A 115,343-nucleotide genomic window follows, 5' to 3' on the forward strand; every position below is an offset into this window, starting at 1 on the left:
AGGTGGCAGCCCCACTGCCATCACCTTACCAACCACTTTAGCATCTCCTATAAATGTTTTTTCTTTCGGAGCCTGGCTGATTCGGTATAAGAGGTGAGCAAGGGCGATAATGACAAAGATCTTTACAAATTCAGATGGCTGAAAAAGAAAGATATCAGGGTGACCAATCCACCGTTGCGCACCGTTTGTTTCATGTCCGAAGAATTGAACAAGTAACAGTAAAACCATCCCAAGTCCGTATAGAGGAATGGAAAAGTTTTTAAACATTTCATAATCAATACTCATCGCACCCATCATTAAGATGACACCGATGGCAAACCACACAACCTGTCTACGTACGAAGAAAGTAGAGTCAAGCTGCGTATACTGTTCTGTTGTACCGCTATATATGGCCATAAGGCTGATACACATTAACAAAAAAAGAAGAAATAACAATGTGAAATCTAGCTGTTGTATCGACGACTTCCGTTCTTCCATAATTTTATCCACCTACATTTTATCTCATTGACTATCGTACAGGCCTTAATGGCGTGACAGCTGACGCCGGGGATGGTTCTTTTTCCTCCTCCGGTTCATTTTCCAAACGCTCTGAACGTTCTTTTTCAGTTCTTCTAGATATATTGGCTAAAATTCCTAACGAAGCAAAGGTCACCATTAAGGAAGACCCACCATAACTTAAAAATGGGAAAGGAATGCCCGTGATTGGTAATAAACCGCTAACAGCCCCTGCATTAAACAATATTTGTATCGCTAGCTGAAAGACAATCCCAAAGGCTAGTAAACTGCCAAACGCATCTCTGCAGCGAGCACCGATTATGACACCACGCATAATAATGACACCCATACAGGTTAGGACAAATAGAATTCCTAGCACGCCTAATTCTTCACTAATTATAGCGAGAATAAAGTCGGTATGGGCTTCTGGTAAGTAAAACAACTTTTGGACGCTTTGTCCAAGACCTGCGCCAGTCATTCCCCCATGAGCAATAGCAATATAGGATTGAATCAATTGGTACCCATCTGAAGACCACAATTCAAATGGATCACGGAAACCAACAATCCGGTTCATGCGATATTCAGCCGAACGGGCGTAGTATACGAGGGCAATCACAGCGAGTCCCCCGATCCAGAACAAGTGGCGTTTTCTGGCACCTGAACAAAATACGATTAAACCGGCAACAGCCACCATCGACGTCGCTGTCCCGAGGTCAGGCTGAAGCATAATGAGTCCAAACAATACCCCTACAACTAACAGAGGAGGCAATACTCCTTTTAATAAGTCATTTATGTACGCTTGTTTTTTTGAGTACACATAAGCAAGGTAGATGATTACGCCAAGCTTCACAAACTCTGAAGGTTGAATTTGGAATCCACCGACTCCAAGCCAGCGCTGTGCTCCATTTACATCAATACCTAGCGGCGTCTTGACAAGAACAAGAAGGATTACAGAACCGAGTATAATAAAAGGGGTAAGCTTCCTGTAGTGTCTGTATGGAAACACCATTAAAAACGTAAATAAAAACACCGATACACCAAGCCACATTAACTGGCGTTGAAAAAAATAGGTGAAATCTCCTTGACTTTCATATCCTCTTACAAAACTTGCACTATAAATCATTACCAATCCAAACGTGGAAATGAGAGCGATAGTAACGATGAGAATCCAGTCGATATGAAATTTTTTCTTAGGAGCTTCATGTTCCAAATCAGTCACCACCCTAATAAGTACGTGTTCAAAAGAAGGAAAATAAGATCCGGGAAGGTCGAGGCTGCGTAGCTTCGAGCAACGGAGCCACGCTCCAGGTGGCGCGAAAGCTATTTTTCCCGGACTTTTTGAACACCCTCTATAATCGATCCTTCAATCATTCAATTATATCAGAGTAACCCCCCTCGAGAAAGGGACTTGACGCCTGTTATCATGAGAAATTAAGGAAAAATTGTGCGGGGACAGTCCCCCGAACTTTTTGTGAACATTAAGAAAAACTGCATAGCTGTCCGCTCTATACTTTCTGAGCATAAGAAAGACCGGCGGTGCTAAGCTTCGCCGGTCTTCAACTAGATGATTCGATTATCCTCTTAGTGATTTCGCTATACTAGCTACACGTTTACCTAATCGTTTCGCCATGACGAAGTCTCTTTTATCAGGTTGATTACTGCCGGCTCCCCATTTCAAGTCACCGTGAGTCGCTAACTGGTAAATCACTTTGAGCATCTTGAGCAGACATTGCTTGTTTTACAGCATCAAATTCTTCCACTCAGGCAATTTTTATTTATACACCTTCGACTTCACTAGCTCCTTCCGACCGCTTTTTCCATCCTTTGAATGTCTCCATAAGAGCTATAAAATGGAATAAAGATTTTAGTCATATTGATCCTCTCCTTGTACCTGGATGACTTATGACACTCTTAAAAAAATGAGTCTGACAAAAATGAGTTGTTCTCCTTATTTCATATTCCTTTCTCTAACAAAAACAAAACACCTTCTAAAAAGAAAGTTAACGCTTTATTTAAAGTAACTAACTATTAGTTAGTATATTATTTTAGTTGCTTACAGAAGTCAAGTGATATGTGATATAATAATATTTAGTTCATATTCAAGAAGGAGAAAATGCGGAGAAGACAATTTTCTCTAGTTTTTACCTCCTCTTATTATGAGTTTTTAAGGAGATGAGAATGATGGATCAATATCATCTTTGCCCAAAGTTTGAATCTGCATTTCAATTACTTGGAAAACGTTGGAATGGTTTAATCATACGAGTTCTTTTAAATGGACCGAAACGATTTCGTGAAATTTCATCTGTTATCCCAAACATGAGCGACAAAATGCTCGTGGAACGATTAAAACAGCTCGAAAATGAAGGTGTAGTCAAGAGGGATGTTTACCCCGAAACACCAGTCCGCATTGAATATGTTCTCACTGACAAAGGACGAGCCCTAGAGCCTGCCATGGACGCTTTTCAATCATGGGCAGAACATTGGATGACGTAAGACTCGGCTTGCAGCCAAGCCTTGATTTTTCCTTTAGCTATTTAACTTAAGTGCAAAAAAGACTGTCCGATTGCAGGCAGTCTTTTTTATTTACACTTGATTATAATATCTAATACCACATCTATTATCAAACAATAAGAGAATTCACTTCCCGGACTCTTGACCCTCTTCCGTATTGTACGTATACTTTAATTGATAACGGTTATCATTGCTTCCAACGTAAAAGGGATAAAGAAAACTTATACTTTATTCCTTTAGAAAAGTTAAACTTTCTTAAAGTAGAACAAAATGAGCGGAAGATCGAGGCGACACAGCTTTGAGCAACGAAGCGAAGAGCGATCATGTGGATTTTGCTTCAACTGCGGCTAACCCACCCTTTACTGGCGTCGCTATTGCTATTTTTACCGAACTTTTTGAATATCCTCTTATAAGGAGCTCATGATATGGATCACTTACAAGCTTCTCAACTTACTGTCGCTTATGACAATGAATACATTTTTAAAGAATTATCTCTCACTATTCCAATGGGTAAAGTTTCTTCGATTATCGGGCCTAACGGATGTGGGAAATCAACATTATTAAAAACGATGTCCCGACTTATTAAACCTCAAGCAGGTACAGTAATATTAAACGGTCAAAACATTTATTCTATGAAAACAAAAGAGGTAGCTCAGGAATTGGCGATTTTAAATCAAACACCGCAGATGCCTGATGGACTTACCGTCTATGAGCTTGTTACCTACGGCCGTTACCCTCATCGTCAGCGCTTTAAAAGCTTAGGCAGTCACGACTATGAAATAATTGATCGAGCTTTAACCGATACGGGGATGATGGAATTTAAAGACCGTACACTCGATGCTTTATCTGGCGGGCAACGTCAGCGTGCTTGGATTGCGATGGCTCTTGCTCAGGAAACAGAAATGCTCTTTTTAGATGAACCTACCACCTACCTGGATATGGCTCATCAGTTAGAAATTCTGAAGCTCGTGAAACAACTCAATGAAAAAACAGGTTGTACAATAGTTATGGTCCTTCACGATCTCAACCATGCCGCTCGATTCTCCGATCATCTGATTGCGATGAAATCAGGGGAAATTATCTATAAAGGAGAACCGACGGAGGTTATCTGCCCACTCGTACTTAAAACGGTCTTCGGAATTGAAGCGCTCATCACAAATGACCCGATCAGCGGTGCCCCGCTTTGTTACTCTTATGATTTATGTGCTTCTCCTGTTACTTCTGCTAAATAAAATAGCAGCAGGCAATTCAGTAGAGCCAGACAATATTGGATAGCACATACAAAACGCTTGAGGATCTTATCCTCAAGCGTTTTACTTCTCCACTAAAAATTGCATGTCCCGTACTGTAAAAGAGCGCTTCAATTGTTTCTCACTACCGATTATGTTGTCTATTCATTAACCACAGGAATAATGGCGCACCAATTAAGGCTACTACTAACCCAGAAGGAATTTCTTTTGGAAATAAAATAACCCGGCTAAACGTGTCCGCTACTACAAGTAAAATACCACCAAATAGTAAGGAAAGCCCATATATTTTCCGATTGTCGTATCCACTCAACAGCCTTGCCAAGTGAGGGGCAACAAGACCGACAAACCCAATTGTTCCAACTGCAGCAACGGAGCTCGCAGCTGCCACAGTTGCTATAATCGCTAAAACAATCCGTGTTTGTGATACATTCTCTCCTAAATTAACTGCTTCATCTTCCCCCAAGCCTAATACATTTAATCTTTTCATATAGATGAAAGATACCGGAAGTAAAATGAGTAATGGGATTAATAAATAAAGCTGCAGCTCCGGGAATCCAGTGGCATATGTACTTCCTGACAGCCAAGTGAGCGCCCCGGCAGCATTCATATTAAAGCGAGTAATAAATAATTGGATGATCGCACTTGCGAAAGAAGACACCGCGATTCCGATTAGTGCTAATGCAGAAGGCTGAAAAGACAGTTTCCATCCTAATATTAACACTATAGCAATCGCTAAAACTGCTCCTGCAATCGCTCCCACTGGCAAAAGGGCAACAGAAATATTCGTGAATAGAAACAATACGAGGATTGCTCCCATTCCTGCCCCTGCGGTTACACCGAGAACAGACGGATCTGCTAACGGATTCCGTAAAATTCCTTGAAAGATTAATCCACTCATAGCAAGTAGTAGGCCACATACTAAGGCAACCAACACCCTGCTCATTCTTAACTCGAGTACAATAAAGCGAAGCCCATGATTATCAGGGTTCGTCAGAGCCTGCCAAGTCTCAGCCCATTGCAAGCCTTGACCACTAGCCACCACGCCAAAGATGAAAGAAATAACTAACCCTGCTAAGCCTAGAACGATAAGCCATTTATACGGGATTCTCTTCTTTCTATTTGAACCGCCAAGTGTCATTGTCTCATTAGTTCTTCTAAACATCGAACGGTGCCTGAAGATGAGATATATTAGCCAAGGCGCACCGATTAAAGCCGTAACCGACCCTACTGGTACTTCTTTAAGAGTTGGATCAAGCACTCTCCCTAAAATATCTGCGAACAACAAGATATTTGCTCCCCAGAGAAGTGACGCAAGAATAAGAGGACGATGTTTGCGAAAGCCTATAAGTCTCATTAAGTGTGGAGCGATCAAACCAACGAATCCAATCGGCCCCACAACACTCACTGTCGTTGCTGTTAACCCGACAGCTAAAATAAACAAAACGACTTGCGTCTGCTTAATGTTTTCCCCAAGCGATGCTGCTTTTTCTTCACCTAATAAAAGAATGTCCATTTTCCCTGATAGCAGTAAAGCTACGCATGTTACCAAGATTAAAATCGGGATAGCAAATAATACACCCCGCCAATCTTGTTGTACGAGACTTCCATTGCCCCAAAGAAAGAGGCCAGACGTTTCTGTTTCATAAAAAATTTGAAAAATCGAGGTTAGGGAAGAAAATAGTAGCGTAAGAATCATTCCGGCTAACGCCATTTTTACAGGAGTTGCGTGAAAACCTCCAGACATAACAAAAACTAAAATTGCTGCAAGCGCTCCTCCTGCAAATGCCATCACAAATCCATTCGTAAAAAATGCAGTAGGTAAAAGAACCGCACCTAACACAACAAAAAAATAAGCGCCTGCATTTACACCTAACGTAGCTGGAGATGCTAGAGGATTTTTCGTAAGTGTTTGAAACAGCACACCGGCTACGGCTAACGAAGCGCCTGCTAAAATCCCGATTGCAATCCTTGGTAAATATATGGAACGAACGATCTCGTGCTGGACTGTGTCACCTTGAAACATAACAGCTTCAAGTACGATTTTAGAGGTATATGTACCTGCACTCTGAAAAAGATGAAGCCATGAAAAAAGAAAAAGAAGAGCTCCTCCTCCTCCAAAGACGAGGATACTCTTCATTTTATTATTCTTAATCATCATCGATTACTCTCCAACAAGAATGTCTGTCATTTGTTCAGCAAATACTTCAGCCGACAGTGGACCACCAAATGTCCAAGTATCTCCTGGCAAAGCATAGTTTCTGTGTTCTTGTACAAAGTTCAGCTTATTCCAAACGATATTGTCTTTGAGCTGATTTTCGAAAACATTATCATCTTCTTGAACGATATAAGTAAAATGAGCATCCTCATACCGCTCTAATTGATCAACACCCGTTTCCACGTAACCATACAGTTCGAAATCTCTGCCATCAAAAGCATTCTGCAAATTAATTTGTTCCATAATCTGGACGGCCATTGAATTATCCGTAAACAATCGCAAAACGGCTGTTTCATTCGCACTGTAGGCTTGCGAGAGAAGAACTTCAGTATCCGTTAACCCTGCGTCATTGATCTGTTCAGCAAGCATATCGTATGAATCTTCAAGATCAGCCAGTACTTCAACTGCTTCCTGTTCTTTTCCAACAGCTTTAGCCATTTCTTCAAAAGTAGAAATCATTTCTTCATATTGATCACCTTCCCCTTCTTCAGGATAAGGCTCAAACATTACGGTTGGCGCCAATTGTTCTAATTGACTCTGAATGCCTTCATGACGTGAAGCTGCTGTAATAATCAGGTCTGGCTCTAAACGAGCAATTTCTTCAAGACTTGGCTCCTGTCTTGTCCCTACATCTGTTACATCTTCAGCTAATTCAGGTTCAACATTAACCCAAGCATCATAGCCATCAATATCGGCTACACCTACGGGTTGGGTACCTAAAGCAAGCAGGTTTTCAGCGTAAACCCACTCTAAGACAACTATACGTTCTGGCTTTTCCTCTAATGTTGTCTCTCCCAACGCATGTGTAATCGTAGTTTCACCATCTCCAGTAGCTGAATTTTCTGTTTCACTTTCATATGTATCTTCATCTTGCTCAGGTAAGTTTTCTGTTTCCTCACCACAACCAGTAAGCACGATAACACTAGCTGATAAGATCATTCCCCACTTCTTGACCATTTCTATTTCCTCCCATTTATTCTCAGTTAGACACAATAGATAATCATTTTCAATTGAATTATAGAGTTTTACATTGGTTCTGTCAATGAGAAATATTCTCAATAAGAAACAGTTGTCTACCTTAGTTATTGTTCCCAAGACTAAAAAAGAGATGTCCCGTTAGACATCTCTTTTCTTAGTGTTATGCGTCTTCCATAACGTTCTTTTGCTTTTTTAAAAACTTGAATCGATGACCCAATATTTGACCTGCAAGGCCTGAACGAACACCGAGAAAACCGTAGACGACAAGACCCACTACGATTGTAATTGGTAAGTTGATAAATGTTGCTACTCTTGTTTCAAGTGGAAGCGCCAACTGAATAAGCTGATTGACTCCCCATACACTCAAGCCCATTATCGTTGCAAAAATGACAATAAGAAGTGTTCGTTTTATAAGAAAGCCATAGCTGTATTCTGCATATTTTCCAATCGCCCACACATTCACACCAATCGCAGCCAAGTATCCAAGTCCAGTTGCATAAATCGCTCCAGTAGCAACGAACCACCCGATGAAAAGACTGTTCGTTACAAGTTTCAAGACAACCCCGACACCTAAAGCAATGACAGCATACTTCTGCTTATTAATTCCTTGCAGTAATGACGATGTTACTGCGAAAACCGAAAACATAATCGCCACTGGTGCATAATATCTGAGAATTTCTCCACCTATTTCAAGATCAGCTAATCCAAATAAAGCACCGTATGCGGGATAGGCAAGAACCGATAACCCTACTGCCGCTGGTATACTTATAAACAAAATGATCTGATACGTCTGTGTAATATGCCGTTGAACACGGGTTTTGTCTTCATTAATAAAAGCATTTGTCACTGTCGGTAAAATGGTGAGCGACAACGCTGTAGCTACCGATACCGGGATGAGAATTAATTTATGAGATGCTTGGACAAAAGCACCAAAGTATTTTTCGGCCGTTTGCTGGTTATACCCTAACGAGTCCATAGCATTGTTAAAGGTAAACATATCTACCAACTGATACAACGGAATAGCAAGACCAACAAACGAGATCGGCAACGCATAACGAATCAGTTCCTTATACATTTTCGGTAGAGGTATTTGATGGTCAACGACGCTTTCCTCTATTTGCTTTTGGAAGTTGCCCCTCCGTTTAATCCAATAGGTAATCAGAACTGCCAAACCACCAAGCGCTCCAATGAAGGCCCCGAATGTGGCAAAACCAACGGCTGTTCCTAATTCACCATTCCAAACATTAATAATCAAAAATGTAAACAGCAAAATAAACAGGATCCGAACGATTTGTTCAATCACTTGCGAAACCGCAGTCGGCCCCATCGAATTATGTCCTTGGAAATATCCCCGAATAATCGCCATGACAGGAACAATTAACAATGCTACACTGACCATTCTAATGGTAAAAACAGCGTCACTAATACTATTACCTTGAAGATCATCTGGATCTAACACACTTGTAGCAATAACAGGTGCTAATAAAAAGAGTGCTAAAAATGTTACAACTCCAGTGATTCCCATAACAATCAGCCCTGATTGAAACAATCGTTGTCCCGTACGGTAATCACCGAGAGCATTGTATTTCGAGACAAATTTGGATACAGCAAGGGGGATCCCTAATGTTGCTAAACTAAGCAGTACCGTATACGGAACATACCCATATGTATAAAGAGCCAAGCCTTCAAGCCCAACAATCGCCTGAAACGGAAAAATATAAATAAGACCGAGCATCTTCGAAATGAAAATTGATGCTGTTAAAATCATCGTTCCTCTGAGTAACTGTCTCTCTGACATTTTATTCCCTACCTCAACATCTGGTTTTTGAACATCTTCTTATAGACACTGTTAGCATTTTATCATAATTCCACCTCAACAGATAGAAATTGGCTGCAACAGTGGCTATCGGATTAAAAAAGTGGAAAACCTTAGTCTTAATTGACGCCAGTCACCTAAAATGGTTTCACTTATTTAAAAAAGTTCGGGGGACTGTCCCCCGAACTTTTCTTAACGTAAAAAGCCTCGCACATTTACACGCGAGACTTTTTGTACTGTACTTTGGCGAAAAGACAAACGATTCTACATGTCATCTAGATCGGATTTATTAACTCTACCGGTTGCCGTTACCTCTTGCATGAGGAGGCGGGCCATTTCCTTTTCCTGGATTTCCATCTGAGTCGCCAATTGTAATCGTCTCAGAATTGTAGTTTTTACCATTTCCATCTGGCTTGTAGTTCTTTTCTACATTTCCTGCAGGATCGACTGAGAAGAATTTAATGGTCGTTGTTTCATCAATAGGTAATGTTTCTGCGCCTTCTCGTGTGCCAGCTAGTTGTAGTTGGTTTGATTCAAAGGTAGGGCGACTTCCATCCAATGTGTAATAAATGGTAGCCGGCTCACTTGTTTCAAACGCCACATCAACTGGATCGGAGTATGTGCCACTTCCAGGTACAGCGTTTGATTTCGGTTTTTTGTTATCTTGTGAGTTTTCATAAGCAACTTCAATCAAACCTATTAAACCGTTTGCAAATTCCAATGCTTGATCATGTCCTTCATCTTCATAATCAGGTTGGAATCCTGTGGACACCCACCTGTTACCTTCCCATAATTGTGCCCCTACTTCAAAGTTCCAAGTATAAATATCTTTCTCATACCAAAGATAGTCAGCAGAGTTACCAGCAGCAGAGTACAATACATCAGGGATCGGGCCTGTCCGCGTTGGACGAATCACGGTTCCGCGATGTTGTTGAATTCGGTTTAAAATATGTTCAGAAGACTGCCAATAATACTCTTCTTCTCCTGCTGTCGGACGCGGTAATGTCGTACGATTCGTATCATAAGCACCTGGTGACCACATGAAATAACCACCGTGACTGTGAATATTCATTCCGAAATCAAGGTTTGGAAATTCATCAGCTAACCAAACGAGATTTTGGGCCTCTGGTTCTGAATTAACTTCCGGACCTGCAAATGAGCCACTCGTACAGCTAGAAGAAGCACCCACAAAACCATCCCACATCGTTCCTACGGAGTGATTTCGATTTAAATCAACTCCCCAGTTGTTACGAGCGCCAAAATCTGATGCTTCGTCTGGCCCACAGTGATTTGTCATATTTTTACGCTGCATGTTGAAATCGTAGAAGCTGTAATTTGCTCCATCTGGGTTCACCATTGGAACCAAGAAAATCTCAAGGTTATTTACTAGTTTCTTCGTATCCGCATCATGAGCGTAGTTTCTAAGTAAACGTTCTGCCGTTTCCATCGTAACTAGCGGTGTTACCCATTCACGTGCATGCTCTTGAGAATAAGCAAGTACACCTGGATTAGAACCATCTCTGTCCTTGCCAATCCTAAACGCTTTAACCGTAGCAGGTTCACGAGAAACATAATCTGGTGCGTTTAATCCATCAGATAATGTTGACGACCATGGTTGCGCCATTCCCGTTCCACTGTTTCCACGATATGTTGTTGCCGCAACAAGATCACTCGCTTGATCATTTAGTGCCTCGACAACTTCACTCGCCGTACTTGTTAATTCACCTGAAGAATCTGTTGCTAGTTGTACAGTTACTTTTTTTTCTTCCACCGCCACATCTAGCGACGCTTCTTCGGTATTAGGGTCAACAAATTCTACTTCTATGTCATTACCACCTTCATGTCCCCAATCTTTTGATGTTACGCTAACGGCAGTATTTGTAAAACCTCCCATCGTAGCCTGAGCGTGTCGTCTATACCCATTCGTTTCATAAGGCATTTCGATGATCTCTACTAGATCTGGGAACTCATCTGCCAACTGTTCCATTTTTTCATTAATTTCAATGGGTGTCATATAAGAGTCGATAAACTCTGTTACATAATGTTCTCCCGGTTCAGGCCTGTCTCCTCCTAACCACTCAGTTACGTCTCTTGTTGCCGTACCACCTAAATTACTCTCAATAGTAACTGTCGATGGGATTTCTTCTACGGGAATTTCAAACCAGTGGTATAAATATTCCCCGTAATCAGATCTTCGTGAAAGCGTGGCTGAATTTTCCTCCCCATTTTCCGTCCAGCTTGCGGTAAGTGCTGTACTTACTGAATCCCCTTCACTCGATTTTACTTCAACGTAAAGGAATGTAGCGGATTGATTCGTGAAATGATTCGCACGAAGAATTTGTAGCTCATCTTCTACAGTAGCCAAAGTTGAACTTCGTTGCTCTGATCCATTTCTTTCAACTACTCTTGTTGCATCTTCTTGCTTTGTAAGTAATGTGGAACTTACTTCAATACCGTAATCCTCTAATACTTTAATTTCTGATGGTGTAACAACAGCTTCTACTTCCATTGCACCGTTATTTTCGTGGATCGCTGCAATATCAATGTCCAGCTCTACAATTCTTTCAGCTGCTTCTTCATCAGGTAGTTCCAGGGTAACAATTTCAGCAGTTTCTTCCTGTGGTATCGGTTCTCCTGGCTCAGGTTCGGCAGAAGTAGGTGTTTCAAGACCAGTATACAAAGTTGAAACAACGAGTGCTGCAATGACCATGAAAATTACTAACCTGCTTTTCCAATCTCCTCTTTTCTTCATTAACGACATACACCTCCTAATAGATTTGAAAATCATCTCTAGTATAGGAGTAATATTTTAATTTTTCTGTCATTTATTGTTGGTTGGCTGAACGTGACTAAAGAATCATTTACTAGATATACTAATATTTCGAGTAGGGAAATATCTAACTTTCTAATAATAATCAACGAGAAAATCCCAATATTTTAGCTATTTACCTTGTTGAAAAACGTTTGATCTAATCGAACCCTCCCAAAAAAAACCAAAGATAAATATTTTTTGACAAAGAACGACTCATGTATTTCACTAATCCCCGCTCGTACCCATACTCAAAAGAAAAATAATACTTTAGTCACATATAAACTCTCTATCGATTAACTTTAATCTAGTTCTAAAAACCCAAAAGTTCAGGGGACTGTCCCCCGAACTTTTGGTGTAAATAAAAAGAACCAGCGGGAGGCTGGTTCTTTGGTATGCTTAACCTTCGATGACTTTTAATATGCATTTTCTAGTACGAGGACCGTCAAACTCACAAAAATAAATGCCTTGCCACGTTCCAAGAATGAGTTCCCCGTTTTCGATAACAATCGGCTGTGAAGATCCGACGGTACTGGCCTTAAGGTGTGAGGCTGAATTCCCTTCCGCGTGACGATACTTTTCGTGAGTCCTACACTTCGTCCAACCTCATCAGCATGTCATGTTTGACATCCGGATCAGCGTTTTCATTAATTGTAATCCCCGCAGTCGTGTGAGGACAATATACGTAAATGACTCCCGTATGAATCCTCTGTTCTTTAATATAGGATTCAACTTTACTAGTAATGTCGATCATTTCATCACGTCTTTTGGTCTTAATTGAAAGTTGCTTTAACATCGAAGACACGTCCTTTAAAGAGTATTAGAAGGTCATGAGCAGAATTGTCTCGAACATCCAGGGTGTGCTAAATGGGAACCTACCTATCACGCAAGGATAAACTGCCTATTTTTTACTAGATTTACTTGTCTCCTCTTGCATGAGCGTTCGTTGCCTTCACCGCAGCTTTAATCGCATCTTTATAACCTCGTTCAACCAGCACTTCCAGTCCAGCTGCCGTCGAACCTCCTGGTGAAGCAACCTGTTTTTTCAAATCTGTTGGAGAATGTCCTGCTTCTAGCATAGCAGCGGAGCCACTAAGCATTTTAACCACTAGTGAACGTGCTTGTTGGGGTGTGACTCCATTATCCATTGCCGCTTCTTCCATTGCTTCCACAAATGCATAAACAAAAGCCGGAGCACTTCCCGTAACAGCTGTTAAATCATGTACTTGCTTTTCACTTAACTCAGTAGATTCCCCAATTGCGCCTAATATAAGGTTAATTACTTGGAGGTGCTCGTCATTTACATAATTTCCGCACGTAAACGTTGAGATCGATTGTCCAATTTGCGCCGCGGTATTAGGCATAATCCAACAAACCGGTGTTCCCTCTGGTAACCGCGCTTCCATGTATGTAGGGTCAATGCCTGCTGCTACAGTGATAACAAGTTGCCCCTTTATTAAGGAAGATAGGCGTTGTAAAATTGTATCGTGTGTAACAGGTGGAGATGCTAATAAAATCACATCATGTTTAGCCACCTCTTCCTCCCAATTCAATGAGGCAGTTACATCATATCGCTCTTTCAGCGTGTTTAAACGTACTTCGTCCTGACGATTTGTCATCGTGATCGTTTCTACAGAAGGGTGTCGTTTGCTGACAATTCCAGACAGAACAGCTTCAGCCATTCTACCGGCTCCAATCATTAAAATACGGGTTGGCTTCATGTCCATTCACTCCTTTTACCTTTTATATAAAGTATCATGAGTTTTCAGTTTAGAAAAGAGCACTTTTCTCCCTAGTTTAACTTGACGAGTTGTCGAACAGCTTACGAAAGGAAATGCGCCCCTTCACTTTGTACTTTCCCCGCGCAATCTGGCTTGAACAGTCCACTATTCACGAAAATAGCACACGGATTCATGTAGCTGAGCGATTTCAATTTTCCCGTTACTTACATCTCTTGTTTAATACGCCCTTTAAATATATTCCGATTATGTTTAAGATAATTATGCTAGACTAAAAATGTTTAAGAAGCAGTTAGAAAGATGGTGAAACAATCATGCAAGATAGTTATGATGTCATTATAATCGGCGGAGGACCATCTGGGCTCATGTCCGCTGTTTCAGCAGCAGAGCATGGCGCTCGTGTTCTCCTTCTTGATAAAGGGACAAAGCTCGGTCGAAAGCTTGCCATTTCAGGTGGTGGTCGATGCAACGTAACAAACCGGGCAGACGCAGAAGAAATTATAAAGCATATTCCAGGGAATGGTCGCTTCATGTACAGCCCATTCTCCGTTTTTAATAATGAAGATATTATTTCGTTTTTTGAGAATCTTGGTATTGAGCTAAAAGAGGAAGATCGTGGCCGGATGTTTCCAGTAAACGATAAAGCGATTACTGTCGTTCGCACGTTGCTTGATCGAATTGAAAAGCTAAACGTAGAAATTCGAACAGAAACCGAGGTCGCCGATGTTCTATATGATCACGAAGACAATCAAGTCCGCGGTGTGAAGTTAAAAGTGGGCGGTGAAATTGAAGCGAAAAACGTCATTATCGCTGTAGGTGGTAAATCCGTTCCTCACACTGGAAGTACAGGTGACGGTTACCCGTGGGCAAAAAAAGCTGGGCACAAGATTACTGATCTGTACCCGACGGAAGTTCCAATCACCTGCAGCGACTCGTTTATTAAAGAAAAAACAGCCCAAGGCCTTTCACTAAGAGACATTGAACTTAGCGTTATTGATCCGAAGAAAAAGAAAACGATCGTTACACATGACGGTGATATGATTTTTACCCATTTTGGGATTTCTGGGCCGTCCGCTCTGCGCTGCAGTCAATTCGTGGTGAAAGCTCAGAAGAAACATGGTGGAGTGCCTATTCCAATGGCCATCAATTTATTTCCTAGCATGCATTTAGAAAACATTATCAAAGACATCGAAACGCACGTTAATGCTGAGCCAAAAAAAACAGTGAAAAACTCTTTAACTGGCTGGGTGCCTGATCGCCTATTAATCGTTCTTTTCGAAAAAACAGGCGTAGATCCGCAAACGACACAGGCGAACCTATCAAAAGAAAATATGCGCAAGCTCGCTGAATACTCTCAGCATTTTTCCCTCTCCGCAACCGGCACACTTTCGATTGAAAAAGCTTTTGTTACAGGTGGCGGAGTAAGTGTGAAAGAAGTTCAGCCAAAGCGAATGGAATCTAAGTTCATGAATGGTCTGTTCTTTTGCGGAGAAGTATTAGACTTGCATGGCTACACTGGTGGATATAACATCACCGTAGCCTTTTCCACCGGATACACCGCAGGGCGAGCCGCAGCTATGAACGTATAGATAGGTGCCTGACCCCCACCGCTGTACAGCATTAATGTGGCGGGGGTCAGGCACCTTGTTAAGCTTATTCTATGTTCCCTTTTGGTCCGAAGAATTCAAAGTGAATGTGATCGTCCGATACGTCCCAACCTTTTAAGATTTTAAACACTTCTTTCATGAATAAAGTCGGACCACAAAAATAATAATCTGCCTCTTTATTTTTAATCATAGAGTTAAGAAAGCCTTCATCAATGTGACCTTTCTTTTTTAAGTGTGCTTTTTTGAGGTCTGTCGGTGTAGGTGAATCATAGCATACAGCGTAGTTAACGTTTTCTTGCGCATTCGAGATACCGGCTACGTGTTCATCCATCGCGTGGTAATCACCTGACCTCGCAGCATGAATAAAGGAGATTTCTCTCTTTGATTCAGTTCGAATAAGTGTGTTGAACATACTCATAAGTGGCGTGATTCCAACACCTCCACTAATAAAAACCACAGGACGGTCTGTTTCCTCGTTTAAAACAAAATCCCCCGCTGGTGCGGTAATGAGTATCGTATCGCCTTCATTTTTGTAATCATGGAGATCGTTTGAAACAACACCCGGCGCATGATCAGGTAAGCCTTCTTCTTTTTTCACACTAATCCGGTAATAATTCTCGTTGGGAGCATCAGATAAGCTGTATTGTCTCATATGTGTATACTCGCTGCCTTCAACATGAGCTTGGATTGAAATATACTGCCCTGGTTTAAATGAAGCGATTTTCCCGCCATCTACTGGCTTTAAATAAAAGGATGTTATCACATCACTTTCTCGCTCTTTCTTCTCAATCGTAAATTCACGGAAACCTTCCCATCCTCCGGGAGCTAGCTCCGCTTCGTGATACATTTCTTTTTCGACTTGAATGAATACATCAGCAATCACGCCATACGCTTCTCCCCATGCTTCAACTACTTCATCAATGTGAGGTGCTTCATGTAGTACTTCTTTGATTGCAGCTAAAAGGTTTTCTCCCACAATCGGATAGTGCTCTGGCTTTATATTTAAACTTCGGTGTTTATGGGCAATCTGCTTAACAGCCGGTAATATCGCTTCTAAGTTATCAATATGAACAGCTGCTGCATAAACCGTATTTGCTAATGCTCGTGGCTGTTTTCCTTGTTTTTGGTTCGTTTGATTAAATATATTTAATAGTTCAGGGTGCTGTTCAAACATTCTCTTATAGAAGTGTGTCGTGATCGTTTCCCCGTGTTCGGCTAAAACTGGCGCTGTTTCTTTTACAATTTGCTTCGTTTGTTCACTCAAAGTACTCATTTTTGTTATCCCCTTTCAGAAGGTGAGATTTAATATGTATTTTGAATATATATTTATTGAATCACTGCTCTGAATTTAAATCAATATATAAAATACATATTTTAGTGATTGTTTAAAATTTGTCACAATTGATGTCTTGGGTCTGACTCTTGTTTTATCGTATGGTATGATTGCTAAGAAATAAGCAATTGGAGTGAGTGCGATGCAATTAACAACCTACACAGACTACTCTCTTCGATTATTGCTGTACTTAGCCGTACAGCCTAAAGAAGAACTGTCGAGTGTTAAGAAAGTTGCTGACATATATAACATTTCATACAATCACCTTACGAAGATCACCTATCAATTAGGGAAAATGGGCGTATTGGAAACAGTTAAAGGAAGAAATGGCGGCATTCGTTTAGCAAAAGCGCCTGAAGATATTAATATCGGAGAGATTGTAAAAATGACAGAGGATACAAGCGGATATGTCGAATGCTTTAATGAAGAGACAAATATGTGTGTCCTAAGCCCTGCTTGCCGCTTAAAAGGAGTATTAAAAGAAGCAATAAATGCTTATATGAGCGTTTTAAAGCAGTATACCCTAAAGGACCTGACTAACAATGAAGACATACTAAAGCAGCTATTTGAATAAAAGAAGTGCCTGACCCCCATCGCTGTACAGCAATAACGCGGCGGGGGTAAGGCACCTTTTAGTTTGCTACTATATTTACTAACTTACCTGGGACGGCGATAACTTTGCGCACTGTTTTCCCTTCTACTTCCTCTTTAATGCGATCGAGATCGAGAGCTTCTTTTTCCATGTCCTCACGACTTGCGTCTTTTGCGATGACGAGCTTTGTACGTACTTTTCCGTTTACTTGTACGGCGATTTCTACTTCATTATCAACTAGCATATCTTCGTCATAGGACGGCCATGCTTCGTATGAAATCGTACCTTCGTGTCCAAGCCTCGACCAGAGCTCTTCACTCACATGTGGAGCGACTGGTGCAAGCATTTTAACGAAACCTTCAATATAGGCTTTTGGTAATTTCTCCTGCTTATATGCATCGTTAATGAACACCATCATTTGTGAAATTGCAGTATTAAAGCGGAGACCTTCAAAGTCTTCAGTGACTTTTTTAACTGTTTGATGGTAAGTTTTCGTTAAGGATCCGTCTCCTTCGTAATCGACAACCGCTTCATTTAAAGTATCCTCATCGTTAATAATTAAACGCCAAACACGATCGAGGAATCGACGCGCTCCGTCAAGCCCAGTCGTACTCCATGCAATCGATGCATCTAGTGGTCCCATGAACATTTCATAAAGACGTAGCGTGTCAGCCCCGTGCGTCTCGACAATTTCATCTGGATTCACAACATTTCCTTTCGATTTACTCATCTTCTCGTTGTTTTCACCTAAGATCATTCCTTGGTTAAAGAGTTTTTGGAATGGTTCCTTCGTTGGAACAACGCCAATGTCATATAGGAACTTGTGCCAAAAGCGAGCATAAAGTAAGTGCAATACGGCATGCTCAGCTCCGCCAATATAAGTATCCACCGGGAGCCAGTGTTCGAGCTTTTCCGGGTCGGCCAGTTGCTCCGCGTTATGAGGATCGATATAACGAAGATAATACCAGCAGCTTCCCGCCCATTGCGGCATCGTATTCGTTTCACGACGTCCTTTTTTACCCGTCTCAGGATCAGTTACATAAAGCCAGTCTTCGGCGTTTGCCAATGGTGATTCACCTGTACCTGAAGGTTTAAATTCATCCATTTCTGGTAGCACAAGAGGCAGCTCTTCTTCGGGTACGGCCTTCATCGTCCCATCTTCAAAGTGAATAATCGGGATCGGTTCCCCCCAGTAACGCTGCCGGCTAAAGAGCCAGTCACGAAGGCGGAACGTCACTTTTTTCTCGCCTTTTTCGTTCCCTTCAAGCCATTCAATCATTTTCACAATCGCCTTATCGTTTTCAAGGCCGTCTAAGAAGTCAGAGTTTACATGAGGGCCATCTCCTGTGTAAGGCTCTTCTTCTACATTACCACCTGACACGACTTCACGAATCGGAAGATCAAACGTTTTAGCAAACTCATAGTCCCGTTCATCGTGAGCTGGAACAGCCATAATTGCACCTGATCCGTAGCTCGCTAACACGTAATCCGCAATCCAGATCGGCAGCTTTTCACCGGAAACCGGATGAACGGCATAAGCCCCTGTAAACACACCCGTCTTTTCTTTAGTTAATTCCGTTCGCTCAAGATCGCTTTTTGTGGCAACAGCACGCTGATACTTCCCGACCGCTTCTTTTTGTTCAGCAGTGGTAATTTCCCTTACTAGATTGTGTTCTGGAGCCAACACGATGTAGGTAGCACCGTATAACGTATCAGGTCGCGTAGTAAATACAGTAAACGAGTCGTTGTAACCGTCTATTGTAAAACGGACGTCTGCACCTTCTGAACGGCCAATCCAGTTTCGCTGCATGTCTTTTAAGCTTTCCGGCCAATCAAGGTCATCCAAATCTTCTAAAAGGCGGTCCGCATAAGCAGTAATTTTAAGCATCCACTGCTTCATCGGGCGACGTTCAACAGGATGGCCTCCTCGTTCGCTCAGCCCGTCGATGACCTCTTCATTTGCAAGCACCGTTCCCAGTGCAGGACACCAGTTGACTGCCACTTCATCAATGTAGGCAAGCCCTTTTTCATAAAGCTTTGTAAAAATCCACTGCGTCCATTTGTAGTACTTCTCATCAACAGTGTTCACTTCGCGATCCCAGTCGTATGAAAAACCGAGCGCCTTAATTTGGCGACGAAACGTGGCAATGTTTGCTATTGTGAACTCGCGCGGGTGTTTTCCAGTATCGAGTGCATATTGCTCAGCAGGAAGGCCAAAAGCATCCCATCCCATCGGGTGAAGGACATTGTAACCTTGCATCCGTTTCATACGTGAGAGGATATCTGTTGCTGTGTAACCTTCTGGGTGTCCTACGTGAAGACCTGCTCCGGATGGATAAGGAAACATATCAAGCGCGTAAAACTTTTTCTTTGAAAATTCATCTTCCGTTTTGAATGTTTTTTCTTCTTCCCAATATTTTTGCCACTTCTGTTCAATCTTCTGATGATTAAAAGACATCGTGACAACCTCCTTCTTTTTTCAAAAATCATCGTACCTTATAACAGCACCGGTATGTAGGTTTAGAAAATTTGCAATATAAAAAAACCTCCCATCCCTGGCGTTATGTCAGGGACGAGAGGTTTTAACAGTTAATGTTGATGACCTTCCCGCGGTACCACCCATGATTAGTACATGTGTACTCACTTCGTTTACACCCTTAACGCGGGTATACGACAAAGGCTCACGCAAAGCGCTGACTTTTGTAACTCAAAGGTGAGTTCATGAAAGGCATGGTTGACTTTCAGCTCCCGTCAACTCTCTGAAACATGCGTGGTTCATTACTAATCCTCATCATCGTTTTTCAAAACATCTTATTTGTATATAATAGTTATTTTATGAAGTTGTTGTGAATGTGTCAAGGTTATTATCTAAAGGATAGACTTTAATTGTGTTTTTTAAACCCCAGCCTGTTAGGATGCAGATGTTTCTATGTTTCTCTGGTCGACCTTTCGTTCCTGCAATCCCCGGTCATACAAGTATGTCGTTAAGAAACTGATAAGGAACAATGCCACTAGCGCATAAAACAACACACTCATTCCGAAGAGATCCGCCATTACGCCACCAAAAAAGGGTCCAAGCATACGTCCTCCGGTACCAATACTGTTTACAATCCCTTGATAAAACCCTGCTTTCCCTTCAGGTGCTAACTGATGAGCAATTGTTGGTATGGCTGGCCAAACGAACATTTCACCAAATGTTAGAATAACCATTGCCACAATAAATGCGCTAAACACGTCCGCTTGTGAGAGTACAACATAAGCCCCCATAAAAATGACAAGGCCAACGTAAATTTGTGCTTTTAATGAGTGTACCCATTTCTCGATGAATAGTTTAATAATCGGTTGGCAAAAAACAATCATCGCTCCGTTAATCGTCCATAAAATACTATATTGTGTTAACGGAATTCCGAGGTTTTGTGTGTGGACAGAGATCGTCGACTGCCACTGCACATAGGCAATCCAGCAAATAAGAAATCCACCGCATAAAATAAGCAGCGCTCGAAACCGCTTTTTATTTTCCACTGCTTGCCCTTGTTCAAAGACGTTTGTCGTGCTTGCTTGACCGACGTCTGCTTGCAAGTGTTTAAAGAAAAAAAGGGCAAGTAGGAAGAAACTAAAATACATTAGCCCATTCCCTAAAAAAACAAAATCAAATCGGTAGCTGGCGAGAAGCCCCCCTAAAGCGGCCCCTAATGATACACCGATGTTTTGTGCCACATACATAGCGTTGAACGGGCGCCTTCCTCCTTCAGGCCAAACTGATCCAGCCATAGCGTACATCGCAGGCATCATTATTCCTGCTCCAAAACCTAAACCGAGCATGAGTACGACATAATGATAAAATTCATTAAAAATTGCTAGAATAAAGGCACTCGTCATTGTAATGATCACACCCAGCATGATCGTCTTGTATCCTCCGATCCGGTCAAAAAGGTTTCCACCGATCAAATTACCAATAATACCCATAACGGCATTTCCCATAATGACAAGGCCGGCGATGGTAAGTGATTTCCCTAATTCCATATGAATATATATCGTGTTTAAAGGCCATAAAAAAGACGCCCCCGTTACATTAATGGCCATTCCAATAACAAGAAGCCAAACTGCCTTAGGCATACTGCCCCTCCTTAATATTTCGTTTGCCTAAGGAGATTGTAGTGGAGTTTACGAGATAAAGCAACGAACTTTTTACTCAAATTTACAATTGCCTCAATATTGTACATCCTCTCTATATCCTAAAAGCTATCTATGGTAGGATGTGAGAGAGGTTTTACTAGAGGTGCACGTTCAAATGTAGGAGGACTGATAATATGATAGATTTACGTAGTGATACAGTAACAAAACCTACTCCTGAAATGAGAGAAGCGATGGCCAATGCAGTTGTTGGCGACGATGTATACGGAGAAGATCCTACGATACTTGAACTCGAAACATACGCTGCCGATTTAGTTGGAAAAGAAGCAGCTCTCTTTGTGACAAGTGGAACACAAGGAAATCAAGTCGCAGTACTTACTCACATGCGGCAAGGTGAAGAGATCGTAATGGATGAAGAGGCGCACGTCTTTTTATATGAAGGCGGTGCTACCGCTGCACTTGCTGGCGTTCAATCGCGAACACTTCCTAGCAAAAAAGGGCAAATCCCTCTCGAACAACTAGCTGGTGCCATTCGAATGAGTGATGTACATTTTCCAGATACAGGATTGATTTGGCTTGAAAACACTCATAATAAAAGTGGGGGCTCCGTTTTACCAGGATCTTATTTAGCGAACGTTGCTGAATTGGCTAAAGAGCATCAAATCCCAGTTCATATTGACGGGGCACGCATCTTTAATGCCTCTGTGGCAGAAAACGTTTTACTAAAGGATATTGCCAAGCACGCGTCTACTGTGCAGTTTTGCCTGTCTAAAGGTCTTGGTGCGCCTGTGGGCTCGATCCTAGCTGGTGACCGCTCCTTCATTGAACGGGCGCGTAAATGGCGGAAAAGGCTTGGCGGCGGCTTGCGCCAAAGTGGCGTTATTGCTGCTCCAGCTTTACTTGCCTTAAAAGCGGGTTTTGACCACTTAAACGAAGATCATAAAAACGCCAAGCTATTAGCAAACTTTTTAGCTGAATTAGAAGGGTTTCATGTTATAAATGAAGTCCAAACGAACATGATTCTTGTAGATACCACCGAAACAGGACTCACGAGTGAGGATTGGCTTATAGAACTGAAAAGCCAAGGTGTATTAGCTGTTCCTTATGGCCCGTATACGATCCGTTTTACAACACACCGAGATCTGTCCCAAAACGATATACACCATGCGATCCATCAAACGAAAAAAGCATGGCAGCAGTTGAAAGGATGAAAAATAATGCCAAATGAAGCACCAATAATGTTCGGTGATAAACGTTACTTTACTTGGAATGATCACCTGAAACATGAATTTGGTGAAAAAATCTTTAAAGTTCCTTTAGACGCAGGATTTGATTGCCCTAACCGAGATGGAAACGTCGCCAGCGGAGGCTGTACGTTTTGTAGTGAACGAGGTTCAGGAGATTTTGCAGGAGATCGAAAAGAGGATCTTGTCACTCAGTTTAATACGATCAAAGAAAAGCTTCATAAGAAATGGAAAACCGGTAAGTACATGGGCTACTTCCAGGCATATACCAATACGTATGCTCCCGTTGAAGAACTGCGGCAAATGTATGAAATCATTTTGCAGCAAGACGATGTAGTTGGATTATCAATTGCCACACGCCCTGACTGTTTACCCGATGATGTCGTCGAGTATTTAGCAGAGCTCAATGAACGCACGTACCTCTGGGTCGAACTCGGCTTGCAAACAGCCCACGATCGAACTGGCATGCTCATTAACCGTGCTCATGATTATCAATGCTATGTAGATGGTGTGAATAAACTTCGTAAGCATAACATCCGTGTTTGTTCACACATAATTAATGGTCTGCCATTAGAGAACCATGAGATGATGATGGAAACAGCCAAGGAAGTAGCTAAACTTGATGTACAAGGGATAAAAATTCATCTTCTCCACCTTTTAAAGCGAACGCCAATGGTTAAGCAATACGAAAAAGGCATGGTCGAGTTGATGAGTTTGGAAGAATACGTGAACCTAGTCTGTGATCAGCTCGAGGTGTTGCCTATGAGCATGATCGTTCATCGTTTAACTGGGGACGGCCCTTCTGAACTAATGATCGGACCGATGTGGAGCTTAAACAAATGGGCCGTGCTCAATGGTATCGACGCTGAAATGAAGCGCCGCAATAGTTGGCAAGGGAAATACTATGAAACTCCGGCGGTGACAAAACAATGAACATAGATGGCGTTCTTCCCTTTACTCGATTCCTTTTGGAAAAGGCGGTTTCTGATGGTGGTGTCGCTATTGACGCTACATCAGGAAACGGTCACGATACGCTTTTTTTGGCAAAGTTGGTTGGACCTGCGGGAAAAGTTTACAGCATCGACATTCAAAAAGCGGCAATTTTAGCGACTAAAGATCGGCTGCTAGCAGCTACAAAGCAAAATTTAGCCGGCCGCGTTCAACTGATTCAAGATAGTCATGAACAGGTACTGTCTTATTTAGAAGGTGGGCAAACTGTAAACGGGGCAGTTTTTAACCTAGGATACTTACCTGGCAGTGATAAAACGATCACGACTACTCCCCAGTCAACAATCACCGCTGTAAAAAATATCTTTTCTGTTCTCGAACCTGAGGGGATCATTGTCCTCGTCGTTTATCATGGACATGACGAAGGGAAAGTAGAGCGAGATGCACTGCTCGAATTTGTTCGAAAACTTCCGCAAGAGGAAGCCCACGTGCTCGAATATCGATTTACCAACCAGCGTAACTCACCACCATTTGTGATCGCAGTTGAAAAAAGAGCATAAAATTAACAAGGCGGACACCTGCTTTAGGTATTCCGCCTTTATTTTATAAAATTTTTCCTAAAATATTGTTGCTTGTGTTTCAACTCACATGATCGTATAGGACAAATTCATTTTGTCCGTAACACCCTTTGAGCCCGAATAATACGCTCAAAAAGCAAACCTTATGAAAACAGTCGTTTCATATTATCCTAAGATCATCAACAACAACGTAAGTGTAATAATACTTATCAATGTCGAAATAAATGTGACGCTCGACACGAACTTTGGCTTCGCATCAAATTGCACAGCATAAATGACGATCGTTGCTGCAGATGGCATAGCAGCTGACACAATTAACACTTTTGCAAGTAAGGGATCAATTGGCAACGCAAGTGTAATGAACCAGGCGATGAGGGGGGAGACGAGTAACCTGACCACTACAGCGTAGCTGATCTTTCCCCATTCAAAGTTCCCCCACTCTATTCTTGCGAGTTGCATACCTAAAATAATCATTACTGTCGGAATCGTCGCTTCTGCGATAATATCTACAGTGCGAAACAAATTTTCCGGAATACCCAAGGAGAAACTTTTTAAGGCGATCGCAACAATAACAGCATAAGTGGCCGGCATCGCAAAGACAGCTTTAATTGCCGTTCGTATCCCCGTTCCGCCTCTCGCAGCATAATACACACCAAAAAAGTTCATAATGATTGATTGAAATACGAGAAATGAAACTGCGTAAGCAAACGCCGCTTCTCCATATGCAAATAAAATAATCGGTGCGCCGTAATTCCCTGCATTCATAAATGCTGTCGATAAAATCATGCCACTTTCCAAAGACGATGAATAATTCATTACTTTTACATAAAATTTATTTAAGATGATTAGGGCAAACAATAAGACCAAAGAAAAGATAATCATGTATACATATTGCATGTCTACTTCTGATTGATAAAACGTCCTGAACACCAAGGCTGGCGTCATGACATAAATCGCCACCGTCGATAAAGGTCTGAGGTCAAGCTTTTGCCATTTTTGCACGGCAAACCCGATGGCAAAGACTAGTATAACTGGTAATACGACTGAAAAAAAGATTGTCATCGTTGCTTCATTCCACGATCCCGTTCCTTCCTATAAATAACTAGGTTTTACTTTTTTGACGGTACATCCAGCCATTTACGTAGAAAAATAAACTAGGTGCTCCCCCGGTACGCAAGATTTGCTTTCCTTTTTCACGTAACTCAGGGTCATTTTTTACTTTGTCATCCGCTAAATAAATTGCAATCAACCCATTGTTAATTAAACTGTGAAATCGGCTGTCAGGTAATCCGTTAATACTCTTTTTTGCTTCAATGAAAAAGTGACTTAAACGACGAAGCATCTCCTCTTCATTTTCATAATAAAAACAAAAATTCAAATCGCCACCTAGTCGATCTTCTTCTTGGTCAATAAAATAATCAAGCATAATATGAAGCCCTTGTACCCAAGGGAAATAGCCTTCCTTGATTTTTTTTGCTTGACCCGCCGTAAGGTTTCTGTCACCTGCTGCATAAGAAGTAAGGCAATAAACTCCCAATGTAGATCCGGCACAAGCAGAAAATTCATACCAAGTCATGTCCGGCAATTGCTTCCTGTGTTCGTCAAACCAAGCTTCTAATCTAGGTAAACGATCGTTTGGAGTCACGTGTTTATGTACTTGCAACTCAGTATAAAGAGTCGCCAGTTCAACATTTAACGGTTGGACAGCGGCATAATCCGAAAACGCACTCACGGTTTCCTGACAGGTTTTAACGAGAGCATGAAGATAGCCCCCGTCTTCCTTTTCATTTCGAAATTGGTAGTAATCACGTAAAGGAGCACTGGGAGTGAGAGCATCAGGCATCGATTTATGAAGAGAAGTAAAGTCATCAGGATCCATTGATGTACTTCGATCACATAGATTATCTAAATAATCACTAATGGTTTGATAGGCAACAATAAAACGAATACATTCCTCGCGCTTTTTTTCTGATAACAAACCGTAAACCGCGCCACCTTCACAATGAAAAGATTTTGTATCAATACTCATCAACGCTTGTTTTCGAAGTTCAGGATCTGGAATACGAGAGGCTCTTTCTCTCCATTCATCAAGGTAACGATGCACAACTGGCAATACATTTTTATAAATGCGGTACATTAATGTCCATGAGCGAGCAGGTACTTTTACCATTGATTTCCTCCATTTAATAATGTTGGTTATTACTTTATCACGTGTAGGCGTGTAGTGACAAATGCCAGCATATGAAGAAACACGTCTTCTTTCCCAGGATCATTTAATACTTCATGAAAAAAAGATGGCCATTCTCGGTAGCTTTTGTCTTCAATATCCAAGCTGTTAAACCAGCGTTTCACCTCTTTTTTATCAACAATCCTATCGTCTCCTCCTTGCATGACAAATAGTGGTAGATTGGGAAAAACAGCAACCGAGTCATGTGCCTTTTTGATCGCGCGTGTGAGTTCCGCGTAATAACGGACACTTACATTTTTTACTAATTGCTCATCTTTACGATCTCGGGCCCGCATCCGCTCATCTCTTGTACCCGAACCTGGTTCCAAACCTGAAGGAAGAGAGACAGTAGGCCAAAGTCGATTCAAAGATTTTGAAATTACCCTTTTGTACATTGGAGGTGTATTAGATAACCCTAAACATGGTGAAGATAGAAGAAGCAAATCGGGCTTTAATGAAGGTTTAACAACCTGTTGAATAAGAATTGAAATCAACCCTCCCATACTGTGCCCCAGCTGAACGACCGGCAAATTATAAGATTGTGCTTCTTCAAGCCACGGGGTAACCGCTTCAAAATAATCCGTAAACTGATTCACATGGCCGCGTCTCCCTGTTGTGGTTCCTTGTCCTGGTAAATCGCCCATAATGACGTGGTACCCGTGTTCATTCAATTGACGAACGACCCATTCATAACGAACATGATATTCACCTGCCCCATGGACAATCACAAATACACCTTTTGCCGGTTGATTTTGTACCTCCCACTTCCACATATGATTCACCTTCTTTACTTCGTCTTTTATCTATCTTGTCGTTCTTTTGCTCCCTGAGTCAAGAACCATGCCTCCAATTTCGTGGTTCTTTACGTGTCGATTTGATAAACTTACTGTAGAAGCTAACTTAGAAAGGGGTCTGACTTATGAAGATTTATCCTTATGGTGAACATACGCCAACGATTGATCCGACTGTTTATTTGGCAGACGGCGTCATCGTCACAGGGGATGTCCACATAAAAAAAGAGGCGAGCCTTTGGTTCAATACAGTAATACGAGGAGATGTGGCTCCGACTTATATAGGAGAACGCGTGAACATTCAAGATAACAGTACGTTACACCAAAGCCCTAATAACCCTTTAGTTTTAAAAGAAGGCGTTACAGTCGGGCACCAGTGCATTTTACATAGCTGTGTCATACAAAAAGATGCATTAATCGGCATGGGGGCTACCATCCTTGACCGTGCGGAAATTGGAGAAGGAGCGTTTGTCGGTGCCGGCAGCCTCGTTCCTCCAGGGAAAAAAATCCCGCCAAATACGTTAGCGTTAGGCAGTCCTGCGAAAGTCGTTCGTGAGCTAACAAAAGAAGACATTGAAGATATGGAGCGCATACGCAGAGAGTATGTAGAAAAAGGGCAGTATTATAAAACTGTTATAGAAAAGGTGAAAAATTCAGGTTAAAAGCGGAGCAATCCGCTTTTTTATACTTAGGGAAATTTAAGTAGGGATTGCTGAATAACTCTAGAACCCAAATACAAAGGGTGTCGCTTCCATGGCTTCACTTTCCGCAGGCAACGCTTCAGCCTCCTCATTCGCGAAAGGCGTGCTCACTGCGGGGTTTTTTGCTGCTCCTGCGGTTCCTCGTCGGAAGAAGACCATTGTTGCTTTTCCTGCTGGAGTCTCCACCTTTCGCTCTTTCGTTTTATAAATCAATAACGATAATCTATACGAAAAGTGCTTTTATTAAAAACAGCGTGAGCTTCCGCCGTAAATTTTAAAGTCTCAGGAATGCTTTTCTCTTGAGACGAGCAGAAGCGTATAAAGGAAAGCACAAGCACATTGGCGTCGTACGACATAGAAAACTTGACTTATCGCCCAAAGAGGCTAAAGTGACCTCGTTGCTGTCTCTTCCTCTGCTAGTCATGCCCCGATGTGTATCCACCCAAGACAATCCGCAGCTGATTCACGAAGCTTGTGCTAGACATTGAAGCGTAGATTTTTCTACTTTCTAAACTCTATACAAAAACAGGCCCTATGAAAGTCTTCATTGGGCCTGAATTATACCGTTTATGTTACTTTCCAGCTTTCACCAACGCTTGTTCTTTCAACACGTCTGCCTTATCCGTACGTTCCCATGGAAGCTCTACATCGGTACGTCCAAAGTGACCGTAAGCTGCCGTTTGTTTGAAGATCGGACGTCGAAGGTCGAGCATTTTGATGATTCCTGCCGGACGGAGGTCGAAGTTGTCGCGGACGACTTCGACCATTACATCTTCGCCCACTTGTCCTGTGCCAAATGTATCAATCGCAATCGATACAGGTTGTGCCACACCAATAGCATAAGCCAGCTGCACCTCACAACGATCAGCCAGACCTGCTGCAACTAGGTTTTTTGCCACATAACGAGCGGCATAAGCTGCAGAGCGGTCAACTTTGGTCGCATCTTTACCAGAAAAAGCACCGCCTCCGTGACGTGCATAACCACCATATGTGTCAACAATGATTTTACGTCCCGTTAAACCTGCATCTCCTTGTGGCCCACCAATAACAAAGCGCCCTGTCGGATTGATAAAATACTTTGTTTTTTCATCAATTAAGTTACCAGGAACAACAGGTCCGATGACATGCTCCTTTAAATCGGCTTTAATTTGATCAAGCTCCACTTCAGGATGGTGCTGAGTTGAAATGACAATGGTGTCAATGTGAACCGGTTGATCATTTTCATCATATTCTACGGTTACTTGAGTTTTACCATCAGGGCGTAAGTAAGAAAGTGTACCATCTTTACGCACTTCACTTAATCGGCGTGATAATTTATGAGATAAAGATATAGGTAAAGGCATCAATTCAGGTGTCTGATTGTCTGCATAACCAAACATTAACCCTTGGTCTCCAGCACCAATCGCTTCAATTTCCTCGTCTGACATTTGTCCTTCACGTGATTCAAGCGCCTGGTTTACACCCTGAGCAATATCAGCAGATTGCTCATCAATAGAAGTAAGCACCGCACACATTTCATAGTCAAAGCCATATTTCGCCCGTGTATAGCCAATTTCTTTTATTGTTTCACGAACGACTTTTGGTATATCAACATACGTCGTTGTAGAGATTTCCCCTGCTACTAATACAAGTCCCGTGTTTACTGATGTTTCACATGCAACACGTGCATTAGGATCACTTTTCATAATTTCATCTAAAATTGCATCGGAAATCTGGTCACAAATTTTATCCGGATGTCCTTCAGTTACTGATTCAGACGTAAATAAACGTCGTCGTTTTTCTGCCACTAAATGTACCTCCTCGATCCTCTTCAATAGATAGGATATGTGTATTGTAGTGACGGTACTCATTCTCCCGGCAGAATACTCAGATCAACCTATCGACCTAAGCTGACTTCATCGACTTATGTAATACTAAAAAGGGTCTACGTAAAGTCAATAAAAAACCTTCCCCCGCGAGGAAAAGGTTATAATCATTCGCCTTCACCTCTTATCTTCAAGACAATTCAGATGTCTCGCAGGTTAGCACCGTTCACCTTTTAATAAAAGGGTGATGGTTGCCGGGCTTCTTCGGGCCTGTCCCTCCGCCAACTCGGAATAAGAGTATCCGTTCGTTGAAAATGATAACTGATAAACCATAGCCTGTCAACAAATCTGAACGTCGTGACTGCAGGAAATCAAAGGGATTTTTAAGGACCGATGAAAGTCTTTTTACACCTTGTAATAAAGGAACATGATATGAGTTGAAAAAGCTCAAAAAGGGACTACGAACACAGCAAAATAACACAAACTAAAAACATGCTCGTAAAATAATACATGTTCACAAATATGACAAAAATAAGGCGAACATTTTTCAAGCAAATAGTATAGACTAATCAAATCAATGTGTTATACTATTTACAACATAGTAACTCATAATAAAATTAATTAAACATAAAGTCTACGAAGAAAGGGTTTGGTGTAAAAATGAGTACCCTCCATTTTGAAACAGAATTAGTTCGCGTATTGAAAGGCGAAAAAATCCAAGAAAATCTACCAGCTTCCTTATTAGTAGAGAAAGCACTAGAACGTAAAGAAGGCTTGATTACTTCTGCTGGAGCCTTTCGTGCAACGACTGGTAAGTATACTGGACGTTCACCTAAAGATAAATTCATTGTAGATGAAAGATCCGTTCATGACAAAATTGAATGGGGAGCGGTTAACCAACCGATTCCTTCTGAAGTTTTTGAAAACCTTTACGTAAAAGTGTTAGACTATTTAAACGAAAAAGATGAATTATTTGTACGAGACGCATTTGCGGGAGCTGACCCTCAGCACCGACTACCGATTCGCGTCGTAAACGAATTCGCGTGGCACAATTTATTTGCAAGCCAATTATTTATCCGCCCTACAAAAGAAGAACGCAAAGAAATGATTCCTGAATTCACAATTGTATCAGCTCCAGGCTTTAAAGCTGATCCCAAAGTTGACGGGACACATTCTGAAACCTTTATTATCGTTTCTTTTGAAAAACGTACCATTCTTATTGGTGGAACAGAGTATGCTGGAGAGATGAAAAAATCCATCTTCTCTGTCATGAATTACTTGTTGCCTGAAAACAATATCTTCTCCATGCATTGTTCAGCAAACGTTGGTCAAGAAGGGGACGTTGCCTTGTTTTTCGGCCTTTCCGGCACTGGGAAAACAACGCTTTCTGCTGATAAAAACCGCAACTTAATCGGTGATGATGAACATGGCTGGTCTCATAATGGCGTGTTCAATATTGAAGGCGGGTGCTACGCCAAATGTGTAAACTTAAGTGAAGAAAAAGAACCACAAATTTATAATGCGATTCGCTTCGGCTCAGTTTTAGAAAATGTTGTCGTTGACGAAGAATCTCGTGAGCCCGACTACGATGACACATCTTATACAGAAAACACACGAGCAGCCTATCCGATCGAAGCCATTCCAAATGCAGTAACACCTAGTGTTGCCAGTCATCCAAATGCGATTATCTTTTTGACAGCAGATGCTTTCGGCGTGCTGCCTCCGATCAGCAAACTGACTAAAGAACAGGCGATGTACCATTTCTTATCCGGCTACACGAGCAAGCTTGCGGGAACGGAGCGAGGGATTACTGAACCAACAGCGACTTTCTCTACTTGCTTTGGAGCACCATTCCTACCACTGCCAGCAAATCGTTACGCTGAGATGCTCGGGGAAAGAATCAATCAGCATGATGTAGAAGTTTACCTAGTCAATACCGGATGGTCTGGAGGATCTTACGGCGTTGGAAAACGCATGAACCTAACTTATACAAGAGCAATGGTTCAAGCCGCACTTCAAGGTGAACTTACCTCTGCAGAAACAGCGGTGGATCCGTTCTTCGGCCTCCACGTCCCGCTACAATGCCCAGGAGTTCCTGATGAAGTCCTTCTTCCGCGTCAGACTTGGGAAGATAAAGAGGCTTATGATACGAAAGCAATCGAATTAGCCAATAAATTTGAAGAAAACTTCAAGAAGTTTGAAGATGTATCCAAAGACATTCGCGAAGCTGGTCCGAGAACGAAATAGTGAAGTGAACATTCTAAAGAAGCCACTCTTTTTCGAGTCGGCTTCTTTTTTTATTTCGAAGTATATGAGCTGAATATAAGAGCTTCGGCCGAATAATTTGGGATTTATGTAGTATAAAATCGGTTTTGTGTAGAATTTTTATCCCCCATACACACCTTCCTCCCTCTAAACATAGACTATTGCATCAGCGAATACCCAATTGTGTTAACAGGAGGAAAGATAGATGAACACATTAAAAAAAGTCAGTCTGATTGCCTTAACGTTACTTATGACTGCTTCAATAGCGGCTTGTTCAGCAGGTAGCTCACAGACGTCTGTAAAGCTTGCTGAAGTAACGCGGTCGATTTTTTACGCACCTCAATATGTGGCAATTTCTGAAGGGTTCTTTGAAGAAGAGGGGCTTGATGTCGAGCTGACTACAACTTGGGGCGGAGACCGGACGATGACAACACTGTTATCTGACGGGGCGGATGTTGCTTTAGTGGGTGCCGAAACATCAATATATGTATATGCACAAGGTGCAAATGATCCGGCAGTCAATTTTGCGCAACTCACCCAGACTGATGGCACTTTCCTTGTATCTCGGGAAAAAATTGATGACTTTAAGTGGGATGATTTAAAAGGTTCGACGTTTTTAGGACAACGTGAAGGCGGCATGCCACAAATGGTTGGGGAGTATGTTCTTAAAGATCATGGCATTGATCCGCAAAACGATTTAGATTTAATCCAAAACATCGACTTTGGTAACATTCCTTCTGCCTTTGCGTCTGGCACGGGTGACTATGTACAGCTATTTGAACCACAAGCGACACTGTTTGAACAAGAAGGCATTGGTCACATTATTGACTCGTTCGGAACACAGTCTGGAGAAGTCCCATATACTGTTTATATGGCAAAAGAGAGTTTTTTAGCGGATAATGACGAAACGGCAGAACAATTTGCTCGGGCCATTGCTAAAGCGCAACAATGGGTCCACGAACAACCGGCTGACGTCGTTGCCGAATCAATCGAGGATTTCTTCGAAGATACACCTCTTGATGTTATTGAAAGTGTAGTAGAACGATATCGCAGTCAAGACTCTTATGCCGAAGCCCCAATTTTAAATGAAGACGCATGGTATCATTTACAGGCGATTATGGAAGAGGCAGGAGAACTTCCTGAAAAAGTTGATTACGAAACTCTTGTAAACACTGATTTTGCAGAGCGAATTGAATAAAGAGGCTTACTTTCTTCTTTTGAAAGGGTGGTGAAGGTGGCTTTACTTCAAATTGAAAACCTGGAAAAAACGTACTTTACTAAAACAACGACGACAGAAGCATTGGTTGATATTGGTTTAACGGTGAACGAAGGTGAATTTGTCTCGATTATCGGTCCTAGCGGCTGTGGAAAGACAACACTTCTTTCAATGATTTCCGGGCTGTTAGCGCCCACCTCCGGGAAAATTGAACTCGATAAAAAACCTGTGACCAAACCCACACCAGCCACAGGCTATATGCTTCAACAAGATTATTTATTTCCTTGGTTAACGATCAAGGATAATATAACACTCGGTCTCAAAACGATGCGGCAGCTTAACCAACAAAGCGAATGTCACGCTCTTCATTTACTCAATAAAATGGGATTAAGTGAGCACAAGAATGCTTATCCACAGCAGCTTTCCGGGGGGATGCGCCAAAGAGTTGCTTTAGTCCGGATGCTGGCAACCCAGCCAAAGCTTTTATTGTTAGATGAACCCTTTTCAGCTCTTGATTATCAGACAAAGCTAAAGCTCGAAGATCTCGTATTTGAAACGATAAAAGAGCATCAAAAGACAGCTATTCTTGTAACTCATGATATTGGAGAAGCGATTGCCATGAGTGACCGAATTGTCATGCTCAGCAATCGGCCAGCAACGATTCATCGTATTTTTGACGTACCTAACGATTTGAAACAGCTTAGTCCGTTCAATGCAAGAAACCACGCTCACTTTAATGAACGATTCCGTATCATATGGAAGGAGCTGGAGTCCCTTGGCACAACAAACTGAAGAACTTCATCAGCAATATATCCAACAACTAAAGAGAGAAAAGAAATGGGTACGGATCACACAACTTTCGATCTTAGTCTTGTTTTTTGCTGCATGGGAATTTCTTACGAGCCAACGGATTCTCGATCCGCTCTTGTTTAGTTCTCCTTCTCGAGTGTGGGACTTATTGGTGGCCAGAGTCCAAGACGGGTCAATATTCGTCCATTCCTCAGTGACTTTATTCGAAACCGTCCTTGGTTTCATATTGGGCACCGTTATAGGGACAGCAACCGCTGCTTTACTATGGTGGTCGAGATTTTTGTCAAAAGTCATGGATCCTTACTTAGTCGTGTTAAACTCAATGCCTAAAGTAGCCTTAGGTCCGATTTTAATCGTCGGACTCGGCCCTGGTTTTACTTCGATTATTGCAATGGGGGCGCTGATTTCTGTAATTATTACAACGATTGTCGTCTATAACGCTTTTCGAGAAGTGGATGAGAATTACCTTCGAGTCATTCAGTCGTTTGGGGCAACAAAAAGTCAGTCCTTTTCATCAGTCATTTTTCCTGCATCATTTCCAACGATTATTTCCACATTGAAAGTAAACGTTGGTCTGGCGTGGGTTGGGGTTATTGTCGGGGAATTTCTCGTTTCCAAACAAGGATTAGGCTATATGATTATCTACGGTTTTCAAGTCTTTAATTTCACAATGGTGATGCTGAGCTTACTCATCATTGCCATATTAGCTACCATTATGTACCAATTGGTTGAGCTGTTAGAAAGGAAATTGTTAAAATATCGTTCATAGTGCATGAATAAACGCACTCATTTACTTGAGTGCGTTTTGTTTGTTCATTAAGTATTAAGTAGCAGCAACAAAGCGCCTTTTCACTTCTTGCAAGCTAAGCGGAAGGACGTCATCTTTCATAATAAAACTGTATTGATGATTCGTTTTCACATTATCTGGCAGATTCTTTAACAATTTCGGCCCTTTTGTTTCAAAGTAATTACTTCGTGTAATCAAGTCGTCAACCGTTGCAAAATAAACGTTTTTAATGACCGTTTCTTGTTTACCTCTTACTCGGTATTGTCCAATATAATGAACGTCTTTTACGACTCCACCCGTTTCTTCAAACACTTCCCGTTTTGCAGCCTCTACCGGACCTTCCCCATCTTCCACTTTTCCGCCTGGAAACTCCAGTCCTCTAGAGGGATGAATCGTCACTAGCCAATTTCCGCGATACCTGCAGACTACCCACACATTTTTAGGCGTGTGGGAAAAAGGGTGGTCGTCGATTGAAAACTCCACCAGATTATTATAATAGTCCTTAAATGTATGAATGTTGCCCACCATCATCACTCCTTGATGATTCGTCGGCATTGTATCTGTAAACTCTATTCACCCGACGCTTACCGATATTGTATGAAATCAAGAAGGAACTGTCCATCATTCTGTATAGGTTTTTTTCTCAGGACGAATAAAAATAAGCGTCAGAGCTGTAGCCACTAACGATACGAGCGCTAGAACACCAAACAGTAACAGGTGTGACCCTTTCATTAATAACGCAATCACTGGTGGTGCCAATGCAATACCAACAAACCGCATACTACTATATATTGAAGTAATGGTCCCACGTTCTTTTTTGGCAATGCCCTCAGTCACAAGCGCATCCATACTTGGTAAGGCAACACCAATCCCAATTCCGCTAGCAAACATCGCACTTAGTAATAGATAAATATCTTTACTAAACGCTACTGAAACATTGCAGCCAGTCAACAAAAGGAGTCCTAAAAATGTGGTCCATTTCATTTTCTCTTTATCTTTACCAATGCTTTTCCCTGTAACATAAGAAGACAAACAAAGAGCAGCGAGAGGAATCGCTAAAACGATCCCCTTTTTAACTCCTAATATGCCATGTTGTTCTTCCAGCATCGTAGAAAGGTAAAATAAAATACCAAAAATGACAAACATGCAAATACAACCAATAGCAAATATTGCGTAAAGCCATGTTCCATCTTGGCGAAAAGTCTTTTTTATTGATTTAAGAAACTCCTTAAACAAAGGAGGTTTCTCCTGCTTTTTCGGTGTATGCACTAAAAAATACATTGCAATAACAGATACTAAGCAAAATAAGGGAAAAGCAAAGAATGGTAAATACCAAATAACAGCAGCCAAAGCTGCACCTAAAACCGGGCTTAGCACTTTACCAAACGTATTGGATGTTTCTATTACACCTAGGCCGTGACTTACATCATGCTCATTTTGAAACATATCACCAACTAATGGCATCACAATCGGTGCTGCGCCTGCTGCTCCAACTCCTTGAAAAAAACGACCAACAATAATGAGGGCATAAGGGTCAGGCGTTTGCCAAGCAGCCCAACCAGACAATGCTCCACCAAGAGCTGCAATAATTAAGCTTGGAATAATAATTCGTTTTCTCCCGTACCGATCCGACAAATAGCCTGCAATCGGAATGAGCAAAATCGCTACGACGGAATAAACCGTAATAATCATACTTACCTGGAACGCTGATACATTCATTTCTTTTTCCATTGTTGGTAAAACAGGAATCAGCATTGAATTTCCCAGTGTCATTACCAACGGAATCGATGCCACAGATATTAAATCCCACGTCTTTTTGTCCTCCATACCAAAGCCCTCCTGCTCATCTGCACATCTATCTATTAGTATGCAGATAAGCGGAGCGGTTTTATTCAACCAAAGTATGGAGAACCTCGCATCAATTTATTGTCACTGTGTCCCGACGTCTTTTCTCTGACCTTTTAAAACATATCCTCTTTGCTATTAAAATCGGTTGCAAATCTCCTCATATTCAGCAGGGTTGTTCATATTAAAAAAGCACTCTTCCCATGCTTTTTCAGGCACACCATGACCTCGTTCGTCGACCTCCACCACATTTAGGAGATGAATCACGTCCATGAGTTTTAACCGGTTCGCCTTGATTGCCTTTGTCACCTCTGGTAAAACCGATTTTCGATAAAGAGCGAGCATCGGGTGATAACGTCCACTAGCAATTGGTAAAATAACGTCGGCGTTGCGCCCTTGTTTAGATTCCACAATCCGTGTTAACACACTAAGCGCTTGGCTATTTATTAACGGAACATCACAAGCCACCACAAGGTTCCACTCTGTTGATGATTCAGATAAACCTGCGTGAATACCGGCTAAAGGTCCTTTATTTTTATAGTGGTCCTCTGTGATCGGAACGTCCAAAAACGTATATAATCCCGGGTCATTAGTTACGACAAACAAAGAATCACAGTAATAAGATAATTCGCGTTTGATTCGTGAAATAACACTTACACTGTTTACTTTAAGCAACGCTTTGTTCGTCCCCATCCGGCTTGATTTTCCACCTGCAAGAATAATTCCAGTCAATTTCAAAGGTCCACCTCATTTTACATTCATTCACCTTTAGGATAAGCTTCCCCGTATCCTTCTTCTTGAGCGATATAATCTAGATGAAGGGTGAGGAGGTCTAATAAAGCCGCGGTTGATTTCGAATCATTACTACTTTTCATAATGACCTTCACATAATTTTTACAGCTTTCACAAACTTCAAGCTGAGAAGTATCATCTTCCTCAATAGATAAAGTAAGCACATAGCCTTCCTTCTCTTCTCCACAATGAACACATGACTTTCTTTTTTGCGACCATGATGTTTCACACCTAGGGCAGATAAACTGGCTCTCCTCATTTCCAGTTTCCACTTTTAAACGAACGGGCTCGGCACAGCACGGGCAGCCCCCTCCTACATTCATCTCTTCAATAAATGACTCACACCGCTTTGAGATTACGTGTAAAAAAGGACGAATCGCTTGTTCGGCTACAAAATGCGGTAACCATGCTGATATTTCGTGGTCATCAGCAAACGACTGGAAGTAACCGGTATTATATCGGAGGCTCTCCTTTATCCAGCTGACGACATGTCCCTCATTATCGAAAACGTTTTTGCACCGATCTACATCGTTTTGAAGTTCCTCAGTATAGGTGGATAAACTCGACAAAATCGTGACTAAAGCATCCCTGTATAGCGAGACAGAAATCGGAGTCGAAGGTAACTGAGGGACGATCGGGAATTCAGGATCAATCCCCTCTCTCTCAATTGTCGCTGACCACTGCATGCTAATTTTTTCTTTTAAAACCGTTTGCTCGCGAATGATTTCTTCTTGTAAATGGATATACTCTTCTGAAACAATCGATGGATCCAACAACGCCACCTCTTTCATTTAATCGAAATCGATGTTGCTCGTTGGTGCTTTCCTCTTCTTTCCATTATATCTACTACGTTGAACATGTGTAAATGATAGAACTTTCTTTATTACATTAAAAAAGTGTACTCAAAGGTACGAAGACCAAGAATCTTGGTGGATCACCTCCCATAGCCAGGCTAATATAGAATGCTTAATCGCTCGTAAGATTTCTTTAACCGTGCTAATACTTCTGTTAAACTGTGAAGAGTCCATTGTTACAGGCAGGAGGCCGTCTATTGAGATGAAGAAGTCAATATTGACCATTTTTATTTTAACCGGCTGCATTACGGTCGCAATTTACCTTAATTCAAATGAGAACAACCTTTCTATACATGATCATCCCTTCCGTCCGTTTTCTCAAAAAGATTCTCTAACCCTTATTGGAAGCGCCCGTTACCAAGCATTAGTTTCTAAATCGGAACTCGCAGAAAAAATAAAGGATGACTATATTGATGACGTTATTCAGCCAAATGAGTGGGGAGAACATGTGAGCGGAGTAAAAAATCGTCTCGACACAGAGGAAAATGTGATTGCCCTTACATTCGATGCTTGTGGAGGGCCGTTTGGCAACGGATATGACGAAGCTCTCATTTCATTTTTACGTGAGAACGAAATTCCTGCAACACTTTTCGTGAATTATCAATGGATAGAAGAACACGAGGAAACGTTTTTAAGCTTAGCTGAGGACCCCCTTTTTGAAATTGAAAACCATGGAACTAACCACCTACCTCTCTCGGTGCAAGGAAGGAGTGCATGGGGGATTCAAGGTACGGCTTCTGTCAATGAGGTTGTCGATGAAGTAATGGTGAACCAAAAATTCATTCATGAACTAACGGGTACTTCCCCTTCTTTTTTCCGTTCAGGTACTGCTCATTACGACGAAAAAGCAGTGGAAATTGTCGAAGACCTTAACCTTCAGGTCGTGAATTATGATGTTTTAGGTGATGCTGGAGCCACCTTTTCTGCTAAACAAGTAGAAGACGCATTGTTGAACAGCCAGTCTGGATCGATCCCATTGTTACATATGAACCAACCATCTTCTGGCACAGCTCAGGGCGTAAAAGAAGCAATTCCCCAATTACTTGAACAGGGCTTTTCATTCGTTCATGTAAAAGACTACCCATTATCAGAATGAAAGCCGCACTGAAATAAAGGAGTTTACTATGAAAAAGAACACCGGGTTTATTTTTTACGGAGCCATTATCGCTTTTAGTCTTATTTTTATTTTTTCAGCCATCTCGCTAAATGAAAACTATTACGCAGGCGTCGTCAACCAACCGCTTATCATAACGATCGGCGCGTGTATGATCGGCCTTGCCTTTTTCGAACTGTATAAGCGAACATTTGAAAAACGGCATGCCATTTCGACTGCAATCCTCTGTTCAATTTCGGTTATTTTCCTTATTGTCGTTTTTCCTAGCTATAATTACACTGAGGCTGGTGAGCAACTCATGAATGAATATGAAAATGAGGGTCACCAAGTCGCATTGGAAGAGGTTACCACACCTTCATTTGTCGGAAACGAACAACCAACTTTGTTCATTTCTCGCTATTATGTACACTCAGTTACAATTGAAGACGAAGATGACAGCTATTTTTATTTTGTTGATCCTTCATCTGGCGAAACACTTCGCCTTGAAACATTTGATGAATAAAAAAGCATAGCGTCTTTTATTAAAAAACAGCGTTAGCTTCCTCCGCATATTTTAAAGTCTCAAGGACGTTTTTCCTTTGAGACGAGTGGAGTGAAGGTAGCTATCCACATTTATTCCTTTAGATAAGTTAAAGCTTTCTTAAAGGATAAACGTAAAAACACTTCGGATGTTAGTCATCTGAAGTGTTTTTAATTGCTTTGTTATATAGAGGCTGCTGAATAATTAGCATACGCCTACACGGCAAGGGGATATGCTCTTTCTCATGGAGAGAATCTGCAAGGAAATAAATCTTCTTTTGCTAAAAGCCTTGCACTTGATTTTGAGATACACATATGGGAGCCAAGGGTGCTGCTGCAATGGCGGAGACTCCCTCAGGAAAAGCAACAATGGTATTCTTGCGACGAGGAACCGCAGGAGCAGCAGAGTCGCAGTAAGCACGTCTTTCGCGAATGAGGCTGCTGAAGCGTTGCCTGCGGAAAGCGAAGCCATGGAAGCGCACCCTTTGTATTTGGGTTCTAGAGTTATTCAGCAATCCCTATATAATAATGGAGCTGGTTTCAATGTTCTTTTCAAAACTGACGTTACCACTTCCATTTTACCATTATTACCCTAATGTTAGGCATTCTGATATTAATAAGCCTATCCCCCGATGATTAACATCCACAAATAAAGCCCAGTAAGCGTAATAAATAATGTAGGAATCGTTAAAATGATTCCTACTTTAAAGTAATAACCCCACGTAATTTTTACACCTTTTAACGATAATACATGCAGCCATAGTAGCGTTGCTAATGACCCAATCGGAGTGATTTTAGGACCTAAATCCGAACCGATGACATTTGCATAGATCAGTGTATCTTGCAACGTCCCACTAACACTTGCATCTTGAATCGCTAGAGCGTTAATCATTACTGTTGGCATATTGTTCATAATCGATGACAAAATAGCTGCGATAAAGCCCATGGAAATTGTAGCTACAAACATCCCTTCTCCAGCTACATGTTCAAGGACTCCCGCAAGAACCTCAGTTAATCCGACATTCCGCAAGCCATAGACAACGACATACATTCCAATTGAAAACACAACAATCGCCCAAGGAGCTCCTTTCATTACCGTGCCCGTATTCACAGCAGGACTGCGCCGCGCCATGAATAGATAGAAGATCGCGATGATCCCGGCGACAAAGGAAACGGGAAATGTCATCTCCTCTCCAGAAAAGGGGACGGTGATGTGAATAAATTCACTCACAAAATAGCCAACGAGCAACAAACCGAGTACGTACCAAGATAGACGAAACATTTTGGGGTCCTTGATCGCTTCTTTCGGCTCTTTTAACATCGACAAGTCATAGGTTTTCGGAATACTCTTTCTGAAGTACAAAAACAACACGAGGATACTCGCACCTAGAGCGAAAAAGTTCGGGACGATCATATGCATCGCGTATTCAATAAATCCGATGCCAAAAAAGTCTGCCGATACTATATTCACAAGGTTGCTGACGATGAGCGGAAGTGAAGTTGTATCCGCAATGAAACCACTTGCCATAATAAACGGAAGGATCATCGCTTCCTTAAATCGAAGTGCCCGCACCATAGCTAACACAATAGGTGTTAAAATAAGTGCCGCACCGTCATTGGCGAAAAAAGCAGCGACGATCGCTCCTAGTATCGACACGTATATGAACATCTTGATCCCATTTCCTTTAGCGACTCTCGCCATATGCAAGGCGGACCATTCAAAAAATCCGATTTCATCTAAAATAAGAGAAATAATAATAATAGCGATAAACGTTAACGTTGCATTCCAAACAATCCCCGTCACTTCAATAACGTCACTAAAACTAACAACACCTACAACTAAAGCAAGTACAGCCCCAATAGAAGCTGACCACCCAATCGATAGCCCTCTCGGCTGCCAAATCACAAGTGTAAGTGTTATTAAAAAAATAAGGCTAGCAATTAAAACGGATGACATAACAATCCCCCTACTAAATTTATTATTCGCCCCTTATATAAGTATCTACCTATATAATAAAATAACAATATATCCACCGATTACGCAACCTTTAAAATTTCAAATAGTTCGGGGACTGTCCCCGTACAATTTGTTCGTCACACAAAAAGAACCGGCAATTTTGCCGGTTCCTGTCTTACTTTATGATTACCTTCATGGTAGATTAACTTACATATACCTTCTATTATATTCTTCGTCTGATTCTTGATCGTTTCTTTCCTTTTCAGTAGGTCCTTCCCTCGTTTCCTCTTCAAGGAGGTCATCATTTTCAAAAATTACTTCTTCCTCTACTCTAAGGCTAGGGTCAGATTCAAAGATTCCTTCTGTCTCTTCATTTGATTGGTAAGATTCGCTCAACTGATTGTTTCTAAACTGAAAAATGAGCTGTTGCATTTCTCCTGCCATTGTAGAAAGCTGCTCTGAAGAGGCTGTAATTTCTTCCATGGAGGCTGTTTGCTCTTCGGCAGCAGACGCAACATTTTGAGAATAACCAGCTGATTCTTTTGAAATCGAGGCTGTTTGCTCAGCTGCAAGCACCATTTGACCCGTCCCTAATGAAATCCTCTCAACCGCTCGATTCATCAATTCCATTTTTGACGACACTGATTCAATTGACACCCTTAGTTCACTAAAAGCTTCACCTGCTTGTTTAACAGAGGCTTGTCCTCCAGAAACTGCATTAAAACCGTCTGTCATAGAAATGGCAGATGCTTCAATATCGGATTGAATATCATTGACTAGCCCTTGAATTTCATCCGAAGAATTCGTCGTTTGCTCTGCAAGCTTCCTTACTTCATCTGCGACAACGGCAAATCCACGTCCATGTTCACCTGCTCTTGCTGCCTCAATTGCTGCATTTAATGCTAATAAGTTGGTTTGTTCTGCCACACTTGAAATCATATCGACGATTGTGCCAATTTTCGCTGACTTTGTAGCAAGTTGTTGGATCGAAAGGGACGTACGGTCTGTTATATCATGAATTTGTCCCATAAGCTGAATACTTTCTTCTATGACGACGCGTCCTTCTTCAGCTTTCTTAACAGACGCAACAGAGGCATCATTGACTTCTTTCACATTTCCTGTTATTTCTTCAATACTGTCTGTCACTTCTGAAGTCATTTCCTCACTTTTTAACGAAGCTTCAACTTGAGACTCAGTACCAGATGCAACTTCTTGAATCGATTCTGTAATTTGTTCAGCCGCACGACTTGTTTCTGTAGCGCTTGCAGAAAGCTCCTCAGACGATGCAGCGACGTGATCTGACATGCTGCCTACTTGACCAATAAACGTTTTTAGTTTTTCAATCATTTTATCGATCGCGCCACTTAACTGGCCAAGTTCATCTTTTGATTTTACATTCAAAGGTTCAATATCTACATTCCCATTCGAAATTTCATTTGCAGCATTCACAACTCTATTTAAAGATCGAGTAATCAATTGACTTGTGAAAGTGAACATAACAAACCCAATTAATAAAGCTGCTACTACAGATACCGCAAAAATAATTCTAGTATTTTCCAAAGCTGAAAACACTTCATTTGAAGCACTGCTGACATCATTTGTCACCATTTCAGAGAGGATGAGGAGATCTTCAACAATTCCTTCCCTTAAATTAGTTAAACGAACAATATCTCCATTAGAACCGCCTGCTGAGGATTCAAGCATAGCATCTGCAACATCAACAAAACTTTCATGTTGATTTAAAATATGTTCAAAAATTTGTTCTTGTTCCGTAGAGTGAAATGACCCTCTTAGTTTTTCCACATGAGAATCAAACGTTTCTGTTTGTGTTTCGTAATAATTTTCATTTAACGACCCCGTACGGACCGAGTCCGATAAAGCAATATATTGAGACCTAACTACTGAGCTTAAGTCTACTATTAAATACGATTGCTCATTCGCATGTTCCAACCTTTCCGTTTGTGATTCAATGTTGTACATTAGTGTAAAGCTATAAGCAAAAACACCTAAAAATAAAGTCATAATAAACGAAAATACACCAAGTATTTTCGTTCTAATCGTCCAATTCCGCCAAACCCGCACGCCTTCATCCCCTTTTCCAATCAACGTATATCTACATCATAACCCTACCTATCACATCAGTATCATACCAAAGACTCACTTCATTCGTGATAAAATTTCAAATATTGATAAAAATTCGTTTTTTTACCTAGATGAAACGAGAAAAAAGCCCTATTCATATATTTAAGAATAGAGCAGAAGGTCGATTGCAGGTAAAACGGGAACCTTCATTGTGCTTTTCATTATCAGAATAAACTCCCGTCACAAAGGAAAATCATGTACACTATTTTACTCTTACTTAAAATAAATTATAATAGAAAGAACTGTTCTTTTGAATATTCTATTTTACATATGAATTCCGATACTATCCGAGGTGAAATCATGTCAACAAAGAAAAAAGTATATTTTTTAATTGGAGCGATTATTCTATTAGCATTAACGATTTTAATGTCCTATTACTATTCAATTGATCAATATGGACAACCTATGCCTGCCGACTTAACGACATCACCTGAAAACGATGAAGAAAATTCGACCACAGATTCTGGATCCGTAGAAATTGACTCGACAGATTCCGGTGAGAACGGTGATACTCCTGGGATAGACGAAGAGGAAATTACTTCTGATCGCGAAGATTTTCAAGATGCACTCGAGTATGCTTATAATAAAACTGGTATTCTGTCCACCAACGGCAGTACTCCTAATGAAGAAAATTTTTATTACCAGTTTTGGTTAAGCCATGAATTCTACCACCACCTAACTGATTCCCCTATGGAAGAGGAAGAAAGAAAGGAAGATGCCCGTTTTCAGGCCCAGGAGCTTCTCGTATGGAAAAAAATAGCCGAAAGAGAATATGACTGGAATTACTCAGAAGACCGTTTTCAATCCTTTATTGAAGGAGAAGAAATGAGCGAAGAAGACGACGCTCCAAACGACTTTTTAGTCAATGACATTCAAAATGAAGATGATGATCTGTTTTTGCGTCATTTAGAATCGAAATATTTGAAGCTGTTTATCTGGCATGAAATTCAAAGTGAACTCCAAGAACAGTCTCCACCAGAAGATGGTGAAGATGAAGAGATGCACGAATACCGCCTCTTTCAGCAATTCGCAGAAAAAGTAATGGATGAAATGAATTAAAAGAAGCTGACTGAAATGGTGATTCATTTCAGTCAGCTTTTTCATAGGCTGTTTTCGTAATGTTTGTTGCTTTTTGAGCGTTTTTTCGGGCTTAAATGATGTTACGGGCAAATCAATTTGTCCCCTATGACCAATTGATTTGAAAAACCGTACATCATGCGTGAAGAAGCAAGGATTCGCTTGCCTAACGCTCATTAGGAAGATTCACGCTAATTTATAAGCGCAAAACCACATCACCTCTTTCTAGGTAAAAAGTCATTGAATTCTACATGAAATGATTGCCGCTCATCTGCGTTTGCCCGGTCTGTAACGTGTAACAATCCAGTATGATCAATGTCGATTTGCTCAATATTAAAATAAACCCTCGTAAGGGCTCCTTTAGCGTTATGTTCAATAAGCTCTGGTTCAATTAACTCATGGTCCTGTTCGAACGTAATATTATATATGTATCCGAATTGTTTTTCGAATCGCACCTCAAAAATAAGAAACTGATCAGTTAAAGATTGTGTCGCTTCTAAAGCCTTAATATTTCTTGAAAATTGATCATTCGTTCGTTTTGCTTTTCTCATTACCTCAAGTTCGGGTACAACAATATATGCATATTCCACATGGTCATGCGATTTAAGTGAGTCATCCTCCATTTCACGGTCCAACAAAAAAGCATCAATAATCGATAAGGAAGAGATTCCTTCTTGAATAGCAGATTTAACTTGATCTGAATTTAGATAGTAAAGGAAAGAGGTGTCATCAAAAGAAGAAGTATAATTCTCCTCGTTTCCCTCTGGTAACCCTCCTGTTTCACCAAAAAAATCAGGAAAAAAAGCAAGGATGAGAAGAACCGAAATACATAGCATCAAGAATGTGCTGGCCATCATCTTTTTTACCATTTTCCACTCCTCCTCTTGCAACTCTACGTATCACGTATCATTCTATTATATGATGTTCGCTAAGAGGAGGAAAGTGTCTTTTTATGTCGATTACATGGAAGCAGCAGGAACACCATCTTTTATCGGATATTGAAGAATTTCTTCTTCATTGGCCAGAATGGGATAGGTTTGAACATTCGCCGAATAAGAACGCATGAACTCATCGAGCTGTCCATCATCTGCCGAGACGATACATCCTTTACTTTGAAGACCAGTCTCTTGCACAGAGACTACAATACGAATGCCACATACGGAAAGATGTCTGGTTAGCCCATCACTTCCTGATAAGAACCAATATTGTGCGTTGTTTTTTACAATACTTCCCTCATCAATTTTTTCCGAGCTTGTATTAGCTACATCTTGGGCCTTTTTCTCGTTTTTGTTTTGAAGAAAATTCACAACATCCTCGATGACTGCACTGGAAGTCGGATACTTCCCGGCACCAGGCCCTTGGAGGAGTATATCACCAACAATACTTCCTTCGATGTGCACCCCATTATTTACACCATCTACCGAATAGAGAGGATGTTTTTCAAAAACGAAGCAGGGGCGTACAGCTGCACGGATATGTTCCCCAACCTTTTCTAATGATGCGACATGCTTAATTTTCCCCCCTACCTTTTCTGCTAGGTTTAAATCGTCTATTCTGATATTTCGAACGCCTACAGGTTTGGTTTTATTCCAGATGGGGGCTTTTCCATAAATCCAATGACTAAGAATTGTCGTTTTATAATAGGCGTCCCAGCCATCCACATCTTTATCAGGAACGGCTTCAGCATACCCTTTTTCTTGTGCTTCTTTTAAAGCCTCATTAAATGAAGCTCCTTCTCCTTTCATTTTCGTTAACACATAATTTGAGGTCCCGTTTAAAATTCCATTTACTTTTTGAATAGAATTTGTCTTTAACGTGTGACGAAGCGTGTTAAGGAGTGGAATTCCTCCCGCAACGGCCGCTTCAAACAATAATTGGCAGTTATTTTCGTCTGCAAGCTTGTAAAGCTCCTCTCCGTGTTTGGCGACGAGTTCTTTATTGGCTGTAACAACCGACGTACCCCTCTTTAAAAATGCCGTTACATAAGGGTAGCCTGTATTCGCATCAGGCGTCGCTTCTACGACCAAGTCGAAACGTTGACGGAATACTTCTTCAGATTGCATGGTTACTTTCGTATTTCCAGCCACTTCTCGTTTCTTTGTTCCATCTTTTACAAGGACAACAGGAACCTCAAGCTGTCTTCCTAGAAGATGAACCAATTTTTCCTGTTTTGTTACGATCGTTTGATAAACACCTTCTCCTACTGTTCCAAATCCGATAATCGCTAATTTGACTGCCTTACCACTCATCTGTTCGTTTCCTCCCTTAGTCGTTCAAGTTGTTTTAGCTCCTTTTCTTTTAATTCTCGTCGCAGAATTTTGCCGCTAATTCTCGTTTTCGGAAGTTCAGAGACGACTTCAATTTCACGAGGTGATGCGTGGGCAGATAACTGCCGTTTCACAAAAAAGCGGATGCTTTCAACTAGATGCTCAGAAAACTCAAATCCTTCTCGTAATGTAATGAACGCTTTAATAATTTCACCACGAACCGGATCAGGTTTTCCGATCACACCCGCTTCTGCTACAGCAGGGTGCTCGATCAACTTGCTTTCTACTTCAAAAGGTCCTACTCTTTCGCCTGCTGTGTTAATAAGATCATCACTTCTTCCATGAAAGAACACATAACCTTCGTCATCCTGGTAAGCCGTATCACCAGATACATACCATCCGTTCGCAGTAAAATAAGACTCATATTTCTCTTTGTTTTTCCAAATCTCTTTCATAAGTCCTGGCCATGGTGCCTTTACAGCTAACTGGCCAACTTGACCTGAGGAAAGAGGCTCACTTTTCTCATCTAAAATAGCCACCTCAATCCCTGGCAGTGCCCGCCCCATGGATCCCGGTTTAATCGGGGCAGACGGGATATTTACTATAAGGTGGCCCCCTGTTTCAGTCATCCACCACGTATCATGAATCCTGACGTTTAATTCAGAAAACGCCCAATGAATCACTTCTGGATTTAACGGTTCTCCGACACTTAATACGTGACGTAACGTTTGAAGATCAAACTTTTCATGAAGGTTTCCTTCACTCATTAACATCCGAAACGCGGTAGGAGCACTATACCAGACAGTCACCCCAAAACGTTCAATCAATTTATACCACTCGGTTGCACTAAAACGTCCACCGTGAATCACCACTGTCGCCCGGTTTAACCAAGGGGCGAAGACACCATATACACTTCCTGTCACCCAGCCGGGATGAGACGTGCACCAATAGACATCATCTTCATGTATATCCAGCACCCATTTTCCAGTAATGAATTGATGAGAAATCGCTCTTTGTGCATGAAGTACACCTTTTGGTTTTCCAGTAGAACCGGATGTATAATGAATAAGCATGCCATCCTCTTCATCGAGCCAGACAACAGGTGAATCACCTTCTCCTTGATGATCAGCTGCTTCCTGTAATTCATCAATCGTCCACTGCTTTCGTAAAGAAGGAATGTCGTTAACAGGTACTCTATTTGCCAGCTCATCATCTGTAATTAAATATTGCGCTTCACAATCGACCATTCTTTCTTTGACCGCGTCTTCCATAAATGCTTCAAATAAAGGTCCTGCAATTGCACCTGCTTTTATTACAGCTAAAATAGCAAAATAACAATCCGGTGATTTCGGTAAAAAGATAAACACCCGACTTCCTTTTCGAACACCGTTACAACTTAACACACGAGCGTATCGGTCTGTTATGTCCTTTACTTCGGAAAATGTATATGTTTGTTCATAATCTCCGTCTGTAAACAATAATGCCGTTTTCTGACCATAACCTTCATCTACGTGACGATCAATACATTCATAAGCAGCATTCCAACGTCCAGATGGAGCCATCGATAACCCTTGAAGGGCTTCAGGCCAGCCAAAATGTTCGGCAACTTTGTCATAATCTTGTAAGTGGTGTGTGCGGGATCGCCCCGGTTCAATAATAGATTTTTCTGTTTTTACTATCGTCTCACCCATGCGGTTATGCTCCTTTCACGACGCGTTTCTCTCCAATTTCCAGTGACTTTAAAATTCTCTGTTTCAATTTCGCTATATCGGCATCTGAGGACAATCTTGGTTTTGGTTTAGTAAGTTTGATATTTTCATAAACAGTACCGGGCTGTCCTTTTAAAATCACGATTCTGTCACATAAAGATAAAGCTTCATCAATGTCATGGGTTACAATAACCATGGTAGGGTGTGCCGTTTCCCAAATGTGTAAAAGTAACTCCTGAAGTTGTAACTTCGTAAATGCATCCAAAGCACTAAACGGCTCATCTAATAAAAGAGTACTTGGTTCTGTCACAAGAGCACGTGCAATTGCTGTACGTTGAGCCATACCTCCTGAGAGCTGCTTAGGATAGTATCCTTCGAAACCTTTTAGTCCCACCTTTTTTAAAATGGTTCTCACTTTTTCTGCTTTTGTTTTTTTGTTGTCCTTCAAACCAAAGCTCACATTTTCTTCCACTGTTAACCACGGCATTAGCCGAGCTTCCTGAAAAATTATCCCTAGATTCTCATTAATAGAATCGCTCAGTTCCCCGTTTACTTTTACAGTCCCCTGGTAGCCTTCATCAAGACCAGAGATAGCTCGTAAAACGGTACTTTTTCCACAGCCACTCGTGCCTAAGAGTCCTACAATCTCACCTTTTTCAGCAGTAAATGAGATGTCTTTTATGGCTGTTTGCCCTGCAAAAACTCGACTGACATTTTCGATTTGTACGCTCATTTCCCCACCTCAGAAACGTTATTTTGATTGCTCCATACGGTCTTGCCAATGAAGAGCACGCTCTTGAAGTTTTTTCAAAAACGTATCCGTAATTTTTCCTAATAATGCAAAGAGAAGAATGCTAACCAGAATTACATCAGGCTGAAGTGTGTTTTGTCCAAGAACGAGAAGGTATCCTAACCCTTGGCTCGCACCCATCAATTCGGCAGCTACAACAAACATCCATCCTAAACCGAGACCACTTCGTAATCCAACAAGAAAGGAAGGAAGAGAAGCCGGCAGAATAATTCTTTTTACAAGCTCAAAAGTAGAGAAACCATATGCCTTTCCAACTTCGATCAGCTTCCGGTCGACCGATTGAATCCCACCTGTAATGTTTAAATAAACTGGAAAAAAGACACCAACAGCAATAAGTACCACTTTCGCCCCTTCACCGATTCCGAGCCATAAAATAAATAAGGGTACCCATGCTAAGGAAGGGATGGCTCTGAAAGCTTGAATCGTCGGATCAAATATCGTTTCCGCATGTCGTGACATCCCTACAATTGAACCTAGAATAACAGCGACTATCGCGCCCCAAATGAATCCCCAAAAGATCCGGTACAATGTAATCCCTGTATGCTGCCACAATGATCCATCCACAGCCATCGTCCAAAGGGTTTGAATAATGGTCGAAGGTGCAGGTAGCAAGTGCGTAGCTACGATGTCAAATCGAGTAATCACTTCCCACCCTGCAATTAGGAAGAAGGGAAGGAGCAATGAGAGACCCATCATTCCCCAGGCTGACCGCTCTGATGCGAGTCGTCCATCTGATTGTTTTTCATATGATTTAAATAATGTTTTCGTTGCTGATGTACGTTCTCCTTGGGAAATGGCCATTTGCTTTCCCTCCTTTTATTCTTTATCGATCACATTTTCAGCATAAGTTGGGTCGATCAATTCATTTACAAGCTCTTCAATGTCTAAGTCCCCATCCATCACTTCTGCTTCCTGTAGTACGAGACCAGCTTCTGTTAAACTGTCGACATGCTCCCCACCTGGTATTGGCGTGCTAAAGTTGTTTCTCTCAAGTTGAAGGGCTGCTACGTTTTCATCTATTTGTGCTTCGCTTGTCATAATTTCAACTGTCTCGTCAGGGTTTTCAATGACCCACTTTCTCGCTTTCTCATATGCTTCAATTACTTTTTCAACCGCTTGAGGGTATTGCTCGGCGAACTCTTCTCGAACATTTAAAAACCCATACGTATTAAATGATTCGTTGCGGTAAAATAAACCGGCCTCTGTTTCCAATTCCTGTCGTGCCATATGAGGATCAAGCCCTGCCCACGCATCGACTTGATCACTTGCAAGGGCATTGGCCCCATCACTATGCTGCAAGTTCACAATTTCAACATCATCGTCGGTTAATCCGCCTTCTCGTAAAGCTCGAACAAGAAAAATATAAGGATCCGTACCTAGCGTTGCCGCAACACGTTTTCCTTCTAAATTAGAAATGTCATCAATTCCAGAGCTTTCATTTGAAACAAGCGCTGTCCACTCGGGCTGAGAATAGATATAGACATTTTTAATCGGAGCATTATTTCCTTTCGCCATTAAAGCGGCAGCTCCAGCTGTTGATCCGAAGTCAACACTGCCTCCAGATAAAAACTCAAGCGCTCGATTGCTACCGTGACTTAACACGTATTCAATTTCGGTACCCTCTTCTTCAAAAGCCTCTTCTAGCCAACCAAATTCTTTAAGGACAAGACTTGTTGGCGAATAATACGCATAATCGACTGTTAGCGTCTCGGGTGTTGTTGAATCTGCATCGGAGCTTGAAGCACAAGCTGAGACGATTGAGAATGTGAAAATGAGAATTGTAGTTTTAAAGAATGTTTTTATTGTAGTCATTGTGCTTCCGCTCCTTTTATCTATTTCATTAAAGTAGAAACCTTATATTTCACAAGCAAAGGTTGAAATTGTCCCTCTCAGTCGTTGCGCTTCTTTATAAGTGCAGCGATTGTGAACAACATCGATTCCAGCTTCTTTCGCGATCGATGACGCTCGTTCCGAAACCACACCTTCTTGTAGCCAAAAGACTTTCGGTTGAACAGTGACCGCTTCCTTTGCAATTTCAATCGCCGCTTCAGGACTGCGGAAAACTTGGACAATGTCCACTGGCCCTTTGATACTTTTCAAGTCCGGGTAGGCCGTTTCTCCGAGAATTTCAGTTTCTCTCGGGTTTACCGGAATGATCTTGTACCCAAGACGCTGCATTTTTCTCGCTAGGCGGTGACTTGGACGAGACTCTTTTCCGCTTAATCCCACCACCGCTAAAGTCTTTGGACGATCCCCGCTTTCATCCGTTGTGGATGGCGAAGAAAGAGCCCATTTGATGACACCTTCATCATTGACAACACGATTATTAGCCACTTGTGACTTTCCAGTTGCTTTTTCCAATGCCTGGTCGAGGTCTTTAAGTAAATCTTCTACATTTTCAATACCAACGGATAGCCTCACAAGGTCCGGGGTCACTCCGGTCGTCACCAATTCTTCATCAGATAGCTGCTGGTGAGTAGTAGTTGCCGGATGAATAATTAAACTTTTTGCATCGCCTACATTTGCTAAGTGAGACCACAATGCTACATTATCGATGAGCTTACGCCCGGTATCTCTTCCACCTTTAATGCCAAAATTCACAATCGCACCATATCCGCCTTTTAAAAGTTCAGAAGCATGTTCATGTGATGGGTGCTCCTCAAGACCAGGATACGAAACCCAATCCACAGCTGGATGTTCTTTAAGCCTTTTTGCCAGTTTTAAGGCATTTTCATTATGACGTTCAATACGAAGATGAAGCGTTTCAAGTCCTTGTAGCAACTGAAAAGCGTTAAAAGGACTTAAGCAAGGTCCAAAATCACGAAGCATTTGAACACGGAATTTTGTAATAAAAGCTAATGTTCCGAAATCTTTTGCGTAAGTGATCCCATTGTAGCTATTATCCGGTTCATTAAAGCCAGGGAACTTTTCAGATTGCCAGTTAAAACGTCCGCCATCTACAACAATTCCTCCAATCGATGTTCCATGACCTCCAATCCACTTTGTAGCTGAATGAATCACGATATCCGCTCCGTAATCAATCGGCTTACATACGTAAGGAGTAGCAAATGTGTTATCGAGAATAAGGGGAATTCCCGCCTCGTGAGCCACTTCAGCGACCCCTTCGATATCTAGTACATGAAGACTTGGGTTTCCAATCGTCTCAGCAAAAACTGCTTTCGTATTTTCATTAATTGCCTCTTTAAAGTTCACCGGATCTGAAGCGTCTACAAATTTAACCTTTATTCCATAGCGAGGAAGTGTTGTAGAAAATAAATTGTATGTTCCACCATAAAGGTTTGTAGCTGCGACAATTTCATCACCAGCTCCCGCTAGGTTAAGTATCGATAGACTAATAGCGGACATTCCTGAAGCAGTAGCTACCGCTGCTACTCCGTTCTCTAGTAAAGCAAGGCGTTTTTCTAAAACATCTACTGTCGGGTTCCCGATTCGACTGTAAATATTCCCCGGCTCATCTAGTGAAAACAGTTGTTCTGCATGCTCAGTATCGTGAAACACATAAGAACTGGTTTGATAAATCGGTACCGCCCGTGATCCGGTTGTTGGATCTGGAGACTGACCTCCATGAAGTAATACTGTTTCCTGGTTATACGTTTCAAAAGATTGACTCATTGTAATTCCTCCTTGAAATTGGGTTATTTTTTGTGAAATGAACGGGACTAGTTTACTAGGTGAGAAACTTAGGAAGCTCTCTCAACCATGAATGTTTTTATTTTAAAAAAGTAAAAGCACCTTCCTCAAATAAGAGAAAGGTGCTTGTAAACTCAGCGCCTCTCTCTTATCTTTCAAAGCATTACTGCTTCGTTGGAATTGGCACCTTCCAAGCAGTTCGCTTGATGGTTGCCGGGCTTCATCGGGCCAGTCCCTCCGCCACTCTAGATAAGAGAAAAATCATCTATTTAATTTTAGTTAATGTGAAGCAAGCTGACGCAGAAATTTGACAGCTATTTTTCCCGGACTATTTGAACATCCTCTTTAAGCGCTTCATTTACGATCCACCCCCACTTGTCATACTCAGTCAAAAATCCGTCATGACCAAAAATTGTATCAACCTCGTAATAATAAATTTCTCCACCTGCTTTTTCCCAAGTAGCTTTTAACCGGTTCATCTCTTCTGGTGGGTAAAGGAGATCACCTTTAAATCCAATGAGAGACACTGGTTTTTTGAAGTCTTTCAGTAGTTTTTGAAGTGGATAGTCCCTTCCTTCTTCAAGGTCATGATGGTCCATTGCTTTGAGCAAATATAAGTAACTGTTGGCATCAAACCGTTCCGGAAATTTGTCTCCTTGGTAACGCAAATAAGACTCTACTTGGTAAGAAATCTCGTGATGATCCGTGCCCCATGTCTCTTTTGGTTCTCGATGAAAACGGTGGTTAAATAAATTTCCAGACCTGTATGTGATCATGCCAACCATCCGTGCCAACGAAAGACCGTTTTTTGGTGGGTCGGTGCTCGGATACCGTCCGTTATTCCATTTAGGATCATCAGTGATCGCTTTTCTCGCGATTGCATTATAGGCCATCCCATAATCACTTAACGAAGGGGTAGCTGCCATCACAATCAGTTGATCGACATTTTCCGGATAAAGCATTCCCCATTCCAGAGCTTGCATCCCCCCAAGCGAACCACCCATAACAGCTTTTATCTGGTTAATTCCGAGTTGTTCCAGAGCCAGTTTCTGAGCATGAACCATATCACGAACACTTACGAATGGAAAATCTGCTTGATAGGGTCGATTTGATTTCAAGTTTAGAGAGGTTGGTCCTGTCGATCCGTTGCAGCCGCCAATTATATTAAACGTGATGACTTCTTGTTCGTTTAGATCTACATAACCTCCTTCCTGTATTAACCCCCGCCACCAGCCCGGGTTATCTTTTGTACCGACAGTATGGTGATTGCCTGTAAGAGCATGACAGACAATAATAGGGTCGCCCTGCCCCACTCCTGTTCGCTCATAAACGAGTTCTATATTCTGTAATGTATGACCTGATTCAAGTGTTATCGAAGGAAGAGTTACTTTCCCAGTCGTCCGGTTATATTTTTTCTGTTCAACCGTCATCATGCACCTCCTTTAAGAAAAAACAAATGAAATTTAAAAATCTCTCTGCCAGAAGACAGAGAGACGAATGTTAAAAAGCCTCTCTCATCTTTCAAAGCGCACCGCTTTGTTGGACTTGGCACCTTGCTTCACGTGTAAACGTCAAGCTGGTTGCCGGGCTTCATCGGGCCAATCCCTCCACCGCTCTTGATAAGAGTAAAATGAAATTGTAAGGGTCGTTGTCTTGCATGAACGGGTTAAAACATTCTATTTAGATCAGAAATGAATGTTTTGATTATTTTGAATAGTAACACTCCTGAAAGGGAACGTCAACCATTTCAACAATAAAGTTTTGATAATTTTTAAATTACATAAAAACTCCCTCGACACGCGGAGCATCGAGGGAGAAATATTTTTGAGTATTATGAACAGCTCTTGCTATTCAACAATCTCATCTCCCAAAGCCACCGCTTTGCAGGAATTAGCACCTCGCAGTTTTCTTTACGATACTGCTGGTTGCCGGGCTTCATCGGGCCAGTCCCTCTGCCACTCCAGATAAGAATTAATAGGATATACAAATCATGTTATGCAGTTGAGGAAAATTGTAGCACCCATTTTATAACTTGTCAAAACGTTTAATGAATTTACACAACATTGTGCGGGGACTGTCCCCTGAACAAATGTTCAGGATGTTTTATACTTGTTTTTTCCAAAACCCTAGCATAAGGGCGGTTACTGCTGCGCCTGCGAGAATAGAGATGAGATACAATGGCCAATTTTCGACAAGTAGGAGGACAAAGATTCCTCCGTGTGGGGCTTGGGTTGCTGTGCCAAACACCATCGCTAGTCCGCCTGCTACAGCTGACCCAGTAACAATCGAAGGAATAACTCTTCCTGGGTCTGCTGCTGCGAACGGAATGGCACCTTCTGTAATAAATGAAGCCCCGAGTACGTAAATGGATTTTCCTGCATCTTGTTCTTGTCTTGTATATTTGTTTTTAAAGAATGTCGTAGATAAGGCAATGCCTAATGGTGGAACCATTCCTGCCGCCATAATCGCGGCGTGTGGTGCGTAATTGCCAGCTTCAATCATCGCAATACCGAATGTAAACGCCGCTTTATTAATCGGGCCGCCCATGTCGATCGCCATCATCGCGCCAAGTAAAATACCCATAAGCACGATGTTACCTGTGCCTAATCCACCAAGCCAGCCTTCGATCCCTCTCGAAAAAGCATTCAATGGCGTAACAAGATAATACATAATAAAACCGGTAAAAAAGACACCAAATAAAGGCAAGATTAAAATCGTTCGAATACCGTCTAAGGATGGAGGAATGAACGCAAACAATTTTCTAAACAGGACCACTAAATAACCCGCGAGAAAACCGGCAATAATTCCGCCTATAAAACCTGCTTCAAAGTTAACAGCCATAAGACCCCCAACCATACCAGCAGCAAAACCTGGACGATCCGCAATACTCCGTGCGATAAACGCAGCAAGCACAGGAATCATGAGGAAGAACCCATATTCCCCACCAATTAAATTTAAAATATCTCCAAACCAATGCGTCTCTTCAGCGCCTGGTTCATTAAAAATAAACGATAATGCAATTAAAATACCACCTGCAACAACAAATGGGAGCATGTTAGAAACACCGTTCATTAAATGACGGTAAAAGCCAGGCCTGTTATCTGTTGACCCTTCATCAGACTTTGCTGAACTGCCACCTCCGTGATAGACAGAAGCATCACCACTAATCGCTTTAGTCAGCAACTCTTTGGGTTTACGAATCCCGTCTTTAACAGGAGCATCAACTAAAGGTTTCCCTGAAAAACGTTCTTTTTCAATTTTCGTATCAGCAGCAATAATAACCGCTTCCGCTCGTTGAATGTCTTCTTTTGTTAAACGATTCCGTACTCCATCAGACCCGTTCGTCTCTACTTTTATTTCAATTCCCATTTCTTTTGCTTTTTCTTTTAAACCGTCTGCCGCCATGTACGTATGTGCAATCCCTGTCGGACAGCCAGTAACGGCAATGACAAACTTTTGATCTGGGGAGGAACTTCTGGAAGAAGGCTCTCTTTCTTCTTTTTCAGACCCTTGTTTTTCTCTCTCTTTTTCGTCTACAGCTGCTAAAATTTCCTCAGCTGAATTCGCTTTCATTAACGTTTGACGAAAAGACTCGTCCATTAATAAAGTTGATAGGCGCGAGAGCGTTTGCAAATGTTCGTTGTTTGCCCCTTCTGTAGCTGCGATCATGAAGAATAAGTGACTCTTTTCTCCATCTAATGAATCATAATCTATACCTGCTTTTGATCGCCCAAAGACGATAGATGGCTCTTTTACCGCACTTGTTTTAGCATGAGGAATGGCTATTCCTTCACCGATTCCCGTTGAACTTTGCGCTTCTCTATCTATGATTGCTTTCTTAAATACTTCTACATCTATTAATCTACCAGCTTCATCAAGCTTTGTTGCAAGCTCATCGATTACTTCAATTTTTTGACTAGAGGCTAGATCTAACAGAATTGAATCTTGCCTCAGCAAATCTGTAATTTTCATTTTTTACCCTCCTTGTAAAACTTCAATGTGAATTTGTCCTGCCAGTTCCTCCACGTGTTCCTTGTTGCAAAACCCTTGCGAAAAAGCCGTCGCACTTCCCGAGGCTATGCTAAATCGAAAACATTCTTTTAAGTCCCTCCCGCGTAAAAATGCATGAATAAATCCGGCTACCATCGAATCACCTGCACCTACTGAATTTACGAGTTTGCCTTTTGGAGCCCCAGCAAAAAAAACAGTAGATTCGTTAACGAAAACAGCTCCTTGAGCACCTAAAGAAACTAAAACATGCTGCGCACCCTCTTCAACTGCCTTTTTAGCTAATTGGGTAGCTTTATCTGTGGAATCCACCGTAGTGTTGTACAATGCTCCAAGCTCATCTTGATTCGGCTTGATCAAAAAAGGCTTAGCTTGAATCGATTCCTTCAAAGCATCGCCACTTGCATCAACGACAACATTTACTTTTTCACCTGCAGCTTTGTCGCAGAGCTCTTGATAAATTGACGAAGAAACTCCAGAAGGGAGGCTACCTGACAAAACAAGGAAATCGCCTTCAGAAACAGAAGCCAGCTTACCTTTTAATGCTGTCGTTTCTTCTTCCGTAACACGGCTCCCCTGGCCGTTTACTTCCGTTTCCTCGTCAGCTTTCAGCTTCACATTAATTCGCGTTAACCCGGCTGTGTAAACAAAATCAGTTTTCACTTCTTCAAGCCGTAACTGTTCTTCTATAAAAGAACCAGTAAATCCAGCTAAAAAACCTACAGCCTTTGATTCATTCCCGAACTCCTTTAGCACCTTTGAAACATTGATTCCTTTTCCCCCGGGGGTTAAATGATTAGAGGATGCCCGATTTGTCTTGCCAATTTTCATCTCATCCAATGTTAAATGATAATCCGCCGATGGATTTAAGGTCACGGTGTAGATCATTGTTGTGTCACCACCTGTACGTTTGTTTGTTCCCTGATTATTTCAACTAACTCAGATTCTGCTTTATCAGATGTAATTAATTCTGCAGACCCCAAATCTGCCACCTTGGAAAAAGTCACATCTCCAAGCTTTGTATGATCAACAACGACATAGGCATTTGTCGATCGTTCAATGGCTTGTTGCTTAATCATCGCTTCTTCCGGGTCCGGGGTCGAATAGCCAACACTAACGTCCACACCATTCATACCGAGGAACGCACGATCAAATTGATAAGATTGAATCGTTTGAAATGCGCCCCCTCCAACGAAAGCCCGGGTACCTCTTTTTACATATCCACCTAGTACATAGGTTTTTGTATTAGCAGCAACCAAATCGTTTAATATATTTAGTCCGTTGGTTACCACGATAATATCTTTTCCTTTTAGGAAAGGAACGATGGCTTGCGTTGTTGATCCTGCATCAATATAGACAGTATCTCCATCATTTATTAACTCAGCGGAAAAACGGCCAAGAGACTGCTTCTCTTCTGATTGTTTCGTGCTTTTTTCTTGTAATGAAGGTTCATCTTTTCTCCTTGTCAGTAAAGAAGCTCCACCATGAACTCTTTTGAGTTTTTTCTGCGATTCAAGCTCTGTCAAATCCCTGCGGATTGTCGATTCAGAAGCTCCAGTAGCTTCGACTAAATCTGATAGCTTTACGACCTTGGCTTCTTCCAGCTTTACTAAAATGGCTTGATGTCTTTCGAAGGTCAACATAGTACATCACATCCTCGCTCAATCTATCATTTATTCTAAATGAAACCACCACCAAAATCAATCATTTTCATTCAAAAACAATCAAATTCAATCTATACCAATCAAAACTGTGCGGGGACTGTCCCCAAAACTTTTGTTCAAGGGACAGTCCCCTTTGCGTTAGGGCAAAAGATTTCTCCTCCACCAAATGAAATCGCTTGCTGTTTTCCGAAAATAAATACTTTGGAAAAGCTGACGTAAAGGTGTTGGGTTGGGTATAGGGCTGTGTTATACTTCAAATCGTCTGAAAAACGGTGAAAAATAGCAATGAACAATAAATAAAGGAGGTTTTCTCTCTATGGCTCGTATTTTTGAAGGTATTCGTATCAAAAACTTGGTGATTATTCTTCTTGGCACATTACTCTTTGGGTTTGGTATCATACATTTTAATTTACAAAACGGACTCGCCCATGGAGGGTTTACCGGCATCACCCTGTTAATTTATTACTTATTTACAATTGAACCATCACTTACAAATCTGCTTCTTAACATCCCATTATTCATGATCGGTTACAAGCTTCTTGGCCGGGTTATGTTTATTTATAGTGTGATAGGGACTATTGCTTTATCTGCATCTCTTCGTTTATTCGAAGTGTATCCAATCACGGAACTTCCATTACAGGAAGACATGATTTTAGTTTCCCTATTTGCTGGTGTGTTCGTCGGCTCCGGACTCGGGTTCATCTTCCGTGCGGGAGGTACGACTGGCGGAGCTGACATTTTAGCTCGAATCGCTAACAAATACACTGGCATGAGCCTTGGCCGTTTTATGTTTACGTTTGATGCATTTGTCATTACCATTTCACTCATTCACTTAAACATGACACAAGCCATGTATACTTTGGTTACTGTCTTTGTCGCTAGCCGTGTAATTGACTTCATCATTGAGGGGGCAAGTGCTGCAAAATCAGCGATGATTATTTCAACTAAAACAGAGGAAATTTCAGCTGAAGTCATCAAGCGCATGTCGCGAGGTTCAACCGTCCTCACTGGTAAAGGAAGCTTCACCCAGGATGACAAAGAAATTATGTATTGTGTCATAAACCGAAATGAGCTCATTCAGCTAAAATCAATTATTGATGAAATTGATCCTTACGCCTTTTTCTCTGTAAATGATGTCAAAGAAGTATCAGGAGAAGGCTTTACATTTGATCAAGCACAAAGACAAATGAAAGCTTTATAAAGATAACAAATTCGGGGGTTCCCCCGAGTTTGTTCGTTTATCTATTGTGTATTCGTACCTTTTACACCCTTTCTCCGGCATATAATCAAAGTAAAGCAGTGATTCTTTCTGAAAGGGGCAACCAGCGATGGTTCGTAGCGTTTACTTATACGCCGTGATGCTTGTCACATTAATTATGATGATCGGTGGAAGTGTGGCCGCGATCATGAACGTGAGTGATTACTTTGTCCCGTCACCCTATTACGAGTCGTATTCATGTTATGCCAATCAACATAAATACAATGTAGAGGAAGGCTTAGCTGAAAAAATGACTGCAGAAGAACTACAAACCCAATATGAACGAGCTCTCGAGGACCATAACGAATGGCAACGGACACATGCAGCCAACAGTATTTTTAAAAGTCTTGCGTGGATCCTTATTCCCCTCCCCGTGTTTTTAGTTGCATGGAAGAGAATTCGCTTGCCTAACGCTCAAAGAAACAAATAGCAACGCCCTTATACAACTCCCTAAAGAAATGTACCTCGTTAGAAAATGAATAGCCATTCCACAATCTAAAAAAATGTATACGATTGTGTGAAAAAGTAAAAAGTAGCAATTTTCTATTGTATAAGTTTTGACACGGGTGTAATATTTTGTTTGAGCTTTACAAAACTTAGGGGGTATATCTAATGAAAAAGTACATGAAATTAACACTAGCTTCTGTCCTAGCACTAAGCGTATTAGCAGCATGTGGAGACGCTGAAGAAGATCCAGTTGACGGAGACGTTGACACAGGTGTAGAAGACGATGCCGACCTAGATGGTGAAGGCGAAGAGGACCTAGAAGACGACGTTGAAGACGACGAGTAATCGCTATATACTTAACATGAAAACTCGGTTAACGCCGAGTTTTTTTTATGACCATGATCCGATTAATAGGCCGACCCGGTCTATACTTCTAAAGCCCATCGAACATGGCTTTTCCCCGCTCATCTGTAAATTCCTCTATCTAAAACTCCAAACAGAAACTACCCTTTCCGGTTACCGAAATGACATGTGCAACATACTTTATTAACAGGGAGTAGCGGAAAGGAGTTATTTATGTCCGACCAGACAGAAGAAGGCATTTTTTTTGGCGTTTTCTTATCCGCCAACCACAAAAAAGTTTTAAAAAAGAAACGATCAACTCATAAAAGATATTCATTTTTTTATACCCTAGCCAAAGAAGCAGCTTTATCAGATATTCATCTTTTCTTTTTTTCTCCTGAAGACGTCGATTTACAAAAACGGCAAATTATCAATGGTCTTCAATGGAATGAAAAAAAAGACAAATGGGAAACGGCTCTCTTTCCATTCCCAAATGTTTTTTACGAGAGAATCTATTTACAAAATAAACAGATTGATCGTATTAGAGCAACATTTAAAAAGCTGCAGATCCCCTCCATAAACGCCCTATCCTCATTTGATAAACTAGACGTTTACAAACGATTAATAAAAAACAAAACTGTCCGGCACTACTTACCACCAACAAAAGAGGTCAAAACGTTTGAGGATGTCAACCGTTTTTTACAGACTTATCACGTCATCTATTTAAAAAAGGTACTCAGCAGCTTAGGGAGAGGTATTGTAAAGGTCAAAGAAACAGATAACAAAATATATGAATATAGTTACTTTCGAAGTCGATTACGAGCGCACCATGTCACACATCCTCGTCAATTAAAAAAACCACTCAACCATTTTTTTCGTAATAAAAGTTACATTGCCCAAAAAGGGATTGATTTACTGGAAAAAGAAAATCGCAGCATTGATTTCCGAGCAGAAGTCCAACGAACTGGGGAAGATCACATAGAAATCACCGGAATTTCAGCTAGAGTCGGGCAAAAAAAGTCGCCGATTACTGTTCACTCAATCGCCCTGCCTTTTGAAGATTTTTTACGAACTGAGCTCGATTATACTAACGAACAAATAATAGAGCTAAAAGAAAAAGCAGAGACATTTTTACTAGCGATTTATACAGCATTAGAAGATGCCTACGGGCGTTTTGGGGAAATGGGAATTGACTTTGGAATCGACAAAGATGAAAATATCTGGTTTATAGAGTCCAATTCGAAAAGTGCAAAGGTTTCTTTTGAAAAGTCTTACGGCAAGAAAGGATTGCAAAGAAATGCTCAACAATTATTAAATTACGCTGACTTTCTAGTAAAAATATAAGTCCTTCATTCACCTTAGCCGAGATTGCGTTAGCAAGGCACTATTCATTTTCAATGCACGTTTTTTATTGATATACTTTTAAAAGGAGACTGCATACCAACTCATTAAGGTGTGATGGAATGACTAGGAATATAATTTTATTTGATGGTGAGTGCCATTTTTGTGACCACAGTGTCCAATTTATTCTACAAAGAGACCTACACGGGCATTTCTACTTTTCCTCTCTTCAAAGTGAGACCGGACAAAATCTTTTAGATGAATACGGAATAGATAAAGATACAGACAGTTTTGTTTTATTAGAAAACAAGCGAGGCTACATCAAATCGACGGCAGCGTTAAGAGTATGCAGAAAACTAACGGGTGTTTGGAAGATCTTTTCTTTTCTCACAATTATTCCACGACCTTTTAGAGATTTCATTTACGACATCATAGCCACAAACCGGTATAAATGGTTTGGAAAAAAAGCTAGTTGTAATCTCCCCTCAAAAGAAATACGCAAAAGATTCTTAGATTAGCTAAGAAAAGCCTAGCTCAGGAAAATTCCGAGCTAGGTTTTATTATTATGAACAGTGGAATCACACCTAAATAGGACTTTATTCATGTAAAAATGTTTAGTCTTTTTTATCTAGTGGTATTCTAAAAAAGTATACCTTTTAAGCTTAAAATCATACTTATGGCATAAAGAGATTAGGGGTTGCCTATAATACTAGTAAAGATAACTACTGGCATGAAAGTTAGGGGGGGAGATGAATGATTAATAGAAGATCAGCTCAAGTGAAGACTGGGCCTAGGTTCCTCGAAGAATTGTTTGATAGCCAATTTATGAAAACGTACACTGAATTTGACCATTTTGATGATATGGTTGAAGCAAGTGGAATCCCGATTGATACGGCAAAAGCGCAACGTGAAATTGAATCCTCACCGGAATGGAATGCTTTTATTAAAACTCACACTCTCTTCTCATCGTGGGTAAATATGAAAAATACTGCGATTAAGCAAACAAAAGCGCTCAATAAATAAGTAAAAAGTAGAGCTGCCAACAGACAGCCTCTACTTTTTTATTCCGATAATGTTAAACGAAGTAGTCGATCATCATCACTTTGAGGATTCCCTCTTCCATCTGTGTTATTGGTGATCACATAAAGCTCCCCCTCATGAGCAAACACATCGCGAATTCTTCCCTCTCCTTCAAAAATAACTATCATCTCTTCTGAGTCTTCATCCATTTGATATAAGCTTCCACCTCGTAACCCAGCTACGATCAAGGTGTCATTCCACCATGTCATCCCTGAAGGAGCCCATGTTTCTTCACCGGAATGGACAAGCGGACTTTCCATATCAGCAGCCTCCTCGTCTCCTTCAATGACAGGCCAGCCGTAATTTTTTCCCGCTTCAATTATATTGATTTCATCATGAGCGACCGGACCGTGCTCTGAGCTGTATAAGGTGTTATCACTCCAGGCCATTCCTTGTGGATTACGATGACCATACGAATATACATACGAGTTTTCCAGAGGGTTATCTTCAGGTATTTCCCCATCTAACGTCATTCTCAAGATGTTCCCAGCCAGATCCTCAGGTTCTTGACTTAACTCTGGATTATTTGCATCGCCTGTCGTCACATAAAGGTATCCGTCAGGTCCGATCGCTATCCGCCCACCGTTATGTATTCTGTCTCCGGGAATATCATCGAGTACGATGTCTTGCTCGATCCAATCATTTCCTTCTCGTAAAACACTGACAACTCTGTTAAAAATAAGGCCATTTTCTCCTTTATAAGTATAATAAAGAAACGCTTTACTCGATTGTGAAAAATCATCATCAAGTACCATTCCCAAAAGGCCCGCCTCACCTTCATGATGCACCGGATCAGACGTCTCAACTTCAGATCGATCAATTTCCCGATCTTCATTAACAGTCACAATATACCCTTCTCGTTCTGTCATAATGAATTGTCCGTCTGAATAGTTAATATCCCACGGAATCGATAAATTCGCCGCTACCGTTTCGACCTCCCAATCGTCTATTGAAATATTTACACGTTCCTCATCAGTCACTTCGTTCTCTTTTTCATCTTCGTCTTGTTCCTCTGCTGTTTCATCAGCACCACATGCTGCTAGTAATAGAATCAATCCAAACGCCATAAAGTGTCTCATCTCGTGACTCTCCTCCTCATGTTATATTTTTACCTATTCCACTTCTTGTCACCTTTTAAAACTATTAATAAACAAAGCGCCTGCCCACAGCTGGACAGACGCTTCGTTGATATAGTTGAAACACATTCTTCCTATGGTTTTGCCAAGTATGAACCTGTATTGGACTGTCCATTTCCACGCTTTTGTAAAACTTTCAGTCCTTGTCCCATATCTGATGCGAGAATATAGTTACGATCCACAAACACTCCCCATACATTCGCACCTTCAGATACGTATGAACCGACTTCTTCAGGGTTTTCAATATCAGTAATATCTACCATTCGAATGCCATCTGAATAATGTGACAAGTAAAGTGTGTTTCCTCTGACTTTTGGGTCGTGAACCGTATAAGTACCTGGTTCGCGCTCATCAGGGTCAATTTGAACCATCGAGTTCAAAGTTCTAAACGTACTCACAAGCTCAGGGTTTGTTTTATCTTTAATATCGTAGATTCGTACGTATCCCCACCCACGTTCAAATTCATCATCATGAGGGTCCGGGTTAAAGACTTCACGTGCCTCAATAAGATAATTCCCGCCTTTTGCTAGAGCCGCAGAGTGAGCAGCTCCCTGCACATCTCGTTCAAACTTTGTACGTCCTAAGTACTCAGGGTTTTCCGGATCACTAATATCTAAAATCACGGTTCCTAGATCCCAATAAGATAAATAAGCGTATTTACCTGTTTGGTCAGTGATCACACTGTGTAAAAAGACGGTACGAGAAGCACCTTCACCATCAGTATATTGGTAACTACCATCAAAATAAGGGTCATCCACTTCTGTTGGGTCCCAATTTGACAGTTCTACTGGGTTAGCTGGATCTGAAATATCAACAATTGAGAAGTCGTGCACATCTACTCCATCGTCATGGTAACGGTGAGCCATATAATTCGTTGCAAGTAAAAGAACTTGGTTGCCATGCGTTGTTACCCAGTGCTCATGTGTCCCAGTCGGTAGCTCTTCCGGGGTTTCCCAAAAGCCTAATTTTTCCGGGGCTTCAGGCTGCGTAACATCATAAAGAACGACACCGCCATGGTCAACCTGATCATCTCCATTGTATCCTTGGATTTTTTGAACGCTTACCGCTGCTACATCCCCGCGAAAATCCGGGGTACTAACAGACTCTACGATAACCTTTTCTTGCCACGTTCCTGGAAGATCATTTGCAATCACTGCAACTTCCTCAGGGTTCGCTGGATCCTTCATATCAAAAATCCGGACACCTTCATTTGTCATTTGACCACGATGTGTTCCTAAATAGGCATAGCCTTTGTGAGCAAAAACATCGGCAGTTGTCACTGAAGCATCCTTACGTTCTTCTAACGGGACCGCAGCAACTTCTTGAAGATGTTGAAAATTCTTTGATCCTTCGACTTTCTCATACCCATCTGGAAAATCAGCAGGACCTGCTTCAATCGTCCCTTTTTGGGCATCACTACATGCTAACGCTACGCTTGTCCCAATTAGCGAAAAACAAAGAGTACTTAAAGTAACTTTTTGCAACAATGATCTTTTCAAAATCAGCACCCCTCTTCAATAAGATTACCTTTAGGATACCGAAGTATTTTTTATGTAATAAGTGAAAATATTACCAGTAAATAGTCATGTTTTTACGTATATTTGCAGACAAATAAAGGTTTTATGTCTCAAGTATAGTATTTTTATCCTATAGTCGTCAGCGTCCCACTTGCCTCTAATCAGCTCTGTTTTGTAAAATAGTCCCGCTCTTTTTTCACCGCATAAACATGATGGCCAAGGGCAAGCAAAAATAAAATAGTCGTTAATACAGCGAAATATGCATTCCAACCAATAACGTAGTAAAAACTATAATTTCGTAAATTATCAATTTGCATGTGAGCCGGGTCAACGAGCGGTCCGACAATAAAATGATAAATTCCTATAGAAACAATAAAAGAAACAATCATAAGTGCAAAGATATAAACCGTCGTCTTTATTTTAGTCATCTGAAGTTTTTCAATTACAACAAAAAACAAATACCCGACGCTCACAAAAATAAGGAAAAACAATACTATTAACATAACGATAAGTGTGGCTTCATTGATCAATTTTTTTCACCTCAACGGATTCGGACTTTTTCGACAATTTCTAATACATTTATCTTATCGCAAAATACTTTTTCAGATAAGTGTTTTGTAAAATAATTTATGTCGCTTGAACTTCTCCACTATTTTTTACGAATGTATGATAAAAAAGTTACATTAATCATTTGTATTTGTTTAGTCTTATACTTTATTTGTATTTACTTGGTCTTGCCTTTAAAATTAAAGAAAAGATTAGCGAAAGAAGGTGCAATCATTGAAAAAACCAATCACACAACCTTATATAAAGATGGAAAAAATTACAAACAGTATCGAACAAAAAACGATCGAACTTGAACGGACGATTAAAATGACGGAAGAAAAAATCACCACAGCTCACAGAGAGTTTAAGTTTGAACATGTTTTTGACGTTTCATACCGCTCGATGATAAGAGAAGAAGGACTGCTTTATCTTCATACAAGTAAAGGTGTATATTCTTATATGGTAAAAGAAGATCCAGCTGATTTTATTGAAGCTTTTAAAAGAATGCAGAAGAAGTAAAAGTTGTAGTAAAAATGAACTAACTTTAGACCCTTCTTGATTCGAAGGAAACTGCAGCTATTGACCTTTTTATCGCAGTATGATCAGGCCCCCAAACAAAAACCCCGATACATGTATATGTACCAGGGACTCTTCACCATTATCCTAAAAGTTTTTTTGCTTGTTCGAGAACTTTCTCTCCGTTCATTGTTCCGTAAGCCATAGAATCGATGACATCGACCTGCACTCCATGTGGCTCTGCTTTTTTGGTAATTTGCGCTTGCAAATAACGAACTTGAGGTCCGATTAAAATAACGTCTGTAGAATCAAGCTGATTCGCTAATCCCGCTTCGGCTGTCGCATCAATTGTAGTTTCAATTCCCTGTTGTTTTGCTGCTTCTCTCATTTTATTAACGAGCATACTTGTAGACATTCCTGCTGAACATACTAACATAATTTTCATATTAATGCCCTCCCTGATCGAATTTTTGGTGTAGTTCAATGATTTCTAATGCCAAATCCTTCACCGTCATTGCATTCATAAGATGATCTTGTGCATGAATGAGTAATACATTTGGTGAAACCCCTTCACCTGTCGATTCTTTTGTAAGCAGGGATGTTTGTACATGGTGTGCCTCATGAAACTCATCGTTTGCTAACTTTAACTTTTCATCAGCCTCGGAAAACCGTCCTTTTTTCCCTAATTGCATAGCTTCCATTGCAAATGATCTCGCATTACCTGAATGAAGGATGATTTGGAATGAAATTTCCTCTAATGATTTCTCTTTCGTATCAGTCATGCTTTTGGCTCCTCTCTTTCTCTTTCCTTTATAAGTTCTTGTTTCTTTTGTTCAGCTTTTTCTGCTGCTTTTAAAAATGGAATGTAAAGAACAATCGCTAGCAACAAATTAAACACTTGGAGAATAATCCCATTGATCGAACCTCCTGTTACAAGGTAGCCACTTATTATCGGTGGTGTTGTCCAAGGTAAAATCGCTACTGTTTTTGGCACCAACCCGAGGTCAATTGCGAAAAAGGAAGTGATCGTTAATAGGACAGGGATAAAAATAAACGGTATCAACATTACAGGTTAAGTACAATTGGTAGTCCAAATAGAACAGGTTCATTAATATTAAAGGCTCCTGCTGGTGCTGATAGCTTACCAATCGTTCGATAATGTTTAGAGTAGGAAACAAAGAAAATAGCAATGATTAATGCCAATGTCGTACCTGACCCACCCGTAAATACATAAGCATCGAAGAAAGGTTTCGTAATGATATATGGAACATCATAGGCACTTACACCAGTAGAAAATATCCGTTGATTTTCTTCAATAAGTGGTAGATAAATAGAATCAATGACAGGTCCTAAAATGTTTGTACCATGTAAACCGAAGAACCAGAGCAATGATTTAGAAAAGCAATGATAATCGCTGTCGGCAACGTGTTCGACAAGGCTTGTAAAGGCTCCTGAATCGTACTAAACACAAGCTCATGCAGACTTCCATCTGTCCACGCCATAATGAAGGTTTGAATAAACCCCATCATAACTAGAATAATCGCTGCAGGAATTAATGCTCTAAACGACTTGATGACCCCTTCAGGTACACCTTCTGGCATCTTAATTGTAAATTTAGATTGGAGTAATATACGAAATAATTCAGTTACAACAAGAGACGTAATAACAGCCACGAACAACCTTGCGCACCCGTCCACTCAAATGCTATACCCCAATCGGGCGTAGCTGGCGTCAAGATAATATATGAAGCTATTGATACTAGAGCAGCAGCTAATCCATCCGTATTATATGATCTTGCTAAATGATAACTTATGGATCCAACCACCAATAAACTAAGTATAGCAAATGAACCATCCCAGACATTCCCGCCTATGGCCGTCCAGTTGCCCCCGAATATATTAGCCATAAAATTTTGAAAAGCAGGCACGGGAAAATTATTAATTAAAATCGCAAAGGAGCCGATGATAATTAACGGCATAATTGATACAAAACCATCCCGGACAGCAACTAAATGACGCTGAGAACCAATTCGACCAGCTACGGGAATAAAATAGCGTTCCATCCATTGCATAACTTTATCCATCATGATTTAAAACCCCTCTCCTCCCTAAAATTGAGGTAAATACTCTTTATGTGCATCAAGCATTTCGTTTAAAATCGCTTTGGCTTTCTTTTCACTATCGACTAGCGGATTCATTACAATTGCTTGATATGCCTTCAGATATTCCCCTGAAATTGCTGCTTCAATAACAAGTTCTTCAAACGCTTTCATTTGTACAATTAACCCTTTTACTGAAGATGGTAATAGGCCAACAGTTATTGGCCTTGGTCCATCTGTTGTGACAATCGCATTTACTTCAATCACACTATCAGCTGGCAAGTCAGAAATCGCTCCCCGGTTTTGAATGTTTAACGTTTGAATATCTGATTTATTTGTATACAAGCTCTCAATGAGATTACATGCAGCGTCACTATAGAAAGCGCCCCCGCGTTTCTCTAACTCTGCAGGTTTCTCTTTAAGGCTGAAATCTTGATATGTTTTAAACAACTCTTTTTCAACTTCCATGACAACTTTTGCCCGAGTTCCGTTTTCCTCATAAGCTTCAAGGTCTTTTTTAAGTATTTTATCGGTTTGAAAATAATATTGATGATAAGGATTCGGTAACATGTTTAACGCTTCAATAAATGCCGGGGACCAACCAAGGGACACAATATTTGCCGGTGAATAGTCCATATCATTGTTCACTAGTTTTTCCAACACTTCTTGTGTTCGATCTTTCCCCTTTACCATTACCCGTTTGCCAAAGACAAAGTGGTTCAACCCTACAAATTCAATTTCGGTATCTTTTACTTCACAATTGAGAATCTCTGCTGCGCTCGTTCTCATATTGAATGGAATATTACAAACACCAATCACTTTCTTATGAGGACCAAACTTAAGTAGTGCTTCCGTAACAGAAGCAGAGTTTTGCAAAAAATATCAAGTAAGCCGAACAACTGTCCGAAACGCTCTACAACAACTAACAATCGAAGGATACGTATATCGAATCCAAGGGCGAGGAACGTTTGTTGCGAACAACAAAGTAAAACAAACGCTAACAGCAACAAAAGGCGGATACAGTGAACAGCTTCAGCTTCAAGGCAAGACGCCTAAGATCAAGGTCCTTCATTTAACGGTAGTACCTGCAAATTTGTTACTACAAGATATCTTTCGTCTCAATGAAAATGATCCCGTTAATAAACTAGAGCGAATTCGTTATGCTGATGATTTACCATTGCAGTATGAAATTGCTTATTTGCCTTGGAGAGAAACACCTGGGTTACAAAAAGAAGAATGCGAAAAATCATTATATAGCTTGTTAAAATCTCAATTTGATATTGAAATTTTAAAGACAGAGGAAAATCTGCAGATCATTTTGGCAGATGAAAAAATAGCTAAAATGCTAGAAACGCACGTTGGGACTCCTTGTTTCCAAATTGAAACGTTTGCTTATAACAAAAATGGAAACATCATTGAGTATTCAAAGGCCTTCTTCCACGGAAAACGGGCCAGCTTTGTCATTGAAAGAAATTATCATGAGTAGGAGGAAATAATGAAGATTATTATTAATGCAGACGATTTCGGATTGTCACCTGGGGTCAATTATGGCATTATCGATGCACATAGAAATGGATTTGTAAACTCAACGACGATGCTCACGAATATGGCTAGCTCAGAGCATGCTTTTGAACTCATGAAATCTCATCCGAAACTTGGGGTAGGCGTTCATTTAGTTTTATCTTGTGGTAAGCCATTACGAACGGATGTCCCTAGTCTCACCAATGAAAAAGGTAACTTTAAATTAACAAATGCCTATGCCTCTCATCCTTTTGACCTAGATATTCAAGAAGTAGAACGAGAATGGGAAGCACAAATCGACCGTTTTTTTCAACATGGTCTTGTACCAACTCATCTAGACAGTCATCATCACATTCACGGCTGGGCACCTTTAAGAGAATCTACGTTTAAGCTAGCAAGGAAACATCAACTACCAGTCAGGCACGTGTTTAATCAAGATGAAGTACCAAGCGATGTGAAGCTATTATCCGATGAATTCAATGCGTCATTTTACAGTGAGGGTGTTACACCTGACTTCTTTGTAAAATTAAATAGAACCGAAAGTAATGTAGTCGAAGTGATGTGTCATCCTGCATTTATCGATCACACATTACAGCAGTTCTCCTCATATCAACAACAAAGAGTTTTAGAGCACAAAATAGTAACAACAACGACGTTACCAGAACAACTTGAATTGATGAAATGCCGTAATCAGCTACTCTCGTAACACACTATATCTCCTATATTAAGGTTGCCCCTATAAGGCAGCCTTTTTTAACATGCCTGAAAAACATAATATTTTAAATATTGATAAATTTGGTATAATAGAAAGAAAATACAAAGGGGCAATAACATTGACAACACAAACCGAAACACTCGAACAAATGAAAAATCAAATAGGAAAAGTCCTAGTAGGAAAGGATGAAATGGTCGAATTAATTATCATCAGTTTGCTAAGCGGAGGACACGTACTTCTTGAAGATGTGCCCGGCACTGGAAAAACGATGCTCGCAAAATCAATGGCAAACCTGATGAAAGTCGATTTTAACAGGATTCAATTTACCCCTGATGTTCTCCCAAGTGATGTGACAGGTGTGCAGTTTTTTAACCCGAAAGACCAAGAATTTGAAATGCGCCCGGGACCAGTGATGACAAATGTCCTTTTGGCTGATGAAATTAACCGCGCAACGCCAAGAACACAATCCAGTTTGCTGGAAGTAATGGAAGAATCACAAGTGACGATTGATGGTGAGACACTTCAGCTTCCACAGCCTTTTATCGTCATCGCAACGCAAAATCCAATCGAATCCCAACAAGGAACGTTTGCTTTACCTGAAGCGCAAATGGATCGGTTTTTAATGCAAATGAAGGTTGGCTATCCGAAAAAATCTGAAGAAAAAACGATGCTTCAATTGTATAAAGGGAAGAATCCGTTTGAGAATCTTTCCTCGGTGGTAAACTCGGCGGACCTTTTACATATGAAAAATGAAGTTGGTAAGATTCTGATTCACGAGCCATTGGAAGACTATCTTTTAACCATCATTCACGCGACGAGAGAATCAGAAGATGTAGAAGTCGGAGTCAGTCCTCGTGGAACGCTTGCTTTCATGCGTAGCCTGCAAGCTCGAGCTTATTTACAAGGGCGTGAATATGTGACACCTGAAGATGTAAAACAACTCGCACCTTACGTCCTTTCCCACCGGCTTGTTCTTACATTAGAGAGTTCGATGACGAAGACAAAATCTGATGTCTTAACACGTATTTTACGGGAGATTGAAGCGCCTGTTGAACAGGGGTACGTAGAATGATTTCACAATGGGTAAAAGAGGTTCACTACTCTAAAACGTACAGTGTACTTGGTGGGGTCGTGCCTTTTCTTGTCATTCTCTCGATCATTTTAAGAGATATGCTGCTATTTAGCCTAGCCGTCTTTTTTATTCTGTTTATTTTTATTAACAAATGGTATCTCAACTATGTAACCGCAAACCTGGTCATACCGTATGAAACCATAACCCTGCGCTTGTTTCCAGATGAAGAAGGTGAGATCGCCATTCCCATTGAAAATCGCGGTAAGCTTCCTATCTTTAACGGCAAATGGGGGTATTACCTTTATGATCACGATGAATCCGTCTCCATTATAGACAGGGATGACAAGGATGCATTGCCTTCAAGCTACAAGAACCCGTTCAATATTCCAGCGAGTGCGAGGCGTCACTTCAAAACGAAGGTGACAGCTGTAAAGCGTGGGACGGCCCAAGTGCGAACAATCGAATTAATCATATATGACGCCTTTAAGCTAAGCTCTGTTCGTCTTCAATACCAAGGGTCCTTTCGTGGGGAAATCATCGTATATCCTACTCTCTCACCCATTGGCCATCTTGAAAAACTTTACTTACAGGAAAGAGGGAATCACACGCAGCCCTTCTCCCTGTATGAAGATGTAACGATGACAAGAGGAACCCGGGATTACATATCAGGTGACCCCTTTAACCGGGTAAATTGGAAAGCGACTGCAAGAACAGGAGATTTACAAACGAAAGTCTATGAAAATGTGATGCTCTCAAAATGGACTCTCATTTTGAATATCCGAGGAGAAGATTATTTAAAGCCAACAATTGAAAACCTGGAAGAAGTTCTTAGCCAAGTAGCCTATACGGCTCGTTTTGCCACGACAAATAATATTAGCTTTGAACTATTTATTAACGTAAAAGTTCCTGGCTCAGAGTCCGGCCTCCACCTACCTGCTGGTGAAGGGAAACATCATTTAATGAAAACATTGGAATTATTAGCTCGATTGCGTCATGGACAAGTGACCATATTAGAGGAAGCGATGCTTTATAATGTTTTCTTGAACCGCTCGGAAAAAAAACATGCTATCTTCCATTTTGGTGCATACGGTCAAACAGAGGACCACTTCTACCAGCAAGCCAAGCGATCAGGAGTAAAAATTTATCCGGTCAAAGCAAGGTGTGAGAATGGAGTTGAACAAAATGAACAATTGGCAACGTAAAGCCGTCACGGGGTTGCGGTTTAGTTTAGAAATGCTCTTACTTTATATCATCTTGTTTCCAAATTATATGGCTGATCCGGGGTTTCCTCCAGTCCTCCCGTTTGTGACAACGGTCGTGACTGGTGGGTTAATCATTTATGGGTTTCTTACCAAGATGAGAAAAGTCGGATTTACGTTTGGATCGTTACCTTTTGTATTCGGCATTGGCATACTCGTCGGATTCCATCCCTTTATCGCCTTGCTTCTGGCTCTAGCAATTTATTGGCGTGTATATGTAAGTACGAGAAACGACACAGAGGGAAATGAAATTAGAATTTTTCTCCTTACATTATTAGTCGGGTGCATTTACTATGTTGCATTTCAACATGCCCCTTATCAGACGTTAGTTCTTATTCTAACAACCGTACAATTTTTCGGAGCGCTTTTAGTCATCACACTCTCAAACATGACTCGTTCAAGTGTTCATACGGAACACAAAAAGCATCACGTACGCTGGACGATGATTATTTTACTTTCCGTCGGTACATTAGCATTAGCCGCTGGTGTGTTTGCTCCTCTTTTTACGAAAGCCATTCTTTTTCTGACACGTATGGTCACGATCGGCATTGGCTTTCTTTTCAGCCCAATTCTTTATTTGTTTTCCCTGATGAATATATACGATCAACCGTTGGAAGAAGAAAGTATGGATGAGGGAGAAAAGGGTAAGGACGAGGAAATACTTTTCCATGAAGTTGATGTCGATGAGACGTTTATAGGGTCAATGACATTTTATTGGATCCTTTCATCGATCCTGCTAATTATAGTCTTTATCATTCTCATTAAGAAAGTGAAGAATGAGACTTCCCAAAAAATGCAAATCGAAGCGTTTGATGAACAATTGATTACCTTACAACCTTCAACGTCTTCATGGAAAAACTTTAAAAATCACCTGATTCCTAATCACGAGGTGCGACGTCAATTTTACAAATTTGAATCCACACTTGCTAAAAAGGGCGCGGGACGAAAAGCTTCTCAAACAGCTGAAGATTGGCTGTCTAGTTTACCTGCCGATTCTTCTGATAAAGAAACGGTGTTACAAACGTATGACAAAGTACGGTACGGAAATAAAGAAGTTTCCTCTCAGGAGCGAGCTCATTTTAAAAAAGCGATTCGAAATATTATGAAGAGGGTAAAAGACGGAGATTGATAGCGTTACGACAAAAGCGGTACTGTTCCGTGACAATAAAGTTCTTTACTACGGAAAAAGTTGTTTACAGTCTTGGGTAGATGGTTCTTCAACAATCGGGCCAGATTGTTGAAGAACACAGGTCCCCTTGAATGGACAGGTTACATTTAAGGAATACAATAATGTTGAACATAATTTATGAAATACGTAACTACTTTTCATGGCATAGGTTAGGCATAATTGTCGATAAAAAAGGGTGTATACATCCCAGAGAATAAACAAGAAAAGTCGCAAGGCGCCCGACTATCGCGAATGGCGCCTGGAGCTAGACATCGAAACGTAGATTTTTTTTAATTTCTTAACTCTTAAGAAAAACCGCATAGCGGTCTTTTATTTTTATGGGGGATGACAGTTCATTTAGTACAGTGGAACAATTACTGCGTTAGGTGTTGTCCGACTATTTTCGTGATAGAATAAAGAAAACCATATAAACGAGGATGTGTATCATGACCAAACATCATATCTATACAATGAGTTTCGCAAGTGTCTATCCCCATTACGTTACGAAGGCGGAGAAAAAAGGACGTACGAAAACAGAAGTCGATGAAATCATCCGTTGGTTGACAGGGTATAGCCAGGAAGAGTTAGAAACGCAACTGGAAAAACAGACAGACTTTGAGACCTTCTTTGCGGAAGCTCCCCAACTGAATCCTTCGCGGGCTTTGATCAAAGGGGTGGTCTGCGGTGTCCGAGTGGAAGACATCGAAGAACCAACTATGCAGGAAATTCGCTATTTGGATAAACTGATCGATGAATTAGCAAAGGGAAAAGCGATGGAGAAAATTTTACGAAAACAATAATTAAAAGCGAAGAAACACTGATTCTATATATAAAATATAAAAGAATCGGTGTTTTTGCAGGCTGGATGCGAAAGGTACAAAAGTGATATTGTCGATTAGGTGAAAGAGGATATTGAGCTTCATTAATCATCAAAACGGATCTCTTGGGAGTTTAAGCAGTGCATTAAAGAAAAAGCCTTACTACATTCATATTAGGAATTACACCAAGAATTTATCGTAGGCATTATTAATCTTAAATATTTTCAACAATCGGGCGCATTTCCAGAATAAGAATTGCGCTCTATCTTTATGTAAGGGCCAGATTATTAAATAAAAGAAGAGTTTTTGGGCAATAGAGAAGAAATTTTTAGCATTCATATGTAATAAACTTTAATAAAAGACTCAGTGACAGAACGTCAATAAGGAGGAGTTTATCATGGCGAATGCATCAAGTAACAAGAGGACAGATTCTGCTTCAAGAGTGATCATGGCATCACCGCAAACCATCTATCAGGCATTCTTGAGTCCGGAAGCTCTGGTTTCGTGGCTTCCACCGAAAGGAATGTCGGGTCATATTGACACGTTTGATCCCCGCGAAGGCGGAACTTATAGATTGACCCTCACCTACGAAATGGAACTCTCAACCCCTGGCAAAACTTCAGAAAACACCGACGTAACCCAAATGAAGTTTTTGGAGTTGGTTCCAGACAATCGAATTGTACAAACTGTAAAGTTCGATTCCGAGGACCTAGCGTTCTCGGGGGAGATGATACAGAAATGGCTCTTGGAAGCAAATTCAGAAGGCACAAAGGTTACTGTCGTTTGTGAGAACGTACCTGAAGGAATACGAAAGGAGGATCATGACACAGGTTTAAGGTCTACACTGGAGAATCTTGCTGTCTTTACTGAGTGATAAACTGTAAAACCATTTTTGATGGTCTTTTTGAAAGCATCGATCTTAAGCAATCGGGCGCAAAAGTGGAATAATTGCGCCCGCTATTTTTGAAAAGAGCCAAATCGTATTGTGGTCAAAAGTAGGTTTGATTTGACAATTTTGTTCTGATTGTTGTTCTAACGATTAATGGTTGGCTTTTGCAACAGGGGGGATGTTTTTTAACACAATCATCATTTGTGAAAACGCGCTAACAACCATAATTAATGAGAAACTGATCATATGAAGGTGTGGTGGGAAGAGCACGATTAGTGGAAGAATGAGCCCGGTAATGAAAAAAACCAAACCCAGCTTTTTCGTCATCGTCCTGACCTTCTGAGGATCCTTAATGGATATCGATGTAGAAAAGGAATAATCCTTATCTAGGCGCGGGAGCTGGTTGCCGATTATGATATAGAGCCAGGCAACCAGGAAGACGATCCCAACATAAGGCGTTGTGAACCAACCATTCGCGTATCCGTACAATATCACCTGCACTCCGAACAGGAGAAACAACACATTGTTTCGAACCGTCTGGAAAAGCGGAATGTGTTTTGGACTTAAGGTGTTAAAATAGCGTAATCCTAAAAATAAAGTGAAAATGCCGATTGAGAGAAGTGGGAAAAGCAGTGTCGTCTGTAATTCTCCAAAATTAACCGGCTGCCCCGTAATCCAGAACCCTAAAGATGTATCATTTACAGGATGTAACATCACAGCACTTACTAACGTCGCAAGTACCCATATCATTGCCCAGCCATTCTTCTTCATCTACTCACTCCTACTGGCTCAATTTTTGTAACCACAAGACCACTTCATGGAATAATGTCATATTCAACGAATACACGACATACTGCCCGCGTTTCTCCCGATATACGAGATCGGCACCGTGCAAGAGGCTCAAGTGATTGGAAATACTTGGTTTAGTCATCTCAAAGGCATCAGCAATTTCACCCGCTGTCATATCCTTTTCCCGAAGTAATTCAAGAATATCTCGACGCGTATCATCGGCCAGCGCTTTAAAGGTACGTGTAGGATCCAATTTGTTTTCCACCATTCATTATTTAGAAAAATACTTAATTAACTAAATAGTACGTGGAAAGTATTCTAATTGCAAGAAAAACTTCTTTTAGAAATCAATTTTGTGACTCCAAACTTCCGTTTATAGGGCTCAGGAATTGATAATGCCTGGTATTTTGGAAAAAGACCATATTTCAAAGCAATTGGGGGATGTTTTTTACTAATAATGTTGAATACTTACTTTAGTACTTTAATTATAAGGATGAGGTTAAGATTGCAAAAGACTGCTTTGGTGGTTATTGATGTTCAAAATGCCATATTTGACGAATCTAATCCGATATACGAAGGTGAACAGCTTCTTAGAAATCTTCAGGACTTAATTGATAAGGCACGTACTGCTAACGTCCCTGTCTTTTTTGTCCAACATAATGATGAAGAATTCATAACTGGAACTCCTTCGTGGGAAATTCATTCTTTAATCTCTCCAAATGAAGGAGAACTAGTGATCCAAAAACATACTCCGGATTCTTTTCATGAAACCGTACTTCATGAAAAACTTAATGCAGAGCAAATCCAAAATCTTGTTATTGTCGGAAATCAGACCGAGTATTGCGTAGATACTACGAGTCGCCGTGCATTTAGTCTCGGTTATAATGTCACACTTGTCAAAGATGCCCACGGGACATGGGATACCCATACCTTAAGTGCTAAACAAATCATTGATCATCACAATGAGGTATTGGGTAATGCTTTTGCTGCTCTTAAGGAAACAAAAGAGATTCAGTTTTCCGATTAGGAGAGTGGTTAAATTTAATAATTGAATAAACTCCGTATCCCAGTTCATATCGTTTTGCCTTCAAAATCCCTTTATTATTATAATACTGGATGGTTCGGGTTGTTACTCCTTCTGTACTTAATACTGGTTCTCCTATCAAATCAAGCGTGTACACAGGACGGTGTTCTAAGAAATCACTTAAGTTGACTTCCCGCATTGGTGTAGAAGATCCCTACAATAGTGTTTTATCTGGTGTGTCATTTCCCTGAAATTTGTAGAGCTGAACCTCACCAAAATCAGTGCTGACCATTTTGGATTCTACTGGTTCAGGTAAATGGCTCATCGCTTCAACATAAGATTTAGCATTTTCCTCTTTGTCCTTCATCTGTAACAAAGCCACTCATCGAACCATCGTCTTTGAAGGGAAAGCCTATTAAAGCCAGTGTAGCTAATATTCCAATAAAAATAATAGCTAAAATAACCCACGTTTTTTCATTTCATTTTAATTCACCCCCCTCTTCAACTTCACTATAGCCTATGACGTCACGAGGTAACGACAAAATAAATTAGATAACGTTTTTCGTTTGTTAGAAAAAAACATTTTAACCATCTGAAGTTCAAAAAGAGCTAATACAGAATGGAAGGTTGCTTATTTGTAATTTATATTTCGTTATTAAGCAATCGGCGATTGTTGAATAACGGTAAAGAACTTTATTATCATAAATAATTCAAAGTGTAATGCTTTGAGTTAGGTGTAAAAGCAAGAAAAGCGCAAGGCGCCCGACTATCGCGATGGCACCTGGAGCTAGACATCGAAACGTAGATTTTTTTATAATTTCTGGTCTTAACTCTAAAAAAAGACAAAGGATCCCTCCTTTGCCTTATGTAGATTATTCTTTTAATAAACTATACACTTCTGCATCAAGCTTTTCAGCTAACTTTGGATCATACGTTTTCTCGTACTCCGGCTCTACCGTAATTTTCCCTCCGTAAAAAATAACATCTTCCACGGATTCTACATCTACTGTTACTATTCGCAATTTCATCGTTTTTTCAATCACATCAGAAACATCTGCTTTCCCTTTGACCGAATAGCAGCTGCCGTTACCAGTGATCCCTAGTGTCACTCGTGGTTCCGCTTGAATATTTTTAGCACTATTTGCTTTATGCCCGACCGCAAATTTAATCTGATCCCCTTCAGGTTGTGCGACCACCCAGGAAATCACACTTAAATCAGGCTGTTTCGTTTCCTGGTCTGTTGTAACCAAGGTGACAATTTTTTCACCTTGTAGTGATTCAACCAGTTCAGGACTTAACTTTTCTTCACGCTTTGCCACAATACCCCTCCTCGTAATTACTTAACTGCTTTCTTGGAATGTCCGGTAATCCTAATCTTACACTTCGGTCCATACCTTTATTATAGAAGTCGACAATGCTTTTTCCAAGTTCATTTAACCGATTCATGATTTCCGTATCAACTAGAGTTGAAGCAGAAAAATGGTCATTGTGAGCATAAACCGCTGATGGCAATGCATAGGCGTGGAAGTAACCCGCAAGAGGTTTTAACTGATGTTCAATCGCAAGAAAGTGGTGCGGTGATCCCCCCGTTGCAATAAAGCCAATGACTTTGCCTCGCAGACTATCATTTGGAATAATATCAAAGACGTTTTTTAATGCCCCGGTCATCGATCCTCTATAAATTGGCGTTCCAACAATAAATGCATCGGCATTTACAATTAAATCTATCACTTTTTTTGTATCCCCTTGATAAAGAGAAGGATCCCGACCATCACAATACTGTATATCATAATCCCCCAAGTGAATAATCTCAGTTTCGATCTGCGGATCATAGTCTTTTGCATAGTCAATCGCTTTATTAACAACAAGTAATGTTTTTGATCTCTCAGACCGACTTCCTGACAACGCCACTAGTTTCATACAGTAACACGCTGCTCTTTTAGTGCAGCTTCTTTTTCTTTAACGAGTGGAATGACTTCTTCACCGAACCTTTGTAAATCTTCTTCATAGTGGAAATGTGCAGTTAACACAAGATCGATTCCTATTTTTTTCAATTCAATAATACGATCCGCAACTTGTTCAGCTGTTCCGATCAGACCGGTTTTAAAGCCTTCATTATATTGAACAAGGTCTTTGAACGTCGAACTGGCCCACATACCTTTTTTATCTTTCGTTGATTGTCCTGCTTCTTTTACCGCATTGCTAAAGCCTTCAACTGCCTCGTTATCGGCATGTGAAACAATATCTCTTAACAGCTCTAATGCCTCTTCCTCTGTATCGCGGACGATTGCAAAACCATGAGCAGCAAATTTAATCTCTTCTTCTCTACCTTCTTTTCTAGCCAATGCTTTTACATCTTCAATTTGTTCTTTAAATCCTTCGATCGTATTGCCATTCATAAAATACCAATCGGAGACCTTTGCTGCCATTTCACGCGCCGCTTTCGAGTTACCACCTTGAAATATAGGGGGTCTGCCATTGACCGGTTTAGGTTTTAACGGTGCTTCATTAATTCTGTAAAAGTCACCCTTATAGGTTGTCGATTCTTCTGTCCACATCGACTTTAGTACTTGAATAAATTCTTCTGCTCGACGATACCTTTCGTCATGCTCTAGCCAATGTTCTCCGTACCCGATAAACTCTTGCTTAAACCACCCGCTTACTACATTAAGTGCAGCCCGGCCATTACTAATGTTATCTAGCGTGGCAATCATTTTCGCATAAACCCCTGGATGCCATAACCCTGGATGAACTGCGGAAATAAGATTGATTTTTTTTGTTACACTAGCTAATGCAGAAGCCAGTGTGATTGCTTCTAATTGATTTTCAGCACCGTAGCTGGCAATAAAACGTGTTTGTAAAAGTGCAAAGTCATAGCCTGATTCTTCGGCAATTTGCGCATATCGTTTATTTGATTCATAGTCCCATCCTGTTTTTTGTGGAAGCTTGGAGACAACTAACCCTCCACTTACATTCGGTACCCAATAAGCAAACTTCAATTCTCCCATTTCATCGTCCTCCTAAATTATTAAATTGGACGATTGACCTATGTTATACTATTTCATATATAATTAGGCTTAATCGTCACTCCCCGTGGCTTTGCTACGTCTAATTGTATCGACGAAAAAAGGTGTTGCAGCACCTTTTTTCTCTTTCCATAATCTTTTTATGTTACCAAGAATCCCTCCTCTACATAATAAAAACCCTCTTTTCTCAAGTCAGATGAGAAAAGAGGGTTTTATAAACGTAATATAAAAGCAGCCCAGCTCTCATCTTCGGAATATCCTACATTCCTCTGAAATTGGCACCGTGCACACATTACGTGCTGGTTGCCGAAGTATCATAGGGTCAGTCCCTCCACCTCTCTAGATAAGAAATTATTAAATTCATAATATTTTCACTCATTGTATCATATGTGCTGTATTCGTCAAGGGACAGGGGGACAGGTTCGTCGTCCCAGAACAACGCGAGGAACAAATGTATGACTTGACTCCCTGTCCCACTCTTACACGCAAAAAAAGTTAACAGGAGTATACTGGCACTCGTTTATCTTATTCATTCAGTATAATCAGAAATCAATAAAGGGAAAAAGTATGGACCGGAAAGGAAACTTGAAAAGCGATCTATACAGGAAGAGGTTTTACAGAAGGCTGTCCCCTCGCCATCAATCGAAGCTACTTTAATTTCTCTGTTTTAAAAGCCGGCAAACCCTCTTTCATTCATTGCTTAGTAAAGGTATCCTCCACGTGCTAACGCGCGGAGGGAAAGCAACTGCCCATCGCACCAAAAGAGGGACATGGTACCTGTCCCTCTGTCCCACTGTTTCTATTTAACTGACTAGAGATGCTGTTCATAATCTTTACTTCACAAACTGCTCTTCCTCAGTTGATCCAGTCAATGCGGTCGTTGACGACGTTCCGCCAGAAATGACGTTCGCCACTTCATCAAAGTAACCAGTACCGACTTCACGCTGATGCTTTGTTGCCGTATATCCCTCTTTTTCACTTGCGAACTCAGCCTGCTGAAGAGCAGAATATGCAGCCATTCCTCGTTCGCTGTAATCTTTCGCTAACTCAAACATACTGTGATTAAGGGCATGGAACCCTGCCAATGTGACGAATTGGAACTTGTAGCCCATCTTCCCTAATTCTTCTTGAAATTGAGCGATCGTCACATCGTCTAATTTCTTTTTCCAGTTAAATGAAGGTGAACAGTTATATGCCAACAGCTTACCTGGATATTTCTCATGAATCGCATCCGCAAACTTCTGGGCTTCTTCCAGGTTTGGCTCTGACGTTTCACACCAAATCAAGTCGGCGTATGGTGCATAAGCCAATCCTCTCGCTATCGCTTGATCGATACCGGCCTGAGTGCGATAAAAACCTTCGTGAGTCCGTTCGCCTGTAATAAATTCATGATCAACTGGATCCACATCACTTGTAATCAAGTTTGCTGCATTTGCGTCCGTTCGGGCGATGATGACGGTCGGCACTTCCATAACATCTGCGGCTAGCCGCGCGGAAATTAAATTACGAACGGCCTGCTGCGTTGGCAAAAGAACCTTTCCTCCTAAATGACCGCACTTTTTCTCGGAGGACAATTGATCTTCGAAGTGAACAGCAGCAGCTCCGGCTTCGATCATACCTTTCATCAATTCGAACACATTCAGCTGTCCACCAAATCCTGCTTCCGCATCAGCTACGATTGGAGCAAACCAGTCAATGTCGTTTTTTCCTTCACTGTGTTCAATCTGGTCAGCTCGCTGCAGCGCTTGATTAATTCGTTTTACTACATTCGGAACGCTGTTTGCCGGATAAAGACTTTGGTCAGGATACATTTGCCCTGACAAGTTCGCATCCGCTGCCACTTGCCAGCCACTTAAATAAATTGCCTTGAGACCTGCTTTTACTTGCTGGACAGCCTGATTCCCAGTAAGAGCTCCTAATGCACGGATAAAGCTTTCTTCATGTATCATACTCCACAACTTTTCCGCACCTCGTCTCGCTAACGTGTATTCTATGGATATAGAGCCTTTTAGCTTTTCAACATCTTCTGCTGTATACGGCCGCTCTACCCCATGCCAGCGAGTATTCGTTTTCCATTCTTGGTCCACCTTTTCTACATTTTGATTCATGATAAAATCCCCTCCGATTTCGTATCAAGATATGGATAAGCCATCAATGTTAAAAAGTCTACAAACTTCTCTTGCGTAATAAGCTCAATAAACAAATCTTTCGCTAACGTAAATTGCCCTTCTGAAAACACTTGATCGCCTTGGTCGACACGGATTTTCTCCAGTTCCTCATCCACGAAGCTCTGAACCATCTCAGCTGTTATTTTCTCTCCAGTTTCAAGCTTCCCTTCTGGATGCTTGATCCACTGCCAAACTTGCGCTCTGGAAATTTCAGCTGTAGCAACATCTTCCATCAAGTTGTTAATAGGCACTGCTCCGAAACCTCTAAGCCACGCCTCAATATATTGGACCCCAACAGAAATATTAGATCGAAGCCCCGGTTCTGTAATCGGACCACTTGGAATGGCAAGAAGATCTTCTGCTTCGACAATGACATCCTCTCGTTGCTTTGAGCGTTGATTGGCTACCGGCATATGCTCGTCAAAAACTGCCTTTGCAATTGGGACAAGCGCCGGATGAGCTACCCACGTACCATCATGGCCATCGAGTACTTCGCGTTCTTTATCCGCACGAACTTTTTCCATTGCCGTCTCATTTGCGTCCGGATCACCTTTAATCGGAATTTGAGCCGCCATTCCGCCAATTGCATGAGCCCCCCGCTTATGACACGTTTTAACAACATATAAAGTGTAGGCGCGCATAAAGTTTACTGTCATCGTGACTAACGAACGATCGGGTAAAATAAAAGATTCATGGTTTCTTAGTTTCTTAATGTAGCTGAAAATATAATCCCAGCGACCACAGTTTAAACCTGAACTGTGCTCTCTTAGCTCATATAAAATCTCATCGGCTTCAAATGCTCCGTTAATCGTTTCAATAAGCACCGTCGCTTTAATCGTCCCCCTAGGAATCTCTAATTCATCTTGAGCAAAACAGAAAACCTCATTCCACAACTTAGCTTCTTCATACGATTCGAGCTTTGGTAAATACAAGTAAGGACCAGACCCTCTTTTTAGTAATTCCTTTGCGTTGTGGAAAAAATACAGGCCAAAGTCAAACAATGAGCCACTCATTTGCTGTCCTTGAATGCGAAGTAAACCTTCTTCTAGATGCCATCCTCTCGGGCGTACGATAAGAGTTGCCACCTCGTCGTTTAGTTTATATTCTTTCCCATTCGTTCCAGTAAAGTCGATCGTTCTGCGAATCGCTTCGTACAAGTTTACTTGACCGTGGAGTTGATTCGACCATGTTGGTGAGTTTGCATCTTCAAGATCGGCCATAAACACATTTGCTCCTGAATTTAATGCGTTGATCACCATTTTCTTATTTCCGCTCGGTCCAGTAATTTCTACTCTTCTGTCTTGAAGTGGCTCTGGAACTTCAGCAATTTGCCAGTCTGTTTCACGAATACGTTTCGTTTCTGTTAAAAAATCAGGAAGAGTGCCTTGATCAATCTGTCGTTGTCTTTCTTCCCTGTCTTTTAAGAGAGTTTGTCGCTTTGCTTCAAATTGATCGTGAAGCTTTTTTAAGAATACTATCGCTTCGACTGATAGAATTGTAGAAAATTCTCCCTCAACTGTTCCTAAAATTTGTACATCGTCTACCTTTGAAGATGACATAAAGAACCTCCCTAATCGATGCTCAAACTCATATCGTAATCTCGTTTGAACTCGCGATGTTATTCAATATTTCCATTCCCACAGCAAAAGTGACAGACAACCGCCCCTGTTCCATAACAATCCTGACAACCATGTTCCTGTTTCACTACTTCCACTTTGTGGAAATGAGAAGTTTTACAAGACTTACAGCCAACATCCCCGTGCCCATTGCATTTATGGCAGTTCATTTTATTCCCTCCTTTTATCACCACTGTTATGATACAGTTTTTATTATAGTATGTATTGTATAACAGGTAGTGATAAAAAAACAACACTATTTACCAATGTTTTTTCAGAAAAAATAAAAAACATACAAGAATACTTCTGGAGCAAGGGATTGAACACAAAAAAATATTAAAATTAATAAAGAACCCAACGTTAATCAAAAATCGTTAGGTTCTTCACATTCTGTTATGCATCAGTCGTTAGACACACCATTCAATACGACTTTCTTTATTATTTCTACACCTTTTTCAATCTCGTCAACGGATAATCCCCCATAGCCCATCACGATATGCTCGCAATAATCTCCCTTTAAAAGCGAATAGTTTTCTACGGGATAGACGATGACACCTTCTTTTTTTAACTTTCTCATAAGCGACTCGTTAAAATTCATTTTCGGAAGTTTAACAACTAAATGCATACCTGCAGATTGGCCAAAGATAATAGCCTCTGGAAAAGCCTTTTGGATAGCAGATACGAGAGTGTCACGGCGCTTTTGATAGACTCTTTTCATTTTACGAATATGGCGTTCCATATAACCTTCTTCAATAAACCGGGCCAACGTTCCTTGATCTAATGATGCAGAGTGACGGTCGGTATACCACTTTAACTCCCGAAAGCCTTCTACGAGATGAGGGGGCAAAATAACATAGCCGATCCTTAACGCGGGTGATAGAATTTTACTAAATGTCCCGACGTAAATGACACATTCATCATCAAGACTATACACAGCAGGTACGGGAGATCGGTCGTACGTAAATTCACTATCATAGTCGTCTTCTACAATGTACGTGTTCATTTCCCTCGCATATTCAATCAACTGAATCCTTCTTTGAATGGGGAGCGTTCCCCCTAGTGGAAACTGGTGGGATGGAATAACGAAAACGAAGCTTGGTGTTGACTCTTTTGGCAATTGGCTTGTTAGTATTCCATTTTCGTCAACAGGAACGGGTACGACCGCTTTGCCAGCTGAAGTAAAAATGGTCCTCATTTCATCTGTAACCGGGTCTTCTACAGCCACTTCCCCTTGGTTTTTATTTAGAAAATTCGTCAACATGCTTAAACCTTGTGTTGCTCCAGACGTGATCACAATTTGGTCCTGATGGCAGTGAATACCGCGATGACGTAGTAAGTAATCCGTTAACACCTTTCTTAAATGTTCAGAGCCACCTGGTTGATGGTAACTGAACGTTTCCTTCGGCGAGTCTATACAAACCTCTTTCGATAGCTTTCCCCATACCTTCTTTGGAAAACGATCAATCCCTGGATTCCCTGCTTTAAAATCGATCATGTCTTTATTCACATTCACAGCTGTCTTTTCTAGGGGAGGTGCTTGCATCCTTGGTCTCTTTTGGAAGGAAACCCCTTCCGCCACATAAGTTCCTGATCGTTCCTGAACATATAAATAACCTTCACTAATCAGTTGCTCGTTCACTTCTATCACAACGTTTCTTGAAACATTTAGAAGCTGACTCAGTTCTCGAGAAGAAGGGAGCTTTTCATTTTCTTTGAACTCACTTGAGAGGATCTTTTCTCTAATTTGTCCATAAACTTGTTGCGTCAACGTTCTCTTATCATTTCGGTTTACCTGTAACCACACATTCTCTCCTCCTGATTAACGACTTTGATCTGGTTCTATAAAAATATCATTATTGTGGTACTACTTCTTACCAGATTACCATGATAGGATGCAGAAAAGGAGGTTTTTTCTTTGAAAACGATCGGATTTATTGGTGGGCTTAGTTGGGAATCGACATCTGAGTATTATCGTTATGTTAATGAAACAGTGAAAGAACAGTTGGGCAACCTGCATTCAGCGAAATGCTTCATGCACTCTTTTGACTTTCAGGAAATGGTTGACCTGCAGCATGAAAGTAAATGGCAAGAAGCTACTGACCTTATGGTTCATGCGGCAAAAACACTTGAGACAGCAGGCGCTGATGTAGTGGTGATCTGTACGAACACGATGCATAAAATGGCTGACGTAATGGAAACCAAAATGAATATCCCCCTTCTTCATATTGCGGATGCTACAGCGGAAAAAATCATAGCTGCAAAGCAAACGAAAGTCGCTGTGTTAGGGACGAAGTTCACGATGGAAGACAGTTTTTACCATGACCGGTTAAAACAACACGGAATTGAAACGATCATTCCTACTGAAGAAGAACGAGCAGTCGTTCATCGCGTCATTTATGATGAGCTTTGTAAAGGCGTGTGTAAACCTGAATCAAAAGCAGTTTACATTGACATCATCGAGAAGCTGCATAATCGTGGTGCAGAAGGCATCGTGCTGGGATGTACTGAAATCCCTTTACTCATTAAAGCAGAAGATGTAAATGTTTCTGTCTATGACACAACGAAAATTCATGCAGAAGCCGCTGCTGTCTTTGCGCTTGACGATGAAAAAGTGACAAATTAGCCTCTATTAAAAAAAGTTGCAGCACCACTTCAGTCAGTGGGCTGCAACTTTTCTCTATTCATACTATAAACTACTCGATCTTTTCTCCCAGTCGTCGTTTCAGCCTTCTTAAGAGAATGTAGAATCGCTTCTTCCGTTACTTCGGCTGCGCAAGTAAAAAGCTTATTCATAACCTGATGGTCGTCACGAAGTTGGGGCCGTGATTCAATCATCTCATTTAATGAATGAGGAACACGGTTAGCCGTTGAGAAAGCGATGACGATATCTCCACTTCCGTTACTATAGTGACTCCCCGTTCTACCTAACCCAATCCCACAGCGCTTTGCTACTCGTTTTAGCTGTCTGTCACTAAGCGCAGCATCGGTTGCAAGGACGATGATAACCGACCCGTCGGATGTTTCAGAGATTCCGCTTTCTGGCTCTGCCGAAGCTGCATATCTATCCTGCTGAAATTCTTCTTTTTTGCCGAAATTCGTGAGCACTAAACAACCCACTATAATATCTGGTCCGTCATTTGTCGAGATCACTCTTGACGTTGTACCGATCCCACCCTTAAAGCCAAAGCAAACCATGCCTTTCCCTGCACCAACGGCTCCTTCATCTGCACGATTGGTAGATGCTTTGCGCAATGCTTCAACGGCATGCTCTGATTTTACAGAAAAATGGCGGATCGAGTTTAAGTAGCTATCATTGCATTCACCGGTCACAACATTTATCGTTCCTGTTGTTTCCCCGACTTCAGGTGTTTCTTCTAGCATAAATTGTAGTGCCCCTTGCGTCACTGCTGGTACAGCAAACGTGTTCGTAAGCATGATCGGGGACTCGATAACCCCTAATTCATCGACCTGAACTAATCCAGTTGTTTTTCCAAACCCGTTAATGACATAACTAGCAGCGGGAACCTTTTCTCGAAATAGATTATCACTATGCGGAAGAATCGCCGTTACACCCGTACAAGCATACTCATCTTCTTTACCCAAAGGGAAGTCTAACGTAACATGCCCAACCTTTACACCAGCTACGTCGGTAATACAGTTTTTATCCCCTATAGGAAACTGTCCTACTAAACCATCGTTGCTCATTTCTCCAGCTCCTTTTATCCTGTTCGCTTTTTAAATGATGTTAGTATATGTTGCGTCAATTTTCCTGGCTTGCCGCCACAAATAGGAACCCCATCGACCTTTGTAACCGGTAATACCTCTGAAGTCGTGCTAGTAAGAAAAACCTCATCTGCTTTCAGTAATTCAGCTTCTGAAAAATGAGATTCTTGAAATGTGATATCTTCAGCTTCACAAACTTGCTTTACCGCCATTCTCGTTATTCCAGGCAAGATTTGCTTTGTAAGAGGCGTTGTCACTACTGTGTTCCCCTTCACAATAAAAATGTTTGAGCTCGTTCCTTCTGTTACATGTCCGTCCTTTACCAAAACCGCTTCATAGCAGCCCTTTTCAGAAGCTGTTTGTTTAGCCAATATATTTGGAAGTAGATTTAACGATTTTATGTAGCAATTTGCCCATCGTTCATCTGGGTGTATTATGACCGGAGCTCCCTCTTCCACAAGTTCTTTTTTTAGAGAACTAGCAGGCTTAACTGTCATCGATACCGAAACTGGTACGCTTGGGAATAAGTGATTTCTCGCCGCGATTCCTCTTGTGATTTGAAGGTAAACATAGCAATCGGCTAATTTGGCTTTCTTCACCCCTTCGAAAATGAGCTCTCGGATCGGAGATATTCCATCTGACAAGTTTAATTTAATAGCCTGCGCACTTTTCTCAAGCCGGTCTAGGTGCTCATCTAGCATAAATCCTTTCCCGTTATAAAACCGAATCACCTCGTATACGCCATCTCCAAATTGGTGACCTCTCTCATCGATCGGGATCACCTGCTCATCTAATGAAACAAACTTTCCGTTAATATAACCAATGCTCATTTCATCTGCCTCCTTTTTTTGCTTCTTTTTTATATTTTAACTTTTTTACTGTCGTCTTTGTAGAGTCAATTGAACCCTGTGCTCCCCAGCCTTTTTTCTATATCCAGGGAAAACAACCATACCCCACTCCTCACATTTTCATAGTTATAGTTAATACGAACTAGTTGAGGAGAGATGATCGTTGACAATTTTAGTCACAGGATGCGCAGGTTTTATCGGAGCTCACCTTGTGAAGAAACTCACGAGCGAGGGGAAAACTGTCATAGGAATTGACAATTTAAATACTTATTACGATCCTAAACTAAAAGAAGCGCGTTTAAAATGGATAATTCATCCACTATTTACGTTCATAAAGGGATCTTTGGAAGATAAATCAACGTTAAAGAATCTCTTTAATGATTATTCACCTACTGTAGTGATCAACTTGGCTGCCCAAGCAGGGGTAAGATATAGCTTAGAAAATCCAGACGCCTATATCGATTCAAATCTCGTCGGATTTACAAACCTAATGGAATGCTGCCGCCAAACGGAGGTAGAGCATGTTATTTTTGCGTCAACAAGCTCCGTATACGGGCTGAATACTAACATGCCTTTTTCAACAAAAGATCATGTCGATCACCCCGTCAGTCTTTATGCCGCAACAAAAAAAGCCAACGAACTATTGGCTCATACGTACAGTCATCTTTACAGGATTCCGACGACGGGGCTTCGTTTTTTCACGGTTTATGGCCCTTGGGGACGTCCTGACATGGCCTTGTTTCTTTTTACAAAGAATATCCTTGAGGGAAAACCGATCAAGGTCTTTAATTACGGAAACATGAAGCGCGACTTTACCTACATCGATGATATTGTAGAAGGCATCGTGAAACTTCTTGATCACAAGCCTGTCGCTTCACCCTGTTGGAAAAGCCAAAGTCCAGATCCTTCTATAAGCTCTGCCCCTTATAAATTGTATAACATCGGAAACAACAAACCAGTGCAATTAATGGACATGATCGTCACATTGGAAAAAAAATTAGGTATCGTCGCCCAAAAAGAGTTTTTGCCTATTCAGCCTGGTGACGTAGTCGAAACGTATGCAGACATCGATGATTTAGTTAAAGACGTCGAGTTTAAACCAGCCACTTCAATTGAAGAGGGGATCGACCGCTTTGTCGATTGGTACCAACGATTTTATGATGTTTAATTGAAGTAAAACAAAGACAGCACAAAAATGTTTGAGACACTCCCTAAACATTTTATGCTGTTATATAGAGGCTGCTGAATAAGTAGCATACGCCTACATGGCAAGAGGATATGCTCTTGCACTTGATTTTGATAGAGCCAAGGGTGCTGCTGCAATGGCGGAGACTCCCTCAGGAAAAGCAACAATGGTCTTCTTGCGACGAGGAACCGCAGTGAGTACGCCTTTCGCGAATGAGGAGGCTGAAGCGTTGCCTGCGGAAAGCGAAGCCATGGAAGCGGTACCCTTTGTATTTGAGTTCTAGAGTTATTCAGCAATCCCTATATAACCTGGTAAAAACCTCCAAATATTATCATCTATCTTTTTACACAACAACAAGAGAGCTCTACTTTTTTCTTAATGAACAAAATGATTTTTAAGTTGATCACGGAGTGCCCGCTTTAAAAACTTTCCTACGGATGTTTTTGGGATTTCCTCGAGAAATACGATGTCGTCAGGTAGCCACCATCTAGCAAATTGCGGTGTTAGAAATTCCCGTAAGTCCTCTTTTGTCACTGTTTTTTTGAATTCATCTTTTAAAACAACACAAGCAACAGGACGCTCTTGCCATTCATTGTGAGCCACGGCTACCACACTTGCTTCAAAGACAGCCTCGTGAGCCATCAGAGCATTCTCAATATCGACAGAGGAAATCCATTCTCCGCCACTTTTTATTAAATCCTTCGTCCTGTCTACAATCTTAATAACACCTTCTTGGTCAACTGTTACGACATCACCGGTATGAAGCCAACCGTCTTGGAATGCTTCCTCTGAGCGTTCATCCTTATAATACTCATCAGCAATCCACGGGCCACGTATCAGCAGTTCGCCCATTTCCTCTCCGTTCCAGGAAGTTTCACCGGCTGCACCTGCCACCTTCATTTCAAGCCCCGGAACAAGCAAACCTTGCATAGAACGAACCTCTAACCTTTCTTCTTCTGCTAAATTCTCTTGATAACTTTTTAGTCTAGAAAGCGTGACAAGTGGGCTTGTTTCCGTCATTCCATAAGCATGAAGGAAAGGGATATTGTATTTACTTTCGTAGGCTTTTATCATTCCTCTCGGTGCAGCAGCACCGCCACACAACACAGCACGAAGACTACTCGTGTCATAGTTACCTTTCTCCAGTTCATTAAGTAATCCTAACCAAATAGTTGGAACTCCGGCAGTAACAGTCACTGCCTCTGATTCTATAAGTTCTGCTAGTAATTTCGGGGTGAATTGCGGTCCAGGAAGAATTTGTGTTGTTCCTAGTAATGTCGCTGTAAATGGTAACCCCCAGGCATTCGCGTGAAACATAGGAACTACTGGCATACACCGGTCAGATTCAGAGATTGCAGCAGTGTCAGCTAGTCCCATTGCAAAGCTGTGCAAAACAATTCCACGATGGGAGTAGACAACACCTTTTGGGTTCCCTGTCGTTGCTGAAGTATAGCACATACCTGCGGGTAAGTTTTCATCAATCTCTTTTACAAATTCAAATTTTTCATCTTCCTCTTCCAGAAGCTGTTCATAGGAATATAGTGGGGATAAGGTTGATTCCGGTAGAATTTTTTCATCGGACATTACGATAAAGGCTTTTACTGTTTTTAATTGATCACTGACCTTTTCAATTAACGGGAGGACATCCTCATCGATTAATAGCACTTTATCTTCAGCATGATTAATAATATATACTATATGTTCTTCGGATAGACGAATATTAATTGTGTGTAGAACCGCTCCCATTCCTGGTGCTGCAAAATAAGTTTCTAGATGACGATGATGATTCCAAGCTAATGTCCCTACACAATCGCCTTGAGAAACGCCGAGATTTGCTAATGCGCTAGCAAGACGTCTCGTTCTTTGTCCAATTTCCTTATACGTTAATCTCGATACCTTTGTAGAAGTCCTTGAGATGATTTGTTTTTTCGGGAAAAACTTCTCTGCTCTTTCTAACATTGCCCCAACCGTTAATGGTAAGTTCATCATTTTCGCATCGCCCCTTCGAGAAGTAAATTATAATACTCTGCTATTTTTCAAAACCCTTATATTCTCTTCAGTCATGTTTAACAGAGATGTTAAAACTTCTTCTGTATTTTCTCCTTTTGCTGGCGGTTTTAATGAGTGGTCGATAGCAGCGTGTGGTTGTGTTAACACTTGCCTAATACCCCAGTCTGTGTCACTAATGTTACTTCTGTCTTTTATATATTCATTTTCAATTAGCTCTCCAGGTTCCAATACCGGTGTTAAGCAACAATCGACTTCCATACTAAACGTTGTCCATTCTTCTAAAGTTCTACTGGAAAATAAGGAGACTACTTCTCGATATATCTGATTTTCCTCCTCAGATGCTGAAAAATGTGCACCAATCCAATCTACTCTATCGACTCCATGACAAAAATTCTCCCAAAACTTCTTTTCTAAAGCTGCAAGACTTACAAAACGATGATCCTTTGTTTGATAAATTTTATAAGAAATGATCTCACCACGAAGCAAGGATATGCCATTTTGTTGACCTTTTTCCTGTTCAAACAAGACGTGATTTGTCATAAGTGAAACCATAACGTCTGTAAGCGCAAGATCGATGTGCTCTCCTTTTCCCGTTCTTGAACTATTAATCAAAGCAGCTAAAATGGCTTCGTTAGCTGCAATGCCTCCAACTAGATCAGCAAAAGTATTCGTAGGGTGAACAGGCTCTCCGGCTTTATTTTTCATTTGCGCTAACGCTCCACTCACCGACATATAATTGAGGTCATGGCTTCCGAGGTGATTCATTTTTCCCGACTGTCCATAACCAGAGATAGAGCAATAAACGATATCGGGCTTTTCCTTTTTCACTCTCTCATAATCGATTCCAAGTCTCTTAGCTACACCCGGTCGGAAACTCTCGATCACAACATCTGCTTCCTTTATTAAATCCAAGGCAATCTGTTGACCTTTAGCCTCCTTTAAGTTAAGAACGATGCTTTTTTTATGACGGTTATTTGCCAGGAAAACCAATCCTGTACCGTCTTTTTGATCCCCCATTGTCCGAGCCGGGTCTCCTTCTGGTGGCTCTACTTTGATCACTTCCGCCCCTAAGTCCGCTAAACGCAGACTGGCATAGGGTCCTGGAAGATAAAACGAGAAATCTATCACACGTATACCTTTTAGCATCTGTATGTTCCTTTCTCTTTTTTAATGCGTATCCTATTAGGAATATAACGTATTGTTATACAGACAATTAATCCAGTGTATTTGTTTTGTCCAGCTCTTTTCTTAATAGGAATTTTTGAATTTTTCCACTCGCATTTCTCGGGAGCTCTTCAACAAATAAATAGCGGCGCGGACGTTTGTAACCGGCCAACCGAGCACTTTTATTGCAAAACTCATCCAATTCCGCTTCAGAAATATCTCCGTTTTTCACCACTACAATGGCTGTCGCTCTCTCACCCCATTTTTCATCAGGCTCACCAATGACAGCTACATCGAGTACACCTGGGTGCTCATGGAGAATATCTTCTATTTCACGTGGGTAGATATTTTCACCACCGCTAATAATCATGTCGTCAACGCGATCAGCAATCCACAGGTACCCTTCTTCGTCAAATGACGCAATATCTCCAGAATAATACCAACCTTTATAGATCGCACTTTTCGTGGCATCTTCCCTGTTATAATAACCTTGCATTATACAAGGCCCTCGTACAATGAGTTCACCCGTCTCTCCTGGTAATAAAACATCTTCCGGTTCTGAAGGTCCACCGTCTCTCGGGCTCACAACTCGTATTTCATGGTTTAAACACGCTTTTCCAGCAGATCCTGCTTTTCTGATCTGGTCTTCCTCTCGTAAAAAGGTTACTGCAGGCCCCATTTCAGTCATCCCATATGCTTGCACTAAGCCCACTTCAAATTTTTCCTGAATCGTATGAACGAGAGAAGGTGCCATTGGAGCAGCGCCGTATAGCCCTAAACGTAACGATTTTAAATTATAGTGCTCTAAGTCTTCTTGGAGCATCATATTCCACATTGTCGGAGCTGAAAAAAACATCGTGATCTGTTCTCTTTCAATAAGCTGCAGCGTTTTCTTTGGTTCAAAATGATGGGTAATTATATTCGTTGCTCCAATATGAACTCTCGGTAAAAATGCACAATGTAACTCTGCACAATGAAACATTGGAGCGGTTACTAATCCACGATCATCTTCCGTTAGGCTCGTCGCAGCTACTAGAATGAGACTTTGCTCTACCATATCTCTATGACGATGCATCACTCCTTTTGGCCGTCCTGTAGTTCCACTTGTATACATAATGGCATAGAGGTCCTCTTCTGTTACCTCAACCTCAGGACGCTTAGCCGGAGCATTGGCTATTTTTTCATGGTAACCAACAGCATAATTAGGTACATCTTTATCAACATACCAGAAAGAAACACCATCCATCTCTTTATGAATCGCATTTATTTGAGGGTGCAGGGCTTTTTCAAATAAAACGATCTTTGGTGCCGCGTCTTCCAAAATATACTTCAACTCATCCACTGCTAGCCTGAAATTAATAGGATTAAAAACAGCACCGATTTTAGCACATGCGAAAAAAGTTGTTGCCAACTCCTCAGTGTTAAATAAATAGGTTGAGACTCGGTCCCCTTTCTTTACACCAGCTGTAATGAAAGCATTGGCTACCTTATTAATTTGCTGATCCCACTCTTCATAAGTAAGCCGAACCTCTTTTTGCACATAAACTAATGCTTCTTTTCGAGGATATTTTTGAACCGTCTGCTCAAATAACGTTCCGATTGTTGTGTACACAATTACATCCCTCCAATAATAGATTCATTAGCTTGCCAAACTAGTAGATCGATACTTTCTGTAGAACTGAAAAACTTCAAATATGATTTTGACGATCAATCTAATCGCTCAATAATGGTTGCATTCGCCATTCCATGACCTTCACACATCGTTTGTAGACCGTATCGTCCACCCGCTCTTTCAAGTTCATGAACCATCGCGGTCATGAGACGAACACCGCTTGCGCCGAGAGGGTGCCCTAACGCAATCGCTCCTCCGTTAGGATTAAGCTTTTTAGGATCTGCTCCAGTTTCTTTTAACCATGCGAGCGGGACAGGGGCGAATGCTTCATTCACTTCGAAGATATCGATGTCATCTAGCGATAATCCTGATTTCTTTAGTGCCAGTTCCGTTGCCGGAATCGGGCCTGTCAGCATCAATGTTGGGTCTGAACCTACAACAGTTCGAGTGTGAATTTTAAACCGTGGCTTTAAGCCTAGTTCTTCAGCTTTCTCCTTTGACATGATTAAGACAGCACCTGCCCCGTCACTGATCTGACTTGAATTTCCAGGGTGAACCTTCCCTTCTTTACTAAAAGAAGGATTTAATTCTGATAATTTTTCTAAAGTAGTTTCTCTTCTCGGTCCCGTATCTTCACGGAGTACTGACTTCGATCCATCAGGTAACGTAACTTCAACCGGAACGATTTCTTTTTCGAAATAACCTTCTTCTTGTGCTAATAAGGCTTTACGATGACTTTCTAAAGAATACCGGTCAAGCTCTTTACGGGTGAACTGCCATTTCTCCACAATCTTTTCTGCAGATATTCCCTGATGAACAATTTCATAATGCTCCGTTAACTTTTCACTGGGCAGAGCACCTTGAAAATTTGTTCCCATCGGTACTCGTGACATATTTTCTACTCCCGCAGCAATAACGACATCCATGTCTCCACTCAAGATCGCTTGAGCTGCAAAGTGAATCGCCTGTTGACTAGATCCGCATTGACGATCGATCGTCGTTCCAGGTACATGTTCTGGAAATCCAGCAATAAGCGCAGCCACCCGCCCAATATCTCCAGCCTGTTCACCTGATTGAGTTACACAGCCCATGATAACGTCCTCAACTAACTCAGCTGATATCCCAGCACGACTGACAACTTCTTTTAGCACAGTGGCAGCAAGGTCATCAGGGCGAATATGCTCGAGTAAACCTTTCCGTCTTCCAACGGGAGTTCTTACCGCTTCAACTATGACCGCTTCTTTTCCCATATAAAAATCACCTTTCTTTTACAAGCCGATATTTTTGGCAATAATTGTTTTCATAATTTCATTGGTTCCAGCGTAAATAGTGGAAACTGGTGTATCACGAAAGCGCCTGGCTATTTTGTACTCTTCCATATAACCGTATCCTCCATAAAGCTGCATACATGTTGATGCTATTTGCTTTGCCATTTCAGTTAGCTTCCATTTTGCCATTGACACCTGGGTAACTACGTCTTCACCTGCAATATGTTTAGCAATGAGCTGATCAAGAAATGTACGGCCCATTTCAATTTCAGTCGCCATCTCAACTAACTTAAATTGTGTATTTTGAAACTTACTAATTTGCTGTCCGAAAGCTTTTCTTGTTTTTACATATTCCATCGTCATCTCCAACATATCTTCTGAAGCAACTTGGGCTCCAATTGCAACCACTAGCCTCTCCTGCTGAAGCTTTTCCATTAAATAAAGAAAGCCTTTTCCTTCTTGACCTAATAAGTTTTCTTTCGGCACTCGACAATCTTCAAAAATTAATTCTGCCGTATCCTGGCTGTGTAAGCCTATTTTGTTGAGCTTTCGCCCCCTAGAAAACCCTTCTGTCCCACGTTCTACTATGAGTAAACTGACCCCAGTATGCTTAGGTTTTGCCTGCGGATCGGTTTTACAAGCAACAACGACTAAATCTGAATGAATACCATTGGTAATGAACGTTTTTTGCCCGTTTAAAATATAATCGTCACCATCTTCCACTGCTGTTGTCTTAATGTTCGCAAGATCAGACCCAGTACCTGGCTCGGTCATTGCTATTGCTGTAATTGTTTCACCAGTTAAACATTTGGGAAGCCAGCGGTGTTTTTGTTTTTCCGTCCCATAGGCCAAAATATAGGGAACAACGATGTCATTATGAAGACCAATGCCAACAAGGCTCGTCCCTACCCTCTCTAATTCTTCATTTATAATAACGGAGAAGCCCCAATCTACCTCAGCACCTCCATACTTTTCCGGAACGTCAGGACATAGAAAACCTTGTTCCCCCATTTTCATCCAAAAGGATCGGGGAATCATTCGTTGATCCTCCCATTCATCAAAGTACGGATAAGCTTCTTTATCTAAAAATTTTCGCAATGCTTTTCGAAACATATGATGTTCTTCCGTTAAATAGGGATGGTTCATTCTTTCTCCTCCAATTTTTGTCGATTACACGGGCGCAACCTAAGACTGTACTTCCTCGAACTTTTGACGTAATTTGTATTTTAATATTTTTCCTGATGCGTTCCTCGGCAATTGTTTCTCAAACACGATGTTTCTTGGAACTTTATAGCCGGCAAGCTTTTCTCTGCAGAATTGACGAAACTCCTGTTCATCAATATATTCACCATCTTTTGGAACAACAATAGCTGTGACTGCTTCACCCCAAACTTCATCAGGTAAGCCAATTGTCGCAGCCTCCAGCACTTGAGGGTGTTCATACATTACTTGCTCTACTTCAATCGAGTAGACATTTTCCCCACCGGAAATAATCATGTCCTTTTTGCGATCGACTAATGTCATATACCCCTCTTCGTCGGTGACAGCTAAATCGCCGGTATAAAGCCAATCTCCCTTCAACACTTTCTTAGTTTCTTCAGGTTTTTTATAGTACTCCTTCATAATCGATTCTCCGCGCAAAATGAACTCCCCGACGACTCCTGGGACAACATCTTCCCCTGTTTCGTCTACAACACGTGCTTCTGTTGTAAAAAATGATTTTCCACTTTTGCCAAGATGATTTTTATGCCCTTCTGGATCAAGCAAGATGCCTCCAGGCCCTGCTTCAGTTAATCCACATAAATTAAAAAATTGATCGGTTTGAAACAAATCCATGCTTCTTTTCACAGTCTCCGGAGCCATCGGAGCAGCTCCGTATCCACATCGTTGAATTGAGGTTAAGTCATACTCCGTCGCATTCGGTATTTGAAGTATGAAATTATACATAGCCGGCACGCCAAAGAAATGCGTTATTTTGTATTCTTCGATTGCTTTTAACGTTTCTATTGGATGAAACTCACGGTGAATCACATGAGAAGCACCTAGTACTACCCCCGACACCAAGAATAGATTCAACTGTGCCGAATGAAACAACGGAGCAATATGAAGGAACCGGTCATGCTGGTTAATGCCCATTCCAATAATCATCGTTAGCCCAACATTAAATACTCGTCTATGATCAAGTAAAGCTCCTTTTGGTCTTCCAGTGGTGCCGGACGTATACAAAATCTCAAGATCATCTGTTTCAGATACGTCTACATCGGGATCATTTATTTGATCAGTTAGGAGTTCCTGGTAGGATACGTGGTGAGGTGCTTTCGACTGTCCGATGGTTATCACTGTTCGAATGCCGGTCTTTTGACTCGCTTCTTCAATTAACTGAGCAAATTCATCATCACAAATCACTACAGATGCATCAGATTGTTGTAAAATGTAGTGAACTTCACCTGTTGAAAGCCTGAAATTGACGGGTACAATAACCGCTCCTAATTTAGCCAATGCAAAATAACAAAAGACGAAATAATCTGAATTCCTCATTAACAATGCGACCTTCTCACCTTTTTTAACATTAAGATTAATGAACCCATGAGCCAGTCTGTTTACTTCTTGATTAAATTGCAGATAAGTATAATCCCTTCCTTCAAAGCGAATCGCCTGCTTCTTCCCAAAATTTCTCGCATTTACGGATAAGTGGCTTCCAATATCCAACCTACATTCCTCCTTGTTTTTTATGAAGTCGCGTAAGTATTTATGTTTGTATAAATTAAATGCAAGTTTTATGCCATATTTTATAGTACTTTAATAATGGGAATGACGAGAGTTATGGACTTAAACAAGTTCTAAAAAGGAAAAGAAGTGTCCAAAATCTGAACACTACCTTTCTACAATTGTAATTTCTTTATTTTTTCATAAAGTCCTGAACGACTTATCCCTAACAATTGGGCCGCTCTCGTTTTATTCCCTTTAGCTTTAAGAAGTGCTTTTTCTATTGCCGCTCGCTCTGCACTCGCTGCCATTTTTTCTTCAAGTGGACCTCCTTTAACTTCTTTACTTGCTTTATTAACAAGATAATCAGGTAAATCCTCTACTTGAATTTTTCCGGTCTCAGCAAAGGTCATTCCTCTTTCTAAAATATTTTTAAGTTCACGAACATTTCCTGGCCAATCATAATTCAGCAATATTCGTTGCACCGGTTCAACCATGCCTGTAATCCCCGTACCAAGCATGCGATTTAATTGCTCCATCAATACATCGGATAATATCTTAATGTCACCTTTTCGCTCACGCAAAGGTGGAATTTGAAGTGAAATAACATTTAACCGGTAATAGAGGTCCTCACGAAATTCTCCGCTCTCTACCATTTCTTCTAAGTTCCGATTTGTAGCGGCGATGATTCGTACATCGACATGAATTCGCTCCGTACCTCCTACACGGTAAAACTCTCTTTCTTGTAATACTCTCAGCAATTTTGCTTGTAACGTTAATGACATATCACCTATCTCATCTAAAAAAAGCGTACCCCCGTTGGCAAGATCAAACTTTCCAATTTTCCCTTTATGACGAGCACCCGTAAATGCTCCATTTTCATATCCAAAAAACTCCGATTCTAGTAAATGCTCAGGAATTGCAGCACAGTTAACGATAACAAACGTTCCGTCCCTTCTAACACTACTGCTATGAATCGCATGAGCAAACAGTTCTTTACCGGTACCACTTTCACCGCGTATCAATATCGTAGACCGTCCTTTGGCTGCTTTCCCTGCACTTTTCTTTAATTTTTCTACACAAGGGTCACCACTTATAATTTGATCCCATGTGAATCGTGACGTTTCTGATTTTTGCAGTTGAGACCGATAATAATCTGCTTTCTTTTCTGCTTTATCCAGTTTAATAAACAAATTACTAACTTCATTCAATTGCCTGAACATCACTTTTCCTAGTGCCCCGATAATTTTTCCGTCTTGTTTAATTGGGATCCGATGTACGATATACCTGATCCCATTAACCTCCATAAAATCACTTAACTCTGCTTCTCCTGTATCAAATACAGCTTGTACATTTAATTGAGGAAATACGCTTTCAATAGGCTTATGTAACACCTCACTTTTTTGTAAATTAAACAAATCAAGAAGTGGTGGGCTGACCATGGTAACCTTTTGTTGTTCATTGATCATAAGAATCCCATCATAGGCATGATCAATAGCGGTATCTAATGTCTGTTTTAAGTTTTTTACCGTTTGTAATTCCTCTGCCATCCGCTCTAACTCAGTAATCTCCAGGAAAAGCGCAATGATTCCATGCGTTCCAGAAACGGTTTGATAGGGAGACAAGCGAAGCATCGTTTGATCTTCTCCAACGGACATCTTTGGAATATACGTCGATTCCTTTATATTTATGTCGCCTACTTGAGGGATAACAGTTCCGATTGCTTGCCCGATAATTTCATTTTTCGCTTTCTTCATCATCTGGATGCATTTGTCATTTGCGAAAATAACACTCTTCTGGTCATCTGTCATTAATACCCCAAGCTGGGAACTTTCCAAAACCGTTTCCAATTGTTCCTTTAATATATTTGAAGACTGTAACAGGGCCATGACCATATCTGTTTTTCTTAAAAGTCCAATTACAACATCTTCTTCGTCTAAAATAACGCCAGTACCAACTGGGCTCTTTTTTACATTTTCAATAACCTTTTCATAAGGAGTATTCAAAGACAATGATACGGTGTCACGTTTTATATAATTAAATATTGGTTGAGATAGCGATTTTTGTTCAAGAACCATTTCAAACAGGTTACTCCTAGTAAAAACACCAGTAAGCTTTCCTTCTGAGTCAGTTACAGGGAGGACATTCCACTTTCTTTGATTCATCATTTGAACAGCTTCACTCATCGGTGCTTTCTCATGGATCGTGCCATTTACCGGAGTCATGATTTCTTTTAAGTTAATTACTATCCCCCCTATTTCTCGAGTCCTTTTATCCTATTGTATAACAAAATAGAGTAAATTTTTAGAATTATTGATTTATTAGTTCAGGAAATGTGCAAGCATGCGCTTGCCTAACGCTCAAAAAGCAACAAACTTTACGAAAACAGCCATTAAAAAAAACAGAGGATGTGTAACACAACGCTCTGTTTTGATCCCTAACTTTAATTGTATTTAGCTGTTAAAGTAAACTTTATTTCGGCTGCATTCTAATCGCTCCATCAAGACGGATAACTTCTCCATTTAACATCGGGTTTTCAATAATCGACTGTGCTAACTGAGCATATTCATGTGGTTGGCCAAGTCGGGAAGGGAAAGGTGTCATCGCACCTAAAGCTTTTCGGGCTTCTTCTGGTAGAGAAGAAAACATCGGTGTATCAAATAAGCCCGGTGCAATGGTCATTACCCGAATTCCATAAACAGATAATTCCCTTGCAATTGGTAACGTCATCCCTACGACTCCTCCTTTTGAAGCACTGTATGCAGCTTGCCCTATTTGACCATCAAATGCAGCCACTGAAGCTGTGTTAATAATCACCCCACGCTCACCATGCTCATTTGTTTCGTTATTTCTCATCTCCTCAGAAGCAAGTCGTATCACATTAAAAGTACCAACCAGATTAATATTTATCACTTTAGAAAAGGAGTCAAGATTATGAATTCCTCTTTTACTTATCACCTTTTCTGCTACACCAATTCCAGCACAATTGATTACCGTATTAATAGAACCAAAATGATGGACGGCTTGATCGATCGCAGCCTTTACACTTACCTCATCGGCGACATTCGTTTCAACAAAAAGTGCCTGTTCTCCTAGTTCTCTTGCGAGGTCATTTCCCCTTTCTACAGATAAATCGAGAATTACACACTTTCCACCTTGCTTTACAATGTTTCTAACGACAGCTTCGCCAAGTCCTGAAGCCCCTCCAGTTACTACTGCAATCGTATTATTGACATTCATTCTAATCCCTCCTTATTGTGTCCTAGCTACAAGAACAAGTTAATGCAAATTTCATACCAACTAATATATCATTTAGGGGCTAGTACAGTAGGCTTTTTGGGAAGATGTGGGGGATTTGTCCAGATAAATAAAAAAATACTGTCCAGAATTTAGACAGTTGATTTTTCAAGCTATTTTTACTCTTAAAAAAGGGAATCTTTCTCAAAAAGAAACAAAATTCCCGAAAATAGCAAAGAGAAAAGACACTATTTCTTACAGGAAACAGTGTCAGTAAAAATGGTTATTCTATTGGTGATTACTCTAACTCTTCATTTTCGGATCAAGAGCATCACGGAGGCCATCTCCAATCATATTAAAGCCTAATACGACGAGCATGATCGAAAAACCAGGGAACAGTACAGTCCAAGGTGCGCTTTGAATATACTGTCTAGAATCTGACAACATCCGCCCCCATTCCGGGGTTGGTGGTTGAGCCCCTAATCCTAAGAATCCAAGTGCTGCGGCTTCCAAAATCGCTGTACCAAACCCAAGTGTGGATTGAACAATAATCGGAGCGATACTATTAGGTAACACGTGATGAAATAGAATTCTTCCGCTTTTCATTCCTTGAGCCTTCGCAGCCATAATATATTCTTCCTGACGAATGGAGATAACCTTCGACCGAACAAGTCTTCCAAAAATCGGGATATTAATGATCGCAATCGCTATTAACGCATTTTGTAACGATGGACCAAGAATGGAAACAATAGCAATGGCTAATAGAATACTAGGGAAAGCGAGCATAATATCAAAGATACGAGAAATAATCATATCAATCCAGCGTCCATAAAAGCCAGCTACGATCCCTAATAACGAACCAAATATTAAAGCTCCCGTAACTGCAAAAAAACCGACCATTAAGGATATTCTAGCTCCATATACAATCCTTGTAAATATATCTCGTCCTAAGTCATCTGTACCAAACCAATATTGTGAGGAAGGACCTTGTAAACGGTCCGCTGCATTGAGAGTTTGGTAAGAATAGCTTGTAAGAAACGGTGCAAAGATTGCGACCGTGATAAAGAATAAAATTATAAAAAGACCGACCATCGCAAGCTTATTTTTTTTAAGCTGCCAATATGCTTCTCTCCAGGGAGAGATCGACTCTATTTTCGACTCAACTTGTGGCTTTTCAGGACCTGGAATGGGATGCTGTTGAGTTGGTTTGACGTTTTCCATTTTTCTCTCTCCCCTTCCTAGTATTTAATTCGTGGATCAATATAGCTGTAGAGAAGATCGACGATTAAATTTATTAAAACGAACATCGTTGCGATCACTAAAATTCCAGATTGAATAACGGGATAATCACGGTTTCCGATCGCTTCGTACACGTATCGACCAATACCTGGCCAACTAAAGATCGTTTCTGTTAAAATTGCACCTCCGAGAAGCGTTCCTGTCTGTAACCCTACGACAGTCAATACTGGGATGACCGCATTTTTAAAGCCATGACGGTAAATAACGGCAAATGTACGCGAACCTTTTGCTTGAATTGTACGGATGTAGTCATTGCGTAGTACTTCAAGCATACTTGAACGGGTCATTCTCGCAATGATTGCCATCGGAATGGTTCCAAGAGCAATCCCAGGTAAAATTAAGTGTTTAAATGACGCCCACCATTGATCAGGCCGTCCGTTTAGCAATGTATCGATCAGGTAAAAATGAGTCGTTGTCTCAACCGGATCCCGTGGGTTTCCACGCCCAAACGCAGGAAGCCAACCTAACTCTTGAGCAAATATCCACTGTTCCATTAGTCCTAGCCAGAAGATTGGCATCGACACTCCGACAAGTGCAATCAGCATACTTAAGTAGTCAAACCAAGAGTTTTGCTTCCATGCACTAATAATTCCTGCATTCACCCCAACAACGACCGCAAAAATCATCGCAAATATCGTTAATTCAATGGTTGCAGCCAAATAAGGTCGAATTTCCGTCGAAATCTCAGACCTTGTCCTAAGTGACGTCCCAAGATCTCCTTGAACGAGCCCTGCCATATAGTTCCCATATTGAACAAAGTAAGGTTCATTTATTCCTAACTGCTCTTCCAAACTAGCAATCGCTTGAGGCGTAGCTTGTTCACCTAAAATGGTTTGTGCAGGATTACCAGGAATGAGGTGAATGATAGAAAAGGTGATCAAGGACATTCCGATCAAAACAGGAATTAACATGAGTAATCTTCGAATTGTATATGCAATCATAGTCTTCACCTCTTGCTTCCATTCAACTATGTATCTAACCCTAACTTTCTTTTATAGAGGATGTTCAAAAAACAGGTAACCCAGCGGGTAAGTTTACTTCAAGAAGCACTAATGTATCCGTTTTCATATGGCTTTATTTCTTACTTCCTGGCTTGTTGTCCACCTGTTTGAACACCCTATAAAAGAAAGAGGGCAGGAAATCGCTTTTGGTGGAATATTCCGCTCAAAAGTTCTTTCAAAACCTGCCCTCATCAGGCTTGATATTTATTATTCTGTCAGTTCAACTTCTAATAACGTTTCACTTGTAGACGGGTGAGGTACATACCCTTGAACTCTGTCACTACCAGCAAGTACTGGAGTTGTGTGTACTAACGGAACTAATGGAGCATCTTCATGGATGACTTCTTGAGCCTCTTCATAAAGAGCAATACGTTCCTCTTCTTCTACACTTACCTTAGCACTGTCAAAGAGATCATCTACTTCATCACTTCGGTAAAATGTTCGGTTACCACCAGGAATTGCACTTCCATGTAACAGGTTACTAAAGAAATAGTCAGGGTCACCGTTTACGCCAGACCAACCTAGCATAAACACATCCTGCTCACCTTGTTCAGTACGCTCTAAATAGGTCGCCCATTCCATTGATACGATGTTTGCTGTTACACCAATTTCAGCAAAATTGGCTTGAATAACCTCAGCTGCACGTTCTGGGTCCGGCATATATGGTCTTGCAACTGGCATCGTCCATAAATCAAACTCCAATCCATCAGCGTGCCCTGCTTCATCAAGAAGCGCTTGTGCTTCGTCTGGATCGTAGGCATATTCTTCAATGCTATCGTTATACCCCATATATCCAGGCGGGATAAGGTTTTTCGCTGGCTCAGCAAGACCTGCATACAAGGAGGTGATCAATGCTTCTTTGTCAATCGCATGGTTAAAAGCACGACGTACCAATGGATCATCGAAAGGCTCTTTATCCATGTTAAAACCAAGGTACCCAATATTATTTGTCGCGCGTTCAAAGACCGTTAATTCAGGTTCGGATTCAATCATTTCTACATCATCAGGATTTAAACCATCCATAATGTCGATTTCTCCAGAACGAAGGGCCGTCAAGCGCGCAGCGTTATCAGGAATTACCTGGAAAATAACTTGATCAAGCTTAGGTAAACCTTCTTGCCAGTAATCTTCATACTTTTCTAGAACAATACTGTCATCACGTGACCAACTCACAAATTGAAATGGACCTGTACCAACAGGATTTTCATTAATTTCACTTCCATACTCTTCAAATGCAGCAGGAGAAGTCATCGCGAAATAGCTCATCCCCATATTCTGTATGAAAGATCCTAGTTGTTCTGATAACACAAACTCTACTTCATGGTCACCAAGAACGTTAATTTCATCGATCACATGACCATCGTCACCTTTGAACCCGCCAAATTGCTGTCCATAAACGCTATAAGCATAGCCTTCATCAGCAAAGTTATACTCGTGATCCGGGTCTGCCCAACGTTCAAAGTTAATTTTTACAGCTTCAGCATTAAAGTCTGTTCCATCATGGAATGTGACACCTTCACGTAATTGGAACGTAAAAGTTAAACCATCATCTGAAACATCCCAATCTTCAGCTAAACCAGGACCAATTTCAAATGAATCCTCATCGAACTCTATAAGCGTTTCATAGATTTGTTTTGTAACACGAGAAGATTCTCCATCGGTTACACTAGCGTAATCGAGACTTACAGAGTCCCCACCACGAGCAAAGATTAACGTTTGATCCGCTGCGGCTTCACCTGCAGCTTCATCTTCACTTTCTTCACTATCATCACCATCGGCTTCCTCAGTATCATCTGCTGTTTCTTCGTCATCTCCTCCACCGTCTCCATCAGCAGGCTCATCCTCACCGCCACAGGCTGCAAGTACAAACACTAGCGCTAATGAAAGCAACATCAACCACAGTTTACTATTCATCCTTTTTCCCCCTCTTTTAATTTAATCTTTTAATATTTAATATTGTAGTCTATCCCTGCTTTACGTCATCGTTGTAAAGGTGACAGGCTACAAAATGGTTATCAGAAATTTCTTGAAATTCCGGCCGTATCTCACTACAAATATCCATACATTCAGGGCAGCGCGTATGAAAAGCACACCCCGATGGTGGGTTAGAAGGGCTTGGAACATCTCCTTCTAAAATGATTCGATCTTTTTTGACATCCGGATCCGGATTTGGAACCGCCGATAGTAACGATTTTGTATAAGGATGAAGTGGGTTATCATACAACTCTTCATTTGTTGTTAATTCTACTAATCTTCCTAAATACATTACGCCAATTCGATCACTAATATGTTTAACAACACTTAAATCATGAGCAATAAATAGATAAGTTAACCCAAACTCTTCTTGGAGATCTTCCATCAAGTTTAAAATTTGCGATTGGATTGAAACATCTAAAGCTGAGACGGGTTCATCACAAACAATGAGCTTAGGATTGACAATAAGGGCTCGGGCGATTCCAATCCGCTGACGCTGTCCACCGCTGAACTGGTGAGGATAACGAGAGGCGTGATCACCAGGCAATCCAACGATCTCCAAAATCTCTTTTACCTTTTTTAGACGTTCTTCTTTATCCCCAATCCCGTGAACAATGAGAGGTTCGCCGAGAATTTTTTCAACTTTATGTCGTGGATTTAGTGATGCATACGGATCTTGAAAGATAATTTGCATGTCTCTCCGCATTTTTCGCATTTCATCTTCATTAAGTTTCGTAACATCTTTACCGTCGAACATGACCTGTCCTTCAGTAGGGTCAATGAGCCTTAAAAGGGTTTTTCCTGTTGTGGATTTTCCGCAACCGGATTCTCCAACAATACCTAAAACTTCCCCCTCAAAAACGTCGAATGATACATCATCAACCGCTTTTACTTCTCCAACTTTTTTGGAGAAAACTCCACCTGTTACATCAAAATATTTTTTTAAACCTTTGACTTCGAGTAATGGTTTAGACATGAGTTACCTCCGCTTCTTCATAAAGGATGTTATAAAAAGTTCGGGAAAAATCGCGAAATAAGGAGCTTCTTCTAAGGATCGCCACGTCATGTGTCGAACGAAGAAGTCACTATCCAGGGAAGCTCATGGAGTCGCAACTCCAGTCCTTATGTATTAATACGATACACTCAAGGCTTCATGACTTCGTCGCCTCGACCTTCTCCGCTCTTTTTATCCTCCTTTTTGAACCCGGATTCATAGAGGAAACATCGACACGCGTGTCCTTCCTTTAGCTCTAATAGCTCCGGATCCTCTTTGTAACAGCGATCAAATACTTCAGAACATCTCGCTGCAAACCGACACCCTTGTTTGATTGATCCTGGTTTCGGAACATTTCCCGGAATAGAGTAAAGACGTTTATCCCTTTGATCAAGCTTCGGTAAGGAACGAATAAGCCCTTGTGTATAAGGGTGTTTTGGAGATTTTAGGATCGTTCGCACATCGCCTTGCTCCACGACTTTTCCTGCATACATTACCACTACACGGTCACACATTTCTGCCACTACCCCAAGGTCATGTGTAATCATCATAATTGCTGTGCCTTTATCCCGATTTAATTTTTTCATTAGCTCCAATATCTGCGCTTGAATGGTTACGTCCAGTGCTGTTGTTGGTTCATCAGCAATAAGGACTTCCGGATCACAGGACATGGCAATCGCAATCATCACCCTTTGCCTCATTCCTCCTGAGAGTTGATGCGGGTACTCATCTACAATTTGTTCTGCCCGGGGTATTCCAACAAGCTTAAGCATATCAATGGCAATAGAGCGCCCTTCTTTTTTAGATACTTTACGGTGGTTTTTCACTCCTTCAATAATTTGAAAGCCTATCGGGAATAATGGATCCAACGATGTCATTGGTTCCTGAAAAATCATCGCAATTTGGTTTCCACGAATTTGCCGCATTCGTTTTTTACTGACACTTACTAAGTCTTCAGCTGTTTCTTCTTTGGTTGTTTTTTGTCGAAAAAGAATTTCGCCTCCGACAATTTTACCTGGCGGCTTCGGAATAAGCCCCATTACAGATAACGAGGTTACACTCTTTCCGCACCCTGACTCACCGACAACGCCTAGCACTTCACCTTTATGGATTGCAAAGCTGACATTATCTACCGCAGGAACTTCCCCACGATCGGTAAAGAAATGGGTTTGTAGTTGATTAACTTCAAGTACTGGTTTTGTCATTAGAGCCTTCCCCATCCTTTTTTCCGGAAGAAATTCTAACGCCCAATATGGACGCATTTCATTCACTATGTATTATGTAATTAGAAAAGCGCAAGGCGCTCGACTATCGGCGAAATGCAAATGTTCTGTCCGATAAAAAGTGCTTTTTACTTTTAATCGGGGGGGTTATTTGACACTAGCCGATGGCACCTGGAACTAGACATCGAAAGGTGGATCTTTAATATTTTCTTAAACTCTTAAATAGGTTGGTAGTTGTACATCGTGTTATTCGAAAGAATACTATATATTCCAAAATAAATCAATTGAATTTTAACAATTTTACAACAATTATATAGTTCTATTTTCCTTGGTATTCACCAGGTTGTATTTAAAGAAGGTAAGCGTAGCAACCTTTATACCATTTTTAACTGTAGCTCATTTATATAAAATCATATTAAAAAAAAATTATTACAATAGTATAGTTTTATTACGTTTTTCACCTTCTACTGTTTGCTTTCTCGTTTAGTTATAAAGAACCACTAAACATTTAGAATGGTACTTCCTTTTCTTGCAAACCATAAGGGTATTCCATCAAGAAGGTTGGTGCAAAAAAATGATGTATATTTTATTAATTATTGGATTTATTTTACTTATTAAAGGTGCGGATTTTTTCGTCGATGGTTCCTCAAATATTGCCACATTATTGCGTATCTCCCCACTTGTTATTGGGCTTACAATTGTGGCTTTTGGAACGGGCTCACCCGAAGCTACAGTGAGTATTATTGCTGCTTTAGAAGGAAGTCCGGATGTGACACTCGGAAACGTGGTAGGAAGTAATATTTTAAACATGTCCATTGTCATCGGTATTACTGCAGTCATTTCCCCTCTAACTGTAAGAAGCTCTACAATAAGAAAAGAAATTCCGTTTACATTTTTAGCTAGTGTTGCATTACTTGTCTTAATCAGTGATCGAACCCTTCAATACGTAAGCGAAAATATGCTTACTCGCAGTGATGGGATTATCCTTTTATTGTTTTTTGCTATTTTTATGTATTACGTGATTGAAGCTGCGAGAAACAATCGCGACCCATCCATCGAAGATCATTCCCCTAAAAAAGAGGCAGGAACTTGGAGAAGAAACATCCTGATTACTGTTTCAGGACTTGCAGCGATTATTGTTGGCGGATTTTTAGTCGTGGAAAGCAGTACTGAAATCGCCTATACATTTGGAATGAGTGAAACACTAGTAGGTCTAACGATCGTCGCGTTAGGATCTTCTTTACCAGAACTTATTACATCAATTACCGCAGCTGTAAAAAAACAAAGCGAAATTGCAATCGGGAACATTGTCGGCAGTTCAATCTTTAATATTTTATTCGTCTTAGGAGCGGCTTCGATCATCACACCTCTGCCAGTAAATAACAAACTTTTTTTTGATGTGACTGTTATGCTGATCTTCACCGTACTTTTATTCAGATTCTCAAGAACATATTCGATCGTTGGAAGATACGAAGGTCTGACCTTAACCGCTGCATATGTAATTTATCTCGTTTATATCATTTATCGAAATTAGAATCTGGCTACCTCCACTGGTCGTGATCAATAAGAATAAATGGTTATTTACTCCTCATAGAATATTAAATACACATGTTTTTTTTAGCCGGGGGTTGTAAATGCATTTTCTCACCTCTATAATGTCCTTTATATACAAACAAATGTATTCTATAAAAAGACATTATTTGAGGAGAGATGAAGATGAATTCTACTATTAATATCGGCCTTCTTGGTCTTGGAACTGTGGGGAGTGGTGTTGTACACATTATCGATCAGCATCAGGACAAATTGAGTCATCAGGTGGGCTGTAATGTAAAAGTTAAAAAAATCCTTGTAAACCACCTTGATAAGGAAAGAGACGTTTCATTGTCCGATTCTCCGCTGACAACCAACCCTGATGATGTCTTAAATGATCCTGACATTGATGTCATCCTCGAAGTAATGGGAGGAATTGACGATGCCAGAAATTATATTACTCAAGCATTGGAAAATAAAAAACATATCGTTACTGCAAATAAAGATTTAATGGCTGTCTACGGAAACGAATTACTTGAGACAGCTGCTATGAATCAATGTGATTTATTCTATGAAGCTAGTGTAGCTGGAGGTATTCCAATATTAAGAAGTTTAGTAGATGGTTTAGCTTCCGATCGTATTACAAAAGTGATGGGGATTGTGAACGGAACAACAAACTATATTTTAACGAAGATGTCTAAGGAAGGGCGTGCGTATGAGGAAGTCCTTAGAGAAGCACAGAATCTTGGCTATGCCGAAAGCGACCCAACCTCTGATGTGGAAGGGATAGATGCGGCAAGAAAAACTGCCATTTTAGGGACTTTAGGGTTTTCGATGCCGATAGACCTAGATGACGTGACAGTTGCAGGAATTTCAGATGTAACAACAGAAGATTTAGTTTACAGTGCTCAACTTGGCTACACAATAAAGTTAATTGGTCTTGCAGAAAGATCGGATAATAAAGTAGAGGTAAGTGTACAGCCAACACTTTTCCCACACTCTCACCCACTTGCAGCAGTGAATGATGAATTTAATGCCGTTTATGTTTATGGAGAAGCAGTAGGTGAAACGATGTTTTACGGACCTGGCGCAGGTAAACTTCCAACAGCCACTGCTGTAGTCTCTGATCTTGTGGAAGTAATGAAAAATATGCGCCTTGGGGTGAACGGAAACAAATCTGTCGTACCTCAATTCGAGAAGCAGTTGAAAGCAGATGAAGATATCTATTCGAAATACTTCCTGCGCTTACATGCAAAAGATCAACCCGGGACTTTTTCAACCCTTACTTCATTATTTTCAAATCATCACGTAAGTCTTGAAAAAATATTGCAGCTACCATTACAAGATCGTGATTCAGCGGAAATTATTATGACGACTCACAAAGTGTCAAAAAAGAATTATCAACAAGTTTTACACGAGTTAGATGAGTTAGAGGTTGTGGATTTCATAAAAAGCAGCTACAGAGTAGAAGGAGATGATTAGTTATGAACTGGCAGGGACTACTCCACTACTATAAGGACTTACTTCCTACCGAGGAAAGGACACCGATAATTTCACTAAATGAAGGGAATACCCCGCTCATTCCTATGAACCGCTTGTCTGAAAAATGGGGAATAGACCTGTATGCTAAATATGAAGGGGCAAATCCTACAGGCTCATTTAAAGATCGAGGAATGGTCATGGCCGTCGCCAAGGCAAAGGAAGAAGGTAGTGAGGCAATCATATGTGCTTCTACAGGAAATACATCCGCTTCAGCTGCGGCATATGCCGCTCGAGCTGGATTAAGGTGTATCGTTTTAATCCCAGATGGAAAAGTAGCCATGGGGAAGCTGGCCCAAGCAGTAATGTATGGTGCAGAGATTTACGTCATTGAAGGCAACTTTGATCAAGCACTACAAATGGTCCGTAACTTGAGTAAAAACTCCCCCATAACTTTAGTCAATTCAGTCAATCCTTATCGTATTGAGGGGCAAAAAACAGCCGCTTTCGAAGTTTGTGATCAATTAGGAGAAGCACCGGATATATTAACGATTCCTGTAGGAAATGCCGGAAACATTACAGCATATTGGAAAGGATTTAAAGAATACCGGAAATATAAAAACACAACGCTTCCACAAATGCGTGGATTTGAAGCAGAAGGGGCAGCAGCTATCGTCCGTAATAGCATAATAGATGATCCTGAAACAATGGCTACAGCGATCCGCATCGGGAATCCAGCCAGCTGGGAAAGTGCAGTGGAAGCCGCTTCTTCTTCTAGAGGGAAAATAGACGAAGTGACAGACGACGAAATCCTCTCAGCTTATAAAATGCTTGCCGAAGAAGAAGGTATTTTTGCCGAACCTGCTTCCTGCGCATCCCTTGCCGGTCTAAAAAAACAACTTGAGGCAGGTGAAATAACAAAAGGAGCTAAAGTCGTCTCAGTTTTAACCGGAAATGGATTAAAAGATCCAGACTGTGCAATTGAGTCATCTAAATTCAAACCACTGGTGCTTCCAAATGACGAGCAGCTTGTTTTTGATCATATAGCAGGACGTGTTAAACAATGAATAATAACCAGTTATTCTCGATCACTGTCCCGGGAAGTTCTGCTAACCTCGGACCAGGATTTGATTCCATCGGCCTCGCGATTAATCGTTATTTAACGATTAGAGTGAGTAAAAGTGATGACTGGAAGTTTATTCCTCAATCTGCGAACCTTGATAACTTGCCCTCTGGAAAAACAAATTTAATTTATCAAACAGCTGCTTCAATAGCAGAAGATTTTAACCGTTCCCTTTCACCATGCGAAGTTTTAGTCACTAGTGAAATCCCTTTAGCACGCGGGTTCGGAAGTAGTGCAGCAGCAATCGTAGCAGGGATTGAACTTGCAGACAAACTCTTAAATCTAAAGTTATCGATAACTGAAAAAGTACAAAGAGCAAGTCGTTATGAAGGCCATCCCGACAATGTTGCCGCTTCTATTCACGGTGGCTTGGTAATTGGCACTCACCTCTCCCATGAGACTGAAGTCGTAAATGGAATTTACCCGGAAGTAGACATTGTTGCTGTAATCCCTGATTATGAACTAAAAACATCGTCTTCACGAAACCTTCTGCCAAGCCAGCTGCCTTATAAAGAGGCTGTGCAAGCTAGTAGCATTAGCAATGTTCTTGTAGCTGCCCTTATGCAAAACAATTGGGATCTTGCAGGAAAGATGATGCAAAAAGACCTCTTTCATCACCCTTACAGAGAGCATGCTATTCCTGAGTTAAAAAAAGCCGCTTCCATTGCATCTGAACTAAATGTCCACGGCTTTTCATTAAGTGGTGCCGGACCCACTATCATGTGCTTTGCACCTCAAGGGACAGGGGCTGACCTTCAATATCAACTCAAAACACGCTTTCAATCTCACATCGTACAGCAGCTTAAGATTGATAAAAAGGGAGTAGTTAGTGAGTCTCATGTTACTTATCACAATAATTGAAGTAAAAGAAGAAGGCACAAATGCTCGTCCAAAAGAGCATTTGTGCCTTCATAATTTAATCATAAATAATATTAGAACAAACTATTCTGCAAACAGGTGACTCCCTATCTTTAAAGTCTTTTCTCTCGTGAAGATCCAAGAAGACGTTGCAATTTCTGGGTTGTAATAATACGTTGAACCACTAGAAGGATCCCAGCCAAGCTGAGCATCTTTCACTGCTTGGTATGCATTTGAATCCGGAGTTAAATCATATTGTCCGTCTGCTACTGCTGTAAAAGCATTTCTTTGGAAAATGACGTCGTGAACAGTTGAAGGAAAACCACTGTCTTCCACACGATTATAAATAACCGCAGCAACAGCTACTTGTCCTTCATAAGACTCCCCTCTCGCTTCGCCATGAACTACTCTTGCCATCTTTTCGACATCACTGAGCTTCTGTTGTGTGTTAGTTCCCACTACTCCATCAATGGACATATTAAAGTCCGTCTGAAACTGACG

General features: G+C 40.9%; 101 protein-coding genes, 3 pseudogenes, 5 riboswitches and 1 other annotated feature (2 of these 110 only partly in view). Of the genes and pseudogenes, 37 read left to right on the plus strand and 67 right to left on the minus strand.

Annotation, left to right across the window (positions count from 1 at the left end):
- The 3 genes from rodA to CDZ94_RS21830 all read right to left on the minus strand — a co-directional run.
- Window positions 1-477 carry the beginning of a rod shape-determining protein RodA gene (rodA, locus tag CDZ94_RS08845; RefSeq protein WP_096436245.1) on the minus strand. It extends 699 nt beyond the left edge of the window, so only the first 477 of its 1,176 coding nucleotides appear in the window; it begins with the start codon at window positions 475-477; its stop codon lies off the left edge, out of view.
- A gap of 31 nt (window positions 478-508) precedes the next feature.
- Window positions 509-1,705: a putative lipid II flippase FtsW gene (gene ftsW, locus CDZ94_RS08850; RefSeq protein ID WP_096436247.1), complete on the minus strand. Its 1,197-nt coding sequence runs from the start codon at window positions 1,703-1,705 to the stop codon at window positions 509-511.
- 363 nt (window positions 1,706-2,068) lie between these two features.
- On the minus strand, window positions 2,069-2,203 hold the full coding sequence (locus CDZ94_RS21830) for a hypothetical protein (RefSeq protein WP_280951844.1): 135 nt from the start codon (window positions 2,201-2,203) through the stop codon (window positions 2,069-2,071).
- Between the two features lie 473 nt (window positions 2,204-2,676).
- Here CDZ94_RS21830 and CDZ94_RS08855 point away from each other — a divergent pair, with 473 nt between their 5' ends.
- Complete coding sequence (locus tag CDZ94_RS08855) at window positions 2,677-2,988, plus strand: winged helix-turn-helix transcriptional regulator (protein ID WP_096436249.1); 312 nt, start codon at window positions 2,677-2,679, stop codon at window positions 2,986-2,988.
- Between the two features lie 443 nt (window positions 2,989-3,431).
- The gene (locus CDZ94_RS08860) at window positions 3,432-4,238 is read left to right on the plus strand and encodes an ABC transporter ATP-binding protein (protein ID WP_096436251.1); all 807 of its coding nucleotides are present in this window, start codon (window positions 3,432-3,434) and stop codon (window positions 4,236-4,238) included.
- Between the two features lie 142 nt (window positions 4,239-4,380).
- On the opposite strand, the gene CDZ94_RS08865 is transcribed toward CDZ94_RS08860, so the two are convergent.
- From CDZ94_RS08865 to proC, 6 genes and pseudogenes are all read right to left on the minus strand, one after another.
- On the minus strand, window positions 4,381-6,414 hold the full coding sequence (locus CDZ94_RS08865) for an iron ABC transporter permease (RefSeq protein WP_096436253.1): 2,034 nt from the start codon (window positions 6,412-6,414) through the stop codon (window positions 4,381-4,383).
- A gap of 3 nt (window positions 6,415-6,417) precedes the next feature.
- Window positions 6,418-7,428, minus strand: a complete 1,011-nt coding sequence (locus tag CDZ94_RS08870) for an ABC transporter substrate-binding protein (protein ID WP_096436255.1) — start codon at window positions 7,426-7,428, stop codon at window positions 6,418-6,420.
- A 181-nt stretch (window positions 7,429-7,609) separates the two neighbouring features.
- Window positions 7,610-9,247, minus strand: a complete 1,638-nt coding sequence (locus tag CDZ94_RS08875) for a putative polysaccharide biosynthesis protein (protein WP_096436257.1) — start codon at window positions 9,245-9,247, stop codon at window positions 7,610-7,612.
- Window positions 9,248-9,560: 313 nt separating this feature from the next.
- A complete protein-coding gene (locus tag CDZ94_RS21670; RefSeq protein WP_245415717.1) occupies window positions 9,561-12,017 on the minus strand; it encodes a M14 family zinc carboxypeptidase in 2,457 nt (818 codons plus the stop codon).
- Between the two features lie 456 nt (window positions 12,018-12,473).
- Window positions 12,474-12,870: pseudogene (locus tag CDZ94_RS08885) on the minus strand (secondary thiamine-phosphate synthase enzyme YjbQ).
- Between the two features lie 121 nt (window positions 12,871-12,991).
- Window positions 12,992-13,795: a pyrroline-5-carboxylate reductase gene (proC, locus tag CDZ94_RS08890; protein ID WP_096436259.1), complete on the minus strand. Its 804-nt coding sequence runs from the start codon at window positions 13,793-13,795 to the stop codon at window positions 12,992-12,994.
- 332 nt (window positions 13,796-14,127) lie between these two features.
- Between proC and CDZ94_RS08895 the strand changes: the two genes are divergently transcribed.
- Complete coding sequence (locus CDZ94_RS08895; protein ID WP_096436262.1) at window positions 14,128-15,402, plus strand: BaiN/RdsA family NAD(P)/FAD-dependent oxidoreductase; 1,275 nt, start codon at window positions 14,128-14,130, stop codon at window positions 15,400-15,402.
- 64 nt (window positions 15,403-15,466) lie between these two features.
- Here the strand turns inward: CDZ94_RS08895 and hmpA are convergent, their stop codons facing one another.
- On the minus strand, window positions 15,467-16,693 hold the full coding sequence (gene hmpA / locus CDZ94_RS08900) for an NO-inducible flavohemoprotein (RefSeq protein WP_096436264.1): 1,227 nt from the start codon (window positions 16,691-16,693) through the stop codon (window positions 15,467-15,469).
- 202 nt (window positions 16,694-16,895) lie between these two features.
- Between hmpA and CDZ94_RS08905 the strand changes: the two genes are divergently transcribed.
- Window positions 16,896-17,327, plus strand: a complete 432-nt coding sequence (locus tag CDZ94_RS08905) for an RrF2 family transcriptional regulator (RefSeq protein ID WP_096436266.1) — start codon at window positions 16,896-16,898, stop codon at window positions 17,325-17,327.
- Window positions 17,328-17,385: 58 nt separating this feature from the next.
- On the opposite strand, the gene leuS is transcribed toward CDZ94_RS08905, so the two are convergent.
- Both leuS and CDZ94_RS08915 read right to left on the minus strand, forming a co-directional pair.
- Window positions 17,386-19,803 carry a leucine--tRNA ligase gene (gene leuS / locus CDZ94_RS08910; RefSeq protein ID WP_096436268.1) on the minus strand — a complete coding sequence of 806 codons (2,418 nt, stop codon included), beginning with the start codon at window positions 19,801-19,803 and terminating at the stop codon, window positions 17,386-17,388.
- 107 nt (window positions 19,804-19,910) lie between these two features.
- Window positions 19,911-20,149, minus strand: a binding site (T-box leader).
- A 106-nt stretch (window positions 20,150-20,255) separates the two neighbouring features.
- A complete protein-coding gene (locus tag CDZ94_RS08915; RefSeq protein ID WP_096436270.1) occupies window positions 20,256-21,461 on the minus strand; it encodes an MDR family MFS transporter in 1,206 nt (401 codons plus the stop codon).
- Window positions 21,462-21,655: 194 nt separating this feature from the next.
- On the opposite strand from CDZ94_RS08915, the gene ltaE reads away from it, so the two are divergent.
- From ltaE to mnmM, 3 genes are read left to right on the plus strand one after another with little or no spacing between them, the layout of a single operon-like run.
- A complete protein-coding gene (gene ltaE / locus CDZ94_RS08920) occupies window positions 21,656-22,690 on the plus strand; it encodes a low-specificity L-threonine aldolase (RefSeq protein WP_096436272.1) in 1,035 nt (344 codons plus the stop codon).
- A gap of 6 nt (window positions 22,691-22,696) precedes the next feature.
- A complete protein-coding gene (gene mnmL, locus CDZ94_RS08925) occupies window positions 22,697-23,656 on the plus strand; it encodes a tRNA modification radical SAM protein MnmL/YtqA (protein WP_096436274.1) in 960 nt (319 codons plus the stop codon).
- Entirely contained in the window at window positions 23,653-24,231 is a 579-nt protein-coding gene (gene mnmM, locus CDZ94_RS08930; RefSeq protein WP_096436276.1) for a tRNA 5-(aminomethyl)-2-thiouridylate-methyltransferase MnmM, read from the plus strand. The genes mnmL and mnmM overlap by 4 nt, the downstream gene beginning before the upstream one ends.
- A 183-nt stretch (window positions 24,232-24,414) precedes the next feature.
- Here the strand turns inward: mnmM and CDZ94_RS08935 are convergent, their stop codons facing one another.
- The 3 genes from CDZ94_RS08935 to CDZ94_RS08945 are packed head-to-tail and all read right to left on the minus strand — an operon-like array spanning window position 24,415 to window position 27,249.
- A complete protein-coding gene (locus tag CDZ94_RS08935; RefSeq protein ID WP_096436278.1) occupies window positions 24,415-25,311 on the minus strand; it encodes an AEC family transporter in 897 nt (298 codons plus the stop codon).
- 40 nt (window positions 25,312-25,351) lie between these two features.
- Complete coding sequence (locus tag CDZ94_RS08940; RefSeq protein WP_096436280.1) at window positions 25,352-26,419, minus strand: tetraprenyl-beta-curcumene synthase family protein; 1,068 nt, start codon at window positions 26,417-26,419, stop codon at window positions 25,352-25,354.
- Between the two features lie 29 nt (window positions 26,420-26,448).
- On the minus strand, window positions 26,449-27,249 hold the full coding sequence (locus CDZ94_RS08945; protein ID WP_096436282.1) for an alpha/beta fold hydrolase: 801 nt from the start codon (window positions 27,247-27,249) through the stop codon (window positions 26,449-26,451).
- 146 nt (window positions 27,250-27,395) lie between these two features.
- On the opposite strand from CDZ94_RS08945, the gene CDZ94_RS08950 reads away from it, so the two are divergent.
- Window positions 27,396-27,929, plus strand: a complete 534-nt coding sequence (locus CDZ94_RS08950) for a gamma carbonic anhydrase (protein ID WP_096436284.1) — start codon at window positions 27,396-27,398, stop codon at window positions 27,927-27,929.
- A 60-nt stretch (window positions 27,930-27,989) separates the two neighbouring features.
- Here the strand turns inward: CDZ94_RS08950 and CDZ94_RS21295 are convergent, their stop codons facing one another.
- Together CDZ94_RS21295 and metK are read right to left on the minus strand one after the other, a co-directional pair.
- Window positions 27,990-28,154: a hypothetical protein gene (locus tag CDZ94_RS21295; RefSeq protein WP_157911727.1), complete on the minus strand. Its 165-nt coding sequence runs from the start codon at window positions 28,152-28,154 to the stop codon at window positions 27,990-27,992.
- 386 nt (window positions 28,155-28,540) lie between these two features.
- Window positions 28,541-29,755 (minus strand): methionine adenosyltransferase, encoded by a 1,215-nt coding sequence (metK, locus tag CDZ94_RS08955; RefSeq protein ID WP_096436286.1) that lies wholly within the window; start codon window positions 29,753-29,755, stop codon window positions 28,541-28,543.
- A 199-nt stretch (window positions 29,756-29,954) separates the two neighbouring features.
- A riboswitch (SAM riboswitch) is annotated at window positions 29,955-30,071 on the minus strand.
- 362 nt (window positions 30,072-30,433) lie between these two features.
- On the opposite strand from metK, the gene pckA reads away from it, so the two are divergent.
- From pckA to CDZ94_RS08975, 4 genes are all read left to right on the plus strand, one after another.
- Complete coding sequence (gene pckA / locus CDZ94_RS08960; RefSeq protein WP_096436288.1) at window positions 30,434-32,020, plus strand: phosphoenolpyruvate carboxykinase (ATP); 1,587 nt, start codon at window positions 30,434-30,436, stop codon at window positions 32,018-32,020.
- 223 nt (window positions 32,021-32,243) lie between these two features.
- Complete coding sequence (locus CDZ94_RS08965) at window positions 32,244-33,236, plus strand: ABC transporter substrate-binding protein (RefSeq protein WP_096436290.1); 993 nt, start codon at window positions 32,244-32,246, stop codon at window positions 33,234-33,236.
- Window positions 33,237-33,272: 36 nt separating this feature from the next.
- The gene (locus CDZ94_RS08970) at window positions 33,273-34,046 is read left to right on the plus strand and encodes an ABC transporter ATP-binding protein (RefSeq protein ID WP_096436292.1); all 774 of its coding nucleotides are present in this window, start codon (window positions 33,273-33,275) and stop codon (window positions 34,044-34,046) included.
- Entirely contained in the window at window positions 34,030-34,833 is an 804-nt protein-coding gene (locus tag CDZ94_RS08975; RefSeq protein ID WP_232735709.1) for an ABC transporter permease, read from the plus strand. The genes CDZ94_RS08970 and CDZ94_RS08975 overlap by 17 nt, the downstream gene beginning before the upstream one ends.
- Before the next feature lie 54 nt (window positions 34,834-34,887).
- Here CDZ94_RS08975 and ytkD read toward each other — a convergent pair whose 3' ends face one another.
- The 4 genes from ytkD to CDZ94_RS08995 all read right to left on the minus strand — a co-directional run bounded on the left by ytkD (window position 34,888) and on the right by CDZ94_RS08995 (window position 38,261).
- Window positions 34,888-35,367 (minus strand): RNA deprotection pyrophosphohydrolase, encoded by a 480-nt coding sequence (ytkD, locus tag CDZ94_RS08980; protein WP_157812152.1) that lies wholly within the window; start codon window positions 35,365-35,367, stop codon window positions 34,888-34,890.
- A 105-nt stretch (window positions 35,368-35,472) separates the two neighbouring features.
- Window positions 35,473-36,678: a bacillibactin exporter BcbE gene (bcbE, locus tag CDZ94_RS08985; protein ID WP_096436296.1), complete on the minus strand. Its 1,206-nt coding sequence runs from the start codon at window positions 36,676-36,678 to the stop codon at window positions 35,473-35,475.
- A gap of 156 nt (window positions 36,679-36,834) precedes the next feature.
- The gene (mobA, locus tag CDZ94_RS08990) at window positions 36,835-37,434 is read right to left on the minus strand and encodes a molybdenum cofactor guanylyltransferase (RefSeq protein ID WP_157812126.1); all 600 of its coding nucleotides are present in this window, start codon (window positions 37,432-37,434) and stop codon (window positions 36,835-36,837) included.
- A gap of 20 nt (window positions 37,435-37,454) precedes the next feature.
- Window positions 37,455-38,261 (minus strand): formate dehydrogenase accessory protein FdhE domain-containing protein, encoded by an 807-nt coding sequence (locus tag CDZ94_RS08995; RefSeq protein WP_157812125.1) that lies wholly within the window; start codon window positions 38,259-38,261, stop codon window positions 37,455-37,457.
- A 283-nt stretch (window positions 38,262-38,544) separates the two neighbouring features.
- Between CDZ94_RS08995 and CDZ94_RS09000 the strand changes: the two genes are divergently transcribed.
- Together CDZ94_RS09000 and CDZ94_RS09005 are read left to right on the plus strand one after the other, a co-directional pair.
- On the plus strand, window positions 38,545-39,438 hold the full coding sequence (locus CDZ94_RS09000; protein ID WP_096436302.1) for a polysaccharide deacetylase family protein: 894 nt from the start codon (window positions 38,545-38,547) through the stop codon (window positions 39,436-39,438).
- A gap of 28 nt (window positions 39,439-39,466) precedes the next feature.
- A complete protein-coding gene (locus CDZ94_RS09005) occupies window positions 39,467-39,958 on the plus strand; it encodes a hypothetical protein (protein ID WP_096436304.1) in 492 nt (163 codons plus the stop codon).
- Between the two features lie 639 nt (window positions 39,959-40,597).
- Here the strand turns inward: CDZ94_RS09005 and CDZ94_RS09015 are convergent.
- Both CDZ94_RS09015 and CDZ94_RS09020 read right to left on the minus strand, forming a co-directional pair.
- Window positions 40,598-41,932 (minus strand): arsenic transporter, encoded by a 1,335-nt coding sequence (locus CDZ94_RS09015; RefSeq protein ID WP_096436308.1) that lies wholly within the window; start codon window positions 41,930-41,932, stop codon window positions 40,598-40,600.
- A 207-nt stretch (window positions 41,933-42,139) separates the two neighbouring features.
- Window positions 42,140-44,014 (minus strand): methyl-accepting chemotaxis protein, encoded by a 1,875-nt coding sequence (locus CDZ94_RS09020; RefSeq protein WP_096436310.1) that lies wholly within the window; start codon window positions 44,012-44,014, stop codon window positions 42,140-42,142.
- A 360-nt stretch (window positions 44,015-44,374) separates the two neighbouring features.
- Between CDZ94_RS09020 and CDZ94_RS09025 the strand changes: the two genes are divergently transcribed.
- Window positions 44,375-45,133 (plus strand): hypothetical protein, encoded by a 759-nt coding sequence (locus CDZ94_RS09025; protein WP_096436312.1) that lies wholly within the window; start codon window positions 44,375-44,377, stop codon window positions 45,131-45,133.
- Between the two features lie 233 nt (window positions 45,134-45,366).
- Here CDZ94_RS09025 and CDZ94_RS09030 read toward each other — a convergent pair whose 3' ends face one another.
- The 11 genes from CDZ94_RS09030 to CDZ94_RS09080 all read right to left on the minus strand — a co-directional run bounded on the left by CDZ94_RS09030 (window position 45,367) and on the right by CDZ94_RS09080 (window position 59,240).
- Complete coding sequence (locus CDZ94_RS09030; RefSeq protein ID WP_096436314.1) at window positions 45,367-46,020, minus strand: hypothetical protein; 654 nt, start codon at window positions 46,018-46,020, stop codon at window positions 45,367-45,369.
- Window positions 46,021-46,110: 90 nt separating this feature from the next.
- Entirely contained in the window at window positions 46,111-47,400 is a 1,290-nt protein-coding gene (locus CDZ94_RS09035; protein WP_096436316.1) for a homoserine dehydrogenase, read from the minus strand.
- On the minus strand, window positions 47,397-49,109 hold the full coding sequence (gene acsA, locus CDZ94_RS09040) for an acetate--CoA ligase (RefSeq protein WP_096436319.1): 1,713 nt from the start codon (window positions 49,107-49,109) through the stop codon (window positions 47,397-47,399). Before acsA ends, CDZ94_RS09035 begins: the two co-directional genes overlap by 4 nt.
- Window positions 49,110-49,113: 4 nt before the next feature.
- Window positions 49,114-49,860 carry an ABC transporter ATP-binding protein gene (locus CDZ94_RS09045; RefSeq protein ID WP_096436321.1) on the minus strand — a complete coding sequence of 249 codons (747 nt, stop codon included), beginning with the start codon at window positions 49,858-49,860 and terminating at the stop codon, window positions 49,114-49,116.
- An 18-nt stretch (window positions 49,861-49,878) separates the two neighbouring features.
- On the minus strand, window positions 49,879-50,634 hold the full coding sequence (locus tag CDZ94_RS09050; protein ID WP_425352561.1) for an ABC transporter permease: 756 nt from the start codon (window positions 50,632-50,634) through the stop codon (window positions 49,879-49,881).
- Window positions 50,635-50,754: 120 nt separating this feature from the next.
- Window positions 50,755-51,750: an aliphatic sulfonate ABC transporter substrate-binding protein gene (locus CDZ94_RS09055; RefSeq protein ID WP_096436325.1), complete on the minus strand. Its 996-nt coding sequence runs from the start codon at window positions 51,748-51,750 to the stop codon at window positions 50,755-50,757.
- 42 nt (window positions 51,751-51,792) lie between these two features.
- Window positions 51,793-53,571, minus strand: coding sequence for a PLP-dependent aspartate aminotransferase family protein (locus CDZ94_RS09060; RefSeq protein ID WP_096436327.1), 1,779 nt, complete (start codon window positions 53,569-53,571; stop codon window positions 51,793-51,795).
- Between the two features lie 163 nt (window positions 53,572-53,734).
- A riboswitch (SAM riboswitch) is annotated at window positions 53,735-53,845 on the minus strand.
- A gap of 58 nt (window positions 53,846-53,903) precedes the next feature.
- Window positions 53,904-55,019, minus strand: a complete 1,116-nt coding sequence (gene metX / locus CDZ94_RS09065; protein ID WP_096436329.1) for a homoserine O-acetyltransferase MetX — start codon at window positions 55,017-55,019, stop codon at window positions 53,904-53,906.
- Between the two features lie 81 nt (window positions 55,020-55,100).
- Window positions 55,101-55,215: riboswitch (SAM riboswitch) on the minus strand.
- A gap of 231 nt (window positions 55,216-55,446) precedes the next feature.
- Window positions 55,447-55,560: riboswitch (SAM riboswitch) on the minus strand.
- Between the two features lie 132 nt (window positions 55,561-55,692).
- Window positions 55,693-57,561 (minus strand): PTS fructose transporter subunit IIABC, encoded by a 1,869-nt coding sequence (locus CDZ94_RS09070; protein WP_096436331.1) that lies wholly within the window; start codon window positions 57,559-57,561, stop codon window positions 55,693-55,695.
- A gap of 3 nt (window positions 57,562-57,564) precedes the next feature.
- The gene (gene pfkB, locus CDZ94_RS09075; protein ID WP_096436333.1) at window positions 57,565-58,485 is read right to left on the minus strand and encodes a 1-phosphofructokinase; all 921 of its coding nucleotides are present in this window, start codon (window positions 58,483-58,485) and stop codon (window positions 57,565-57,567) included.
- Complete coding sequence (locus tag CDZ94_RS09080) at window positions 58,482-59,240, minus strand: DeoR/GlpR family DNA-binding transcription regulator (protein WP_096436335.1); 759 nt, start codon at window positions 59,238-59,240, stop codon at window positions 58,482-58,484. Before CDZ94_RS09080 ends, pfkB begins: the two co-directional genes overlap by 4 nt.
- Before the next feature lie 337 nt (window positions 59,241-59,577).
- Here CDZ94_RS09080 and CDZ94_RS09085 point away from each other — a divergent pair, with 337 nt between their 5' ends.
- The 6 genes from CDZ94_RS09085 to CDZ94_RS09110 all read left to right on the plus strand — a co-directional run bounded on the left by CDZ94_RS09085 (window position 59,578) and on the right by CDZ94_RS09110 (window position 63,672).
- Entirely contained in the window at window positions 59,578-60,462 is an 885-nt protein-coding gene (locus tag CDZ94_RS09085; protein WP_198546704.1) for a YitT family protein, read from the plus strand.
- Between the two features lie 127 nt (window positions 60,463-60,589).
- Window positions 60,590-60,949 (plus strand): hypothetical protein, encoded by a 360-nt coding sequence (locus CDZ94_RS09090; RefSeq protein ID WP_096436337.1) that lies wholly within the window; start codon window positions 60,590-60,592, stop codon window positions 60,947-60,949.
- Window positions 60,950-61,131: 182 nt separating this feature from the next.
- Complete coding sequence (locus tag CDZ94_RS09095; RefSeq protein WP_096436339.1) at window positions 61,132-61,311, plus strand: hypothetical protein; 180 nt, start codon at window positions 61,132-61,134, stop codon at window positions 61,309-61,311.
- 231 nt (window positions 61,312-61,542) lie between these two features.
- Window positions 61,543-62,652, plus strand: coding sequence for a YheC/YheD family endospore coat-associated protein (locus CDZ94_RS09100; protein WP_096436341.1), 1,110 nt, complete (start codon window positions 61,543-61,545; stop codon window positions 62,650-62,652).
- Window positions 62,653-62,771: 119 nt separating this feature from the next.
- Window positions 62,772-63,167: a thiol-disulfide oxidoreductase DCC family protein gene (locus tag CDZ94_RS09105; protein WP_096436343.1), complete on the plus strand. Its 396-nt coding sequence runs from the start codon at window positions 62,772-62,774 to the stop codon at window positions 63,165-63,167.
- 235 nt (window positions 63,168-63,402) lie between these two features.
- A complete protein-coding gene (locus tag CDZ94_RS09110) occupies window positions 63,403-63,672 on the plus strand; it encodes a hypothetical protein (protein WP_096436345.1) in 270 nt (89 codons plus the stop codon).
- Window positions 63,673-63,710: 38 nt separating this feature from the next.
- Here the strand turns inward: CDZ94_RS09110 and CDZ94_RS09115 are convergent, their stop codons facing one another.
- From CDZ94_RS09115 to CDZ94_RS09125, 3 genes are all read right to left on the minus strand, one after another.
- A complete protein-coding gene (locus CDZ94_RS09115) occupies window positions 63,711-64,808 on the minus strand; it encodes a PQQ-dependent sugar dehydrogenase (RefSeq protein WP_096436347.1) in 1,098 nt (365 codons plus the stop codon).
- 131 nt (window positions 64,809-64,939) lie between these two features.
- A complete protein-coding gene (locus tag CDZ94_RS09120; RefSeq protein WP_425352530.1) occupies window positions 64,940-66,373 on the minus strand; it encodes an LVIVD repeat-containing protein in 1,434 nt (477 codons plus the stop codon).
- A gap of 170 nt (window positions 66,374-66,543) precedes the next feature.
- Complete coding sequence (locus CDZ94_RS09125; protein WP_096436349.1) at window positions 66,544-66,912, minus strand: hypothetical protein; 369 nt, start codon at window positions 66,910-66,912, stop codon at window positions 66,544-66,546.
- Window positions 66,913-67,162: 250 nt separating this feature from the next.
- On the opposite strand from CDZ94_RS09125, the gene CDZ94_RS09130 reads away from it, so the two are divergent.
- Entirely contained in the window at window positions 67,163-67,447 is a 285-nt protein-coding gene (locus tag CDZ94_RS09130; protein WP_232735707.1) for a hypothetical protein, read from the plus strand.
- Between the two features lie 139 nt (window positions 67,448-67,586).
- Here CDZ94_RS09130 and CDZ94_RS09135 read toward each other — a convergent pair whose 3' ends face one another.
- From CDZ94_RS09135 to CDZ94_RS09150, 4 genes and pseudogenes are all read right to left on the minus strand, one after another.
- A complete protein-coding gene (locus CDZ94_RS09135; protein ID WP_096436351.1) occupies window positions 67,587-67,889 on the minus strand; it encodes a PTS sugar transporter subunit IIB in 303 nt (100 codons plus the stop codon).
- Between the two features lies 1 nt (window position 67,890).
- Window positions 67,891-68,226: a PTS lactose/cellobiose transporter subunit IIA gene (locus tag CDZ94_RS09140; protein WP_096436353.1), complete on the minus strand. Its 336-nt coding sequence runs from the start codon at window positions 68,224-68,226 to the stop codon at window positions 67,891-67,893.
- A pseudogene (locus CDZ94_RS09145) lies at window positions 68,223-69,527 on the minus strand (PTS sugar transporter subunit IIC). The gene CDZ94_RS09140 and the pseudogene CDZ94_RS09145 overlap by 4 nt, the downstream one beginning before the upstream one ends.
- Window positions 69,528-69,551: 24 nt before the next feature.
- A pseudogene (locus CDZ94_RS09150) lies at window positions 69,552-70,421 on the minus strand (family 4 glycosyl hydrolase); the annotation flags it as partial.
- Window positions 70,422-70,491: 70 nt separating this feature from the next.
- On the opposite strand from CDZ94_RS09150, the gene CDZ94_RS21680 reads away from it, so the two are divergent.
- The 7 genes from CDZ94_RS21680 (at window position 70,492) to CDZ94_RS09185 (ending at window position 76,969) form a co-directional block, all read left to right on the plus strand.
- Window positions 70,492-71,028 carry a GntR family transcriptional regulator gene (locus CDZ94_RS21680; protein ID WP_280951884.1) on the plus strand — a complete coding sequence of 179 codons (537 nt, stop codon included), beginning with the start codon at window positions 70,492-70,494 and terminating at the stop codon, window positions 71,026-71,028.
- Between the two features lie 6 nt (window positions 71,029-71,034).
- Window positions 71,035-71,769, plus strand: a complete 735-nt coding sequence (gene chbG / locus CDZ94_RS09160; RefSeq protein ID WP_157812151.1) for a chitin disaccharide deacetylase — start codon at window positions 71,035-71,037, stop codon at window positions 71,767-71,769.
- A gap of 157 nt (window positions 71,770-71,926) precedes the next feature.
- Window positions 71,927-72,850 carry an AAA family ATPase gene (locus CDZ94_RS09165; RefSeq protein WP_096440704.1) on the plus strand — a complete coding sequence of 308 codons (924 nt, stop codon included), beginning with the start codon at window positions 71,927-71,929 and terminating at the stop codon, window positions 72,848-72,850.
- A complete protein-coding gene (locus tag CDZ94_RS09170) occupies window positions 72,847-74,052 on the plus strand; it encodes a DUF58 domain-containing protein (protein WP_096436359.1) in 1,206 nt (401 codons plus the stop codon). Before CDZ94_RS09165 ends, CDZ94_RS09170 begins: the two co-directional genes overlap by 4 nt.
- Window positions 74,033-75,238 carry a DUF4129 domain-containing protein gene (locus CDZ94_RS09175; RefSeq protein WP_157911729.1) on the plus strand — a complete coding sequence of 402 codons (1,206 nt, stop codon included), beginning with the start codon at window positions 74,033-74,035 and terminating at the stop codon, window positions 75,236-75,238. Before CDZ94_RS09170 ends, CDZ94_RS09175 begins: the two co-directional genes overlap by 20 nt.
- 485 nt (window positions 75,239-75,723) lie before the next feature.
- Window positions 75,724-76,077 carry a DUF2200 domain-containing protein gene (locus tag CDZ94_RS09180; RefSeq protein ID WP_096436363.1) on the plus strand — a complete coding sequence of 118 codons (354 nt, stop codon included), beginning with the start codon at window positions 75,724-75,726 and terminating at the stop codon, window positions 76,075-76,077.
- 415 nt (window positions 76,078-76,492) lie between these two features.
- On the plus strand, window positions 76,493-76,969 hold the full coding sequence (locus CDZ94_RS09185; protein ID WP_096436365.1) for an SRPBCC domain-containing protein: 477 nt from the start codon (window positions 76,493-76,495) through the stop codon (window positions 76,967-76,969).
- Window positions 76,970-77,134: 165 nt separating this feature from the next.
- Here CDZ94_RS09185 and CDZ94_RS09190 read toward each other — a convergent pair whose 3' ends face one another.
- Both CDZ94_RS09190 and CDZ94_RS09195 read right to left on the minus strand, forming a co-directional pair.
- On the minus strand, window positions 77,135-77,755 hold the full coding sequence (locus CDZ94_RS09190) for a hypothetical protein (RefSeq protein WP_096436367.1): 621 nt from the start codon (window positions 77,753-77,755) through the stop codon (window positions 77,135-77,137).
- A gap of 10 nt (window positions 77,756-77,765) precedes the next feature.
- Window positions 77,766-78,041 carry an autorepressor SdpR family transcription factor gene (locus CDZ94_RS09195; protein ID WP_096436369.1) on the minus strand — a complete coding sequence of 92 codons (276 nt, stop codon included), beginning with the start codon at window positions 78,039-78,041 and terminating at the stop codon, window positions 77,766-77,768.
- Window positions 78,042-78,278: 237 nt separating this feature from the next.
- Here CDZ94_RS09195 and CDZ94_RS09200 point away from each other — a divergent pair, with 237 nt between their 5' ends.
- Complete coding sequence (locus CDZ94_RS09200) at window positions 78,279-78,800, plus strand: cysteine hydrolase family protein (RefSeq protein ID WP_425352531.1); 522 nt, start codon at window positions 78,279-78,281, stop codon at window positions 78,798-78,800.
- Between the two features lie 211 nt (window positions 78,801-79,011).
- On the opposite strand, the gene CDZ94_RS21300 is transcribed toward CDZ94_RS09200, so the two are convergent.
- From CDZ94_RS21300 to pdxR, 8 genes are all read right to left on the minus strand, one after another.
- A complete protein-coding gene (locus CDZ94_RS21300) occupies window positions 79,012-79,164 on the minus strand; it encodes a hypothetical protein (protein ID WP_157812122.1) in 153 nt (50 codons plus the stop codon).
- Between the two features lie 505 nt (window positions 79,165-79,669).
- Complete coding sequence (locus tag CDZ94_RS09205; protein ID WP_096436371.1) at window positions 79,670-80,116, minus strand: pyridoxamine 5'-phosphate oxidase family protein; 447 nt, start codon at window positions 80,114-80,116, stop codon at window positions 79,670-79,672.
- Complete coding sequence (locus tag CDZ94_RS09210) at window positions 80,103-80,717, minus strand: NADPH-dependent FMN reductase (protein ID WP_096436373.1); 615 nt, start codon at window positions 80,715-80,717, stop codon at window positions 80,103-80,105. Before CDZ94_RS09210 ends, CDZ94_RS09205 begins: the two co-directional genes overlap by 14 nt.
- Window positions 80,714-81,805: a dimethylsulfone monooxygenase SfnG gene (sfnG, locus tag CDZ94_RS09215; RefSeq protein WP_096436375.1), complete on the minus strand. Its 1,092-nt coding sequence runs from the start codon at window positions 81,803-81,805 to the stop codon at window positions 80,714-80,716. Before sfnG ends, CDZ94_RS09210 begins: the two co-directional genes overlap by 4 nt.
- Window positions 81,806-82,063: 258 nt before the next feature.
- Window positions 82,064-82,173: riboswitch (SAM riboswitch) on the minus strand.
- A 483-nt stretch (window positions 82,174-82,656) separates the two neighbouring features.
- Window positions 82,657-83,931, minus strand: a complete 1,275-nt coding sequence (aceA, locus tag CDZ94_RS09220; protein ID WP_198520811.1) for an isocitrate lyase — start codon at window positions 83,929-83,931, stop codon at window positions 82,657-82,659.
- A complete protein-coding gene (gene aceB, locus CDZ94_RS09225; RefSeq protein WP_096436379.1) occupies window positions 83,928-85,550 on the minus strand; it encodes a malate synthase A in 1,623 nt (540 codons plus the stop codon). Before aceB ends, aceA begins: the two co-directional genes overlap by 4 nt.
- 59 nt (window positions 85,551-85,609) lie before the next feature.
- Window positions 85,610-85,777: a hypothetical protein gene (locus tag CDZ94_RS21305; RefSeq protein ID WP_157812121.1), complete on the minus strand. Its 168-nt coding sequence runs from the start codon at window positions 85,775-85,777 to the stop codon at window positions 85,610-85,612.
- Between the two features lie 230 nt (window positions 85,778-86,007).
- Window positions 86,008-87,411 (minus strand): MocR-like pyridoxine biosynthesis transcription factor PdxR, encoded by a 1,404-nt coding sequence (gene pdxR / locus CDZ94_RS09230; protein ID WP_096436381.1) that lies wholly within the window; start codon window positions 87,409-87,411, stop codon window positions 86,008-86,010.
- Between the two features lie 111 nt (window positions 87,412-87,522).
- Here pdxR and CDZ94_RS09235 point away from each other — a divergent pair, with 111 nt between their 5' ends.
- Window positions 87,523-88,230 carry an aspartate/glutamate racemase family protein gene (locus tag CDZ94_RS09235; protein ID WP_096436383.1) on the plus strand — a complete coding sequence of 236 codons (708 nt, stop codon included), beginning with the start codon at window positions 87,523-87,525 and terminating at the stop codon, window positions 88,228-88,230.
- Window positions 88,231-88,259: 29 nt separating this feature from the next.
- On the opposite strand, the gene CDZ94_RS09240 is transcribed toward CDZ94_RS09235, so the two are convergent.
- The gene (locus tag CDZ94_RS09240) at window positions 88,260-89,312 is read right to left on the minus strand and encodes a P1 family peptidase (protein ID WP_096436385.1); all 1,053 of its coding nucleotides are present in this window, start codon (window positions 89,310-89,312) and stop codon (window positions 88,260-88,262) included.
- Between the two features lie 14 nt (window positions 89,313-89,326).
- Window positions 89,327-90,160 carry a D-amino-acid transaminase gene (dat, locus tag CDZ94_RS09245; protein ID WP_096436387.1) on the minus strand — a complete coding sequence of 278 codons (834 nt, stop codon included), beginning with the start codon at window positions 90,158-90,160 and terminating at the stop codon, window positions 89,327-89,329.
- Window positions 90,161-90,341: 181 nt separating this feature from the next.
- Here dat and CDZ94_RS09250 point away from each other — a divergent pair, with 181 nt between their 5' ends.
- Window positions 90,342-91,346: an NAD-dependent epimerase gene (locus tag CDZ94_RS09250; protein ID WP_096436389.1), complete on the plus strand. Its 1,005-nt coding sequence runs from the start codon at window positions 90,342-90,344 to the stop codon at window positions 91,344-91,346.
- A 97-nt stretch (window positions 91,347-91,443) separates the two neighbouring features.
- Window positions 91,444-91,647 (plus strand): hypothetical protein, encoded by a 204-nt coding sequence (locus CDZ94_RS09255; RefSeq protein ID WP_096436391.1) that lies wholly within the window; start codon window positions 91,444-91,446, stop codon window positions 91,645-91,647.
- 92 nt (window positions 91,648-91,739) lie between these two features.
- Here CDZ94_RS09255 and CDZ94_RS09260 read toward each other — a convergent pair whose 3' ends face one another.
- The 13 genes from CDZ94_RS09260 to CDZ94_RS09320 all read right to left on the minus strand — a co-directional run bounded on the left by CDZ94_RS09260 (window position 91,740) and on the right by CDZ94_RS09320 (window position 109,834).
- Window positions 91,740-93,353 carry a long-chain fatty acid--CoA ligase gene (locus CDZ94_RS09260; RefSeq protein WP_096436394.1) on the minus strand — a complete coding sequence of 538 codons (1,614 nt, stop codon included), beginning with the start codon at window positions 93,351-93,353 and terminating at the stop codon, window positions 91,740-91,742.
- Between the two features lie 27 nt (window positions 93,354-93,380).
- Window positions 93,381-94,520 carry a CaiB/BaiF CoA transferase family protein gene (locus CDZ94_RS09265; protein WP_096436396.1) on the minus strand — a complete coding sequence of 380 codons (1,140 nt, stop codon included), beginning with the start codon at window positions 94,518-94,520 and terminating at the stop codon, window positions 93,381-93,383.
- 67 nt (window positions 94,521-94,587) lie between these two features.
- The gene (locus tag CDZ94_RS09270) at window positions 94,588-96,150 is read right to left on the minus strand and encodes a fatty acid--CoA ligase (RefSeq protein ID WP_096436398.1); all 1,563 of its coding nucleotides are present in this window, start codon (window positions 96,148-96,150) and stop codon (window positions 94,588-94,590) included.
- 95 nt (window positions 96,151-96,245) lie between these two features.
- Window positions 96,246-97,400: a thiolase family protein gene (locus tag CDZ94_RS09275; protein WP_096436400.1), complete on the minus strand. Its 1,155-nt coding sequence runs from the start codon at window positions 97,398-97,400 to the stop codon at window positions 96,246-96,248.
- 18 nt (window positions 97,401-97,418) lie between these two features.
- Window positions 97,419-98,564, minus strand: a complete 1,146-nt coding sequence (locus CDZ94_RS09280) for an acyl-CoA dehydrogenase family protein (protein WP_096436402.1) — start codon at window positions 98,562-98,564, stop codon at window positions 97,419-97,421.
- A 39-nt stretch (window positions 98,565-98,603) separates the two neighbouring features.
- Window positions 98,604-100,127: a class I adenylate-forming enzyme family protein gene (locus tag CDZ94_RS09285; RefSeq protein WP_096436404.1), complete on the minus strand. Its 1,524-nt coding sequence runs from the start codon at window positions 100,125-100,127 to the stop codon at window positions 98,604-98,606.
- 173 nt (window positions 100,128-100,300) lie between these two features.
- Entirely contained in the window at window positions 100,301-102,349 is a 2,049-nt protein-coding gene (locus CDZ94_RS09290) for a sigma-54-dependent Fis family transcriptional regulator (protein WP_096436406.1), read from the minus strand.
- A 247-nt stretch (window positions 102,350-102,596) separates the two neighbouring features.
- A complete protein-coding gene (locus CDZ94_RS09295) occupies window positions 102,597-103,364 on the minus strand; it encodes a 3-hydroxyacyl-CoA dehydrogenase (protein WP_096436408.1) in 768 nt (255 codons plus the stop codon).
- A 300-nt stretch (window positions 103,365-103,664) separates the two neighbouring features.
- Complete coding sequence (gene nikC, locus CDZ94_RS09300) at window positions 103,665-104,582, minus strand: nickel transporter permease (protein WP_096436410.1); 918 nt, start codon at window positions 104,580-104,582, stop codon at window positions 103,665-103,667.
- 17 nt (window positions 104,583-104,599) lie between these two features.
- Window positions 104,600-105,601: an ABC transporter permease gene (locus CDZ94_RS09305; RefSeq protein WP_096436412.1), complete on the minus strand. Its 1,002-nt coding sequence runs from the start codon at window positions 105,599-105,601 to the stop codon at window positions 104,600-104,602.
- A gap of 267 nt (window positions 105,602-105,868) precedes the next feature.
- Window positions 105,869-107,575, minus strand: a complete 1,707-nt coding sequence (locus CDZ94_RS09310) for an ABC transporter substrate-binding protein (protein WP_096436414.1) — start codon at window positions 107,573-107,575, stop codon at window positions 105,869-105,871.
- Between the two features lie 49 nt (window positions 107,576-107,624).
- Entirely contained in the window at window positions 107,625-108,611 is a 987-nt protein-coding gene (locus CDZ94_RS09315; RefSeq protein ID WP_096436416.1) for an ABC transporter ATP-binding protein, read from the minus strand.
- A 167-nt stretch (window positions 108,612-108,778) separates the two neighbouring features.
- Entirely contained in the window at window positions 108,779-109,834 is a 1,056-nt protein-coding gene (locus CDZ94_RS09320) for an ABC transporter ATP-binding protein (RefSeq protein WP_096436418.1), read from the minus strand.
- 592 nt (window positions 109,835-110,426) lie between these two features.
- On the opposite strand from CDZ94_RS09320, the gene CDZ94_RS09325 reads away from it, so the two are divergent.
- The 4 genes from CDZ94_RS09325 to thrB all read left to right on the plus strand — a co-directional run bounded on the left by CDZ94_RS09325 (window position 110,427) and on the right by thrB (window position 114,845).
- A complete protein-coding gene (locus CDZ94_RS09325) occupies window positions 110,427-111,386 on the plus strand; it encodes a calcium/sodium antiporter (RefSeq protein ID WP_096436420.1) in 960 nt (319 codons plus the stop codon).
- Window positions 111,387-111,568: 182 nt separating this feature from the next.
- Window positions 111,569-112,864: a homoserine dehydrogenase gene (locus tag CDZ94_RS09330; protein WP_096436422.1), complete on the plus strand. Its 1,296-nt coding sequence runs from the start codon at window positions 111,569-111,571 to the stop codon at window positions 112,862-112,864.
- 2 nt (window positions 112,865-112,866) lie between these two features.
- The gene (gene thrC, locus CDZ94_RS09335) at window positions 112,867-113,928 is read left to right on the plus strand and encodes a threonine synthase (protein ID WP_096436424.1); all 1,062 of its coding nucleotides are present in this window, start codon (window positions 112,867-112,869) and stop codon (window positions 113,926-113,928) included.
- Window positions 113,925-114,845: a homoserine kinase gene (gene thrB / locus CDZ94_RS09340; RefSeq protein ID WP_096436426.1), complete on the plus strand. Its 921-nt coding sequence runs from the start codon at window positions 113,925-113,927 to the stop codon at window positions 114,843-114,845. The genes thrC and thrB overlap by 4 nt, the downstream gene beginning before the upstream one ends.
- 81 nt (window positions 114,846-114,926) lie before the next feature.
- Here thrB and CDZ94_RS09345 read toward each other — a convergent pair whose 3' ends face one another.
- Window positions 114,927-115,343, minus strand: the 3' portion of a protein-coding gene (locus tag CDZ94_RS09345) for a cell wall hydrolase (protein WP_425352532.1). It continues 201 nt past the right edge of the window; only the last 417 of its 618 coding nucleotides appear in the window; its start codon lies beyond the right edge, outside the window — the gene reads right to left on this strand; the stop codon is at window positions 114,927-114,929.

It is taken from the genome of Alteribacter populi, from assembly GCF_002352765.1.
GTDB lineage: Bacteria > Bacillota > Bacilli > Bacillales > Salisediminibacteriaceae > Alteribacter > Alteribacter populi.

Excerpts from the sequence above, each read along its gene's own strand:
- CDZ94_RS08855 (WP_096436249.1), top strand. The coding sequence starts at position 2,677 with ATGGATCAATATCATCTTTGCCCAAAGTTTGAATCTGCATTTCAATTA.
- CDZ94_RS08860 (WP_096436251.1), top strand. The coding sequence starts at position 3,432 with ATGGATCACTTACAAGCTTCTCAACTTACTGTCGCTTATGACAATGAA.
- CDZ94_RS08865 (WP_096436253.1), bottom strand. The coding sequence starts at position 6,414 with ATGATGATTAAGAATAATAAAATGAAGAGTATCCTCGTCTTTGGAGGA.
- CDZ94_RS08870 (WP_096436255.1), bottom strand. The coding sequence starts at position 7,428 with ATGGTCAAGAAGTGGGGAATGATCTTATCAGCTAGTGTTATCGTGCTT.
- CDZ94_RS08875 (WP_096436257.1), bottom strand. The coding sequence starts at position 9,247 with ATGTCAGAGAGACAGTTACTCAGAGGAACGATGATTTTAACAGCATCA.
- CDZ94_RS21670 (WP_245415717.1), bottom strand. The coding sequence starts at position 12,017 with ATGAAGAAAAGAGGAGATTGGAAAAGCAGGTTAGTAATTTTCATGGTC.
- proC (WP_096436259.1), bottom strand. The coding sequence starts at position 13,795 with ATGAAGCCAACCCGTATTTTAATGATTGGAGCCGGTAGAATGGCTGAA.
- CDZ94_RS08895 (WP_096436262.1), top strand. The coding sequence starts at position 14,128 with ATGCAAGATAGTTATGATGTCATTATAATCGGCGGAGGACCATCTGGG.
- hmpA (WP_096436264.1), bottom strand. The coding sequence starts at position 16,693 with ATGAGTACTTTGAGTGAACAAACGAAGCAAATTGTAAAAGAAACAGCG.
- CDZ94_RS08905 (WP_096436266.1), top strand. The coding sequence starts at position 16,896 with ATGCAATTAACAACCTACACAGACTACTCTCTTCGATTATTGCTGTAC.
- leuS (WP_096436268.1), bottom strand. The coding sequence starts at position 19,803 with ATGTCTTTTAATCATCAGAAGATTGAACAGAAGTGGCAAAAATATTGG.
- CDZ94_RS08915 (WP_096436270.1), bottom strand. The coding sequence starts at position 21,461 with ATGCCTAAGGCAGTTTGGCTTCTTGTTATTGGAATGGCCATTAATGTA.
- ltaE (WP_096436272.1), top strand. The coding sequence starts at position 21,656 with ATGATAGATTTACGTAGTGATACAGTAACAAAACCTACTCCTGAAATG.
- mnmL (WP_096436274.1), top strand. The coding sequence starts at position 22,697 with ATGCCAAATGAAGCACCAATAATGTTCGGTGATAAACGTTACTTTACT.
- mnmM (WP_096436276.1), top strand. The coding sequence starts at position 23,653 with ATGAACATAGATGGCGTTCTTCCCTTTACTCGATTCCTTTTGGAAAAG.
- CDZ94_RS08935 (WP_096436278.1), bottom strand. The coding sequence starts at position 25,311 with ATGACAATCTTTTTTTCAGTCGTATTACCAGTTATACTAGTCTTTGCC.
- CDZ94_RS08940 (WP_096436280.1), bottom strand. The coding sequence starts at position 26,419 with ATGGTAAAAGTACCTGCTCGCTCATGGACATTAATGTACCGCATTTAT.
- CDZ94_RS08945 (WP_096436282.1), bottom strand. The coding sequence starts at position 27,249 with ATGTGGAAGTGGGAGGTACAAAATCAACCGGCAAAAGGTGTATTTGTG.
- CDZ94_RS08950 (WP_096436284.1), top strand. The coding sequence starts at position 27,396 with ATGAAGATTTATCCTTATGGTGAACATACGCCAACGATTGATCCGACT.
- pckA (WP_096436288.1), top strand. The coding sequence starts at position 30,434 with ATGAGTACCCTCCATTTTGAAACAGAATTAGTTCGCGTATTGAAAGGC.
- CDZ94_RS08965 (WP_096436290.1), top strand. The coding sequence starts at position 32,244 with ATGAACACATTAAAAAAAGTCAGTCTGATTGCCTTAACGTTACTTATG.
- bcbE (WP_096436296.1), bottom strand. The coding sequence starts at position 36,678 with ATGGAGGACAAAAAGACGTGGGATTTAATATCTGTGGCATCGATTCCG.
- CDZ94_RS09000 (WP_096436302.1), top strand. The coding sequence starts at position 38,545 with ATGAAGAAGTCAATATTGACCATTTTTATTTTAACCGGCTGCATTACG.
- CDZ94_RS09005 (WP_096436304.1), top strand. The coding sequence starts at position 39,467 with ATGAAAAAGAACACCGGGTTTATTTTTTACGGAGCCATTATCGCTTTT.
- CDZ94_RS09015 (WP_096436308.1), bottom strand. The coding sequence starts at position 41,932 with ATGTCATCCGTTTTAATTGCTAGCCTTATTTTTTTAATAACACTTACA.
- CDZ94_RS09025 (WP_096436312.1), top strand. The coding sequence starts at position 44,375 with ATGTCAACAAAGAAAAAAGTATATTTTTTAATTGGAGCGATTATTCTA.
- CDZ94_RS09030 (WP_096436314.1), bottom strand. The coding sequence starts at position 46,020 with ATGGTAAAAAAGATGATGGCCAGCACATTCTTGATGCTATGTATTTCG.
- CDZ94_RS09035 (WP_096436316.1), bottom strand. The coding sequence starts at position 47,400 with ATGAGTGGTAAGGCAGTCAAATTAGCGATTATCGGATTTGGAACAGTA.
- acsA (WP_096436319.1), bottom strand. The coding sequence starts at position 49,109 with ATGGGTGAGACGATAGTAAAAACAGAAAAATCTATTATTGAACCGGGG.
- CDZ94_RS09045 (WP_096436321.1), bottom strand. The coding sequence starts at position 49,860 with ATGAGCGTACAAATCGAAAATGTCAGTCGAGTTTTTGCAGGGCAAACA.
- CDZ94_RS09050 (WP_425352561.1), bottom strand. The coding sequence starts at position 50,634 with ATGATGGGTCTCTCATTGCTCCTTCCCTTCTTCCTAATTGCAGGGTGG.
- CDZ94_RS09055 (WP_096436325.1), bottom strand. The coding sequence starts at position 51,750 with ATGACTACAATAAAAACATTCTTTAAAACTACAATTCTCATTTTCACA.
- CDZ94_RS09060 (WP_096436327.1), bottom strand. The coding sequence starts at position 53,571 with ATGAGTCAATCTTTTGAAACGTATAACCAGGAAACAGTATTACTTCAT.
- metX (WP_096436329.1), bottom strand. The coding sequence starts at position 55,019 with ATGACGGTTGAACAGAAAAAATATAACCGGACGACTGGGAAAGTAACT.
- CDZ94_RS09070 (WP_096436331.1), bottom strand. The coding sequence starts at position 57,561 with ATGAAAATTACAGATTTGCTGAGGCAAGATTCAATTCTGTTAGATCTA.
- pfkB (WP_096436333.1), bottom strand. The coding sequence starts at position 58,485 with ATGATCTACACCGTGACCTTAAATCCATCGGCGGATTATCATTTAACA.
- CDZ94_RS09080 (WP_096436335.1), bottom strand. The coding sequence starts at position 59,240 with ATGTTGACCTTCGAAAGACATCAAGCCATTTTAGTAAAGCTGGAAGAA.
- CDZ94_RS09085 (WP_198546704.1), top strand. The coding sequence starts at position 59,578 with ATGGCTCGTATTTTTGAAGGTATTCGTATCAAAAACTTGGTGATTATT.
- CDZ94_RS09090 (WP_096436337.1), top strand. The coding sequence starts at position 60,590 with ATGGTTCGTAGCGTTTACTTATACGCCGTGATGCTTGTCACATTAATT.
- CDZ94_RS09095 (WP_096436339.1), top strand. The coding sequence starts at position 61,132 with ATGAAAAAGTACATGAAATTAACACTAGCTTCTGTCCTAGCACTAAGC.
- CDZ94_RS09100 (WP_096436341.1), top strand. The coding sequence starts at position 61,543 with ATGTCCGACCAGACAGAAGAAGGCATTTTTTTTGGCGTTTTCTTATCC.
- CDZ94_RS09105 (WP_096436343.1), top strand. The coding sequence starts at position 62,772 with ATGACTAGGAATATAATTTTATTTGATGGTGAGTGCCATTTTTGTGAC.
- CDZ94_RS09110 (WP_096436345.1), top strand. The coding sequence starts at position 63,403 with ATGATTAATAGAAGATCAGCTCAAGTGAAGACTGGGCCTAGGTTCCTC.
- CDZ94_RS09115 (WP_096436347.1), bottom strand. The coding sequence starts at position 64,808 with ATGAGACACTTTATGGCGTTTGGATTGATTCTATTACTAGCAGCATGT.
- CDZ94_RS09135 (WP_096436351.1), bottom strand. The coding sequence starts at position 67,889 with ATGAAAATTATGTTAGTATGTTCAGCAGGAATGTCTACAAGTATGCTC.
- CDZ94_RS09140 (WP_096436353.1), bottom strand. The coding sequence starts at position 68,226 with ATGACTGATACGAAAGAGAAATCATTAGAGGAAATTTCATTCCAAATC.
- CDZ94_RS09165 (WP_096440704.1), top strand. The coding sequence starts at position 71,927 with ATGAAAAATCAAATAGGAAAAGTCCTAGTAGGAAAGGATGAAATGGTC.
- CDZ94_RS09170 (WP_096436359.1), top strand. The coding sequence starts at position 72,847 with ATGATTTCACAATGGGTAAAAGAGGTTCACTACTCTAAAACGTACAGT.
- CDZ94_RS09175 (WP_157911729.1), top strand. The coding sequence starts at position 74,033 with ATGAACAATTGGCAACGTAAAGCCGTCACGGGGTTGCGGTTTAGTTTA.
- CDZ94_RS09180 (WP_096436363.1), top strand. The coding sequence starts at position 75,724 with ATGACCAAACATCATATCTATACAATGAGTTTCGCAAGTGTCTATCCC.
- CDZ94_RS09185 (WP_096436365.1), top strand. The coding sequence starts at position 76,493 with ATGGCGAATGCATCAAGTAACAAGAGGACAGATTCTGCTTCAAGAGTG.
- CDZ94_RS09190 (WP_096436367.1), bottom strand. The coding sequence starts at position 77,755 with ATGAAGAAGAATGGCTGGGCAATGATATGGGTACTTGCGACGTTAGTA.
- CDZ94_RS09195 (WP_096436369.1), bottom strand. The coding sequence starts at position 78,041 with ATGGTGGAAAACAAATTGGATCCTACACGTACCTTTAAAGCGCTGGCC.
- CDZ94_RS21300 (WP_157812122.1), bottom strand. The coding sequence starts at position 79,164 with ATGAAGGACAAAGAGGAAAATGCTAAATCTTATGTTGAAGCGATGAGC.
- CDZ94_RS09210 (WP_096436373.1), bottom strand. The coding sequence starts at position 80,717 with ATGAAACTAGTGGCGTTGTCAGGAAGTCGGTCTGAGAGATCAAAAACA.
- sfnG (WP_096436375.1), bottom strand. The coding sequence starts at position 81,805 with ATGGGAGAATTGAAGTTTGCTTATTGGGTACCGAATGTAAGTGGAGGG.
- aceA (WP_198520811.1), bottom strand. The coding sequence starts at position 83,931 with ATGAATCAAAATGTAGAAAAGGTGGACCAAGAATGGAAAACGAATACT.
- aceB (WP_096436379.1), bottom strand. The coding sequence starts at position 85,550 with ATGTCATCTTCAAAGGTAGACGATGTACAAATTTTAGGAACAGTTGAG.
- CDZ94_RS21305 (WP_157812121.1), bottom strand. The coding sequence starts at position 85,777 with ATGAACTGCCATAAATGCAATGGGCACGGGGATGTTGGCTGTAAGTCT.
- CDZ94_RS09240 (WP_096436385.1), bottom strand. The coding sequence starts at position 89,312 with ATGAGCAACGATGGTTTAGTAGGACAGTTTCCTATAGGGGATAAAAAC.
- dat (WP_096436387.1), bottom strand. The coding sequence starts at position 90,160 with ATGAGCATTGGTTATATTAACGGAAAGTTTGTTTCATTAGATGAGCAG.
- CDZ94_RS09255 (WP_096436391.1), top strand. The coding sequence starts at position 91,444 with ATGGCAAGAGGATATGCTCTTGCACTTGATTTTGATAGAGCCAAGGGT.
- CDZ94_RS09260 (WP_096436394.1), bottom strand. The coding sequence starts at position 93,353 with ATGATGAACTTACCATTAACGGTTGGGGCAATGTTAGAAAGAGCAGAG.
- CDZ94_RS09265 (WP_096436396.1), bottom strand. The coding sequence starts at position 94,520 with ATGCTAAAAGGTATACGTGTGATAGATTTCTCGTTTTATCTTCCAGGA.
- CDZ94_RS09275 (WP_096436400.1), bottom strand. The coding sequence starts at position 97,400 with ATGGGAAAAGAAGCGGTCATAGTTGAAGCGGTAAGAACTCCCGTTGGA.
- CDZ94_RS09280 (WP_096436402.1), bottom strand. The coding sequence starts at position 98,564 with ATGAACCATCCCTATTTAACGGAAGAACATCATATGTTTCGAAAAGCA.
- CDZ94_RS09290 (WP_096436406.1), bottom strand. The coding sequence starts at position 102,349 with ATGACTCCGGTAAATGGCACGATCCATGAGAAAGCACCGATGAGTGAA.
- CDZ94_RS09295 (WP_096436408.1), bottom strand. The coding sequence starts at position 103,364 with ATGAATGTCAATAATACGATTGCAGTAGTAACTGGAGGGGCTTCAGGA.
- nikC (WP_096436410.1), bottom strand. The coding sequence starts at position 104,582 with ATGGAAAACGTCAAACCAACTCAACAGCATCCCATTCCAGGTCCTGAA.
- CDZ94_RS09305 (WP_096436412.1), bottom strand. The coding sequence starts at position 105,601 with ATGATTGCATATACAATTCGAAGATTACTCATGTTAATTCCTGTTTTG.
- CDZ94_RS09310 (WP_096436414.1), bottom strand. The coding sequence starts at position 107,575 with ATGAATAGTAAACTGTGGTTGATGTTGCTTTCATTAGCGCTAGTGTTT.
- CDZ94_RS09315 (WP_096436416.1), bottom strand. The coding sequence starts at position 108,611 with ATGTCTAAACCATTACTCGAAGTCAAAGGTTTAAAAAAATATTTTGAT.
- CDZ94_RS09320 (WP_096436418.1), bottom strand. The coding sequence starts at position 109,834 with ATGACAAAACCAGTACTTGAAGTTAATCAACTACAAACCCATTTCTTT.
- CDZ94_RS09325 (WP_096436420.1), top strand. The coding sequence starts at position 110,427 with ATGATGTATATTTTATTAATTATTGGATTTATTTTACTTATTAAAGGT.
- CDZ94_RS09330 (WP_096436422.1), top strand. The coding sequence starts at position 111,569 with ATGAATTCTACTATTAATATCGGCCTTCTTGGTCTTGGAACTGTGGGG.
- thrC (WP_096436424.1), top strand. The coding sequence starts at position 112,867 with ATGAACTGGCAGGGACTACTCCACTACTATAAGGACTTACTTCCTACC.
- thrB (WP_096436426.1), top strand. The coding sequence starts at position 113,925 with ATGAATAATAACCAGTTATTCTCGATCACTGTCCCGGGAAGTTCTGCT.